This window comes from Streptomyces sp. C10-9-1, from assembly GCF_024497955.1.
GTDB classification, from domain to species: Bacteria; Actinomycetota; Actinomycetes; order Streptomycetales; family Streptomycetaceae; genus Streptomyces; species Streptomyces sanyensis.
On the sequence record NZ_JANHKP010000002.1, the window covers coordinates 173,015 to 286,086 of the forward strand.

The 113,072-nt window shown below is 75.2% G+C and carries 95 protein-coding genes and 2 pseudogenes (2 of these 97 running past the window's edge); 61 read left to right on the forward strand and 36 right to left on the reverse strand.

Annotated elements, in window-relative coordinates; all coding sequences use genetic code 11:
- From NPS70_RS03290 to NPS70_RS03340, 11 genes are all read left to right on the forward strand, one after another.
- Positions 1 to 12,232 carry the 3' portion of an SDR family NAD(P)-dependent oxidoreductase gene (locus tag NPS70_RS03290; protein ID WP_305885390.1) on the forward strand. Its footprint begins 7,799 nt before the window's first position, so the window shows 12,232 of its 20,031 coding nt (coding positions 7,800–20,031); its start codon lies off the left edge, out of view; it ends in the stop codon at positions 12,230 to 12,232.
- Positions 12,229 to 13,230 (forward strand): LnmK family bifunctional acyltransferase/decarboxylase, encoded by a 1,002-nt coding sequence (locus NPS70_RS03295; RefSeq protein ID WP_256522397.1) that lies wholly within the window; start codon positions 12,229 to 12,231, stop codon positions 13,228 to 13,230. Before NPS70_RS03290 ends, NPS70_RS03295 begins: the two co-directional genes overlap by 4 nt.
- Entirely contained in the window at positions 13,227 to 13,532 is a 306-nt protein-coding gene (locus NPS70_RS03300; RefSeq protein ID WP_256522398.1) for an acyl carrier protein, read from the forward strand. The genes NPS70_RS03295 and NPS70_RS03300 overlap by 4 nt, the downstream gene beginning before the upstream one ends.
- Positions 13,529 to 14,776, forward strand: coding sequence for a hydroxymethylglutaryl-CoA synthase family protein (locus tag NPS70_RS03305; protein ID WP_256522399.1), 1,248 nt, complete (start codon positions 13,529 to 13,531; stop codon positions 14,774 to 14,776). Before NPS70_RS03300 ends, NPS70_RS03305 begins: the two co-directional genes overlap by 4 nt.
- An 11-nt stretch (positions 14,777 to 14,787) precedes the next feature.
- Positions 14,788 to 15,081: a phosphopantetheine-binding protein gene (locus NPS70_RS03310; RefSeq protein WP_256522400.1), complete on the forward strand. Its 294-nt coding sequence runs from the start codon at positions 14,788 to 14,790 to the stop codon at positions 15,079 to 15,081.
- Entirely contained in the window at positions 15,078 to 16,352 is a 1,275-nt protein-coding gene (locus tag NPS70_RS03315) for a beta-ketoacyl synthase N-terminal-like domain-containing protein (RefSeq protein ID WP_256522401.1), read from the forward strand. The genes NPS70_RS03310 and NPS70_RS03315 overlap by 4 nt, the downstream gene beginning before the upstream one ends.
- A 68-nt stretch (positions 16,353 to 16,420) precedes the next feature.
- Positions 16,421 to 17,167 carry an alpha/beta fold hydrolase gene (locus NPS70_RS03320; protein WP_256522402.1) on the forward strand — a complete coding sequence of 249 codons (747 nt, stop codon included), beginning with the start codon at positions 16,421 to 16,423 and terminating at the stop codon, positions 17,165 to 17,167.
- A gap of 50 nt (positions 17,168 to 17,217) precedes the next feature.
- Positions 17,218 to 17,589 carry a nuclear transport factor 2 family protein gene (locus NPS70_RS03325; protein WP_256522403.1) on the forward strand — a complete coding sequence of 124 codons (372 nt, stop codon included), beginning with the start codon at positions 17,218 to 17,220 and terminating at the stop codon, positions 17,587 to 17,589.
- 130 nt (positions 17,590 to 17,719) lie between these two features.
- Positions 17,720 to 18,121 (forward strand): DUF3224 domain-containing protein, encoded by a 402-nt coding sequence (locus tag NPS70_RS03330; RefSeq protein ID WP_256522404.1) that lies wholly within the window; start codon positions 17,720 to 17,722, stop codon positions 18,119 to 18,121.
- 127 nt (positions 18,122 to 18,248) lie between these two features.
- On the forward strand, positions 18,249 to 19,442 hold the full coding sequence (locus NPS70_RS03335; RefSeq protein ID WP_256522405.1) for a cytochrome P450: 1,194 nt from the start codon (positions 18,249 to 18,251) through the stop codon (positions 19,440 to 19,442).
- 76 nt (positions 19,443 to 19,518) lie between these two features.
- Complete coding sequence (locus NPS70_RS03340; protein ID WP_256522406.1) at positions 19,519 to 20,760, forward strand: cytochrome P450; 1,242 nt, start codon at positions 19,519 to 19,521, stop codon at positions 20,758 to 20,760.
- 84 nt (positions 20,761 to 20,844) lie between these two features.
- Here the strand turns inward: NPS70_RS03340 and NPS70_RS03345 are convergent, their stop codons facing one another.
- Together NPS70_RS03345 and NPS70_RS03350 are read right to left on the reverse strand one after the other, a co-directional pair.
- Positions 20,845 to 21,240 (reverse strand): glyoxalase/bleomycin resistance/extradiol dioxygenase family protein, encoded by a 396-nt coding sequence (locus NPS70_RS03345; protein WP_256522407.1) that lies wholly within the window; start codon positions 21,238 to 21,240, stop codon positions 20,845 to 20,847.
- 58 nt (positions 21,241 to 21,298) lie between these two features.
- A complete protein-coding gene (locus tag NPS70_RS03350) occupies positions 21,299 to 22,051 on the reverse strand; it encodes a PIG-L deacetylase family protein (RefSeq protein WP_256522408.1) in 753 nt (250 codons plus the stop codon).
- A gap of 183 nt (positions 22,052 to 22,234) precedes the next feature.
- Between NPS70_RS03350 and NPS70_RS03355 the strand changes: the two genes are divergently transcribed.
- The 3 genes from NPS70_RS03355 to NPS70_RS03365 are packed head-to-tail and all read left to right on the forward strand — an operon-like array spanning position 22,235 to position 27,290.
- Complete coding sequence (locus NPS70_RS03355; protein WP_256522409.1) at positions 22,235 to 23,824, forward strand: ABC transporter substrate-binding protein; 1,590 nt, start codon at positions 22,235 to 22,237, stop codon at positions 23,822 to 23,824.
- The gene (locus NPS70_RS03360) at positions 23,821 to 24,822 is read left to right on the forward strand and encodes an ABC transporter permease (protein ID WP_256522410.1); all 1,002 of its coding nucleotides are present in this window, start codon (positions 23,821 to 23,823) and stop codon (positions 24,820 to 24,822) included. The genes NPS70_RS03355 and NPS70_RS03360 overlap by 4 nt, the downstream gene beginning before the upstream one ends.
- Positions 24,819 to 27,290, forward strand: coding sequence for an ATP-binding cassette domain-containing protein (locus NPS70_RS03365; protein WP_256522411.1), 2,472 nt, complete (start codon positions 24,819 to 24,821; stop codon positions 27,288 to 27,290). The genes NPS70_RS03360 and NPS70_RS03365 overlap by 4 nt, the downstream gene beginning before the upstream one ends.
- Positions 27,291 to 27,353: 63 nt before the next feature.
- Here NPS70_RS03365 and NPS70_RS03370 read toward each other — a convergent pair whose 3' ends face one another.
- A complete protein-coding gene (locus tag NPS70_RS03370) occupies positions 27,354 to 28,121 on the reverse strand; it encodes a Crp/Fnr family transcriptional regulator (protein ID WP_256522412.1) in 768 nt (255 codons plus the stop codon).
- A 206-nt stretch (positions 28,122 to 28,327) separates the two neighbouring features.
- Here NPS70_RS03370 and NPS70_RS03375 point away from each other — a divergent pair, with 206 nt between their 5' ends.
- From NPS70_RS03375 to NPS70_RS03385, 3 genes are all read left to right on the forward strand, one after another.
- Entirely contained in the window at positions 28,328 to 29,329 is a 1,002-nt protein-coding gene (locus NPS70_RS03375) for an NAD(P)-dependent oxidoreductase (RefSeq protein WP_256522413.1), read from the forward strand.
- A 4-nt stretch (positions 29,330 to 29,333) separates the two neighbouring features.
- Complete coding sequence (locus NPS70_RS03380) at positions 29,334 to 30,449, forward strand: DegT/DnrJ/EryC1/StrS family aminotransferase (protein WP_308314973.1); 1,116 nt, start codon at positions 29,334 to 29,336, stop codon at positions 30,447 to 30,449.
- Positions 30,450 to 30,582: 133 nt separating this feature from the next.
- Positions 30,583 to 31,209 (forward strand): dTDP-4-dehydrorhamnose 3,5-epimerase family protein, encoded by a 627-nt coding sequence (locus tag NPS70_RS03385; RefSeq protein WP_256522414.1) that lies wholly within the window; start codon positions 30,583 to 30,585, stop codon positions 31,207 to 31,209.
- Here NPS70_RS03385 and NPS70_RS03390 read toward each other — a convergent pair.
- Both NPS70_RS03390 and rfbA read right to left on the reverse strand, forming a co-directional pair.
- Entirely contained in the window at positions 31,193 to 32,392 is a 1,200-nt protein-coding gene (locus tag NPS70_RS03390; RefSeq protein ID WP_256522415.1) for a glycosyltransferase, read from the reverse strand. The genes NPS70_RS03385 and NPS70_RS03390 overlap by 17 nt on opposite strands.
- 155 nt (positions 32,393 to 32,547) lie before the next feature.
- A complete protein-coding gene (gene rfbA / locus NPS70_RS03395) occupies positions 32,548 to 33,417 on the reverse strand; it encodes a glucose-1-phosphate thymidylyltransferase RfbA (RefSeq protein ID WP_256522416.1) in 870 nt (289 codons plus the stop codon).
- A gap of 179 nt (positions 33,418 to 33,596) precedes the next feature.
- On the opposite strand from rfbA, the gene NPS70_RS03400 reads away from it, so the two are divergent.
- From NPS70_RS03400 to NPS70_RS03425, 6 genes are all read left to right on the forward strand, one after another.
- Positions 33,597 to 34,619 carry a dTDP-glucose 4,6-dehydratase gene (locus NPS70_RS03400; protein WP_256522417.1) on the forward strand — a complete coding sequence of 341 codons (1,023 nt, stop codon included), beginning with the start codon at positions 33,597 to 33,599 and terminating at the stop codon, positions 34,617 to 34,619.
- Positions 34,616 to 36,013 carry an NDP-hexose 2,3-dehydratase family protein gene (locus NPS70_RS03405; protein WP_256522418.1) on the forward strand — a complete coding sequence of 466 codons (1,398 nt, stop codon included), beginning with the start codon at positions 34,616 to 34,618 and terminating at the stop codon, positions 36,011 to 36,013. Before NPS70_RS03400 ends, NPS70_RS03405 begins: the two co-directional genes overlap by 4 nt.
- A gap of 353 nt (positions 36,014 to 36,366) precedes the next feature.
- Entirely contained in the window at positions 36,367 to 36,630 is a 264-nt protein-coding gene (locus NPS70_RS03410; RefSeq protein ID WP_256522419.1) for an SHOCT domain-containing protein, read from the forward strand.
- Positions 36,627 to 37,265, forward strand: coding sequence for a hypothetical protein (locus tag NPS70_RS03415; RefSeq protein WP_256522420.1), 639 nt, complete (start codon positions 36,627 to 36,629; stop codon positions 37,263 to 37,265). The genes NPS70_RS03410 and NPS70_RS03415 overlap by 4 nt, the downstream gene beginning before the upstream one ends.
- 69 nt (positions 37,266 to 37,334) lie before the next feature.
- On the forward strand, positions 37,335 to 37,754 hold the full coding sequence (locus tag NPS70_RS03420; protein ID WP_256522422.1) for a hypothetical protein: 420 nt from the start codon (positions 37,335 to 37,337) through the stop codon (positions 37,752 to 37,754).
- A 169-nt stretch (positions 37,755 to 37,923) separates the two neighbouring features.
- Positions 37,924 to 38,829: a F510_1955 family glycosylhydrolase gene (locus NPS70_RS03425; RefSeq protein ID WP_256522423.1), complete on the forward strand. Its 906-nt coding sequence runs from the start codon at positions 37,924 to 37,926 to the stop codon at positions 38,827 to 38,829.
- 111 nt (positions 38,830 to 38,940) lie between these two features.
- Here NPS70_RS03425 and NPS70_RS03430 read toward each other — a convergent pair whose 3' ends face one another.
- Together NPS70_RS03430 and NPS70_RS03435 are read right to left on the reverse strand one after the other, a co-directional pair.
- Positions 38,941 to 39,681, reverse strand: coding sequence for a hypothetical protein (locus NPS70_RS03430; protein ID WP_256522424.1), 741 nt, complete (start codon positions 39,679 to 39,681; stop codon positions 38,941 to 38,943).
- Between the two features lie 86 nt (positions 39,682 to 39,767).
- Entirely contained in the window at positions 39,768 to 40,142 is a 375-nt protein-coding gene (locus tag NPS70_RS03435) for a hypothetical protein (RefSeq protein ID WP_256522425.1), read from the reverse strand.
- Between the two features lie 356 nt (positions 40,143 to 40,498).
- Here NPS70_RS03435 and NPS70_RS03440 point away from each other — a divergent pair, with 356 nt between their 5' ends.
- Complete coding sequence (locus NPS70_RS03440) at positions 40,499 to 40,918, forward strand: hypothetical protein (RefSeq protein ID WP_256522426.1); 420 nt, start codon at positions 40,499 to 40,501, stop codon at positions 40,916 to 40,918.
- Between the two features lie 243 nt (positions 40,919 to 41,161).
- On the opposite strand, the gene NPS70_RS03445 is transcribed toward NPS70_RS03440, so the two are convergent.
- Positions 41,162 to 41,389: a heavy-metal-associated domain-containing protein gene (locus NPS70_RS03445; protein ID WP_256522427.1), complete on the reverse strand. Its 228-nt coding sequence runs from the start codon at positions 41,387 to 41,389 to the stop codon at positions 41,162 to 41,164.
- A gap of 393 nt (positions 41,390 to 41,782) precedes the next feature.
- On the opposite strand from NPS70_RS03445, the gene NPS70_RS03450 reads away from it, so the two are divergent.
- From NPS70_RS03450 to NPS70_RS03480, 7 genes are all read left to right on the forward strand, one after another.
- Positions 41,783 to 42,007: a hypothetical protein gene (locus tag NPS70_RS03450; RefSeq protein WP_256522428.1), complete on the forward strand. Its 225-nt coding sequence runs from the start codon at positions 41,783 to 41,785 to the stop codon at positions 42,005 to 42,007.
- The gene (locus NPS70_RS03455; RefSeq protein WP_256522431.1) at positions 42,007 to 44,394 is read left to right on the forward strand and encodes a cation-translocating P-type ATPase; all 2,388 of its coding nucleotides are present in this window, start codon (positions 42,007 to 42,009) and stop codon (positions 44,392 to 44,394) included. The genes NPS70_RS03450 and NPS70_RS03455 overlap by 1 nt, the downstream gene beginning before the upstream one ends.
- On the forward strand, positions 44,391 to 44,993 hold the full coding sequence (locus NPS70_RS03460) for a copper chaperone PCu(A)C (RefSeq protein ID WP_256522432.1): 603 nt from the start codon (positions 44,391 to 44,393) through the stop codon (positions 44,991 to 44,993). Before NPS70_RS03455 ends, NPS70_RS03460 begins: the two co-directional genes overlap by 4 nt.
- Positions 44,994 to 45,389: 396 nt before the next feature.
- Entirely contained in the window at positions 45,390 to 45,827 is a 438-nt protein-coding gene (locus NPS70_RS03465) for an RNHCP domain-containing protein (RefSeq protein ID WP_256522433.1), read from the forward strand.
- Positions 45,828 to 45,853: 26 nt separating this feature from the next.
- Positions 45,854 to 46,282 (forward strand): RNHCP domain-containing protein, encoded by a 429-nt coding sequence (locus tag NPS70_RS03470; protein WP_256522434.1) that lies wholly within the window; start codon positions 45,854 to 45,856, stop codon positions 46,280 to 46,282.
- Between the two features lie 559 nt (positions 46,283 to 46,841).
- Positions 46,842 to 47,495, forward strand: coding sequence for a fasciclin domain-containing protein (locus tag NPS70_RS03475; RefSeq protein ID WP_256522435.1), 654 nt, complete (start codon positions 46,842 to 46,844; stop codon positions 47,493 to 47,495).
- A gap of 106 nt (positions 47,496 to 47,601) precedes the next feature.
- Entirely contained in the window at positions 47,602 to 48,546 is a 945-nt protein-coding gene (locus tag NPS70_RS03480; protein ID WP_256522436.1) for a hypothetical protein, read from the forward strand.
- A gap of 70 nt (positions 48,547 to 48,616) precedes the next feature.
- Here the strand turns inward: NPS70_RS03480 and NPS70_RS03485 are convergent, their stop codons facing one another.
- From NPS70_RS03485 to NPS70_RS03495, 3 genes are all read right to left on the reverse strand, one after another.
- Entirely contained in the window at positions 48,617 to 49,492 is an 876-nt protein-coding gene (locus NPS70_RS03485) for a DUF4394 domain-containing protein (RefSeq protein ID WP_256522437.1), read from the reverse strand.
- A gap of 232 nt (positions 49,493 to 49,724) precedes the next feature.
- The gene (locus NPS70_RS03490; protein WP_256522438.1) at positions 49,725 to 50,741 is read right to left on the reverse strand and encodes a hemolysin family protein; all 1,017 of its coding nucleotides are present in this window, start codon (positions 50,739 to 50,741) and stop codon (positions 49,725 to 49,727) included.
- The gene (locus NPS70_RS03495; protein WP_256522440.1) at positions 50,738 to 52,150 is read right to left on the reverse strand and encodes a hemolysin family protein; all 1,413 of its coding nucleotides are present in this window, start codon (positions 52,148 to 52,150) and stop codon (positions 50,738 to 50,740) included. The genes NPS70_RS03490 and NPS70_RS03495 overlap by 4 nt, the downstream gene beginning before the upstream one ends.
- Positions 52,151 to 52,887: 737 nt before the next feature.
- On the opposite strand from NPS70_RS03495, the gene NPS70_RS03500 reads away from it, so the two are divergent.
- The 3 genes from NPS70_RS03500 to NPS70_RS03510 all read left to right on the forward strand — a co-directional run bounded on the left by NPS70_RS03500 (position 52,888) and on the right by NPS70_RS03510 (position 54,747).
- Positions 52,888 to 53,106, forward strand: coding sequence for a hypothetical protein (locus tag NPS70_RS03500; RefSeq protein WP_256522441.1), 219 nt, complete (start codon positions 52,888 to 52,890; stop codon positions 53,104 to 53,106).
- A gap of 92 nt (positions 53,107 to 53,198) precedes the next feature.
- On the forward strand, positions 53,199 to 54,176 hold the full coding sequence (locus tag NPS70_RS03505; protein ID WP_256522442.1) for a sporulation protein: 978 nt from the start codon (positions 53,199 to 53,201) through the stop codon (positions 54,174 to 54,176).
- A gap of 115 nt (positions 54,177 to 54,291) precedes the next feature.
- Positions 54,292 to 54,747 (forward strand): tellurite resistance TerB family protein, encoded by a 456-nt coding sequence (locus NPS70_RS03510; RefSeq protein WP_256522449.1) that lies wholly within the window; start codon positions 54,292 to 54,294, stop codon positions 54,745 to 54,747.
- A gap of 58 nt (positions 54,748 to 54,805) precedes the next feature.
- Here the strand turns inward: NPS70_RS03510 and NPS70_RS03515 are convergent, their stop codons facing one another.
- Both NPS70_RS03515 and NPS70_RS03520 read right to left on the reverse strand, forming a co-directional pair.
- On the reverse strand, positions 54,806 to 55,735 hold the full coding sequence (locus NPS70_RS03515; RefSeq protein WP_256522450.1) for a M56 family metallopeptidase: 930 nt from the start codon (positions 55,733 to 55,735) through the stop codon (positions 54,806 to 54,808).
- Positions 55,736 to 55,739: 4 nt separating this feature from the next.
- Positions 55,740 to 56,147, reverse strand: coding sequence for a BlaI/MecI/CopY family transcriptional regulator (locus NPS70_RS03520; protein ID WP_256522452.1), 408 nt, complete (start codon positions 56,145 to 56,147; stop codon positions 55,740 to 55,742).
- A gap of 248 nt (positions 56,148 to 56,395) precedes the next feature.
- On the opposite strand from NPS70_RS03520, the gene NPS70_RS03525 reads away from it, so the two are divergent.
- The 3 genes from NPS70_RS03525 to NPS70_RS03535 all read left to right on the forward strand — a co-directional run bounded on the left by NPS70_RS03525 (position 56,396) and on the right by NPS70_RS03535 (position 57,151).
- A complete protein-coding gene (locus NPS70_RS03525; protein ID WP_256522454.1) occupies positions 56,396 to 56,629 on the forward strand; it encodes a twin-arginine translocase TatA/TatE family subunit in 234 nt (77 codons plus the stop codon).
- A gap of 55 nt (positions 56,630 to 56,684) precedes the next feature.
- Positions 56,685 to 56,876 (forward strand): hypothetical protein, encoded by a 192-nt coding sequence (locus NPS70_RS03530; RefSeq protein WP_256522456.1) that lies wholly within the window; start codon positions 56,685 to 56,687, stop codon positions 56,874 to 56,876.
- Between the two features lie 68 nt (positions 56,877 to 56,944).
- Entirely contained in the window at positions 56,945 to 57,151 is a 207-nt protein-coding gene (locus NPS70_RS03535) for a DUF5988 family protein (protein WP_256522458.1), read from the forward strand.
- Between the two features lie 85 nt (positions 57,152 to 57,236).
- Here the strand turns inward: NPS70_RS03535 and NPS70_RS03540 are convergent, their stop codons facing one another.
- Positions 57,237 to 57,683 (reverse strand): nuclear transport factor 2 family protein, encoded by a 447-nt coding sequence (locus NPS70_RS03540; protein WP_256522460.1) that lies wholly within the window; start codon positions 57,681 to 57,683, stop codon positions 57,237 to 57,239.
- Between the two features lie 94 nt (positions 57,684 to 57,777).
- On the opposite strand from NPS70_RS03540, the gene NPS70_RS03545 reads away from it, so the two are divergent.
- Entirely contained in the window at positions 57,778 to 58,356 is a 579-nt protein-coding gene (locus NPS70_RS03545; RefSeq protein ID WP_256522462.1) for a PadR family transcriptional regulator, read from the forward strand.
- A gap of 54 nt (positions 58,357 to 58,410) precedes the next feature.
- Here NPS70_RS03545 and NPS70_RS03550 read toward each other — a convergent pair whose 3' ends face one another.
- The 3 genes from NPS70_RS03550 to NPS70_RS28465 are packed head-to-tail and all read right to left on the reverse strand — an operon-like array spanning position 58,411 to position 61,289.
- A complete protein-coding gene (locus NPS70_RS03550) occupies positions 58,411 to 58,596 on the reverse strand; it encodes a hypothetical protein (protein ID WP_256522464.1) in 186 nt (61 codons plus the stop codon).
- Positions 58,597 to 58,608: 12 nt separating this feature from the next.
- Positions 58,609 to 59,196, reverse strand: coding sequence for a PadR family transcriptional regulator (locus tag NPS70_RS03555; protein WP_256522465.1), 588 nt, complete (start codon positions 59,194 to 59,196; stop codon positions 58,609 to 58,611).
- 44 nt (positions 59,197 to 59,240) lie between these two features.
- Positions 59,241 to 61,289 carry an NADPH-dependent 2,4-dienoyl-CoA reductase gene (locus NPS70_RS28465; RefSeq protein ID WP_305885391.1) on the reverse strand — a complete coding sequence of 683 codons (2,049 nt, stop codon included), beginning with the start codon at positions 61,287 to 61,289 and terminating at the stop codon, positions 59,241 to 59,243.
- A gap of 187 nt (positions 61,290 to 61,476) precedes the next feature.
- On the opposite strand from NPS70_RS28465, the gene NPS70_RS03575 reads away from it, so the two are divergent.
- The 5 genes from NPS70_RS03575 to NPS70_RS03595 all read left to right on the forward strand — a co-directional run bounded on the left by NPS70_RS03575 (position 61,477) and on the right by NPS70_RS03595 (position 65,442).
- Positions 61,477 to 62,160: a hypothetical protein gene (locus tag NPS70_RS03575; protein ID WP_256522467.1), complete on the forward strand. Its 684-nt coding sequence runs from the start codon at positions 61,477 to 61,479 to the stop codon at positions 62,158 to 62,160.
- Between the two features lie 98 nt (positions 62,161 to 62,258).
- A complete protein-coding gene (locus tag NPS70_RS03580) occupies positions 62,259 to 63,044 on the forward strand; it encodes a DUF4239 domain-containing protein (RefSeq protein WP_256522469.1) in 786 nt (261 codons plus the stop codon).
- A gap of 147 nt (positions 63,045 to 63,191) precedes the next feature.
- Complete coding sequence (locus NPS70_RS03585; protein WP_256522689.1) at positions 63,192 to 64,307, forward strand: LLM class flavin-dependent oxidoreductase; 1,116 nt, start codon at positions 63,192 to 63,194, stop codon at positions 64,305 to 64,307.
- A gap of 4 nt (positions 64,308 to 64,311) precedes the next feature.
- Positions 64,312 to 64,926, forward strand: a complete 615-nt coding sequence (locus NPS70_RS03590) for an FMN reductase (RefSeq protein ID WP_256522471.1) — start codon at positions 64,312 to 64,314, stop codon at positions 64,924 to 64,926.
- A gap of 72 nt (positions 64,927 to 64,998) precedes the next feature.
- Positions 64,999 to 65,442: a universal stress protein gene (locus tag NPS70_RS03595; RefSeq protein WP_256522472.1), complete on the forward strand. Its 444-nt coding sequence runs from the start codon at positions 64,999 to 65,001 to the stop codon at positions 65,440 to 65,442.
- A gap of 55 nt (positions 65,443 to 65,497) precedes the next feature.
- Here NPS70_RS03595 and NPS70_RS03600 read toward each other — a convergent pair whose 3' ends face one another.
- The 3 genes from NPS70_RS03600 to NPS70_RS03610 all read right to left on the reverse strand — a co-directional run bounded on the left by NPS70_RS03600 (position 65,498) and on the right by NPS70_RS03610 (position 67,954).
- Positions 65,498 to 66,352: an ABC transporter permease gene (locus NPS70_RS03600; protein ID WP_256522474.1), complete on the reverse strand. Its 855-nt coding sequence runs from the start codon at positions 66,350 to 66,352 to the stop codon at positions 65,498 to 65,500.
- A complete protein-coding gene (locus NPS70_RS03605; protein ID WP_256522476.1) occupies positions 66,349 to 67,314 on the reverse strand; it encodes an ATP-binding cassette domain-containing protein in 966 nt (321 codons plus the stop codon). The genes NPS70_RS03600 and NPS70_RS03605 overlap by 4 nt, the downstream gene beginning before the upstream one ends.
- Positions 67,315 to 67,540: 226 nt before the next feature.
- Entirely contained in the window at positions 67,541 to 67,954 is a 414-nt protein-coding gene (locus NPS70_RS03610; RefSeq protein WP_256522477.1) for a hypothetical protein, read from the reverse strand.
- A 187-nt stretch (positions 67,955 to 68,141) separates the two neighbouring features.
- Here NPS70_RS03610 and NPS70_RS03615 point away from each other — a divergent pair, with 187 nt between their 5' ends.
- The 3 genes from NPS70_RS03615 to NPS70_RS03625 all read left to right on the forward strand — a co-directional run bounded on the left by NPS70_RS03615 (position 68,142) and on the right by NPS70_RS03625 (position 71,461).
- On the forward strand, positions 68,142 to 69,077 hold the full coding sequence (locus NPS70_RS03615) for an NADP-dependent oxidoreductase (RefSeq protein WP_256522479.1): 936 nt from the start codon (positions 68,142 to 68,144) through the stop codon (positions 69,075 to 69,077).
- 65 nt (positions 69,078 to 69,142) lie between these two features.
- Positions 69,143 to 69,388, forward strand: coding sequence for a DUF2630 family protein (locus NPS70_RS03620; protein WP_256522480.1), 246 nt, complete (start codon positions 69,143 to 69,145; stop codon positions 69,386 to 69,388).
- 54 nt (positions 69,389 to 69,442) lie between these two features.
- The gene (locus NPS70_RS03625) at positions 69,443 to 71,461 is read left to right on the forward strand and encodes an FUSC family protein (RefSeq protein ID WP_256522481.1); all 2,019 of its coding nucleotides are present in this window, start codon (positions 69,443 to 69,445) and stop codon (positions 71,459 to 71,461) included.
- A gap of 17 nt (positions 71,462 to 71,478) precedes the next feature.
- Here NPS70_RS03625 and NPS70_RS03630 read toward each other — a convergent pair whose 3' ends face one another.
- Positions 71,479 to 71,877 carry an RNA-binding S4 domain-containing protein gene (locus NPS70_RS03630; protein ID WP_256522482.1) on the reverse strand — a complete coding sequence of 133 codons (399 nt, stop codon included), beginning with the start codon at positions 71,875 to 71,877 and terminating at the stop codon, positions 71,479 to 71,481.
- A gap of 570 nt (positions 71,878 to 72,447) precedes the next feature.
- Here NPS70_RS03630 and NPS70_RS03640 point away from each other — a divergent pair.
- A complete protein-coding gene (locus tag NPS70_RS03640) occupies positions 72,448 to 73,473 on the forward strand; it encodes a hypothetical protein (RefSeq protein ID WP_256522690.1) in 1,026 nt (341 codons plus the stop codon).
- 74 nt (positions 73,474 to 73,547) lie between these two features.
- On the opposite strand, the gene NPS70_RS03645 is transcribed toward NPS70_RS03640, so the two are convergent.
- Positions 73,548 to 75,620, reverse strand: a complete 2,073-nt coding sequence (locus tag NPS70_RS03645; protein ID WP_256522483.1) for a PhoX family phosphatase — start codon at positions 75,618 to 75,620, stop codon at positions 73,548 to 73,550.
- 327 nt (positions 75,621 to 75,947) lie between these two features.
- Between NPS70_RS03645 and NPS70_RS28470 the strand changes: the two genes are divergently transcribed.
- Positions 75,948 to 77,942, forward strand: a complete 1,995-nt coding sequence (locus tag NPS70_RS28470) for a VWA domain-containing protein (protein ID WP_305885392.1) — start codon at positions 75,948 to 75,950, stop codon at positions 77,940 to 77,942.
- Positions 77,943 to 78,079: 137 nt separating this feature from the next.
- Positions 78,080 to 79,687, forward strand: coding sequence for a methionine--tRNA ligase (gene metG, locus NPS70_RS03655; RefSeq protein ID WP_256522484.1), 1,608 nt, complete (start codon positions 78,080 to 78,082; stop codon positions 79,685 to 79,687).
- A 117-nt stretch (positions 79,688 to 79,804) separates the two neighbouring features.
- Here metG and NPS70_RS03660 read toward each other — a convergent pair whose 3' ends face one another.
- The 4 genes and pseudogenes from NPS70_RS03660 to NPS70_RS03675 all read right to left on the reverse strand — a co-directional run bounded on the left by NPS70_RS03660 (position 79,805) and on the right by NPS70_RS03675 (position 82,736).
- Positions 79,805 to 80,557, reverse strand: a complete 753-nt coding sequence (locus NPS70_RS03660; protein WP_256522485.1) for a L,D-transpeptidase family protein — start codon at positions 80,555 to 80,557, stop codon at positions 79,805 to 79,807.
- Positions 80,558 to 80,804: 247 nt separating this feature from the next.
- Positions 80,805 to 81,014, reverse strand: a complete 210-nt coding sequence (locus tag NPS70_RS03665; RefSeq protein ID WP_256522486.1) for a DUF397 domain-containing protein — start codon at positions 81,012 to 81,014, stop codon at positions 80,805 to 80,807.
- A pseudogene (locus NPS70_RS03670) lies at positions 81,011 to 81,270 on the reverse strand (hypothetical protein); the annotation flags it as partial. The pseudogene NPS70_RS03670 and the gene NPS70_RS03665, both read right to left, overlap by 4 nt.
- 110 nt (positions 81,271 to 81,380) lie before the next feature.
- Complete coding sequence (locus NPS70_RS03675) at positions 81,381 to 82,736, reverse strand: tetratricopeptide repeat protein (RefSeq protein ID WP_256522487.1); 1,356 nt, start codon at positions 82,734 to 82,736, stop codon at positions 81,381 to 81,383.
- A gap of 385 nt (positions 82,737 to 83,121) precedes the next feature.
- Between NPS70_RS03675 and NPS70_RS03680 the strand changes: the two are divergent.
- Positions 83,122 to 83,559, forward strand: a pseudogene (locus NPS70_RS03680) (ATP-binding protein); the annotation flags it as partial.
- 301 nt (positions 83,560 to 83,860) lie between these two features.
- A complete protein-coding gene (locus tag NPS70_RS03685) occupies positions 83,861 to 84,766 on the forward strand; it encodes a helix-turn-helix domain-containing protein (protein ID WP_256522488.1) in 906 nt (301 codons plus the stop codon).
- A gap of 129 nt (positions 84,767 to 84,895) precedes the next feature.
- On the opposite strand, the gene aspS is transcribed toward NPS70_RS03685, so the two are convergent.
- Positions 84,896 to 86,668 (reverse strand): aspartate--tRNA ligase, encoded by a 1,773-nt coding sequence (gene aspS, locus NPS70_RS03690; RefSeq protein ID WP_256522489.1) that lies wholly within the window; start codon positions 86,666 to 86,668, stop codon positions 84,896 to 84,898.
- Positions 86,669 to 86,864: 196 nt separating this feature from the next.
- On the opposite strand from aspS, the gene NPS70_RS03695 reads away from it, so the two are divergent.
- Positions 86,865 to 89,018: a SpoIIE family protein phosphatase gene (locus NPS70_RS03695; protein WP_256522490.1), complete on the forward strand. Its 2,154-nt coding sequence runs from the start codon at positions 86,865 to 86,867 to the stop codon at positions 89,016 to 89,018.
- Here the strand turns inward: NPS70_RS03695 and NPS70_RS03700 are convergent.
- The 5 genes from NPS70_RS03700 to NPS70_RS03720 form a co-directional block, all read right to left on the reverse strand.
- On the reverse strand, positions 88,943 to 90,052 hold the full coding sequence (locus NPS70_RS03700) for an AI-2E family transporter (RefSeq protein WP_256522491.1): 1,110 nt from the start codon (positions 90,050 to 90,052) through the stop codon (positions 88,943 to 88,945). The two genes, NPS70_RS03695 and NPS70_RS03700, sit on opposite strands and share 76 nt — an antisense overlap.
- Positions 90,053 to 90,247: 195 nt before the next feature.
- Complete coding sequence (locus NPS70_RS03705) at positions 90,248 to 91,234, reverse strand: NADPH:quinone reductase (protein WP_256522492.1); 987 nt, start codon at positions 91,232 to 91,234, stop codon at positions 90,248 to 90,250.
- Between the two features lie 134 nt (positions 91,235 to 91,368).
- The gene (locus NPS70_RS03710; RefSeq protein ID WP_256522493.1) at positions 91,369 to 93,141 is read right to left on the reverse strand and encodes a stealth family protein; all 1,773 of its coding nucleotides are present in this window, start codon (positions 93,139 to 93,141) and stop codon (positions 91,369 to 91,371) included.
- Positions 93,142 to 93,159: 18 nt separating this feature from the next.
- Positions 93,160 to 94,857, reverse strand: a complete 1,698-nt coding sequence (locus tag NPS70_RS03715; protein WP_374211927.1) for a stealth family protein — start codon at positions 94,855 to 94,857, stop codon at positions 93,160 to 93,162.
- 1,094 nt (positions 94,858 to 95,951) lie between these two features.
- Positions 95,952 to 96,515 (reverse strand): NADPH-dependent FMN reductase, encoded by a 564-nt coding sequence (locus tag NPS70_RS03720; protein ID WP_256522495.1) that lies wholly within the window; start codon positions 96,513 to 96,515, stop codon positions 95,952 to 95,954.
- Positions 96,516 to 96,761: 246 nt separating this feature from the next.
- Between NPS70_RS03720 and NPS70_RS03725 the strand changes: the two genes are divergently transcribed.
- Positions 96,762 to 97,541, forward strand: a complete 780-nt coding sequence (locus NPS70_RS03725; RefSeq protein ID WP_256522496.1) for a pirin-like C-terminal cupin domain-containing protein — start codon at positions 96,762 to 96,764, stop codon at positions 97,539 to 97,541.
- 108 nt (positions 97,542 to 97,649) lie between these two features.
- On the opposite strand, the gene bla is transcribed toward NPS70_RS03725, so the two are convergent.
- Both bla and NPS70_RS03735 read right to left on the reverse strand, forming a co-directional pair.
- A complete protein-coding gene (bla, locus tag NPS70_RS03730; protein WP_256522497.1) occupies positions 97,650 to 98,528 on the reverse strand; it encodes a class A beta-lactamase in 879 nt (292 codons plus the stop codon).
- A 226-nt stretch (positions 98,529 to 98,754) separates the two neighbouring features.
- The gene (locus NPS70_RS03735; protein ID WP_256522498.1) at positions 98,755 to 99,444 is read right to left on the reverse strand and encodes a TetR/AcrR family transcriptional regulator; all 690 of its coding nucleotides are present in this window, start codon (positions 99,442 to 99,444) and stop codon (positions 98,755 to 98,757) included.
- A 359-nt stretch (positions 99,445 to 99,803) separates the two neighbouring features.
- Between NPS70_RS03735 and NPS70_RS03740 the strand changes: the two genes are divergently transcribed.
- From NPS70_RS03740 to pcaB, 5 genes are all read left to right on the forward strand, one after another.
- Entirely contained in the window at positions 99,804 to 100,361 is a 558-nt protein-coding gene (locus tag NPS70_RS03740; protein WP_256522499.1) for an SRPBCC family protein, read from the forward strand.
- Positions 100,362 to 100,427: 66 nt separating this feature from the next.
- Positions 100,428 to 102,023 (forward strand): class I adenylate-forming enzyme family protein, encoded by a 1,596-nt coding sequence (locus NPS70_RS03745; RefSeq protein ID WP_256522500.1) that lies wholly within the window; start codon positions 100,428 to 100,430, stop codon positions 102,021 to 102,023.
- The gene (locus NPS70_RS03750; protein WP_256522501.1) at positions 102,023 to 103,252 is read left to right on the forward strand and encodes an FAD-dependent monooxygenase; all 1,230 of its coding nucleotides are present in this window, start codon (positions 102,023 to 102,025) and stop codon (positions 103,250 to 103,252) included. The genes NPS70_RS03745 and NPS70_RS03750 overlap by 1 nt, the downstream gene beginning before the upstream one ends.
- Entirely contained in the window at positions 103,249 to 105,234 is a 1,986-nt protein-coding gene (locus NPS70_RS03755; protein WP_256522502.1) for an FAD/NAD(P)-binding domain-containing protein, read from the forward strand. Before NPS70_RS03750 ends, NPS70_RS03755 begins: the two co-directional genes overlap by 4 nt.
- Complete coding sequence (gene pcaB / locus NPS70_RS03760) at positions 105,231 to 106,652, forward strand: 3-carboxy-cis,cis-muconate cycloisomerase (protein ID WP_256522503.1); 1,422 nt, start codon at positions 105,231 to 105,233, stop codon at positions 106,650 to 106,652. Before NPS70_RS03755 ends, pcaB begins: the two co-directional genes overlap by 4 nt.
- Positions 106,653 to 106,740: 88 nt before the next feature.
- On the opposite strand, the gene NPS70_RS03765 is transcribed toward pcaB, so the two are convergent.
- Both NPS70_RS03765 and NPS70_RS03770 read right to left on the reverse strand, forming a co-directional pair.
- Positions 106,741 to 108,234 (reverse strand): MFS transporter, encoded by a 1,494-nt coding sequence (locus tag NPS70_RS03765; protein WP_256522504.1) that lies wholly within the window; start codon positions 108,232 to 108,234, stop codon positions 106,741 to 106,743.
- A 141-nt stretch (positions 108,235 to 108,375) separates the two neighbouring features.
- Positions 108,376 to 109,155, reverse strand: coding sequence for an alpha/beta fold hydrolase (locus tag NPS70_RS03770; protein ID WP_256522505.1), 780 nt, complete (start codon positions 109,153 to 109,155; stop codon positions 108,376 to 108,378).
- Positions 109,156 to 109,455: 300 nt separating this feature from the next.
- On the opposite strand from NPS70_RS03770, the gene NPS70_RS03775 reads away from it, so the two are divergent.
- The 3 genes from NPS70_RS03775 to NPS70_RS03785 form a co-directional block, all read left to right on the forward strand.
- A complete protein-coding gene (locus NPS70_RS03775) occupies positions 109,456 to 110,715 on the forward strand; it encodes an acyltransferase (protein WP_256522506.1) in 1,260 nt (419 codons plus the stop codon).
- 2 nt (positions 110,716 to 110,717) lie between these two features.
- Complete coding sequence (locus tag NPS70_RS03780) at positions 110,718 to 111,572, forward strand: NAD(P)H-binding protein (RefSeq protein ID WP_256522507.1); 855 nt, start codon at positions 110,718 to 110,720, stop codon at positions 111,570 to 111,572.
- 347 nt (positions 111,573 to 111,919) lie between these two features.
- Positions 111,920 to 113,072, forward strand: partial view of an MFS transporter gene (locus NPS70_RS03785; protein ID WP_256522508.1) — the 5' portion only. The gene runs 83 nt beyond the window's last position; only the first 1,153 of its 1,236 coding nucleotides appear in the window; the start codon lies at positions 111,920 to 111,922; the stop codon falls past the right edge of the window.

Genomic DNA, 113,072 nt, shown 5'->3' on the forward strand with positions numbered 1-113,072 from the left:
GGTCGGCCGCGTCCTGGCACTGCACCGCTGGCACTTCCCGCAGCGCGCCCTCTTCGTCGTGCGCACCCTTTCCGAGCTGCGCGAGCAGGCCCGCGCCTGGCTGGTCCACGCTGCCGCCGAGCCGCCGCGCGCGGCCTCCCCGGCGGTGCGGCGGGCGGCCGAGGCGTATCTGGCGGGACGGGACGCGGACTGGTCCGCCGTCTACCCGGTGCAGTCCGCTCCGGCACCCCGGCGGCCGGGCCTGCCCACCTACCCCTTCGCGGGCGTCCGCCACTGGATCACCGCGGGACCCGGGTCCCCCGAGCCTCCCGCGAAGCCGGTGGAGCCGGTGGAGCCGGTGGAGTCGGTGGAGCCCGTGCCGGCCGGGTCGTCCGCCGCCGGGGAGCTGCTGCTGCGCCGCCCGGTCTGGCGTCCCCTGGGGGCCGGGCCCGGCGTGCCGCGGCCCCCGGCCGGCGGAGCCCGCGTCCTGCTCGCTCACGACCCCGGCGCCGCCGGCCTCGCCGAGGCCCTGGCCGAGCGGCATGCACGGGCGGGCGACGCCGTCGTACGGCTGCCGCTGGATGCCGCCGTGCGCCCGGACCCGGGCGGCCCCTGCGACGTCCTGTACCTGCTGGCCGCTCCCGCCCGGGAGGACCGAGGTCCCCGGGAGCCCGTGGATCCGCCGACGCTCGCCGCGTTCCGGCTGCTGAGGAGCATGCTGGACGAGGGCCAGGGCCGACGCCCGCTGAGCCTGCGCGTCGCGGTCCACGGCATCGTCGAGGCCACCGCGGGTGAACCCGTCCGCGCCCATGGCGCCGGGCTCGTGGGGCTGGCCCGCGCCGCCGCCGCCGAGCACCCCTCGTGGCAGTGCGTCCTCACCGACCTCGGCGCCGAGGAGCCGCCTGCCACGGCGGCGGACCACGCGGACCGCCTGCTGTCCGCCGGGCCGGGCACCGCGCTGGTCGCCTGGCGTGACGGCCGCCCGTGGACCAGGGAGTTCCTGCCACTGCCCGCCACCGGAGCGTCCGCCGCGGAGGAACGGCCCGCGTTCCGGCACCAGGGGTGCTATCTCGTCGTCGGGGGCACGGGGGGCCTGGGACGTGCGGTGAGCCGTCACCTCGCGGCCGGACACGCCGCCCGCCTGGTGTGGCTGGGCCGCCGGCCCGTTGACGACCCCGGGGTGACGTCCGCGATCGCCGACCTGGAGTCGCTCGGCGGCCGGGTGCGCTACGTGCCGGGCGACATCGCGGACCCCTCGGCGGTGCGCTCCGCCGTCTCCGAGGCGCACCGGGCCTTCGGCGCCCTGCACGGTGTGGTTCACGCGGCCGGGGTCCTCCGGGACCGTTCGCTGGCCCGGATGACGGAGGCCGAGTTCACCGGGGTCTTCGCCGCCAAGGCCGCCGGGGTCACCGTGCTCCTGGACGCACTGGCGGAGGAGCACCCGGACTTCTGCGTCTTCTTCTCCTCCGCGGCGTCGTTCGTCGCGGCGGCCGGCCAGGGCAACTACGCCGCGGCGGCGACGTACCAGGACGCCGTGGTGCACGCGGCCGCGCCGCGCTGCCCGTTCCCCGTCCAGGTGATCAACTGGGGCTACTGGGGCAGCGTCGGCGCGGTCGCCGACGAGCGCTACGCCCGCGCGTTCGCCGGGCTCGGCGTGGGGTCGATCGAGCCCGGTGAGGGTGCCGTCGCGCTGGCCGAGGTGGTGTCGTCCGGTGCGGGACAGGCCCTGGTGATCAGGGCGGACCCGGCACGGATGGCCGAGCACGGGATGCCGCTGGGCGGCTCCCCGGCCGCGCCGGAGACCGGAGGCGCCGAGCCGGTCGGCGACGCCGAGGCCCTGCCCCGGGTGCGGGGCTATCTGCGCGGCGCCTTCCGGGACGTCCTGAAGTGTCCCGACGAGGACCTTCCCGACCGGGAGCCCTTCGAGAACGCCGGCATCGACTCCATCACCGGGACGGAGATCCTCGACCGGCTGTCCGAGGATCTCGGTGAGCTCCCCGCCACCCTGCTCTTCGAGCACCTGACCATCGAGCAGCTGGCCCGGCACCTGCTCGCGGAACGCCGGGACCCCGTGCTGCGGGCCGCCGGACTCGTGGGCGCGGCGGAACCGCGCCCGGCCTCCGCGCCCGCCACGCGGGGGGCCGCCGCACCGCAGGCCGCGGCGCGGGGCGCCGCCCCGGCGGTGGCCCCCGTGTCCCCGGCGCCGGAGGAGCCGTCCCCCGCCGACATCGCCGTGGTCGGCCTGACCGGCCGGTACCCCGGCTCCCCTGACCTCGACGCCTTCTGGCGGAACCTCGCCGCCGGGGCCAACTGCGTCGGGGAGGTCCCGCCCGACCGGTGGGACTGGCGCGAGTACTTCGACCCGCGGCGCGGCACCCCCCAGCGCACGTACGGCAAGTGGGCCGGTTTCCTCGACGGGGTGGACCGCTTCGACCCGCACCTCTTCGGCATCCTGCCGCGGGAGGCGGCGGCGATCGATCCGCAGGAACGGCTGTTCCTGGAGAGCTGCTGGACCCTGCTGGAGGAGAACGGGTACGCCGGGCCGCGCAGCCGCGTACCGGAGACCGGTGTCTTCGTCGGCGTCATGTACGGCTCCTACGGCAAGCTGGCCGCCGCGCAGGGCTGGCCGCGCGGGGAACTGGCCGGTGCCCACTCCGCGTACTGGTCCATCGCCAACCGGGTCAGCTACACCTTCGACCTGTCCGGGCCCAGCATGGCGGTGGACTCCGCCTGCTCCTCCTCGCTCACCGCCGTCCAGCTCGCCTGCGAGAGCATCCGGCGAGGCGAGTGCCGCATGGCCGTCGCCGGGGGGGTCAACCTGATCCTGCACCCCGCCCACCTGGTCGCCCTGGCCGGTATGAACATGCTGGCCGGGGGCGACGGCTGCCGCACCTTCGACGCGGCGGCCGACGGATACGTGCCGGGCGAGGGCGTCGGGGCCGTCCTGCTGAGGCCCCTGGCCGACGCCGTCGCCTCCGGCGACCGCGTCTGGGGCGTCATCAAGGCGGGGATGTCCAACGCGGGCGGGAAGACCAGCGGGTACACCGTGCCCAACCCCAACGCGCAAGCGGCCCTGGTGGCCGAGACGATGCGCCGGGCCGGGGTCGAGCCCCGCACCCTGAGCTACGTGGAGGCCCACGGCACGGGCACCGAGCTCGGTGACCCCATCGAGATCGCCGCGCTCACCCGTGCGTTCGGAGCGGACCGGGAGGCGGAGCGACGGGCCTGGCTGGGGCGTCACTGCGCGGTCGGCTCGGTGAAGTCCAACATCGGCCACCTGGAGGGTGCCGCGGGGATCGCGGGCCTGACCAAGGTGCTGCTCCAGCTCGCCCACCGCCGCCTGGTGCCGTCCGCGAACCTGGACCGGGTCAACCCGAAGATCCCCTTCGCCGACTCCCCGTTCCGGCCCCAGACGGAGCTCGCCGAGTGGACCCGGCCGCGGGTGCGCGGCGCGGACGGCGACGAGCGGGAGTACCCGCTGCGGGCCGGCGTCAGCTCCTTCGGCGCGGGCGGTGCCAACGTGCATCTGGTGGTCGAGGAGTACCCGGCGCGGGAGCCCCGCCCCGCACCGCACCCGGACACGGCGCCGCGCGGCGCCGAGCAGGTCTTCGTCCTCTCCGCGCGCACCGGGGAGCGACTGCGCGCGTACGCGGGGCGGGTGGCCGCGTTCCTGACCGGGACGGCAGAGGCGGATCCGGCCGGTGCCACGGGTGCGGCCACTCTCCGGGAGCTGACCTGGGCCTCCCAGTACGGCCGCCGGGAGTACGGCCACCGGCTCGCGGTGACCGCCGCCTCGCGGACGGGACTCGCCGGGCTGCTCGCGGCGTACGCCGACGGCGGCCCGACGCCGCCCGGTCTGCGGACCGGGACGGCGACGCGCGGGGGAACGGCCGAGTGGCAGGGCCAGGACCCGCAGGAGGCGGTCACGGCGTGGCTCGGCGGGGCCGATGTCGACTGGGCCCGGCTGTGGCAGGCCCCCCTGCCGCGCCGCGTCTCGTTCCCGGGCTGCCCGTTCGAGCACGGCGGCTACTGGCTGCCGGGCGACGGGCCACTGGCCCGAGCCCACACCCGGGACGCCGCCGGGGACGCGGGACCGGGCACCGCCGCCGCGTCCCGCACCCGGGTCGCCGCCGGGGACGCGGGACCGGGCACCGCCGCCGCGTCCCACACCCGGGACGCCGCCGGGGACGCCGGACCGGGCACCGCCGCCGCGTCCCGCACCGTGACCGACGCGGGAGGGCCCCGGCCGGAACGCTGCCGGCTGCTGCGGCCGGTCTGGGAGCCCGCCGGCGAAGACGACGCGGCGGAGGGCGCGGGCACGCACCCGGCGGGGAACGGCGAGGGCACCGGGACGGTGCTGATCCTCACCGCGGACGCCGGACTGGCGGCGGCGCTGACCGCGCGCTGCGAGGCCGAAGGACACCGGGCGGTCCCCGTGCTCCCGGTGCCGCCCGGCACCGCGGAACCGGCGTCCGGTGCCGGACACCGCCACGTCCTGCGCACCGGCGACCCCGAGGACGCCCGCCGGCTGGTGCGGGAGCTGGACCGCGCCGGCCTGGTGCCGGACGCGGTGGTCTGCTGCCCGCCGGACGGCCCGGACGAGCTGTCCACCACCGCGCTGCCCGGGCTGCTGCGCCAGGGCCCGGAGCCGTTCCTCCAGGTGCTCACGGCCCTGCTCGCCACCGCGGGCGGGCCCCGGGACCTGCGGGCCGTCTACGGGTACCGGGCCCCGACGCCGGGCTCCCGGCCCTATGACGCCGCCATGGCCGCGGCCCTGCGCGGACTGGCGCTGGAGCACGGCCGGTTCGGCGCCGCACGGCTGGCCGTCGAGGGCGCGGACGCCTTCCAGGACCCGGACCGCCTGGCCGGCTGGCTGCTGGCCGAGCTGGGACGGTGCCGCCCCGGCGAGGCGGCACAGGTGCGGCGCCGGGGCGGGCGGCGACAGACGCGGGGGCTTCTCCCCGTCGAGTCCCCTGCCGCCGGCGGCCCCACGGTGAGCGCGGGAGCCGTCTATCTCATCACCGGCGGAACCGGCGCCCTGGCCCGCCACTTCGCCGCCCACCTGGCGGCCCGAGCCCCGGTCACGGTGATCCTGGCCGGGCGCTCGGAGCCCGGCCGAGCCGCCCGGGAGCGGTTCGCCGCGCTGGCGGCACCGGGCAGCACCGTCCGGTACGAGCAGGCCGACGTGACCCGGCCGGAGACCCTGCGCGCGCTGGTCGACCGTGTCGCCGCCACCGACGGGCCGCTGCGCGGGGTCGTCCACGCGGCCGGGGTCACCCGGGACGCCCGGCTGGTGGACAAGTCCCCCGAGGACTGGTCCGCGGTGCTCGCCCCCAAGGTGCTGGGCACGGTCGCGCTGGACGAGGCGACGCGGGAGCAGCCGCTCGACTTCTTCGCGCTCTTCTCGTCCGTCGTCGCGCACGGCGGAAACCCGGGCCAGGTCGACTACGGCTACGCCAACGCCTTCCTCGACGAGTTCGCCGAGCGCCGGGAGCGGCTTCGCGCGGCGGGCCTGCGGCCGGGCCGGACCGTCTCCCTGGGCTGGCCGCTGTGGGAGGAGGGCGGCATGACGGTGGACGACGCCACCCGCACCCTGCTCGAACGCCGCTGGGGGATGGTGCCGCTGGCCACCGCCGACGGGCTGTGGTGCTTCGACGCCGCGCTGGCCGGCGAGGACGCCTGCCTCGCCGTCACGGCGCCGGCTCCGCAGGAGGCCGCCCCCGTGCCCCCCGCACCCGTCGCCCCCGTGCCCGCGGCCCCCGTGCCCGCGGCCCCCGGCCCGTCGCCACGGGCGACGGGCGCCGAGGAGGCCCCGACGCCGTGGAGGCCGGTGGCGGAGGCCGAACGCGAACTGCGTTCCATGGCCGCGGGCTTCCTGATGGTGGAGCCCGGGGAGGTGGACCTCGACCATCCCCTGCTGGACCTCGGCTTCGACTCCATCACCCTCACCGAGCTGATCAACCAGGTCAACGAGACCCATGGCCTCGACCTGCTGCCGACCGTGCTGCTGGAGTGCGCCGACCTCGCCTCCTTCGCCCGCTATCTGGCGGACCACCACGCCGACGCGCTGGCCCCCGCTGCCGGGAGCCCGAGCGCGGCCGAGCCGGAGGCGGAGGACACGGCCGCCCCCGCGGAGGACGGCGGGGCCGTCCGTGGCACCGCCGCCGCTCCGCACGGCGGCTCAGGAGAGGGCGCGGGCGGCCCGCGCACCGCACCGGACCGGATCGCCGTCATCGGCATCGCGGGAGTGCTGCCGGGGTCCGCCGACGTCCGGGAGTTCTGGCGGCACCTGGACGCCGGGCGCCACCTGGTGACCGAGGCGCCCGGCAGCCGTCCCGGGCTCGCCCGGCCCGGGGGCACGCCGTGGCGGGCGGGCTTCGTCGACGGGGTGGACCGCTTCGATGCCGCGTTCTTCGGCATCGCCCCCCGCGAGGCCGAGCTGATGGACCCCCAGCAGCGGCTGTTCCTGGAGACGGCCTGGCAGGCGATCGCCGACGCCGGGTACCGGCCCTCCGAGCTGGCCGGCACCGACACCGGCCTGTTCGCCGGTGTCTCGACCTCCGACTACGCCGATCTGATCGCCCGCGGTGGCGTACCGGTGGCCGCGCACTCCGCCACCGGGGTGGCGCACGCCGTGCTCGCCAACCGCGTCTCCTACCTCCTCGACCTGCGCGGCCCCAGCGAGTCCGTGGACACCGCCTGCTCCAGCTCCCTGGTGGCACTGCACCACGCCGCCCGGGCCCTGGCTTCCGGTGAGTGCGGGATGGCCCTGGCCGGCGGCGTCAACGTGCTCCTGAGCCCTGCGCTGTTCAGCGCCTTCCAGCAGTCCGGGATGCTCAGCGCGGACGGACGGTGCAAGACCTTCGACGCGTCGGCGGACGGCTATGTCAGGGGCGAGGGCTGCGGTGTCGTCCTGCTCAAGCCGCTGGACCGCGCGCTCGCCGACGGCGACCACGTCTACGGCGTGATCAGCGGCACGGCCGTGGGCCACGGCGGCCGGGCGGGGTCCCTCACCGCGCCCCGGCCCGAAGCCCAGGCCGACGTGCTGGTCCGTGCCCATCTCGCCGCCGGGACCGATCCCGACACCCTCACCTACCTGGAGACGCACGGCACCGGCACCGGCCTCGGCGATCCCGTCGAGACCGAGGGCATCCGCCGGGCGCTGCGTACCCTGTACGCCGCCCGGGGCCGTGAGATGCCCGACGGCGGCGGCCGACTGGCCCTGGGCTCGGTGAAGACCAACATCGGCCATCTGGAGGCGGCGGCGGGCATCGCCGGGGTGCTCAAGGTGCTGCTCTCCATGGAGCACGGGCGGCTCGCCCCCACCCTGCACCTGGACCGGCTCAACCCGGCCATCCGCTTCGGCGGCACCCCGCTGCGGGTCGTCACCGAGCCCGAGCCGTGGGCCCCCGTGCCGGGGCCGGACGGGGAGCCGGTGCACCGGGCCGGGGTCAGCTCCTTCGGCTTCGGCGGCACCAACGCCCATGTGGTGCTGGAGTCCGTCCCGGCGGCACCGCGTTCCCGGCCGCCGCACGCACCCCGGCCCATCGTGCTCTCGGCACCCACGGCCGGGCAGCTCACCGCGTACGCCGGACGCCTGGCCCGGTGGCTCACCGCGCACCGGCCCGACCTCGACGCGGTGGCGCGGACGCTGCAAACGGGCCGTGACCCGTGGCCCGAGCGCCTCGCGGTGGTCGCCGACGACACCGGGACCCTGGCCCGGACCCTCGCCGACGTGGCGGCCGGACACACGCCGGAGGGCGTGTGCCGGGCCCGTGCCACGGCCGGCGCGCCCCCCGCCGAGGGGTACGGGGATCCCCGGAGCCTGGCCGCGGAGTGGGTGGCGGGCCGGGCGGTGGACTGGCCCAGGCTGTGGGACGGGGCGCTGCCGCCCAGGACCCCGCTGCCGGTCTTCCCGCTGGCCCGGACCCGCCACTGGCTCCCGGAGCCGGCGGAAGCGCCGGGCACCGGCCCCGCACCGGCCGTCCTTCCCCCGTCCCCGTCCCCCGCACCGGCGCCGACGCCGCCGTTCCGCCAGGAGGCCGAGACAGACATGCGCCCCGCAACCCCGTCCCGCCCAGGCCCTCGGGGCCGCAGGGTCAGACTGGCACCGCTGCCGGCGACACCGGAGCCGGACGGTGCCGTGCCGGCTCCCGCCGCCCGGCCGCCCGAGCCCGAGCGCGCGCCCGAAGCGGTCGCCGCGTTCGGGCCCGGCCCGGGCCCGGCCGGCGACGCCGGGATCACCCGCACGGTCCTGGAAGTGCTGTCCGCCGTTCTCGGCATCCCGGCGGGCGAGATACCGCACGACCGGCCCTTCGCCGACCTCGGCCTCGACTCGGTCTTCCGGATGGACGTGGCCCAGGCCCTCAACAGGACCTACGGCCTCGACCTCAAGGCCGTGGAGCTCTACGAGCAGGACACGGCGGCCCGGCTGGCCACGCATGTCCGCGACGCCCTGGGCGCTCCGACTCCGCCTTTGCCCGCGGCCACCGCTCCGGCGCCCCCGCCCGCGCCACCCGCACCCGTGGAGCCCGGTGGTGCGGGCACCGGCCGGGAGGAGGTGCTGCGGCTGCTGACGGAGGTGGCCGGCCGCCCCGTGGACGCCGGACGCACCTTCTCCGAGCAGGGCTTCACCTCCTTCGACATGCTCCGTGCCGTCAGCGCACTGGAACGGGACTTCGGCGCCCAGCGCAAGACCCTGCTGTTCGACCACCCCACCGTCGCGGACCTCGCCCGGCATCTGGGCGGGCGGGTTCCGGGGCGCCGCCGGACGTCGCCGGCCCGTGGCTCCGTCACCCCCGCCTCCCCCGGTGACGGCCCCGGTGCGGGCGACCCGGGCGGGCCCGGGCCCCTGGTCGTCGCCAAGCGGGACCTGCCCGCCCGGGCACAGGACGCCGCGCTCGTCGCGGAGCTCGACCGGCGGCACGCCAAGGAAGGCGGGCTGCCCGGACGGGACATCGCCCCCTTCGTCTTCCTCGGCTCCCGCCGCAGGGCCTACTTCCACTTCTCCCAGCGGAACGGCTCCCTGCTCGCCTGGAGCTACGTGGGCTCCTCGGACGCCCTGCCCGAACTGACCCGGGAGTGGTTCGAGCACGCCCGCGCGCACGGGCTGAAGCCCAACCAGCTCTCCATGGTGCGGCTGGAGGAGGCGGAGGGGATCGCCTGCACGGCCACGCCGTTCGGTGTGGTGCAGCGGCTGGAGGACATCCGGGAGTTCTCCCTGGAGGGCGGCCGGATGCAGCGGCTGCGTCACCTGGTGGGCAGGTTCGGGCGCCGGCCGGGCACCCGCACCGAGGAGTACACGATGGGCGCCGACCCCGACACCGACGCCGAGATCGTGACCCTGGTCGACCAGTGGCGCGCCCGCAAGGAGGCCGCCGGGAACGCCGTCAACCCCTACGTCACCACGGTGCGCGACGAGCTGCGGCGCGGCGAACTGGGCGAGCGCCACCGCCTCTTCCTCACCTGGGCCGAGGGCACCCTGTACAGCGCCGTGATCATCACCCGGATCCCCTCGGAGCCGGGCCATCTGCTCGACCTGGAGTTCTACGCCGAGTCGATGCCCCCGGGCGGGCTGGAGTTCACCCTCGTCCACGTCATCCGGTTGCTGGCCGACGAGGGATGGACGCTGTTCAGCTTCGGGGCCAGCTTCGGTGTGCGGCTCGACTCCTCGGCCAACGCGGATCCGGTGGCCGAGCAGGCCCTGGCCGACCTGCGCTCGCGGGGCGTCTTCACGGGCGAGGGCAACTTCCGCTTCAAGAACAAGTTCCGGCCCGTGAACCTGCCGCTGTACCTGTGCCGGCCCGCCGACGCGGACCCCACGGACGTCTCCGAGATCATCCTGATGATCGCCGACCCCGATGTGGCGGATCCGGACGAGGCCCGGCGGACCGGCCCGGCGCCGGCGACCGGCACGGTTCCGCTCGCCGAGCCCGCCGAGTTCGCCGAGCCGGGGGAGCCCGCCGAGCCCGCCGAGCCCGCCGAGCCGGGGGAGCCCGCCGAGTTCGCCGAGCCGGGGGAGCCGGGAGAGGACGAGCGCGCCGTGGCCGCCCGGGAGCGACGGCTGGCCGCCGCCGGGTACAACCCCTTGCGCATCCCCTCCCACGAGGCCGAGTTCGACCTGGTCACCGACTCCTGGGCGGAGCTCGACACCCCCGTGGTGGCCGAGGCCGTGGCCGCGCTCCGGCGCCGCGCCGCCACCCGCGTCGCCCCGGCCCCCGGAGAGCTGGCCTACCCGCCGTTCGCCCACGCGGTGGCCACCGGCCAGGGGCGCTCGGCGGAGGCGCTGCTGTGCCGCGCCTGGCCCGGCCCGCGCGGCCTGGTGGCCCGGAACGACCTCTTCCCCACCTGGGGGCTGAACCTGCTGGAGCACGGGTACACCCCGCTGACCGTGCCCACCGCGCCGCCCGCGGAACCCGGTTCACCGTTCCACGCGGACCTGGACACCGAGGCACTCGACCGCGAACTGGCCGCGCACGCCGGGGAGGTGTCGTTCCTCTGCGTGGAGGCCAGCCCCAACGCGGCGGGCGGGGCGCCGCTGTCGCTGGCGGGACTGCGCCGGGTGCGGGAGACGGCGGACGCGCACGGCGTTCCGCTGGTCCTGGACGCCACCCGGCTGCCGGAGAACGCCGCGGCCGTCGGCGACCACGAGCCCGGGCAGCGCGGCCGCCCGCTGTGGGACATCGCGGAGGAGTTCCTGGGCCTGGCCCACGCCGTCACCCTCAGCCTCTCCAAGGACTTCGGGATCGACTGCGGCGGACTGGTCGCCACCAGTGACCCGGACCTGTTCGCCGCCGTCCGCGAGGACATCCGGCTCCGCGGCTCGGAGGCCGGTGCGGCCCAGCGCCGTCTGATCGCCGAGGCGATCGCCGACCGTTCCGGGACCGCCGAGCGGGTGACGGCACGCCGGGACGCCGTACGGGCCCTGTGGCGGGAGCTACGGGACGCCGGACTGCCCGTGCCGGAGCATCCCGGCGCCCACGCGGTGCTGCTGGACGTCGCCCGCATGGCCACCACGGGGCCGCTGCGCCACCCGGGGCCCAGCTGGCTCGCCTGGCTGTACCGCACCACGGGCGTCCGGGCGGCCCCGCACCTGGCCGGCGGCTCCGGAGGCGGTGTCCCGCTGCGGCTCGCGGTCCCGGCGGGGCTCCCGGCCGCCGCGGCGCGGGAGGCGGGCCGCCGCATCGCCCGGCTGGGGGCCGCCCCGCAGCCCGTCCCGGACCTGGTGCCCGTCGAGCCCTCCGCCGCACCCGGGGACGCCCCCGCCCACGCGCCGGACGGCGTCTACTACCCGGCGGGCCGGCTGCCCGACGACGTGCGGACCGCGATGGAGGAGGGGCACCAGCCCCGGAGCGAGAACCACGCCGTGCTGCGCACCCACCAGCCCGCGGTGGAGCGGCACCTCCTGCCCGCCCCGGGCGGCCAGGTGGAGGCGTTCACCGCGGGGTCCGGGACGCCCCTGGTGCTGCTCCATCTCTTCAACGTCGGGGCGGGGTTCTTCGCGCCGCAGTTCGCCGGACTCGCCGACCGCCACCGGGTGATCTGCGTGCACCACCCCGGGGTGGGGGAGACCACCGCGGCGTCCGATCTCTCCGTCGAGGGGCTCGCCGACCAGCTGCGCCACGCCCTGGCGGGGCTCGGCGTGGAGGGCCCGGTGCATCTGGCGGGCGCGTCCTTCGGCGCACTGCCGGCGATGTCCTTCGCGCTGCGGCACCCGGAGGAGACCGCCTCGCTCACGCTCATCGGCGGTTCCTACAAGGTGGGGAACCGGCGCGGGGAGATGAACCGCCTGTCCCTGGTCGCCCGGGAGGACTTCGACCGGCTGCTGGACCAGCCGGGGACGGAGGAGACCGCGGCGGAGCGCGAGCGGCTGGAGGAACTGCTGCTGCGCTGCGAGAGCCTGGACCCGAAGACCGGGCTGCGCTACCTCGACGAGTTCGAGGCCGCGCCCGACCTGCTGCCCCGCCTGGAGGGCCTGCGCACCCCGACGCTGATCGTGCACGGCCGGCACGACACGGTGGTGCCGCTGAAGACGGCGCATCTCCTCCACGGCCTGCTGCCGGACGTCCGCTTCCACGAGTTCCCGGACGCCGGGCACTTCCCCAGCCTCACCCGGGCCGAGCGCTTCGGCCGGATCCTGACCGAGTTCACGGCCGCACAGGACGCCGCACAGGACGCCGCACAGGACGCCGCACGGGACGCCGCGCGGGCTGCCGCCCGTCGCACCGCCGGAGCGAAGGGCGCCGCGTCATGACGCCGGCACCGGCTCCGGTCCCGGCGGCCGGTGGCGCGCTGCCGCCCGGGCCGGACCGGGAGCGGGTGGACGCCGCCACGGTGCGCCGCCGGCGCGCGGTGACCCCGGGCATGTGCGGGCCCTCGGCCCTGCTGCTGGGCCGCATCGGCGACTGGACCTGGGAGACCGTCGCGGACGTGTGCGAGCTGGACGTGCTGCGCGCCCGCAACGAGTCCGGGGACCCCGCCTACCTGTCCTTCTTCTACTACCGGGTGCGCGGCAGCCTCGGCTACCACCTGCGCAGCCCGGGCTTCGGCGACCGGCTGGACATCCTCTCGCGGGTGTTCGGCTTCGGCAGCGAGTCCGTGCACACCGTGCACCGGATCTCCGACGAGTCCCGGGCGCCCGCCCTGCCGCCGTTCCTGGAGCCGGACGACTTCTACGCGCCGCCGCCCCCCGGCTGCCTCCACGCCGAGACCTTCAACCGCTGGGTCTCGCGCGGGCGGGCCGGCAGCAACCGCGGGCTGCACAGGGCCTCGCCGCCGGGATTCCGCCACGGCCACCTGCCCCGGCTGCCCGAACGCCACTCGCCGCGTCTCGCCTACGGCCGGGCGCGCTCGCTGCTGACCTTCGTGGACGACCCCGCCCGCCCCTGCCGGGTGGTGGCCGAGGACCTGACCGCCACGCACACCGTCGATCCCGTCAGCGACCTCAACGGCGTCGGACTGGTCTACTTCGCGGCCTACTTCACCATCGTCGACCGGGCCCTCCTGGCCGGCTGGCGGGCCCTCGGCCGGGCGGAGCCGGACTTCCTCGCCCGAGCGGTGACCGACCAGCAGATCTGCTACCTCGGCAACGCCGACCCCGGCACCCGCCTGGAGACCGCGGTCCGGGTGCGGGCCGCGGTGTCCGGTCCCCCGACGGAGGTCTGGGACGCGGTGGTGCGGGACGCCGGCTCCCGGGAACTGATCGCCGTCTGCACCCAGCTGGTGCCCACGAACCCACAGGAGGAGCGATGACCGCAGCGGAACGCACGCCCCCGGCGACGCCGCCGGAGCACGCCGCGAGGACGGAGGCCGACCGGGCGCTGCGCGAGGTCATCGCCGCGATCCTGCCGGCGCTGCCCCCGCAGGAGGTGGTCCACACCCGGCACCTGAAGGACCTGGGAGCCGACTCGGTGGACCGGGTGGAGATCATCGCCGGGGTCACCGCACGGCTCGGTCTCGACGTCCCCATGGGGCGGTTCAGCGACATCCCCGACATCGGCGCGCTGGTCGGCTTCCTCGCCGACTGCCTGGACCGGTCGCGGCGGACGGCATGACGGGCGCCGCGCCCGCCGTCGGCATCGAGGCGCTGAACGTCTACGCGGGGCTGGCGGCCGTCGAGGTGGCCGACCTGCTGGCCGGACGCGGCCTGGACCCGGCCCGGCAGGACAACCTCATGCTCGACCGCCGCTCGGTGGGGCTGCCCTGCGAGGACCCGGTGACCAACGCCGTCAACGCCGCCAAGCCGCTGCTGGACGCGCTCGCGCCGCGGGAGCGGGCCCGGGTGGAACTCCTGGTGACCTCCACCGAGTCGGGTGTGGACTACAGCAAGTCCGTCGCCTCCTATGTGCACCACTACCTGGGGCTGCCGGCCACCTGCCGCGTCATGGAGGCCAAGCAGGCCTGCTACGCGGCGACCGGAGCACTTCAGCTCGCCGCCGGCTATGTCGCCTCCGGCCTGTCGCCCGGCGCCAAGGCCCTGGTGATCGCCACCGACGTGGCCGTGGTGGACGCCTACGCCCAGTACGCGGAACCGGCCACCGGGCACGGTGCGGTGGCCCTGCTCGTCGGTGACGAACCGCAGGTGCTCGCCCTCGACCCCGGGGCGTTCGGTCTGCACAGCTACGAGACCCTGGATTCGGCCCGCCCGGCTCCGGACCAGGACGTCGCGGACGCGGACCGCTCCCTCTTCGCCTATCTGGACTGCCTTGACCGCAGTTTCGCCGACTACGCGGACCGGGTGGAGGGCGCCGACTTCGGCGCCACCTTCGACCGGCTGGCGCTGCACACCCCGTTCGCCGGACTGGTCCGCTCCGCGCACCGGAAGATGACGCGGGAGTGGACGTCCCTGAGCCCCGGGGACGCGGGGGCGGACTTCGACCGCCGGGTGGCGCCCTCGCTGGCCTATCCGCGGCAGGTCGGCAACCTCTGCTCCGGATCGGTGTACCTGGCGCTGGCCTCCTCGCTGGACGCCGTGCCCTGCGTCCGCCCGGAACGGGTGGGCCTGTTCTCCTACGGCTCCGGTTGCGCCTCCGAGTTCTTCAGCGGGGTGGTCACCGGCGAGTCGGCCCGGGCGGTGGGCCGGATGCGGATAGCGGAACGGCTGGCCGCGCGCCGGATCATCGACTTCGCCGAGTACACCCGCCTGCTGAAGGTGACCCGTTCCTGCCTGGTGCCGGAACGGAACCGCGAGGTGAGCCGGGAACTCTGGGAGGACTACCTCGACTCCGGGGAGCGCGCCGGGGACCTGCTGGTGCACACCGGGGTGACCGACTACCACCGTACCTACGCCTGGAGTTGAGGGACCGCACCATGAGCGAGCACACGACCGAGCCCACCGCCGAGCCCACCGCCCTCCGTCCGTCCGGCCCCGAGGCGGAGGTCTTCGAAGCCGTCCGCCGCAGCATCCTGGAGGTGGTGCCGGAGGTCCCGGCCGACGAGATCACTCCCGAAGCGTCGATGGTGGACCTCGGCTGCAACAGCGTGGACCGGGCCGACGTCGTGACCCTGGTCCTGGAGGATCTGGACCTGTCCGTCCCGGTGGCGGAGTTCCAGGGCCTGCCGACGATCGGTGCGCTGGTCGCCACCCTGAGCAGGCACCGGTGACCCGATGGCCCGCCCGCCGCGCCCTGGTCACCGGCACCGGCGTGCGCACCGCGGTGGCCACCGGGACGGCGCGGTTCGCGGCCGCCCTGCGGGAGGGCCGGTGCGGCATCGTCCTCACCGAGGGCGCCGGGCCCGGTGATCCGGCCGGTCTGGCCCGGCTCCCGGACTCGGCCGAGGACGCGGACCGGCTGCCCGCGGAACTCCCCGCGGAGCTCCGCCGCCGCGCCCGCCGGGCCGCCGTCCGCGCGCCGCGGGAGGTCCGCGCGGCGCTGCTGACCGCGCTGGAGGCCTGGTGCGGCGCCGGTCTGCACCACACCCCGGTGCCGGAGGACCGGATGGCGCTGGTCGTCGCCGGGCACAACCTGACCGGCGGCTACGCCGAGCAGGTCCGGCCCAGGACGGCGTCCGGACGCGGGCACGTCCCCGCCAGCGCCGCCCTGCGTCTGCTCGACACCGACCACCTGGGCACGCTCAGCGAGGTCCTGGGGACCACCGGCCCGGGCTGCACGGTGGGCGGCGCCTCCGCGAGCGGCACGGTGGGGCTGGTCTCCGCCGTACGGATGCTGGCGATGGGAGAGGCGGATGCCTGCCTGGTCGTCGGAGCGCTCAGTCCGCTCCCGCCCCTGGAGCGGCAGGCGCTGGTCAACCTCGGGGCCATGGCGACCGGGGCGGCCCCCGGAGCCGGGCCCCCCGGGCCGCCCCTCGACCGGCGCGCACGGGGGTTCCTGCCCGGAGAGGGCTGTGCCGCCCTGGTGCTGGAGAGCCCTCGGTCCGCGGCCCGGCGCCGGGTACCGCCCCTGGCCGCCATCGAGGGGTACGGGCTGCGGCTGGGCGCCACCGCGCTCGCGCGCCCGGAGGAGCGGATCGCGGCCGCGGTCATGACGGAGGCGCTGCGCACCGCCGGACGCAAGCCCGCGGAGGTCCGCTATGTCAGCGCGCACGCCACCGGCACCCCGCTCGGGGACAGCACCGAGGCGGCGGCGCTGCGCCGGGTGTTCGGGGAGGGTGCGGACACGCCCTGGGTCAACGCCACCAAGTCCCTCACCGGCCACTGCCTGCACGCCGCCGGGGTGGTGGAGGCGGTCGCCACGGTGGTGCAGATGCGCGAGGGCTTCGTGCACCCGAACCCGGGGCTGACCCGGCCGGTCGCCACCGGGCTGCGGCTGTCCGGCCCCGTCGCCGAGAGCGCCGACCTTCCCTGCGCGCTGTCCAACTCCTTCGGGTTCGGGGGCATCGCCGGCAGCCTGCTGTTCAGCCGGGACCCGCGGTGAGCGGGGCCGCCTCCGGGCACGCACCGGACCTCACGAACGGCCCGCCGGCCCCCGGAGGTGAACGGACCGTGCACAGCCCCTGGACGCCGGGACCGCAGGCGGCGCCCGATGCCGCCCTCCGGCTGTTCTGCTTCGCCCACGCCGGGGGCGGGTCGTCCGCCTTCCGCGAGTGGCGCGCTGCCTTCGGCACCGGGGTGGACGTCCGGCCGGTGCTGCTGCCCGGCCGTGAGGCCAGGCTCCGCGAACCCCCCGTCCGGCGGATGGACGAGCTGCTCGGGCCGCTGTGCGCGGGCCTGACGCCGCTGCTGGACCGCCCGTTCGCCTTCTTCGGCCACAGCCTCGGCGCGGTCGTCGCCTACGAGACGGCCCGGGAGCTGGCGCTGCGCGGCGGCCCCCGGCCGGAGCATCTGCTGGTCTCCGCCCGCCGCGCTCCCCATCTGCCGTCCCGGCAGGCCCCGGTGCACCGGCTCGACGAGGGCGAGTTCCTGCGGGTGGTCGCGGAGATGGGCGGCACCCCGGCCGACGTGATCGCCCAGCCCGGGCTGCTGCGCGCCTTCCTGCCCGGGCTGCGGGCGGACTTCGAGCTGAACGAGACCTATGTGCCCCGGGCCCGGGGGGTGCTGGACTGCCCGGTCTCGGCCTTCGCCGGGGACCGGGACCCCCAGGTGGCACCGGACGAGATGGCGGCCTGGCGGGACACCACCCGGGGGCCGTTCCGGCTGCGGGTGCTGCCCGGCGGCCACTTCTACCTCCGGGAGGATCCCGCGGCACTGACGGCGCTGATCCGCCCGGTACTCACCGCGGCCCGTCCCTAGCGCCGCACCGCACGACCGCACGAGGCACCCACTGCCAGGAGAGGAACACCATGTCAGAACTGGACCTGTCGCGCTGCCACCCGATCTTCGTCAGGCAGATCGACTGCCTGCAGCGCGCCGACATCGACGGGCTGATGGAGACGTACCACCCCGAGGCCGAGGTCATCCGCTTCCAGGGGATACTCCGGGGCAGCGCCGAGATCAAGGAGACCTTCGGCCGCTACATGCACATCCAGGCCCGCTACGAGCGGCTGCTGGAGTACACCCACACCGACGACACCATCTTCATGCGCGCGGAGATGAGCGTCCGGGGCGAACGGGAGATCGGCTTCGGCGCCTATGTGCTCAAGGACGGGGTCATCTGGCGCCAGGTGGCCGGAATCGAGGGGGGAATGCGCGAATGGTTCACCCAGGACTCCTAGAACCGGCATGCTGGGTCCGGCCTCGGCGCGGCGTCCGGGTCTCGGCCCGGTACCCCGGGGGCCCCGGCACCCGGCCCGGCCACCGGCCGTCGAGGCGACGTCAGGACCCGTCCGCGAAAGGGCCAGGAACATGAGCACCAGCGCCACCGGAACACGCGTCCTCTCCAGCTGGGACGAGGAGGACTTCGCCAAGGCCGACGGGGTGAAGCTGACCCGTTCCGCCATCGCCTACCGCTACGAGGGCGACATCGAGGGCGAGGCCGTCCAGGAGTACGTGATGTTCTACCGCGCCGACGACACCAACACCTTCGTCGGAATGGAGCAGGTCACCGGCCGCATCGGGGGGCGCAGCGGAAGCTTCGTCCTCCAGCACACCGGGGAGCTGACCGGTGAGACCGCCACCGTCACCTGGCACGTGGTGAAGGGGTCCGGCACCGGTGAGCTGGCCGGCCTGACGGGCTCCGGCGGGTTCACCGCCACCCACGAGGAGGGCGGAAACGCCTCCTACCGCCTGGAGTACTCCTTCGAGTGATCCGGCGCGTGGCCCGGAAGGGCCCGCACACAATTGAGCAGACCCACGGCGTGCGTGACGACGACGATGGCTGCGGCCGGGCCCACCGGCCCGCAGCCGTCGTCGTCGCACACCGGAGGACGCGCCCGTGGAATCCCTCTCGCCACCGGACTCCTACCCCGTACCGCGTACCGACCCGCTGCACCCCGCGCCGCAGTACGCCCGGCTGCGCGAGGAGTGCCCCGTGGCGCCCTCCCGTCTGGACTTCGACGGCAGCGACGTCTGGCTGGTCACCCGTCACGCGGACGCCTGCGCGGTGCTGTCCGACCCGCGCTTCAGCTCGGACTTCTCCAAGGAGGGCTTCCCCGCCCGGATGACCGTACGGCCGCCGGGACCGGGCACCTTCATCCGCATGGACCCGCCGGACCACACCCGGCTGCGACGCGCCGTCGTGGACGAGTTCAAGCGCAAGCCGGTCGAGCGGCTGCGCCCGGCCGTCGAGGGCATCGTGCAGGGGCTGCTGGACGAGATGCTGGCCGGGCCCGCCCCCGCCGACCTGGTCCGGGCCCTCGCCCTCCCGCTGCCCACCCTGGTCGTCTGCGAGCTGCTGGGCGTCCCCTACGACGACCGGGACTTCTTCCAGCAGTGCACCCAGGTCATCGGCGACCAGTCCGCCGCACCCGACGGGCGCCAGGTCGTCCGTGACGAACTCCGCGGCTATTTGCAGCGGCTGACCGCCGAGCGGGCGGCCCGCCCCGGGGACGACCTGATCAGCCGGCTGGTGCTGCGCCGGGACCGGAGCGGGGTCACCGAGGACGAGGTCGTCGGCATCGTCACCCTGCTGATGATCGCCGGCTTCGAGACCATCGCCAACCAGATCGGCATCGGCACGCTGATGCTGCTCCTGGACCCGGGCCTCGCCGAAGGGCTGCGCCGGGACCCGGGAGAGGCGCCCCTCGTCGTCGAGGAGCTGCTGCGCCACCAGACGGTCATCGACTACGGGCTGCGCCGTGTCGCCACCGAGGACTGCGAGGTCGGCGGGCGGACGATCCGTGCCGGGGAGGGCGTGGTGGTCGTCGTCTCCTCCGCCAACCGCGACCCCGGGGTCTTCCCCGAGCCCGACCGGCTGGACCCGCACCGCCCGCCGCGCGACCACCTGGCGTTCGGCTACGGGCTGCACCAGTGCCTGGGGCAGCGGCTGGCGCGGCTCCAGCTCCAGGTGCTCTGGCCGGCGCTGTTCCGCCGCGCGCCCGGTCTGCGCCTGGCCGTTCCCCTGGACGAGGTGCCCTTCCGCACGGACATGTTCGTGCACGGCGTGCACCGCCTCCCGGTCGCCTGGTAGTCCGGGCCCGCCCCACGGGCGCGCCCCGGGACCACCGGGATCCCACCCAACCGTCCCCGTCCGCGAAGGAGTCACGATGACGAAGACGCCCGCCACGCCGCCACCGGAGACCGGTGACCCGGGGGCCGGCGCCCCACCGGCCTTCCCCTTCCCCATCCGTTCCGCGCTCGATCCCTCGCCGGAGTACGCGCTGCTCCGCGCCGAGCGCCCGGTCAGCCGCGTCACCCTGCCCAGCGGGGACACGGCCTGGATCGTCACCCGCTTCGAGGACGTGCGCACGGTCTTCCACGACGCCCGGTTCAGCCGCCAGGCGGCCACCCGGGAGGGAGCGCCCCGGCTGATGCCCGGTGTGGAGGCGGACCCGGACTCCATCGTCAGCAAGGACCCGCCGGACCACACCCGCCTGCGCAAGCTCGTCGCCCCGGCCTTCACCGCGCGGCGCATCGCCGACATGCGGGAGGGCATCCAGCGGACCACCGACGGGCTGCTGGACACGATGGAGGCCGGCGGGCGCGGGGGCGACCTGGTGGCCGGGCTCTCCGCGCCGCTGCCGATCATCACCATCTGCGACCTGCTCGGGGTACCCCGGTCGGACCAGGACCGCTTCCGGGAGTGGTCGGACACCATGTTCCGGACCTCCGCCGACGCGCTCGGCGAGGCGATCGCCGCCCGCGAGGCGCTGATCGGCTATCTGGCGGCCATGGTCCAACGGCGCCGCGCCGCACCCGCCGACGACCTCCTCGGCGTGCTGATCGCGGCCCGCGACGAGGACGACCGGCTCACCGAGCGCGAGCTGGTGTCGTTCGCCGGCGGGCTGATCGTCGCCGGCTACGAGACCACCGCCAACCGGCTGGCCAACTCGGTGCTGGTGCTGCTGCGCCACCCCGAGCAGCTGCGGCTGCTGCGCGAGGAGCCGGAGCGGATCGGGGACGCCGTCGAGGAACTGCTGCGCTACATCCCGGGCGGCGCGGCCGGCGGTCTGATGCGGGTGGCCACCGAGGACGTGGAGCTGGGCGGGGAAGTGATCCGCGCGGGGGACGGGGTCATCGCCGTCACCAACGCGGCCAACCGGGATCCGGCCCAGTGGGACGACCCGGACCGCTTCGACATCACCCGGAAGCCGCAGTCCCACACGACCTTCGGGCACGGGGTCCACCACTGCGTCGGAGCGCAGCTGGCCCGTCTCGAGATGCAGGTGGGCATCGAGACCCTGCTGCGCCGCTTCCCCGGGCTGGCGCTCGGGGTGCCGGAGGACCGGCTGCCGTGGAAGAAGAACGTCGTCATCCACAGCCTGGAGGCCCTTCCGGTCACCTGGTGACGACCGCACCGCCACGACGGCAGGGGCGGGCGGCCGGGACGGGGAACGTCCCGGCCGCCCGCCCCTGCCGGGAGCGGAGGGCCCTCAGGCGGCGTCCCCGGCCTCCTTCAGCCGCTGGCTGAAGAACCACTCGTGCCCCTCGTGGTCCTCGACCTTGCACACCCGCAGACCCTGCGGGGTGTCCGTCGGCGGGAAGGCCACCGTGGCGCCCGCCTTCCCGGCCCGCGCGAAGACCGCTTCCACGTCCTCGACGTCGATGGAGGCCATGGCGCTGCGGTGGCCGGTGGCGCCGGGCGAGCGGTAGTCCCCGCCCGGCCCGGCGAGGTACACCGGGTCGCCGTGCGGCGTCAGCATCTCGGCGTGGAAGACCGCGCCGTCGTCGTGGGCGTAGCGCCGTTCCTCCGTGAACCCGAACGCTGCGGAGAGCCACTCGATCGCGCGGGCCACATTCTCGTACTTCACATATGGGATGGCTGCCATGCCCGCAGCGTAGGGATCGCGGTCCGTCCCGCCTGGCCAAAGTTGCGCAGTCCGGTGCTCAGGGACGGACCAGTTCGAAGGAGAGCGCCGGCCGGCCCCCGAAGCGCTCTCCGATGCCGGAGAAGAGCCCCGACAGCGGGGTGCGCACATCCACCGGCCCCTCGCCGAACAGCGGCTTCAGATAGGCGGCGTGCGCCTCCAGCGACGCCACGGCCAGGTCCACCGTCCCCGACACGTCCACGGCGTGGGTGGGCTGCGGCGAGCCCGCCATCGCCACATGGCGCACGCCGCCCCACGCCGCTCCGGCGTCCGGGAAGATCCACTCGTTTCCGGCGTCCCCGACCGCGTCCAGCAGAGCCCGCCCGGCGACCCGGTGGTCCGGGGAGTTCCAGCGCCCGCTGTACGTGGTCTCCCGGCAGTTGAACCCCACCACCAGCTCGGGCCGGTGGCGCCGAACGGCCGCCGCGATGTCCCGGCGCAGCGCCGTCCCGTACTCCAGCACACCGTCCGGGTGATCGAGGAACTCCACCTCGCGCACCCCGACGATCTCCGCGCTGCGGCGCTGCTCCGCCTCCCGCACCCGGGCCGCCTCCGCGGGCGGCATGCCGGCGATCCCCGCCTCGCCCCGGGTCAGCAGCAGATAGCTCACGGACTTGCCGTCCTTCGTCCAGGCCGCCACCGCGGCGGCGGCGCCGAACTCCATGTCGTCGGGGTGCGCCACCACGCACAGGACCCGCTCGAAGTCCGTCGGCATCTCCTCGAGATCGCCCTCGGCGCCCGCCGCGTGCTCCCCGGTCCTCGCCTCGCTCATCGGCTCACTCCTCCGTCGGTCGGCCACACACAGGGGGCCAGACTCGCGGGCGCCTCCCGGAGCTGTCTGCCCAGAAGTGAGCGGCCCCGAAGAGGAGTTGAGGATGCTCAAAGCTGTGCAGAGCCTTGGCCGGATCGCTTCCTACAGTCGTCGCACCGCTCGCCGCGCGATCAGGAGATGACCATGCGAGAGTTCGAAGGCCGGCCGTCGAGACGGTCTCTGCTGCGGATCACCGCCGGGCTGGGCGCCGGAGTCGCCCTCGGCGGCGCGCTCACGGCCTGCGGCGGTGACGGCGAACCCGGCCCCTCGACCGACGGCGCGGGCAGCGCGACCCCCGGCCCCAAGCGCGGCGGGCGGCTGCGGGCCGCGTTCATCGGTGGCAGCAACGAGACCGACAACGTGCTGATGGCCGCGAACACGCCCATCGACTACGTGCGAGCGCGGGTGGTCTACGACGAGCTGTGCGTGGTGGGCCCGGAGGGCCGGGTGCAGATGCAGCTGGCCGAGTCCATCGAGCCCAGCGCGGACGGCAAGGAGTGGACCATCCGGGTGCGCGACGGCGTCACCTTCCACGACGGCCGTGCGCTGACCGCCGCCGACGTGCTCTTCTCGCTGCGGACCTACGCCGAGGACCAGGCGAACCAGGGCCCGTTGCTGGTCGACGCCGATCTGGCCGCCGGCCGCCAGGTGGACAAGCTCACCTGCACGATCCCCATGCGCCGGGCGCACGGATTCTTCGACCTCGTGCTCACCCAGGGCTTCTTCGTCATACCCGACGGCACCACCGACTTCACCAAGACGCCGGGCAGCGGGCCGTTCGTCCTCAAGGAGCACCGCGTCGGCCAGGGTGCCGTGCTGGAGCGGAACCCGAACTACTGGAGCGACAAGGGGCCCTACCTCGACGAACTGGAGCTGGTCTCCATCGCCGACGGCGAGGCGCGGCTGAACGCGCTCAAGGCCGGTCAGGTCGAGTACGCGGCGAGCATCTCGCTGGTGGCCGGGCAGACCGAACGCGGCAACAGCGCCGTGCAGCTGCTCACCCCGCCCAAGTGGGAGTGGCCGAACTTCGGGGCCATGCTCAAGCGCAACCAGGACCCGTTCACCGACGCCCGGGTCGTGCAGGCGCTGAAGCACGCCGTGGACCGCGAGCAGATGGTCGAGCGTGTCACCCTCGGCTTCGGCGAGGTCGGCAACGACCTGTTCGGCAAGCACCTGCCGCACTACGCGGAGGACCTGCCGCAGCGCGAGTACGACCCCGACCGCGCCAAGGCCCTGCTGCGGAAGGCGGGCGTGGACAAGCTCAGCCTCAGCCTGCGCACCAGTGACTACGAGTACGGCCTGACCGAGGGTGCCGTCGTGCTCGCCGAGCAGGTCAAGCGGACGGGGATCGACATCGCCGTGGACAAGGTGCCCGCCGCCGACTTCTTCGCCGATCCCAAGGTGTTCATCGGCGCGCACTTCCAGTCCGCCAACCGCAAGCCTCGTCCACTGCCGCTGGACGTGCTCTTCTTCTACGGTTCGGACGCGCTGCTGCCCTTCACCGGAGTCGGCGGTGACCCCGTCGACGGTCTGGTGGACGCCGTCCGCTCGGCGCTCACCGAGGAGCAGCGGGCCGCCGCGGTCGGCGACATGCAGCACTACCTGTACGACAAGGGCGGCGACCTCGTGTGGGCCAAGGCCCCCGTCCTGGCGGCGGCGACTCCGCAGGTGCGCGGTGTCCAGTCCCTCGGCTACCCGACGTTCCCGAGCTTCCGGGACGCGTATCTGGCATGAGCGAGCCGACTGTCCGGCCCTCCGCCGTCCGGGACGCGCCCGCCCGGTCGCTGGCCGCCCTGGTCGCCCGTCGCCTGCTGATGGGCCTGCTGGTGCTCGGCGCCGTCTCGCTGATCGTGTTCACGGCGACCGAGCTCGCCCCGGGAGACGCGGCCTCCGCCGCGGTGGGGCCGGACGCCGGTCCCGCGGCGGTGGAGGAGAAGCGCCGTGAGCTCGGCCTGGACCGGCCCGCCCCCGTGCGGTACGCGGAGTGGCTGTGGGCGGCGGTGCGCGGGGACTTCGGCACCTCGTACGTCTCCGGGGTGCCGGTCTCCGAGATCGTCACCGCGCGGGCGGGGAACTCGATGACGCTGGCCCTGGTGACGCTCGTGCTCCTGGTGCCGCTCGCGGTCGGGCTGGGCGTCTGGGGCGGACTGCGGGAGGGCAGCCTCACCGACCGGGCGCTGTCGGCGGGCATCCTGACGATGGTGTCGATCCCGGAGTTCGTGGTGGGCAGTGTGCTCATCCTGGTCTTCGCGCTGCACCTGGACGTCCTGCCCGCGGTCTCCTTCCTCGGGCCGGGGGCGTCGGTGCTGGACCATCCGGAGATCCTGGTGCTCCCCGTGGTGACCCTGCTGGCCGGGACCATCGCGCACAACGCCCGCCTGGTGCGGGCCCGTGTGGTGGAGGTGGCCGCGGACGACGCCGTGGCCACCGCCCGGCTCAACGGCGTGCCCGAGCACCGGGTGGTGCTGCGCTACGTGCTGCCCGCCGCCCTGCCCCCGGTGATCCCGCTGCTGGCGCGCTACGTCGCGCTGCTGGTCGGTGGCGCCCTGGTGGTGGAGACGCTCTTCGGCTTCCCGGGCCTCGCCTCCGTCCTGGTGCAGGGCTCGGCCGGGCGGGACGTGCCCACGGTGCAGGCCGTCGCGCTGATCGTGGCCGCCGTGACGGTGCTGGTCAATCTGCTGGGTGACCTTCTCGGCATCGCGCTCGACCCCCTGCGGAGGGTGCCGGTATGACGCTGACGACGACGGGCACCGGCCGGACCGCGCATGCGGCGCCGCGGGCGCGCCGTCGCCCCGTGGCCGCGATCGTCTTCGCCGCCCTGGTGGCGCTGGCGGTCGTGGGCCCCTGGATCGCCCCGGGGGACCCGCGTACGGGTGCGGGCATGCCGTATGCGCCGGTCAGCTGGGAGCACCCGCTGGGCACCGACTACCTCGGAGCCGATGTGCTCGCCCGGGTGCTGGCCGGCGGCCGTGCCCTGGTCCTGGTCTCCCTCTCCGTGCTCGTCGCCGCCTACGCGCTGGGGCTGGCCGCCGGAATGTTCGCGGCCTTCCGCGGCGGGCGGGCCGGCACGGTGGTGATGCGCCTCGCCGACGTGATGATGGGGCTGCCGCCACTGGTGCTGATCGCGGTGGTGGTCACCGGGACCGGCCCCGGTCTGGTGGGTGTGGCCGTCGCGGTGGTGGCGGTGATGCTGCCGGACGTCACCCGCATCGTGCGCGCCGCGACGCAGCAGGTGCTGGCGCACGACTACGTGGAGGTCGCCGTCGCCCGGGGGGAGCGCACCCGCTCGGTGCTGGTGCGCGAGGTGCTGCCCAACCTGACGGTGACGCTGGCCGCCGACGCCGGTGTCCGCTTCGTCGGTGCCGCGTACGCGGTGGCGACCGCCGGGTTCCTGGGGCTGGGGGTGCAGCCGCCGGACCCCGACTGGGGCCTGATGATCCTGGAGAACCGCGGCGGCCTGGCACTTCAGCCCCTCGCCGTGCTGGCGCCCAGCCTCATGCTGCTGGTCCTGCTCCTCGCCGCCGGCCGGGTGGCCGACGGGGTGCGACCGGGCGCTGCGGCGGGGCCGCGCCGCCGCTCCCGCCCGCCGCGCGCCGGGCGCCTGCCGGTGGCCGCGGCGCCCGGGCCGGACGGGGGCCGCGGGCCCGCCGCGGCGGTGACCGGGCTGTCCCTCACCGCCGTCGCCACCGGCCAGGACGTGGTGCGCGGTGTCGACCTGACCATCCCCCGGGGCGCCGTGGTGGCGCTCGTCGGGCCGTCCGGCAGCGGCAAGACCAGCACGGCGCTCGCGCTGCTGGGCCATGTGGGCCCCGGGATGGCGCGGACGGCCGGAGCCGGCACGCTGCTCGGCACCGATCCCGCCGTGCTGACGCCGCGCGGGCTGCGCGCACTGCGCGCGCGCTCCGCCGCCTACGTGGCGCAGGACGCCCGCACCTCGCTGCCCGCCAACCTGCGTCTGCGCGCGCTGCTGGACGAGCAGCTGCGCGCGGCCGGAGTGCCCCGGAGGGAGCGGGCCGAGCGGGCCCGCCTCGCACTCTCCCGGGTCGGGCTGCCCACCGACCCGGCGTTCCTGGCCCGTCGCCCGCACCGGCTGTCCGGAGGGCAGCGGCAGCGGCTGTCGGTGGCCGCGGCGCTCGCCCGCGAGCCGGAGCTGCTGGTGCTCGACGAGCCCACCAGCGCGCTGGACGCGGAGAACACCCGGCGGCTGCTTGCGGAGGTCACCGGCCTGTGCCGGGGCACGGGCACCGCGGTGCTGCTGATCTCCCACGACCTGGAATCGGTGGCCGCCGTGGCCGACACCGTGGTGACGATGGGCGAGGGCCGGGTCGTGCGTTCGGGTCCGCCCGCCGAGGTACTCGCCGTCACCGCCGACGAGCCGGCGGCGGCCGAGGGCGCCCCGGACCCGGCCGGGCGGCCCGACGCCGCCACCGCCGCCGGCCCGGCGCCGCGGGAGTCCACCGCCGCCGGCCCGGCGCCGCGGGAGTCCTCCGCTGCCGGTCCGGTGCTGCGGGTGTCCGGGATGGGTGTCTCGCTTCCGGGGACCGGACGGGTGCTCGACGACGTCTCGCTGGAGCTGGCCTCGGGGGGACGGCTGTGTGTGATGGGGCCGTCCGGCAGCGGCAAGACCACCCTGCTGCGGGCGGTCGCCGGGCTGGCCGCCCCCGACTCGGGGACGGTGCGGCTCACCGGCGACCGGCTGGCCGCGCGCGTCGCCGGGCGGACTCCGGCCCAGTTGCGCCGCATGCAGCTGGTGCCCCAGAACCCCTACGACTCGCTGAATCCCCGCCAGAGCGTGGGCCGCATCGTGGGCCGGCCGCTGCACCAGTTCGGCCTGGTGAAGCGGGAGCAGGCCGAGGCCGAGGTGCGGGATCTGCTGGTCCGGGTGGGACTCTCCCCGGACCAGGCGGCATCCCGTCCGTCCGAGCTCTCGGGCGGCGAGCGGCAGCGGGTCGCCATCGCACGGGCTCTCGCGGCCCGGCCGGACGTGCTGCTGTGCGACGAGATCACCAGCGCCCTGGACCGGTCGACGTCCCTGACCGTGCTCGCGCTGCTGGACGAACTGAGCCGCGGGCTGGGTCTGGCGCTGCTGGTGGTGACCCACGACCCGGCGGTTCCGGACCGGCTCGGGGGACGGGTGGTGGAGGTGACCGGCGGGCGACTGCGTCCCCGGGTGGCCGACAGCAGCTCCGCGAACGCCTGAACGGGCCGAACCGACGAGCCGGAGGGGCCGTCCCCCTCCGGCTCCACCGGGGAACCGCCCGGCTCAGGGCCCGTCGAGCGCCATGCGCTCCTCGACGAAGGAGGCAAGCCGGCTTACGGACCGGATGGTGATGTACCCGCGATTGCACGTGATGAGACCGGCCGCCCGCAGACGTTTGAGAAAAAAGCCGACGCGTGACCGTGTGGTGCCGATCATCTCGGCCAGTTCCTCCTGGGTGAGGCGGGCGGATATGACCACGCCCTGATGGTGCTCCTCCCCGAGGCGGCGGCTGAGCTGGAGAAGACGGGAAACAAGTCTCAGCTCACTTTCCATGGTCACCAGATCCGCGATGATGCGTTGCTGTTCCGAAAGTTTCCCAGCAAGGTGTAAGGTGAATGCTTCAAAAAGGTTCTCGGCCTGAAGCGTGGCGAAGAACAGGTCTTGGGAAATGCGTGTGAGCGTGGTATTGGACATTGCCACCGCGGTCTCGTCGCGGCAGGACCGAGCCAGGCACATCTCTCCGAAGAGGTCTCCCGGCATGGAGAGATCCAATAAGCAACGCTTCCCCGATGCGGTCATCGCAACCGTCTTGACCTGCCCGGTCTTCACGAGGTAGAGGTTCCGGTCAGGCTGGGTGCAGTTGTAGACATGCTGCCCCCGGGCGATCGAGACCGTGGGCAGGCTGCCATCCGACGCGGCGATTCGGTGCGCCACCCGGGTGGGAAAATCGCGCTCTTCCCCCGGAGCGCTCGCCGGAATTCCGGGTGCGGCGGGAGAATCATCTGTGCAGGGAATCGCGCCGGATCCGGCTCGGCGCACACTGGTGATCATGCGACATGCCCCCCCTGTCTCGGTTCGCTACTCGAGACGCGAATGCATGCTTTCGGACACTGTGGCAACTTGTCAATACTGTGACACTTCCGTGAACAATAAAGAGGACGTGACTGCCTGACCTGGTCCGGGTGGAGCAGAGGTACGGAGCCGGAAATGCTCAGAAGTCGTCAGTCTGGCGGCCCGCGGGTCTCTACGCTTCCCGCATGCTCTCCGCCAGCCCCGAGCGGGCCCGCCCGCTGATCGCCCTGCTGGGCGCCTCCGGCTTCGTCGGCTCCTGGGTCCTCCGGGAACTGTCGGCGCGTCCCGTACGGCTGCGGGCCGTGGCACGCCGCCCCGTCCGCATCCCGAGCGGTCCCGCCCACGTCGAGAGCCGGTCGCTGGACCTCACCGCGCCCGGGGCCGTCGCCGAGGCGGTCGCGGGCGCCGATGTGGTGATCAGCCTGGTCATCCACTCCGGCGGCTGGCGCGCCGCCGAGCACGATCCCGCCGCCCGCGCCGTCAACGAGGGCGTCATGGCCTCGGTCCTGGCGGCGCTGCGGGCCCGCCCCCGGGGCAGCGCGGCACCGGTGGTGATCTACGCCGGTGCCGCCTCGCAGCTCGGCGTTCCGCCCTGCGCACCGATCGACGGCGGCGAGCCCGACCACCCGGAAACCGCCTACGACCGGCAGAAGCTGGCCGCCGAACGGCTGCTGCTGGACGCCACCCGCGAAGGCGCCGTGCGCGGCACGGCCCTGCGTCTGCCCACGGTGTTCGGGGAGAGCGCCGCCCCCGGCGCCGACGACCGGGGCGTCGTCTCCTTCATGGCGCGGCGGGCCCTGGCGGGAGCGCGGCTCACCATGTGGCACGACGGCAGCGTGACCAGGGACCTCGTCCACGTCGAGGACGTCGCCCGGGCCTTCGCGGCCGCGATCGAGCACCCCGACGCACTCTCCGGAGCGCACTGGCCGCTCGGCGCCGGTCGAGGCGACCGCCTGGGCGACGTCTTCCGCACCCTCGCCCGGCTGGCCGCCGAGCACCGCGGCGGACCCCCGGTGCCGGTCGTCTCGGTGGAGCCCCCGGCCGGCGCCCCGGCCACCGACTTCCACGGCGTCACGATCGACTCCACCCGCTTCCGGACGGCCACCGGCTGGTCGCCGCGGATACCCCTGCCCGACGCCCTGGCGCGCACCGTCGCCGGGCACGCCACCGCAGAGAAAGGGCCGTGACGCCGTGACGGACGAGACCATCCGGGTATGGGACTACCTCGCCGAGTACGAGCGGGAACGCGAGGACCTCATGGGGGCCGTCGACACCGTCTTCCGCTCCGGCCGACTGGTCTTCGGGGACAGCATGCGCGCCTTCGAGGAGGAGTTCGCCGCCTATCACGACGTGCCCCACTGCGTCAGCGTCGACAACGGCACCAACGCCCTCAAGCTCGCCCTCCAGGCCCTGGGAGTCAAGCCGGGCGACGAGGTCATCACCGTCTCCAACACCGCCGCGCCCACCGTGGTGGCCATCGACGCGGTCGGCGCCGTCCCGGTCTTCGTGGACGTCGACCCGGACACCTACCTCATGGACACCGCCGCGGTGGAGGCGGCCGTCACCCCGCGCACCAGCTGCCTGCTGCCCGTCCACCTCTACGGCCAGTGCGTCGACCTGGCCCCGCTGGAGGCGCTGGCCGACGCCTACGGACTGCGGCTGCTGGAGGACTGCGCCCAGGCCCACGGCGCCCGCCGCCACGGCCGGATCGCCGGGTCCGCGGGCCATGCCGCCGCGTTCTCCTTCTACCCCACCAAGGTGCTGGGCGCCTACGGTGACGGCGGGGCCGTCCTCACCTCGGACCCGGAGGTGGCCGAACGGCTGCGCAGACTGCGCTACTACGGCATGGCCGAGCGCTACTACGTGGTGGAGACGCCCGGCCACAACTCCCGGCTGGACGAGGTCCAGGCCGAGATCCTGCGCCACAAGCTGCGCCGCCTCGACGGCTACATCGCCGCCCGGCGCGCCATCGCCGACCGCTACGCCGAGGGCCTGGCCGGCACCGGGCTCACGACGCCCCGCCTCGCGCCCGGGAACGACCACGTGTACTACCTCTACGTGGTCCGGCACCCCTGCCGCGACGACATCCTGCGTGCGCTGGCCGCTCGCGGCATCGAACTCAACGTGAGCTACCGCTGGCCGGTCCACACCATGAGCGGCTTCCGGCACCTGGGCCGCAAGCCGGGAACGCTCCCGGTCACCGAGGCGATGGCCGAGGAGATCTTCTCGCTGCCGATGTACCCCTCCCTCGGCGCCGCCGCCCAGGGGCGGGTGATCACCGCGCTGCGTGAGCTGCTGGCCGAGTAGCGGGGGCCACCGCGCTGCGCGGGCTGCCGGGCCGAGCGGGCGGCCGGCCGAGTACCGGTGGCCCGCGGCCGCCCCTCTCCGGGGCCCGCCGTCCTTCCCCGTCCGTTCCGAGTTCTCCCGTCATGGAGGTGCCATGGAGTCCCGTGAACTCGCCGTCGGCGGAGCCTGGGTGTTCCGTCCCACGGTGTATCCCGACGACCGGGGCCTGTTCGTCTCGCCGTACCAGGAGGCCGCCTTCGCCAAGGCCCTGGGGCACGGGCTCTTCCCCGTCGCCCAGACCAACCACAGCCGTTCGCGGCGGGGGGTGATCCGCGGAGTGCACTACACCACCACCCCGCCGGGCACCGCCAAGTACGTGTACTGCGCGCGCGGCAGGACCGTCGACTTCGTGGTGGACCTCCGGGTCGGCTCGCCCACCTTCGGCCGCTGGGACTCCGTACTGCTGGACCAGCGCACCTTCCAGGCCGTCTACCTGCCGGTCGGGGTCGGCCACGCCTTCGTCGCGCTCAGCGACGACACCGTGGTCTCCTACCTGCTCTCCGGCGCCTACGACCCCGCGCACGAGCAGTCCGTCTCCGTCCTCGACCCGGAGATCGGGCTGGAGTTCCCGGACGGCCTGGACCCGGTCCTGTCCGAACGGGACCGGGCCGCCGTGTCGCTGGCCGAGGCGCGGGCCACGGGCGCGCTGCCCGTGTACCGCGACTGCCTGCGCGTCGAGGAGACGTTGTTCGGCCCGGCGGGGCTCAGGCCGCGCCGCTGAGCTCCGCCAGCAGCGACACCGCCTCGTGGGGACCGGGAAGGGCGCGGAGCTCCTCGGTCAGCGGCTGGACCCGGGCCCGGTAGCCCGGGTCGTCCAGCACGTCGCGGACCGCCTCCCTCACCGCCGCGGCGGTGACCCGCTCCCGCTCCAGCACCCGGGCGATCCCGAGTTCGGCACAGCGCCGCGCGTTGTCCGGGTGGTCGCCCAGGAAGGGAGTGATCACCTGGGGCAGACCGGCGTCGACGGCCCCGACCACGGTGTTGAAGCCACCGTGGCTGAGCGCCGCCGCGCAGCGCGGCAGCAGCAGGCTCTGGGGGACGTACCGCTCCACCCGGATGTGCGGCGGCTGCGGCCCGAGTTCCGCGGGGTCGGCGTCCCGGTCGACCGTGGCCACCACCTGGACGGGCTCGTCGGCCAGGCCGGCCAGCACCTCTCGGAAGAGGTCCGGGAACGCTCCCGGCACCCAGCGGTTGGTGATGGTGCCGAAGGTGACGTAGACCAGGGGCCGGTCGCCGGGCAGCTCCTCGATCCAGCCGGGCAGCCGCTCGTCCGCCGTCCGGTCGAAGGGCATCGGCCGCAGCGCCCGGGCGGTCGCCGGCCGTTCGGTGCCGGGCCAGAGGTATCCGGGCGGCGCACAGCTCAGGGTCAGGTGGCGGTGGAGCATCGCCAGCCCGTCGTCCGGCGCCAGGCCCGCCTCGGACCGCGCCCGGGCCAGCTCGGCGGTGATCTGCTCGCGGAGCGGCTCCATGGCGTACAGCGGGGTGGTGTCCAGCGCCGCGTGCGGTATGCCGAGGCGCTCGGCGGCCACCGCGGCCCCCGCCTCGTAGCTGTCCCTCACCATGATGTCGGGCCGCCACCGCCCGGCGAGGGTGATCAGGTCGGGCGCCATCCGGCGGGTGCGCACGCCGTACAGCACACCGGCGACGGCGATCCGGTCCATCTCCACGCCGACGGGCGGCAGACCCCGGGCCGCCTCCTTCAGCCTGCGGAACTCCTCGTCCCCGTCCCCGTCCCTGCTCAGGCCCGCCGGGAACGCCCGGAAGCCCATCGCCTCGACGGCGGGCACCATCGAGGCGCCGGTGGCGAACGCCACCTCGTGCCCGGCCGCCACGGCGGCGTGGGCCAGCGGCACCAGGGGGTGCAGGTGCCCGGGGGCGGGGGTGGTCGTGAACAGCACGCGCATCGGGACTCCTCCGCGATCGGGAGCCTCCCTGTCTACCGCCGCACCCGTGCCCGGTACTGCTCACAACTGGCCACCGGGGGGCGGGCGCCGGTCCGTCCCGGCGGACGGGGCCCGCTCGAACCCCGCCCGTGCCGCGCGGTGTCCGGCCGGGCGGGTCAGCCGCCGTCCTGTAGCAGCGCGAGCAGATAGCGCCCGTAGCCGCTGGGCACCAGCGGTTCGGCCAGCGCGCGCAGTTGCCCGTCGTCGATGCGGCCGAGCCGCCACGCGACCTCCTCGGGGCAGCCGATCTTCAGCCCCTGGCGTTCCTCCACCACACGGACGTACTCGGAGGTGGCGGAGATGCCGCTCACCGTGCCGGCGTCCTGCCACACCACGCCCCGTTCCAGCACCGTGACCGCCAGCTGCCCCCGGCGCAGGTACGCGCGGTTCACCTCGGTGATCTCCACCTCTCCGCGCGGGCCGGGCCGCACACCGCGGGCGATCTCGGGGGCCTGGCCGTCGTAGAAGTACAGGCCCGGCACCGCGTACCGGGAGCGCGGACGCGCGGGCTTCTCCTCCAGCGACAGCACACGGCCGTCGGCATCGAACTCCACGACCCCGTAGCCCCGCGGATCGGCCACCCGGTGGGCGAAGATCCTGGCCCCGGCGGGCGAGGTGTGGGCCCGCAGCTGCTCGCCGAGACCGGTGCCGTGGAAGACGTTGTCCCCCAGCGCGAGGGCCACCGGCCCGCCGCCGATGAACGACTCGCCGATGACGAGGGCCTGGGCGATGCCCTCGGGTGCCGGCTGCACGGCGTACTCGACGCGTATCCCCAGTCCGGACCCGTCGCCGAGGAGCCGGCGGAACTGCGCCAGCGCATCGGGCGAGGTGATGATCAGGAAGTCCTGGATGCCCGCCATCATCAGCGTGCTGAGCGGGTAGTACACCATCGGCTTGTCGTGGATCGGCAGTAGTTGCTTGCACACCGCGCGGGTGAGCGGCCACAGCCGGCTTCCGCTCCCGCCGGCCAGGATGATGCCGCGCATCGGCTCCGAGCCTCCCCTCGCGGCGCCGTCGGCCGCCCGGTCGGCCGCGGCGCCTCCCGCCCGGATCCTCGCAGCCGCCGCCGGGCCGGCCTGCTCAGTTTTGAGCAGGTCCGGAGCCCGGGAGCCCCGTAGCCTCGCGGACGGCCGGGCGGCGTTCGCCCGGCGGGCGAGGAGCGCGGATGAGGCTGCTGGTGACGGGCGGCGCCGGTTTCATCGGGTCGCACTTTCTCCGTCTGCTGCTGCCGGGAGCGGGACGGCCCGGCCCGGAGGAGCCGGGCGGGTTCCGCGTCACGGTGCTCGACAAGCTGGGCCACGGGAGCAGCGAGGACGCCCTGCGCGCCACGGAGCGGCTGCCCGGCTTCCGCTTCGTCCGGGGAGCGGTGGAGGACGCCGCGCTGGTGGACCGGTTGATGCCCGGCCACGACGCGGTCGTGCACCTCGCCGCCGAGTCGCATGTGGACCGCTCGATCGAGGGCGCCGTGCCCTTCGCCGTGACCAGCGCCGTCGGCACCCAGGTGCTGCTGGACGCCGCCCGCCGGCACGGCGTGGGCCGGTTCCTGCAGGTGTCCACGGACGAGGTGTACGGGTCCGTCGCCGAGGGAGCGTGGACCGAGGAGCAGCCCCTCGCGCCGCGCTCGCCCTACGCCGCGGCGAAGGCGGCCGGCGATCTGCTGGCACTGGCCTGCCACGTCACGCACGGACTGGACGTGGTGATCACCCGGGGGTCCAACACCTACGGTCCGCGCCAGTACCCGGAGAAGATCATCCCGCTCTTCGCCACCCGGCTGCTCGACGGCCTGCCCGTGCCGCTCTACGGCGACGGGCAGCACGTCCGGGACTGGCTGCACGTGGAGGACCACTGCCGCGGCATCCTCGCGGCGCTCACCTCGGGGCGCTCCGGCGAGGTCTACCACCTGGGCGGCGGCTGCGAGATGACCAACCGGGAGCTGACCGGCAGGATCCTGCGGGAGTACGGCGCCGGGTGGGAGAGCGTACGGCGGCACCCCGACCGCAAGGCCCACGACCGGAGGTACGCGCTGAGCTGCGCCAAGGCGGAAGCCGAGCTGGGCTGGCGGCCGCGGGTACCCTTCGCGCGCGGGCTGCGGGACACGCTCCGCTGGTACCGGGAGAACCGCGACTGGTGGGAGCCGCTGGCCGAGGCCGCCGACGCCTCCCGTACCGCCGGGCGGGCGTCCTCGTGACCGGGGACCGGGAGGCCGCCTCCGTCGCGACCACGGCGCGGCTGATGCGGTCCGCCGCCGCCGGGGACAGCGCCCGCTTCCCGCTCGCGGCCTTCCGGGAGCGGCTCCGGGCCCACGGGCACCGCGGCTTCTCCGTGGAGCGCGTGCCCTTCGCCGAGCTGGACCAGTGGTACGCGGAGCCCGGTACCGGGAACCTGCGCCACCGCACCGGACGGTTCTTCACCGTGGAGGGACTGCGCCGCACCGCCTGGGGGGACCCGGGGCCCGGCGCCGTGCAGCCGGTGATGGTGCAGCCCGAGATAGGCGTCCTGGGCATCGTCGTCAAGGAGTTCGACGGTGTCCTGCACCTGCTGCTCCAGGCCAAGGCGGAGCCCGGCAACGTCCCCGCGGTGCAGCTGTCGCCGACCGTGCAGGCGACCCGCAGCAACTTCACCCGCTCGCACGGCGGTTCCGCCGTGCGGTTCCTTGAGTACTTCACCTCTCCGGCGCGCGGCCGGGTGCTGGCCGACGTCCTGCAGTCCGAGCACGGCGAGTACTTCCTGCACAAGCGGAACCGCCACATACTGGTGGAGACCCGGGAGGAGGTGCCGGAGCACCCGGACTTCCACTGGCTCACCCTGGGCCAGCTCTACCGGCTGCTGCACGAGGACCGCCTGGTCAACATGGACACGCGCAGCGTGCTCGCCTGCGCCCCGCCGGCTCCGGCGCCCGGGCCCTGGGCGGACCGGGACGGCGGCGGTGCACGGCACTCGCCCGGCGGCACGTCCCGGCCGCGCCACACCATCGAGGAGGTCGTCCGCTGGCTGACGGGGGCCCGTGCCGGCCAGTCGCACGTCTCCCGTCCGGTGCCCCTGGCGGAGGTGGAGGAGTCCGGCTGGCGGCGGGGCCCCGAGGAGATCTCCCGGGACGGCGGGCCCTTCCGGGTCGTGGCGGTCCGGGTGGGGACGGCCGGCCGTGAGGTGGGGTCCTGGTGCCAGCCCCTGGTGCACCCGCGGGGGGCCGGGGTGAGCGCCTTCGGCGCCACCCGCTTCCACGGGGTCCTGCACGTGCTGGCGCAGGCGAAGGAGGAGCCGGGCCTGATCACGGGACCCGAGGTCGCCCCCACCGTCCAGTGCCTCCCCGGGGAGTCCGCGCCCTTCGCCGCCCGTCTGCTGTCGGCGCCCGCCGAGCGGATCCGCTTCGACACGGTCCTCGCCGAGGAGGGCGGGCGCTTCCTGGCGGCCGACAACCGCTACCTCGTGGTCGAGGACGACACCCTGCCCGCCACCCCGCCGCCCGGGTACCACTGGCTGACCCTGGGGCAGCTGGCCCGCCTCACCGCCTGGGGCCACCATGTCTCCGTCCAGGCGCGCACCCTGCTGGTCTGCGCCCTGGCCGCCGGCGCGGACGCGTAGCGGCCGCCGCCTCCGGTCGTCGTCGCGGCAGCCGACCCGGCCGCCCGCTCCGAGCAGGGCGCCGCCGCTCCCCGCCCCCCGGCGCCGGAATCCGTCAGGGCGTCCGGAAGCCGCGGTGCACGACCGAGGCCCTCGCCGCCGGGGAGCACCGGCCCCGCGGACGGGACCGCCGGGCCGGACCGCGGCAGCCCCGGACCGGTGCCGGGCCGTCGCCGGGGCCGGGCCTCCGGCGCCGCCCCCGTGCCGGGGCCGGGGAGGCGTTCGGCCCCGGCGACGGGCCGAACGGCCCATCACGGTCCTCCGCAGCGGGGCACACACTGGGAGGCGGGCCCTTACAGGGAGGTGAGCCGGTGATGTACTGGCACGACGACGGCGGCTGGGCCTGGATGGCCTTCATGCCGCTGCTGTGGATACTGCTCATCGGCCTCGTGGTGTGGGCGGTGGTCCGCCTCACCCAGCACTCCTCGTCCCGCGCCGCCGGGCCGGATCGCGACGGGCCGCGGCCCGAGACTCCCGAGGACATCCTCGACCGGCGCTTCGCCACCGGCGAGATCGACGGCGACGCGTACTCCGCGGCCCGCAGGAAGCTCGCCGAGCACCGCCCGAGACCCCGATGACCAGCGTGCTGCGCGGTCGGGTGGTGCCGCTGGCGGTCCTGTTCGTCGCGGTGCCGGCACTGGTCGCGTCGTTGGTGTGGGCGGTCGGCGGTGACGCCCGGCGGTCGGAGCCCCCACCGCCGGCGGGCGCGGTCTCCGGGCTCGGCCCGGTGCACGATCTCGCCGGCGCCGAAGCCGCGGCCGAGCGGTTCGCCGACCGCTGGGACCTGCATGTCGGGGAGGTCATGAGGTTCACCGACGGCTACTACGCCCAGCTCGTCGACGCGAAGGGGAAGGGGGCCACGGAGGTGCTCGTCGAGCCGGGGAGCGGCACCGTCCACCCGGAGTTCGGCCCGGCGATGAGCTGGAACACCGAGTACGGCATGATGCCCCGGCGCGTCGAGCCGGGCGCGACGACGCTGGGACCCGGTCAGGCCGTGCGGATCGCCGACCGGTGGCTCCGTGAGCACCGGCCCGCGCTGCGAGCCGCCGACCCCGTGGAGTTCCCCGGCTACTACACGCTGCACACCCTGCGCGGTGACCGGATCGAGGGCATGCTGTCGGTGAACTCGGTCAGCGGCCGGGTGTGGTACCACACCTGGCACGGCCGCTTCCTGGAACTCAGCGGCCATTCCCCCGCCCCCGGGGCGCCGTGACGGCGTGACCCGGGCCTCCTCCCGCCCCCGCGACGGCACCGTGACGCCCGCCCGGCTACCCTCGGCGCCATGCTGAAGGCCCGGCCGCACTCCCGGACGCACCGCTCCCGCCCCACGGCGGGCGCGCTGCGTCCGCTGTGGCTCGCGGCCGTGCTGCTCGCCTTCCTGTGCGCGCACGGAATGGGCGTTCCCGACGGTGGCCGGTACCCGGTGCCGGAGGACCGGACCGTGGCGGGCGGCGCTGCCGCCGGCCCCGTCCACGGTGCTCCGGCGGAGGAGCGGGACGGCCACGGCCCGGCGCACGACGCGCCGGACTGCGTGCCGGTCCAGCCCTCGCCCGCCCCCGCCCCGCACGTCCCGGGCGGATGCCTGCCCGCCTACGGCGAGGTCCTGCCCGGGCCCGCGGCCGACGCCGCCGCGGGTGGTGCCGCCGTGGTCGCCCCCAAGCCGCCGGGCACCGTGATGAAGGGCGTCGTCCTGAGGATCTAGAAGGGCCGCACCGCCTTCGGCGGTGGTCGCAGGTTCCGCCGGTGCGCCGTGCCGCCCCGGCCTCCGGGCGCGTGCTCCGCCCCCGGCCGGGCTGGCGGTGCCGCCCGCGCCGCGGCCCGCCCGGCCACCGTGATCCCTCATCGAACACGACCACGTCAGGACGACGACCATGAACGCAGCGACCCGTACACGGGCCGTCACCACCGCAGCCCTTCTCGCACTCACGCTGTCCGCGTGCTCCGCCGCGACCGGCGGCACCGACACCGGCCGCACCGGCGGCGCCGACCCGGGCGCGGCCGCCGGTGCGCGCACCCCGCAGATCAGGCACGTCCACGCACTGGGCGTCGACCCGGCGGACCAGCGGCTCTACGCGGCCACCCACGACGGCATCTTCACCCCCGGCAGGGGAGGGGCGCCGGAACGGGTCGGTGACAGCGCGGACGACTTCATGGGGTTCACGGTCGCCGGGCCGAAGAGGTTCCTGGCCAGCGGGCACCCGGCCCCCGGCTCCGGCGGCCCGGCCCATCACGGGCTGATCGAGAGCAGGGACGCGGGACGGACCTGGAAGCCCCTCTCCCTGCGGGGCGAAGCCGACTTCCACGCCCTCGAACACGTCGACGGCACGCTCTACGGCTACGACAGCACCGGTGCCCGGCTGCGTGTCAGCGAGGACGGTGCCGCCTGGGACGACCGCGCCCGGTTGCAGGCCCTGGACATCGCCGTCCACCCGGGTGCCCCGGACACCGTCCTGGCCACCACTGCGGACGGCATCGCCAGGAGTACCGACGGCGGCCGGACCTTCGCCGCCGGGGGAGAGCCGGTCATGGCCTTCCTGTCCTGGGCGGTGCCCGGTGCCCTGTACGGGCTCGACGGCTCCGGCGGGCTGCACCGCAGCACCGACGCCGGGGCCACCTGGGAGAAGGCGGGAACGGTCCCGGGCGGCCGGCCCCAGGCGCTGACGGCCGTCGACGCCGAGCGCGTCCTCGCCGCCACCGGGGACGGCGTCTACGAGTCGGCCGACGGTGGCAGGTCCTTCACCAAGCGCCTCGACGTGGGCGGCGGCGACGGCCACTGACGCGTCCCGTCCGTCCCGCCGCCGACCGCGGGCCCGGCGGCCCCCGGTCCGTACGGCCGACCGGCCCGGGCCGGGAGGGCGGTGTCCCGTCCCTCCCGGCCCGGGCGGGGGTCAGTGCCCGTGCGGCTCGTCGTCGTGGCCCTGCCCGCCGTCCGTCGCCTCTCCGGCCGGTGCGTCCCCGTCCCGCGGAGCGGGTGTCGCCGACGCGGGGGCCCCGTCCTGCGCCGAGCCGTCGCCCGGGGCCCGGGACGGGTGTCCGTCCGGCTGCTCGGGGCCGTCGCCGTGCCCGTCCTCCTCGCCGTGACCGTGCGGGGTGCTGCCGTCCGCCGGGCCGTGGCCGTGGCTGTGGCTCAGGGCGCTCTGCACCGCGGGCACCGTCAGCCCCGTGACGAGGGCCCCGGCGGCACCGGCCAGCGCCACCGCCCTGAACGGGGAGGCGAAGCCGCGGGAGGCGCTTCTCCGCAGGCCGAACGCGGCGACGAGGACGACCACCGCCTCGAAGGCGACGGTCGCCGCGTCGGCCCCGGTGACCTCCTCGGGGACGCCGGCACCGGGGCCTACGGGCATGCCCGCGGTCCGGCTGAGCGCCCAGACGGCCACGACGCCCGCGTTGGCGACCAGTCCGGCGGCCATGAGGGCGGGTCGGGGGAAGCGCAGCACGGCGACCGCCCAGAGTGCCTGGAAGGCGCCGACCGCGTAGAAGAACACGCCCGCCGCCCACCACTCGGCGAAGTGGTCGGGGGCCGCCGCGACGTGGACGGCGGCGGCGCCGAGCGAGGCGAACGACGCGATGACGGTCCCCGCTCCCGGGTCCGCCGCGCCCCGTGTTTCCTTTCTGCCACGTGCTCCCATGAGTGATGTGCGTCCTTTCCGTGTGAGGAGATTGCGAACCCGGGTCCGCCCGCCTCGGCACCAGCGGCGGCGGGCGGCGGTCTCTCCTAGATGCGCAACACGGACAGGACGATCAAGGACGGTTCCGGAGGCGACCGGGACGGCGCGGCTCCGCCGAGCGGCAGGAGGACGGGGGGCTCGGTGCCCCGGGGGCACACCGGGACACCGGCGGCCGGACCCGAGGAGCCCGGTGCGCCGCCCGTGACGATGTCGCAGGCGGGGCCGGCGTGCCCGTCGCCGTGCGCCTGGCCGTGGGGCTCCGTCGCGTCCCCGGGCCAGGCGGAGGGCGCTCCGGCCGCCGGTACGGGAGACAGCGGCGGATGGTGGGCGACGTGCGTGGCCGCCCCCGCGAAGCCGTGCCCCAGGGCGACCGCGCACAGGCAGAGCAGCACCAGGCGGTGGACCGTCGCGCGCCCGAGCATCCGCGGTGACTCCCTTTGCCTCTCGCTGCCGGTGGGTCACCGTACAGCCCGCGCATCACGGAGGGGCAACGCGGACGGGGCGAGTGCCGAAGCCGCGGCCCGGTCACCGGGGCCGGTGCCGCGTCGGGCGGTGCGCGCTCACACCCACCGCCGCCTCCCGCACCGCGCACGGGCAGGCTCCGGTGCGGACGCCGCGCCGGGGCGTGCCCTCAGGACGGACACGGGGCGGCCGCAGGCCGCGGAGGCTCCACGGCGCGGCCGCCCGTGAGGCCCGGCGCCGCCTTCTCCCCGGAGCCGTACCGCCGGCCCACCGCGCCGTGCCACACTGCCGTCCGTGACCTTCTGCCGAAAGGGCCATGCCGCGTAGGCGCCCCAAGGACCTCCGCCACGAGCGGTGGAGGCCGCGCGGCCACGTCGCGGTACGCCGTGTCCCGCATGTCTCCGCCCGGACCAGGGCGGCCGTCCGCCGGGTCGAGGAGCAGCGCCTGAGACCGGGTCTCGTCGCCGAGGCCCTGGACCGGTTCGCGGCGGCCTTCAGCCGGTCGGGGCGCTACCTGGACGCCTCGGAGGTGTGGCAACCGGGACTGGAGATCGAGGACGCCCGGGACGACCTGGACGACGTCATGCGCCACCTCCCCGAGGGGGCCAGGGCCGACCTCGGCCGGCTGGTCGCGCGCATCGACGCCGAGTTCGAGCGCCGCACCCTCCCGGATCCCGGCCGGGTGCCCGTGCCGACGGCGGGCCGCTGGTGGTGGTGGCGCCTGCGGGAGCGGTAGCCGTGGTCGCCCCCTCGCCCCCTCGCCCCCTCGCACCCCGCCGGGCGGTGGCCCGCGGCGGGTACGGTCGGGCCCGTTGCTCCGGCGCGGCGGGTACGGGACGGCCGGCGCCCTCGGATGCGGGCGGCCGGCGCTCGGGGCGCGCCGGCGGTCGGGGGACGCCGCGGGACGGGTGCGTGCCCGCGCCGGTGACGCGTCGTTGCCGCGCCGGACCGGCAGCAGGGCGGACGCCGCCGGGCCTGCTCAGCCCGCGGCCGGGAGGGCCGCCCGGTCGGCGACCCCGTAGCCCGCCTCGGTGATGGCCCTCCGCAGGGCGGTGTCGTCCAGCTCCGTGCCGCGCACGAGCACGGATCCACCGGCCAGTTCGACCTCCACGGCCGTCACCCCCGCCACGTCCGACAACTCCTCGGTGATCGAGGCGACGCAGTGGCCGCAGCTCATGCCGGTGACCGTGTAGTGCCGTTCGTTCATGCTCCGCTCCTCGTGTCGGCGGCCGCCTGCTCGCCGCGCTCTCCGCTCGGGCTGCCCTCTCGGTACGGACGGCGGGAGGGCGGTGTTCAGCAGTGCCGCTGATCCGGGTCCGCGATCCGGGTCCGGTGGTCCGCCTGCCGCACCAGGAGTCGGGGCGGGGGGCCGGGGCGATCCCGCTGTCACCCGGAAGGGCGAAGGGCGCAGTCCTCCCCGCACCGGGCCCGCCCCGGGACGCGGGCCGGGGCGGCACCGCGGCACGCGCTGTGACGTACGCCACGTCGTCGCGCGGAAACCGGAGGGTGCCCGGCTGCGACTCCTGGTCCGCCGCATCCGTCGTCCCGCGCACACGCCCGTCGTCCCGCGCACCGCACCGAGACCGTGGAGGCCCGCTCCGTGGAACAGACGCCATCCCCCCGAGACCGGACGGCACTCCTCCGGTACCTGCCGCCTCCGGCGGTCTGCGGATTCGTCCTGCTCCTCGTGCTGGTCTTCGCCGGGGCGTACGGTGCGGGCGCCGTCATGGGACCGGTGGCCCCGGGGCTGGTCGGGCCCGCCGCCACCGGTGACGGAGGCGGCGGGGACGACGGAGCGGACACCGGCCATACGGGAGGGCACTGATGACCGCCGCAGCGTCCACGGAGGCCGTGACCGACCTCAGCGTCGGGGGCATGACCTGCGCCGCCTGCGTCCGCCGGGTGGAGCGCAGGCTCGCCCGGCTCGACGGCGTCACGGCCGTGGTCAACCTGGCGACGGAGCGGGCCCGGGTGACCCACCCCCGGGACGTCGGCCCCGAGGCACTCGTCGCGGCCGTCGAGTCCGCCGGCTACACCGCCCGGGCGCTCGTCCCCGAGCACACCGAGCGGGCACCGGAGGCAGGGGCCGGGGAGGACCGCCGGGGTGAGGGAGGCGGCGCGGCTGAGGGAGACCCGGACGGCGGCGACGCCGCCGCGGAGCGCCGGCGGCTCCTGGTCACCGCCCTGCTGTCGGCACCGGTGCTGGTGCTGTCCATGGTGCCCGCCCTGCAGTTCCGGAACTGGCAGTGGCTGTGCTTCACCCTGGCCGCTCCGGTGGCCTTCTGGGGCGCCTGGCCCTTCCATCTGCGGGCCCTGCGCGGACTGCGGCACTCCGCGGCGACCATGGACACCCTGGTCTCCCTCGGGGTGGCGGCCTCCTTCGGCTGGTCCGCCTACGCCCTGTTCCTGGGCGGTGCGGGCGATCCGGACATGCGGATGCCGTTCACCCTGGTCCCGGCCGCCGACGACGGCATGGCGCACGTGTACCTGGAAGCGGCCGTCGGCGTACCGCTGTTCGTCCTGGTGGGGAGGTTCCTGGAGGCCCGCGCCCGGCGCGGCACGGGAGCCGCGCTGCGCTCGCTCGCCCGGCTCGCGGTGAAGGACGTCACCGTCCGCCGCGGGGAGGCGGAGGTCCTGCTGCCGGTGGAGCGGCTGCGGACCGGCGACCTGTTCACCGTGCGGCCCGGCGAGCGGGTCGCCGCCGACGGGGAGGTGGCCGAGGGGAGTTCGGCCGTGGACCTCTCCCTGGTGACCGGCGAGTCGGACCCCGTCGAGGTCTCCCCCGGCAGCCCGGTGACCGGCGGAGCCGTCAACGTGGGGGGCCTGCTGCTCGTCCGCGCCACCGCGGTCGGGTCCGACACCCGCCTGGCGCGCATCACGCAGCTGGTCACCGAGGCCCAGGCGGGCAAGGCGCGCGCCCAGCGGCTGGCCGACGCGGTGGCGGGGCACTTCGTCCCCGCGGTCCTCGCCGTCGCGGTCACGGTGCTCGGCTTCTGGCTCGGTGCGGGCGCCGACGCCCAGTCCGCGGTCACCGCGGCCGTGGCCGTGCTGGTGGTCGCCTGCCCGTGCGCCCTCGGCCTGGCCACGCCCACGGCGCTCATGGCGGCCACGGGACGCGGCGCCGGGCTCGGGGTGCTCGTCAGCGGCCCGCAGGCGCTGGAAGGGCTCCGGCACGTCGACACCGTGGTCCTCGACAAGACGGGCACCCTCACCTCGGGGCGGATGAGCGTCGGGAGGGTCGCGGACGTGCCCGGGGGGCTCGGCGCCCGCGAGGCCCTGCGGCTGGCGGGCGCCGTCGAGGCGGGCTCGGAGCATCCCCTCGGGCGGGCCATCGCCGCGCATGCCCGCAGGGCCGCCGGGGACGGCGGGCTCCCGCCGGTGCACGACTTCCGCGCGCGGACGGGCCTGGGCGTCAGCGGCCGCGTCGAAGGACGGACGGTGGAGGTCGTCGCGCCGGACCCGGCCCGCGGTCTCGCGGAGGGGTCCGGCCCGACGGGGGCGGAGGGGCTGCCGGCCCCGCTGGCGATCGCGCTGGGGCGGGCCGAGGAGGCGTCGCGCACCGCGGTGCTCGTCCGGGTGGACGGCATCCCGGAGGCGCTCGTCGAGGTGGCCGACCTGGTCCGCCCCGACAGCTACCGGGCCGTCGACCGGCTGCGGCGCCTCGGCGTCCGGCCGGTCCTGGCCACCGGGGACCGGGCGCCGGTCGCCCAGGCCGTCGCCCGCGACCTCGGGATCTCCGAGGTCCATGCCCGCTGCTCGCCCGAGGACAAGGCCGAGCTGGTGGCCCGGCTCCGGGCCGAGGGGCGCCGCGTCGCGGTCGTCGGCGACGGGGTCAACGACGCCGCGGCCCTCGCGGGGGCGGACCTCGGCATCGCGATGGGCACCGGGACCGACGTCGCGATCGGGGCGGCGGACGTGACCCTGGTGCGGGGGGACGTCGACGCGCTGGCCGACGCGGTGCTGCTGGCGCGCCGCACCCTGGGCACCATCCGCGCCAACCTGGTCTGGGCCTTCGGCTACAACGCGGTCACCATGCCGCTGGCCATGGTGGGTCTGCTCAACCCGATGGTGGCGGCGGTCGCGATGTCCGCCAGCTCGGTGCTGGTGGTGGCGAACAGCCTGCGGCTGCGGACCTGGCGGCCGGACGGGGGGCGTCCGTCCGGGGCGCGGCACCCCGGGCTCCGCCTCCCGGGCGCGGGGGGTGCGCGATGAGCCGCGCGGGACGGGACGGGACGGCGGACCCGGTGGCGGCGGCGGAGTCCGGCGGCGGGCGGCCGGCGGCGTCCGGCCCCTGGTGGCCGGACGCCAGGCGCCTGGCGGACGCCCTGCGCACGGCGGCGGTGACGGTGCTGGCCGCCGCGGTGGCGGCCTGCGGGCTCATCGTCTGGGCGGGTTCGGGCAGGGCGGGTACCCCGGCGAGGATCGAGGTCGGCCAGGGCCGGGTCCTCCAGCCGGCGGTGCCCGGGCGGACCACCAGCGCCTACTTCCGCATCGTCAACAGCGGCGGTTCCCCGGACCGCCTCCGCAAGGTGACGTGGTCGGAGCGCGGCACCCCCGCGGAGCTGACGCAGCACCGGATGACCGCGGAAGGCGGGGGGTACCGGGAGCGAGCGGACTCGTTCACCGTTCCGGCCGGGGCGGAGTTCGGCATGTCCCGCTTCGGCCCGGCCGTCGCCGTGACGGGCTCCGGGGACTGGCGCCCCGGCGACCGGATCGCGTTCACCCTTGAGTTCGAGCGGAGCGGACCGGTCACCGTCGAGGCGGTCGTCACGCCCCTGGCGGAGGGCGGGGAGGACCCGGCCGGGGAGTGACCCCGGCGCCCGGGGCGGGGACCCGGCCGGGAAGCGGCCCCGGCGCCCGGGGCGGGCCGTTCGGGCAGGCGGAAAACCACTGGAGCCGGGCGAGGGGGCCTGGCTACCGTGGGCCTGTCACCCCGTCGTCGCACCGGGCCCGTCGGCCCTGGAAGGCTGTGTTCATGCCCCGCACCGTGCCGAGCGCGCCTCACCGCACCGCGTTCTAGGCCGTACCGTCCCGAAGCCGCCGCGCCGCCGCACCCGTGCGGCGACGACCGGTCGGCTGTCCGGTGCCCCGCCGCCCGCAGGCATCCCCGCCCGATCCCGGGCGCGGCTGTGCCACGGTGCGTTCCCCGAGGACCCGCTCGGCCTGCTCTTGCTGTCATCGTCTCGTCTCAGCAAGGAGCACCCCGGGTGTCCACCCGTCACAGCCCCACCCCAGACGCTCACCGCAGCGCCTCCGACTCCGACCCGCACATCCCCGGCTCCCCCGGGGTCCCGCTCACGCCGGACCCGCCGCAGGGGGACGCCTTCGACTGCGCATGGTGCGGTGCCACCGCATCCGCCGTCGATTCCCGGGGCGCCCGCCGCATGCACTGCCCGTCCTGCCTGAGCGCCCCTCACCTGGCCCGCGGTGCGGGGGGAACCGGCCGCTGCCGGGGCCGGACGGCCCCGATCGCCGTCGCCGTCCCGGACTCCGGCGAGCCGATCGCCGTCCACCGCTGCCTGCGCTGCGACGCGCTCGCCTCCCACCCCGTCCACCCGGACGACAACCGGCTCGTGCTCCTGCGCACCGCGGTGCGGCCGCTGGCCGATCCGCCGTTCCCGCTCGAAGTGCTGGGGCGGCTGTGAGCCGGCGGAACGGGAGGGCATCGGACATGCCGCGACGTACACGCACGGGCGGACGGGACCGGAGGGACCGGCGGCCGCAGCGGAGCAAGGACGTGCTCCACGGCGGCGGCGGCCACCGTGCGCGGGACTTCCGCTGCGCGGGCTGCCGCCTGGACGTGTCCACGAGCGCCCCCGGCACCGCGCACCGCAACCACTGCCCGCACTGCCTCACCAGCCTGCACGTGGACGGCCGCCTGCCCGGCGACCGGTCGGCGGGCTGCGGTGGGCGGATGGACGCCGTGGCGGTGTCCGCGCGGGCGGACGGGGAGTGGATGCTGGTCCACCGGTGCCGCTCCTGCGGAGCCCTCGGCACCAACCGCATCGCCGGTGACGACAGCGCCCTGGCGCTGGTCCGGCTGGCCCTCCGGCCGCTCCGGGGGGCGTTCGGGGCGGAGCCGGAACCGGGCGCGCCGTGAGCGCCGCCGGCTGAGGCCCCCGGGACCGGGTCCGGCCGGGCCCCGCCCGTCGGGCTGGGTGCCCGTGGGGCGTCCGGGCGAGCGGACGCCCCACGGGCCTGCGGCGGCCGGGGACGGAAGTCCGCGGCCGCCGCCGGTGGCGGACCGGCGCCGTCCGGTGCCGCCCGGCCCGGGCGCTCCCTCCAGGGCGCCCGGGCTCGTCCGGCATTCGCCGCGGCCCGGCCTGTGGATGGGTCCCGCGCCCACCTATCCCTCGAACGGAGTACGCCGGGGCCCGGACCAGGGGCGTTCGGCTGGGGGCCGTCCCACCCGAGGGGCCGTCATCACTCTTTCGGAGGACAGACCAATCCGCCCCGGCACGGGCCCCGAATAGAGGGCGTGACGATCAGAGCAGCGGGACACGCGCAGTGCCGACCGGTCGACCCCGGACGGCGGCACGTTCCACCGGAGGCCCCACCCGTGTGAGGCGCCCCGCGCAGCCCGCCCGTCCGCAGGCCGGGGCGCCGACCGCCCCCCGCTCGTCACTCTGAGTGATCGACCCACTACCTTGGAGAGCTCCATGAACGCCTTCCGCTTCCGCCGCGCCGCCGTCGCCGTCACCGCCGCCGCGGTGCTCCCGCTGGCCCTGACCGCCTGCGGAGGTGAGGACAGCTCCACCGACGCGGCGGCCGGTGAGAGCGCCAGCTCCGCACCCGCCGGGAACGACTCCGGCACGGCGGAGGACGCGGCGCCCATGGACGGCCCGTTCGGCCCCGCCTGCGCCTCGGTGCCCGCGGAGGGCGCCGGGTCCTTCGACGGCATGGCCCAGGACCCGGTGGCCACCGCCGCCTCCAACAACCCGGCCCTGTCCACCCTGGTCACCGCGGTGAAGAAGGCGGGCCTGGTGGACACCCTCAACACCGCCGAGAACATCACGGTGTTCGCGCCCACCAACGACGCCTTCGCCAAGATCCCCCAGGCCGACCTCGACAAGGTGCTGGCCGACAAGGAGATGCTCACCGACATCCTCACCTACCACGTGGTCGGCGAGAAGCTGACGCCGGAGCAGCTGGAGGACGGCACCTACGAGACGCTCCAGAAGTCGACCCTGACCACCGCGGGTTCGGGCGAGGCGTACACCGTCAACGACTCCTCCAAGGTCGTCTGCGGCAACGTGCCCACCGCCAACGCCACGGTCTACATCGTCGACACCGTCCTGATGCCGCAGTCCTGAACCGGCGGACCGCCCGTGGCGCACGCGTGGCCCGGCGCGCCCCCGCCCCCGTTCTCCCGGGGGCGCGCCGTCGCCCGCCCCGCCGCGCCGGACCCGAAAGCCGCCCATGCTGTCCGAGCCCCCCACCGCCCCCTCGCGCTCCGGCGCCGCCCCCTCCGGCGCCGGACGCGGCGGTCGGCGCCGTATCGGACTGCGGGCGCTCGGGGAGGGCGGCTGGCTTCCGGCCCCCTCCCCGCCGTGGTCGCGGGGGGCCGTGCCCGCGCTGTGCTCCCACGACGGCCGTCTGCACGCCGCGGTCGCGGACCCGGCGGACGGGACCCTGCTGTGGAGCACGCTCGCCGCACCCGGCACGGCGTGGGGGGCACCGGTCCGGCTGCGCCCCCGGGGCGGGCCGCCCTCGGGCGGCCTCCGTCCGGCGCTGGTGCCGGTGGGCGAGGTCCTGTGGTGCCTGTACGCCGAGGCGGGCGGCGGCGCGGTGCACGCCTGCCCCCTCGCGGCCGGCCGCCCCGGTGCGGCGGTGCGCCTCCCCCACCAGCACGCGCGCGCGGACCTGGACGCCCTTGCCGTGGACGGCCGCAGAAGGGTCCGCACCGCCGTGCGCCGGGGTCCCGGGGACGCGGTGCTGGCCGAGTGGCGCCTGCCCCACCGCTCCGCGCGGCCCTGGTCCCACCGCGACCAGGGGTGGCTGACGGACGGGGACTGCCCGGGCGGACTCAGCCTCGCCCGGCTGGGCGGCACGACCTGGGCCGCCCACCGCCGCGACGACGGCACCCTCAGCGCGCTGGCCTGGTCGCCCGAGAGGTTCGGCCCGGTCTGGGACCTGTCCGGTCCGCTGACCGCTCACGCCCCCGCCCTCGCCGCCCACGGCGGCGGTCTGTGGCTGGCCCACCGGGAACGGGGCAGCGGCCTGCTCCTCGCCTGCTCCTCGCCCGACGGGCACCGCTGGTCCCCGCTGTCGCCGGTGCTCCCCGACCCGGTGGCCCCCGCGGCGCCGGTGCTCGCCTCGCACGCCGGGCGGCTCTACGCGGCGTACGCGGTCGGCGGCCGGTGACACGGGGGCGGCTGACACGGGGGCGGCCGGCCCGGGGGTGTCCCCGGACCGGCCCCCGTGGCGCCGGGGGTCAGCGCTGGTCGAGCGGGAGGGCGACGTCGACGACCTGGTGGCCGGCCGGGAAGCTGCCGGCGAAGGTGGTCTCGCCGTCGAGGATGTTCACCCGGTAGAACCGCTGCCGACCGCCGGTCGAGAGGGCGGCGAAGCCGTGGTTGGAGCCGTCGGAGGCCCGGTAGTAGACGTCGAAGCCCGCGGACGGGCCCGCGTCGACGCCCAGGGAGCCCGTGGCGGCCAGCGTTCCCGAGTTGGCGGGGGACTGAAGGACGACGCGGTCGTTCAGGGTGTCGATGTCGAACAGGGTGGTCGAGGTGGCGGCGTTGAGGTCGTTGTTGGTGTAGCCCGCGCCCGTGATGCCCAGGGCCGTGGTGGGCGGGGTGCCCGGGACGGTGAGCGTGCCGTCCACCGTGGTGGTGAGCGGGGCCGCCGGGTCGTCGATGTTGTGGCGGAGGTTCTGGCCGGTGTCGCTGATCACCCGCAGCCGGTTGGCCGCCGGGTTGAAGTCGACCCCGAAGCGCGTGCCGTCGAGGGCGACGGTGAGCCGGGAGACCTTCACCGCCCGGGCCCGGTTGTCCAGGGTGTAGACGCCGCCCTGGTCGCCGACTCCGTAGAGCTTGCCGTTCTGGACGCGGAAGTCGATGCCGACCAGCTCGGTGTCGCCCGTGAGGCCCTTGACGCGGCCGAAGGACCAGGTGTCGCCCGGCTTGGCGACGGAGAAGCCGACGAGCCGCTGGTCCGCGGTGAGCCCCACGCTCATGAGCCCGGCGTGTGCGGCACGGTCGCGGGGCGCGAAGGGGGCGGAGGGGTCCGACGAGGCCGTGGCGGGGGCGGTGAAGGACGCGGCGACGGCGGCTGCCGCCGCGACGGCGGCGGCGATGCGGATGCGCATGGAACTCTCCATTGGTCGACAGCCCGTCACCTCGATGGGACGGGTCCAGGGATCGTTCGACGCCGTCGGCGCACGGGGTGGGCCGCGGAGCGGGGATTCCCCCCGATGGCCGACATAAGTGCGATCGCCGCTGGTTCGGTCGGGTGCACCGGTCCGGAAGCGGCGCTCCGGGGCGGCTCGCCCCGGAGAGCGGCCGGGCGGCCGGGCCCGCCCGGGCCCGGCCGCCCCGCGCTCAGGCGGGCACGCCCATCAGCCGCGCGATCAGGTCGTCGAGGCTGATCAGCCCCGTCAGCCGGCCCTGCTCGTCGCGGATCACGGCGAGGGAGGCGCGGCTGCGGCGCAACTGCTCGACCGCGTGGGAGACGCTGTCCGCGGCGCTCAGCTCGGGCACCGGCCGGGCCAGGCGCCGGGCGGTGACGGTGCGGCCGCCGGTCCGGGCGACCAGGGCGTCGCGGGTGTGCACCGATCCGAGGATCCGGTCGCCGTCGTGGACCAGCAGCCGGGAGCGGTCGGCGGCCGTGGCCGCGGCCAGCACCTCCTCGGCACCGGCCCCGGCCGGGACCATGGCGATGTCCGCGGCGGGCGTCTGCAACGCGCCCACGGGGGTCTGCGGTTCCGTGAGCGAGCGGGTGATCAGCTCGGAGTCGGTCTTGTTGATCAGGCCCAGGCGCTCGGACTCGGCGACCAGCTGGGTCAGCTGCTCCCGGTTGTGGACGGCCGCGAGCTCCTCGCGCGGTTCCACCCGGCACAGCCTCACCAGGGCGTTGCTGGCCAGGTTGAGCACCCGGATCAGCGGGCGCACGACCCTGACCAGCGCCCGGAAGGGCGGGGTCAGCAGCATGGCCGAGCGCTCGGGGTGGGCGATCGCCCAGGACTTGGGGGCCATCTCCCCGACCACCATGTGGAGGAAGACCACCACCACCATGGCCACGGCGAAGGCGATGCCGTAGCTCAGATGGGTGGGCAGTCCGAGCCCCCGGAGCAGCGGGTCGAGATGGTGGGAGATCGCGGGCTTGGAGATCGAGCCCAGGCCCAGCGTGCAGACGGTGATGCCGAGCTGCGCGCCCGCCAGCATCAGCGACAGCTCGCGCATGCCGGCGAGGGCCGCCCTGGCGCCTCGCCGCCCCTCCTCCACGGCCTTCTCCATGCGGTGCCGCCTGGCGGCGACGAGGCCGAACTCGGCCGCCACGAAGAAGCCGCTGCCGACGAGCAGCAGGACGGTGACCAGCAGGGCTGTCGGCAGGCTCATGACTGCGCCTCCTCGGCGGGGTGCGGGGCGGCGGTGGCGTCGGCCGCGGGCGCCGGGGGTGCGGACCCGTCCGGCCGGAGCGCTCCGGGCCCGGAGCCGGGAGCGTCGGGGGCCGCCGCCGGACACCGCTCCAGGCGCACCCGCTCGGGCACATGGCGGTCCAGGGTCAGGACCCGGATGTCGACGCCGTCGACCGTCAGGCGGTCGCCCACGGCGGGGAAGCGGCCGAGCCGGTCGATGACCAGGCCCGCCACGGTGTCGTAGTCCTCCTCCTCGGGCAGGGCCAGGCCGGTGGCGTCCTCGACCTCGTCCAGGCGGCGTCCTGCGTCGACCAGCCAGCCCGCGCCGTCGGCCACCGCGAGTTCGACGACCCGGTCGCTCTCGTCGGCGATGTCGCCGACGAGCTCCTCGGCGATGTCCTCGTAGGTGACGACCCCCGCGACACCGCCGTGCTCGTCGAGGACGACGCCGAAGTCGTCGTCGCGCTCCCGCATGCGGGCCACCGCGTCGGGCAGCGGCAGTGTCTCGGGCAGCAGCAGCGGGGGGCGGGCCGCCGCCCCCGCCGTGGTGGCGTGGAGGCGGTCGGCGGGGACGCGTGTCAGCTCGCGCACTCCGAGGACGCCGGCCACGTCGTCGGGGTGGTCGCCGAAGACCGGGTAATTGGAGTGCCCGTGCTCGGCGATCACCTCCACCGCGGCGGCCGCCGTGGTCGCCTGGTGGACGAAGACGGCGTCCGCGCGGGGCACCATGACCTCGCCCAGCGTCCGCTCGGAGAACTCGACCGCGTGGTCGAGGAGCTCGGCGGTGTCGGCGGGCAGGTGCCCCTGCTCGTGCGAGGCGCCGATCAGGTGGCCGAGCTCTTCGAGGGTGGCGCCGTGGTGCAGCTCCTCCACCGGTTCGATGCCGACCGCACGCAGCAGCCGGTTCGCGGCGCCGTCGAAGACGCGCACCACGGGCCCCACGATCTTCAGGTAGACGAGGGTGGAGGGGGCGAGTGCCTTGGCGAGCCGTTCGGGCACGGCCAGGGCGAGGTTCTTGGGGGCCAGTTCCCCGAGGACCATCTGCAGGACGGTGGCCAGCACGAAGGCGAGCACCACGGAGACGGCGGAGACGGCGCCGGCGCCGAGGCCGAGGCCCGTGAGGGCGGGCCGGAGCAGCGCCGAGACCGAGGGCTCGGCGAGGAAGCCGACGACCAGGCCGGTGACGGTGATGCCGAGCTGGGCGCCGGAGAGCATGAAGGACAGCCGCTCCAGCACCCGCAGGGCGCGGGCGGCGCGTTTGTCGCCCGCCTCCGCCTCGCGGGTGAGGGCGAGGCGGTCGGCGGCCACGTAGGCGAACTCCTGGGCGACGAAGTAGCCGGTGCCCGCGGTGAGCACCAGGACCGCCAGCAGGCCGAGGACGGCACTCATCGGACACCGCCCCGCCGCGTGCCGTGTTCAGGGCGGGGTGGTCGGGGACTGTGTCCCGGGGGGTCCGACGGTCTGGCGGACAACGTGCTCTCCTTCGTGGTGCCTGGATCGTGGTCAACGCGGTGGTGTGCCGCCGGGTTCCCCTCCGGCCCGCGAAGCCGCCCGGCTCCGGGCGGGTTCCACCCGGGAGGAGGAGCGGCTGCTCCGCCGCCGGGGTGCGGACGAGGGGTGAGGGGTGTGCGGGCCGCGGGCGTGCCGCGCCCCGCGCCGGGGGGCGTCAGTCGCCCCGGCAGGGCGCCCTCCGCCGCGGCCGGGTGCCGCCGTGGTGGGGCGGGCGCGGGGCGGCGGAGCGGGAGCGGCCGCCGGAGGCGGCCGGGGGGAGGGGAGGGCCCGCCGCGGGGAGCGGGAACCTGCGGGGCAGGGGGCCGGTCACCGCGCCGCTCCGCGTTCCGGCGCCCCGGGGGGCGCACGCGCGGGGGCACGGGCGGGTACTGGGAGGTTCACCCATCGGGGGTCCGCTGCTCCTTGTGTCTGCGGGGCGTGGAGGGCGCGGCGGGCGCGCCTCCGCATCCACTGTAAAGGAATGGCAAAGCACACGGACAGGGGTGGCGGCCCGGCATCCGTGAGGGCGATTTCCGGCCTTGTTGGCGGAAGACCGGAAAACGCCCACCCGGGAGGGCGTCCGGTCCTATGCTCTACATGCTTGTAGAGCATAGGACCGGTACAGGAGGCATGCCGTGGCATCGACGGATCTGAGCGGGGTTCTGGACAAGGCGTGGGCGGACAAGCCGCTGGGCGAGGTGCTGGCCGCGCCCGTCGCCGCCCTGAAGGGCGTCTCGGAGCGGGACGGCGAACTCCTCAAGGAGGCGTTCGGCGTGGAGAGCGTCGCCGACCTCGCCGAGCTGAAGTACGCCCGCTGGGCGCAGGCGCTCGCCGCGCTGCACGCCGCCTCGTGACATCCGGGCGGTGCCCGCCGCGCTGCGGCGGGCACCGCCCCGCACACCCGCACCAAGCAGCACGCACGCATCACGAAGGAGTGAACGCCCCGATGGTGTTCAAACGCCTGCTCGGCTCGCTCGGGGTCGGCGGCCCGTCCGTCGACACGGTCCTCGATCCGGGGGCGGTGACTCCCGGCGGCAGTCTGACCGGCGAGGTCCGCCTGAAGGGCGGCGGTGCGGAGTTCGAGGTCGAGCACCTCACCCTGGAGCTCCTGGCCCGCGTCGAGGCCGAGACCGACGACGGCGAGTACGACGGCACCGTCGTCTTCGAGCGGTTCACCGTCGGCGGCGGGTTCCGGCTCGGCGAGGACGAGGAGCGCAGCGTGCCCTTCGCCCTCTCCGTCCCCTGGGAGTCCCCCCTCACCGAACTGCACGGCCAGCCGCTCGGCATCGCCCTCGGCCTGCGGACCGAGCTCGCGGTGGCGGGCGCCCGGGACAAGGGCGACCTGGACCCGGTCGCGGTGCGCCCGCTGCCGGTCCAGGAGGCGATCCTGGAGGCCTTCGGCCGGCAGGGCTTCGGCTTCCGCTCGGCGGACCTGGAGTACGGCCGGATCGGCGGCACGGGCCAGCAGCTGCCCTTCTACCAGGAGATCGAGCTCACCCCCTCGCCGCGGTTCGCACACGCCGTGAGCGAGATCGAGGTCACCTTCCTCGCCACGTCCGGCGGTCTGGAGGTGGTGCTGGAGGCCGACAAGCGCGGCGGCGGGCACGACGCGGTGACCCGCTTCACCGTCGGCCTGCACGGCGTCGAGCAGACCGACTGGGACGCGGAGGTCGACGGGTGGGTGCGCCACCTGGTGGAGCACCGCGCCGCCTTCGGGGCCCACGGGGGCCACGCGCCCTACGGCCACGGTGACCACCACGAGGGCCACCGCTCCGGCCCGGGCATGGGCACCGCCGTCGCGGCCGGTGCGGCCGGGCTCGCGGTCGGTGTCGCCGGCGGGATGGTGGCGGCCGAGATCGTCGACGAGGTGGGCGACTTCTTCGAGGGCGACGAGGACGAGGAGGACGGAGGCGAGGAGGGCTGACCCGCCCGCCGCGACCGCCTGGTAGCTTCTACACGACTGTAGAAGCTGTGGCGGTTGCCCCGGACCCGTGCCCGGTCGGCACGGGTCCGGTCCGCCCCGACACCCGGGAGCCCTCATGGCACTGTGGGACCGCATCAGGGAGTCCGCATCGACGATGCAGACCCAGCTCGTGGCGAAGAAGAACGACCTCAAGAGCGGAGCCTTCCGCGACGCCTCCATGGCCATGTGCGCGCTCGTCGCCGCCGCCGACGGTGTCGTCGACCCCTCGGAGCGCCGCCGGGTGGCCCAGCTGATCGCCACCAACGAGGTGCTGCAGAACTTCCCCGCCGAGGATCTCCAGCGCCGCTTCGACGCCAACCTGGACAAGCTGGCCGCCGACTTCGACTTCGGCAAGGTGAGCGTCATGCAGGAGGTCGCCAAGGCGAAGAAGAAGCCCGCCGAGGCGCGGGCCGTCGTCCAGATCGGCATCGTGATCGGCGGTGCGGACGGGGACTTCGACAAGACCGAGCAGGGCGTCGTCCGGGAGGCCTGCTACGCCCTGGACCTGCCGCCGCACGAGTTCGACCTCTGAGGGCCCGCGCCCGGCGGGGAGCCCGGCGCTCCGGCGGCCCGCCGGGCCGGTGCGGCCCTCACAGCGGTGTGGCCGCCTTCAGCACGAAGAACAGCGTGACGGCCGAGTTCGCCGAGGACAGCGCCGAGACCGCGGCCCCCGCCGCCGCCCCCCAGGCGGCCAGCCCCACCGTCGTCGCCGCCGGCGGCCACGCCCGGGTCGCCGGCGGGGGCGCCAGCAGTGCGGCCACCCGGCGCGGGACGGGCCCGGCGGAGGCGCCGGCCAGGGTCGGCGCGGGCGCTCCGTGCGAGACCAGGCCCGCCTTGCCGATCGCCCGTGCCACGGTCCGTCGGCTGCCGGTGGCGGCGGCGGCCTCCTCGTCGGCCCAGCGCTCGGCGGTGTAGCCGACCGCCGTGCACAGCGGCCGCAGGAAGGGGTTGGCCCGCGCCGCCAACCGCACCACCAGCAGGAAGCGGTGGTGGCCGCGGGCGAGGTGCGCCCGCTCGTGGGCGAACAGCGCCCGCCGCTCGGGCGCGGAGAGCGCGTCCAGCAGGGCCCGGGTCACCACGACCCGGCCGCCGCCGCGCCCGGGCAGGGCGTAGGCGTAGGGGGTCGCGTCCGGCAGCACCGCCACCCGGCGCGCCGGCAGCGCCGCCAGGGCCCGGTCCGCGCGGCGGCGCACCGCGCGGTGGTGGCCGAGCAGCCGGGCGCAGGACAGCAGCACGGCCGCCAGGGCGGGGATGGCCGCCTTGCCGGCCACCTCGTCGTAGGGGAGGGCCCGGCGCACCTCCGGGTCCGACCAGCCGTCGGGCAGCGGGTTCCCGGGAAGCTGGGCCGTTCCCACGACCACCAGCAGGGCGAGGCACAGGGTGCTGCACACCGCGAGGACGGCGGCGGTCGCGGACAGCAGCCAGGTCGCCGCCCGCGGGTGCAGATGCTGCTCGGCCAGGCGCGCGATCGGCCAGGCGCTGAGCGGAAGGACGAGCGGCAGGAAGACGAAGACCCCCATGCGGTCAGTCTTCCCCGTCCCTCGCCACCTCTGCCAGCAACTCCCGCAGAAGCTGCTCGTCGTCCGGCCGCAGCGCGGTCACGAAGCTGGCCAGCACCGCCTCCCGGTCGGCCTCCGCGTCCAGCATCCGCCGCATCCGCAGGGCGGCCAGGCCGGCCTCGTCCGCGGTGGGGGTCCACTGGAAGGAGCGGCCGGCGCGTTCCCGGGCGACGGCGCCCTTGGTGTGCAGACGCGTGAGGATGGTGACGACGGTGGTGTAGGCGAGGTCGCCCCCGAGGCGCTCCTGGACCCAGGCCGCGTTCACGGCCCCGGGTGCCTCCCGCAGCGCGGCGAGCACCTGGCCCTCCAGCTCGCCCTGGCCGCGCCGCCGGTGGTGCCGGGCAGCGGGTCCGTCCTGGTTCCGGCCCGTCATGCCGTCTCCTCCCGTCGTCCGGCCGCGCGGCGTGCGCCGGGGCGGTTCATCGTACTGACCGGGGGGTCGGGCGCGACGCACGCCGTTCCCCGTGCGTTCGGCGGGGCGTCATCGTGGGGACCGCCCTCCGGGGGACGATGCCGGTCTCCTACAGTGTTGTAGAGGCCGCGGGTGCCGGTGGGAAGCCCGTGGCCGGAGGGTTCTTGGTCCGCCCGGCAGTCCGCCGGGCCCTTGAGGGAAGCGGGACGATGTTCGGCCTCAGCGAACTCGCGATACTCCTGATCGTGGTCCTCGTCGTGTTCGGTGCGCGCAAGCTGCCGGAGCTGGCGCGCAACGCGGGCAGGGCGGCGCGGATCCTCAGGAGCGAGGCGCGAGCGGCGAAGGAGCCGCACGACAAGCCCGGCGCCCCCGGGGACTCCGGGGCGCTGGAGGGCCGGATCGTCGAGGGCCCCGGGGGCCCGTCCGGAGCGCCCCGCCCCTGAACGGCCGCCCGCGGCGGTGCGGCCCCGTACGCTCCTCGCGGGGGAAGGGGAGCACGTGGAGACACTCGGGGCCGCGTTCACGGCCGTGGTCTGCGGCGCCGTGCTGATCGGCGGGTCGGCCGCGGTCTTCGCGGCGGTGGCGGCCGCCAGGTGGCGCCGCAGGGCCGTCGGCGCCCTGGTGCGGGCGGAGGAGGAGCAGGACGCCGCCCGGCGGGGCGGGCCGTCCGGGCCGCGCTCCCCCGGATGACCTCCCGCCGCGCGGCCGTCGGCGCGTCACACCGGACGCGGTGAGGGCTGTTGGGGAGACTGCGGCACATGAACGAGACCATCCAGGCCGTCCTCGAAGGCGGCCCCTCCGAGCTTCCGGAGCGCATCGTCCAGGTCCCCGCTCCGGGGGAGGACGTGAAGGTGCCCTTCCGCGGCGGCTACGAGCACTTCAGGGCGACCATGCGTCAGCAGGACACCGAGCGGGGCACGCTGCCCGTCTACGAGTGGTGGGAGCGCACCGAGCTGCCGGGCTGACCCTCCGCGTCCGCCCTCCGGCCCCGGTCCGACCCCTGTGCGGCCGGGACCGCGCAGGGCCCGCTCCCGGCCCGGCGCCCCCGGCTCAGTGCGCCGCGCCCGCGGCCCCCTCGGCGGCGGACGCGCCCCCCTCGGCGGCGACCGCGGCCTCCGCCTCGCGGCTGATGCGCGCGAACTGCTCGCCCATCGCCGCGGAGAGCGCCTGCGCCGCGGAGAGCGGGCGGACCATCACGGTGAACTCGTCGATCAGGCCGTCCTCCCCGAGGTGCAGCATGTCGCAGCCGTGGACGGTGCGGCCGCCGACCCGGGCGGTGAAGACGAGCACGTGGTCGCGACCGCCGGCGTCCTCGATCACGCGGACGTAGCGGAAGTCCTCGAACACCCGCCAGACGCCGCGGAGGATCGCGGCGGTGATCGCCTTGCCCGGGTAGGGGCGGAAGGCGACCGGGCTGGTGAAGACGACGTCCTCCGCCAGCAGGGCGGCGATCGCGTCGTGGTCGCCCGCCTCGACGGCCTTGCGGAATGCCTGCACGGTCCTGCTCCCTCGCGTCGAGCCGTCCCTCAGCCTATTCAATTTGTTGAGTAGGTGTCGAAGACAATAATCACCTCGGTGATAGCGTGTCCAGATGTCCCTGAAGCACGCCGTCCTGGCCGCCCTCCTGGAGGGGGAGGCGTCCGGATACGACCTGGCCAAGCTCTTCGACGCGGCCGTGGCCAACTTCTGGTCCGCCACGCCGCAGCAGCTCTACCGGGAACTGGAGCGGCTGGCGGACGAGGAGCTGGTCAGCGCCCGCCTGGTGGCCCAGGAGCGCAGGCCCACCAAGCGGGTCTTCGCCCTCACCGAGTCCGGGCTGCGGGCGCTGGCCTCCTTCACGGGGGAACCGCCGCGGCCCACGGCCGTCCGTGACGACCTGCTGGTCAAGATCCAGGCCCTCGACTGCGGTGACCCGGCCGGGGTGCGGGAGCTGGTGGAGGAGCGGGCCGCGTTCTCGCGCGGGAAGCTCGCCCGCTACGAGCGGCTGCGCGAGCGGCTGCTCGACGGCCGGGGCGAGGAGGAGTACCTGCGCCGGGCGGAGCGCGTGGGGCCCTATCTGACGCTCCTGCGGGGCCGGGCGTTCGAGGAGGAGAACCTGCGCTGGTGCGCCCGGGTCCTCACCGTGCTCGCCGAGCGCGAGGCGGCCCGCGGGGCGGCGGAGCCGCGCTGACCCCGGCGGGTGGACGCGCCCCGGGGCGTCCCGCGCGGGCGTGGGGCGAGGGCGTCAGGCGAGCGCGATGAACAGGCCCAGGGTCACCAGCGCGAGCAACCCCCCGCCCAGTCCGAAGGCCACCGAGCGGGCCTCGTCCCCCGGGTCCGTGCCCCCGTCGGCGCGGCGCAGCCCGAGGACGGACCTGGCGATCAGGGTCAGCGCGGCCGCGCAGCAGGCGGCGATGAGTGCGTCGGTCACGCGGCGACGGTCTCACGCACCGTCAGCCGTCGCATCCGGGCGGACCCCATCGGGTTCCCCCGGCCCGTCGGCGAGCTCGGACAGGGTGTCCGAGAGCCAGGCGATCCAGAACGACTCCAGCTCGATCCCGCCCCGCAGCACCACATGCCGGAGCCGGTCCTCGCGGCTGACCCGCCGCTCGGGCGGGAAGTCGCGCCGCTCGATCTCCCGGTAGGCCGCCAGCTGCTGCCGGTGCAGGAGGAGGTGGCGGCGCAGCTCCTCGTCGAGGTCGGCTCCGCCGCCGGTCGCCGCCGCCGCCCGCAGACGCAGCAGCAGCGGGTCCCGCACGGCGCGCGGCTCCTCCCTGCGGTCCACCCAGGAGGCCAGCTCCTCCCGGCCCGCGGGCAGCACCTCGTACTCCTTGCGCTGCCCGCGGGTCGGCTGGCGGGAGGGGAGGACGCGGATGTGCCCCGCCTGCTCCAGCTTCCCCAGCTCGCGGTAGATCTGCTGGTGGGTGGCCTGCCAGAAGTAGCCGATGGACCGGTCGAAGCGGCGGGTCAGCTCCAGCCCGGACGAGGGCTTCTCCAGCAGTGCCGTGAGGATGGCGTGCGGCAGGGACATGGCCGCATCCTAGGGACGCGCGGCCCGCCCGGCCGCGGCCCCGCTCACAGCTCCGCCGCGAGGCGGGTGCCCTGGTCGATGGCGCGCTTGGCGTCCAGCTCGGCGGCCACGTCCGCGCCGCCGATGACGTGGACGCTGCGGCCGGCGGCGTGCAGCTCCTCGTAGAGCGAGCGCTGCGGCTCCTGGCCTGCGCACAGTACGACGGTGTCCACCCGGAGCACCGAGGGCGTGCCGTCGACGCTGATGTGCAGGCCCTCGTCGTCGATGCGCTCGTAGGTCACCCCGGCGGTCGTGGTCACGCCGCGGTGCTTGAGCTCCGTGCGGTGGATCCAGCCCGTGGTCTTGCCGAGCCCGGCGCCGACCTTGCCGGTCTTGCGCTGGAGCAGGTGCACCGAGCGCGGCGGCGCCGGGCGCTCGGGGGCGGTCAGCCCGCCGGGGGCCGCGTAGGAGGTGTCGACGCCCCACTGGCGGAAGTAGGTCTCCGCGTCCAGGCTCGCGCCCTCGCCGCCGTCGGTGAGGTACTCCGCGACGTCGAAGCCGATGCCGCCCGCGCCGATCACCGCGACCCGGTCGCCGACCGGGGCACCGTCGCGCAGCACGTCGAGGTAGCCGATCACGCTGGGGTGGTCCACGCCCTCGATCACCGGGGTCCGCGGGCTGACGCCGGTGGCGACCACCACCTCGTCGTAGGTGTCCGCCGGGAGGTCCTCGGCGGTGACGCGGGTGCCGAGCCGGACCTCCACCCCGTGCTCGGCGAGCTGGTGGCGGAAGTAGCGCAGCGTCTCGCCGAACTCCTCCTTGCCCGGGATGCGCTTGGCGATGTTGAGCTGGCCGCCGATCTCCGCCGCGGCGTCGAAGAGGGTGACGCGGTGGCCGCGCTCGGCGGCGGAGACGGCGCAGGCGAGCCCCGCGGGCCCGGCGCCGACGACCGCGACGCTCCGGGCGAGCCGGGTGGGTGCCAGGACGAGTTCGGTCTCGTGGCAGGCGCGCGGGTTCACCAGGCAGGAGGTGATCTTCAGGCTGAAGGTGTGGTCCAGGCACGCCTGGTTGCAGCCGATGCAGGTGTTGATGGCCTCGGGGCGTCCGGCCGCGGCCTTGGCCACGAACTCCGGGTCGGCGAGGAAGGGCCGCGCCATGGAGACCATGTCGGCCCGCCCCTCGGCGAGCACCTGTTCGGCCACCTCGGGAGTGTTGATGCGGTTGCTGGTGACGAGCGGGATCGAGACCTCGCCCATCAGCTTCCGGGTGACCCAGGTGTACGCGCCGCGCGGCACCGAGGTGGCGATGGTGGGGATGCGGGCCTCGTGCCAGCCGATGCCGGTGTTGATGAGCGTCGCCCCGGCCTCCTCCACCGCCCGGGCGAGCGTGACGACCTCCTCCAGGGAGGAGCCTCCGGGGACGAGGTCGAGCATCGAGAGCCGGTAGATCAGGATGAAGTCCGGGCCCACGGCCTCGCGGGTCCGCCGGATGATCTCCAGGGGCAGCCGGATGCGGTTCTCGTAGGAACCGCCCCACCGGTCCGTGCGGTGGTTGGTGCAGCTCGCGATGAACTCGTTGACGAAGTAGCCCTCGGAGCCCATGATCTCGACGCCGTCGTAGCCCGCCGACCGCGCGAGGACGGCGGTGCGGACGAAGTCGGCGATCGTCTCCTCGATCTCGTCGCCGGTGAGGGCGTGGGGGACGAAGGGGCTGATCGGCGCCTGGATGGCGCTGGGGGCGACGAGGTCCTGGTGGTAGGCGTAGCGGCCGAAGTGCAGGATCTGCAGGGCGATCCGGCCGCCTTCGGCGTGCACGGCGTCCGTGACGGTGCGGTGCTGTGCGGCCTCCTCCTCCGTGGTGAGCTTCGCCCCGCCCTCGTAGGGGCGGCCCTGGTCGTTGGGCGCGATGCCGCCCGTGACGATCAGGCCCACGCCGCCGCGGGCGCGCTCGGCGTAGAAGGCGGCCATGCGCTCGAAGCCCTGCTCGGCCTCCTCCAGGCCCACGTGCATGGAGCCCATCAGGACGCGGTTGGGCAGGGTGGTGAAGCCCAGGTCGAGCGGGCTCAGCAGATGGGGGTACGGCGTCGGCGCGGGCCGGGTGGTGGGCGTACTCATCGGAGCCTCCTCGCTCGGGTGTCGAGAACGTTGTAGTCGGCCCCGGGATGGTTTTGCAACAAAGTGCAAAATGAAGTGCGTCACCGTAGCCCATCGCGGCCGTATGAATGGTCCGACAAGTCCATCTATCAGCCATACGGGTGATATTGGTTAATCGCCCCGCTTCCAGCCCTCTACCGTGGCGCTCGTGGCGGGATGGCAGCAGGTGAGCGCACTGGGGGTCGCGGCTGTTCTCGGGGCGCAGGGGGTGGCGATCGCGGCCCCCGTGCCCGAGGAGGCCAACGCGTCCGAGCGGCAGAAGGTGTCGGCCGGGAGCCCCGAACGGCAGGCGGAGGGCCGTCGGCCGGCGCGGCCGGGTGCGGGACCTCCCGCGGGCTCGGTCACCGTGACCCTGCCCGGCTCGCCCGGCGCACATGCCTCGGTGGTCGTCTCCGCCGGTCACTGCCCCCCGCCCGGGCGCCCGCCCGGCCCGCCGGAGCCCGCTCCGGAGCCGCCGCGGCCGACTCCGGAGCCGCCGGCCCCCGAGCCGCCCGTGCCCTCGCCGGAGCCGCCGCGGCCCGAACCGGTGCCGGAACCCGACCCCGTGCCCCCCGCTCCCGTACCGGAGCCCGCTCCCGAGCCGCCCCCGCCTCCGGCCGCCCCCGCGCCACCGGAGCGGCCCCCCGCGCCCCCGCCCGCCCCGCCGCCGGCGGCCGCTCCGCCGCCCGAGGCGGTGCCGGTCGCCATCCGCCGCCACCGCCCGGCGGGCCAGGGGCCCGAGGCGGAGGGCACACCGCTCACCGTGCTGATGCTGGTGACCACCACCCCCGCAGTCCTCGCGGCCGCCCTCCTGCGCCCCCGGGCGCACTCGGCCGCGCGCCGCGGGCGCTGACGCGGGGCCGGGGGCACCGCGCCCCGGCCCGGTCCCCGTCCGCCCGCCGCACCGCACGTCCTGCCCCGACCCCGTCGCACCCCCACGGAGAACCCCCCATGTCCGACTGGCTCGTCCTGGCCACCGTGATGGCGGCCGCCTGCGCCGTCGTCCTCGTCGTCACCGTCCTCAGCCAGCGCCGGCTGCAGGGCGCGGCGGACGGCGCGGCTCCCGCCCCGCGGCAGGAGACGCCCGACGTGCTCGAGTACATGGTGATGATGGTCGGCGTGGTCTACGCGATCGTCCTCGGCCTCGCCATCGCGGGCGTGTGGGAGGCGCGCGGGGCGGCCCAGGACGCGGTGCGCACGGAGGCCCAGGCGCTCCACGAGGTCACCCAGCGCGCCCAGGTCTACCCCGCGGACTACCGGGAGCGGCTGCGCACGGACGTGGACGCCTATGTGAACGAGGTGGTCGCCGGCGAGTGGCCGCGCATGATCGACGAGTCCGAGCTGTCGCCGCGCGGCGCGGAGCTGCTCGCCGCGGTGCGCACCAGTGTGGCCGAGCGCGCCCCGGCCAACGAGCTGGAGGCCCAGGCGTACCAGCCGATGCTGGACCAGGTGGCCCTGGCCGAGGACGCGCGCAGCGCCCGGGCGGAGGGTGCCGGGCAGACCCTGCCGGGCATCGTCTGGTTCGGGCTGATCAGCGGGGCCGTGATCACCGTGGGCCTGATCTTCACCATGCAGATCGGCCGCTCGTTCCGGGAGCTGCTGCTGGCGGGCCTGTTCAGCGCCCTGATCGCGTTCCTGCTCTTCCTGGTGTGGGACTTCGACGCGCCGTTCGGCCGCTCGGGCAGCGAGTCCGCGGACGCCTTCCGCCAGCTCTTCCCCGGGGCCACCGCCCCCTGACCCGGTGCGCCCGGACACCGCCCCCGTTCCCCGCGCCGCCCGCGGGGGGCGGGGGCGGAGCCGTGTCCGCGGGGGCGGGAATAGTGCCCCGGCCGGTCCCGTTGGCGGTATAGTTCAACTTTCAATCAACATCGAGGGGTGACCCCCATGGAGTTCGGCATCTTCACGGTCGGCGACGTCACGACCGACCCGACCACGGGCCGCACGCCGAGCGAGCACGAGCGGATCAAGGCCACCCTCGCCATCGCGCAGAAGGCCGAGGAGGTGGGGCTCGACGTCTTCGCCACCGGCGAGCACCACAACCCGCCCTTCGTGCCGTCCTCCCCGACGACGCTCCTCGGCTACCTCGCCGCGCGCACCGAGCGGCTGGTGCTGTCCACCTCGACGACGCTGATCACCACCAACGACCCGGTGAAGATCGCCGAGGACTACGCCTACCTCCAGCACCTCGCCGAGGGGCGCGTGGACCTCATGATGGGGCGCGGCAACACCGGCCCGGTCTATCCGTGGTTCGGCCAGGACATCCGCCGGGGCATCGAGCTGGCCGTCGAGAACTACGCGCTCCTGCGCAGGCTGTGGCGGGAGGACGTGGTCGACTGGGAGGGGACCTTCCGTACCCCGCTCCAGGGCTTCACCGCCACCCCGAGGCCCCTGGACGGAGTGCCCCCCTTCGTCTGGCACGGCTCGATCCGCTCACCGGAGATCGCCGAGCAGGCCGCCTACTACGGCGACGGCTTCTTCCACAACAACATCTTCTGGCCGATGTCCCACACCAGGAGGATGGTCGACCTCTACCGGCAGCGGTACGCCCACCACGGCCACGGCGGCCCCGAGCAGGCCGTCGTCGGCCTCGGCGGCCAGGTGTTCATGCGCGGCAACTCCCAGGACGCCGTGCGCGAGTTCCGGCCGTACTTCGACAACGCCCCGGTGTACGGGCACGGGCCCTCCCTGGAGGACTTCACCGAGCAGACGCCGCTGACGGTGGGCTCGCCGCAGCAGGTGGTCGAGCGCACCCTCGGCTTCCGCGACGCGGTGGGCGACTACCAGCGCCAGCTGTTCCTCATGGACCACGCGGGCCTGCCGCTGAAGACCGTGCTGGAGCAGCTGGACATCCTCGGCGAGGAGGTCGTCCCCGTGCTGCGCAAGGAGTTCGCCGCCCTGCGGCCCGCGGGTGTGCCCGAGACCGCGCCGCCGCACCCCGCCGTCGCGCGCGGGAGCGCCGCTCCCGCCGCCCCTGCCGCCCACGCCGTCGAGGAGGGCTGACCCCATGACCGCACCCCGGACCGCCCCCGTGAGGCTCGCCGTCGTCTCGGCGGGACTCGGGGTCCCCTCCTCGACCCGGCTGCTCGCCGACCGGATCACCGCGTCCGTGCGCGGCGAACTGGCCGCGCGGGAGCGCCCCGTCGAGGTGACCGTCGTCGAACTGCGCGACCTTGCCGTGCCGATCGCCCACCACCTGGTGACCGGCTTCCCGCCGCCCGCCCTGGAGGAGGCGTCCCTGGCGGTGGCGCGGGCCGACGGCCTGATCGCCGTCACGCCGGTCTTCAGCGCCAGCTTCAGCGGGCTGTTCAAGTCCTTCTTCGACCTGCTCGACCCGGACGCGCTCACCGGCACCCCGGTGCTCGCCGCCGCCACCGGCGGCACCGCCCGGCACTCGCTGGTCCTGGAGCACGCGCTGCGCCCGCTCTTCGCCCACCTGCGCGCCCGGACCGTGCCGACCGCGGTCTACGCCGCCTCCGAGGACTGGGGCGGAGCCGGTGACGCGCTCACCGAGGACCTGCCGGTGCGCATCGGGCGGGCGGCCCGCGAGCTCGCCGTGCTGCTGGACGCTCCGGCCGCCGATCGGGCGCCACAGCCCGACCCTGCCGACCTGTTTGCGTAGTTTTGCATAGGCTTGCGGCGTGTGCATGGGTTCGTGTGCACGCACTAGGCGGACGGCTGCGGAGGTGGCGACATGGCAGAGGCAGGCAGGATCGTCGTGGGCGTGGACGGTTCCGAACCGTCGGTCAAGGCCCTCAGGTGGGCCGTCCGCCAGGCCGGTCTCAGCGGGGAGACACTGGAGGCGGTGATCAGCTGGGAGTACCCGGCGGCGGGCTGGGCGGCCATGGTGCCCTCGCTGCCGCCGGACTTCGACCCCGAGCAGATGGCCTCGAAGATCCTCGACGACACCCTGGAGCGGACGCTCGGCGCGGAGGCGGCGGCCTCCGTGCAGCGCACGGTCGTCGTGGGGAACCCCGCGCAGGCGCTGATGGAGCGGGCCGAGGGGGCGGACCTGCTGGTCGTGGGCGACCGCGGCTACAGCGGTTTCAAGGCCGCCCTCCTCGGGTCCGTCGGGCTGCACCTCTCCCAGCACGCGCCCTGTCCCGTGGTGGTGGTCCGCGGCGGCACCGAGGGGTGAGCGCCGCCGGTCCGGGGCCGCCCGCGCGGGCGGCCCCGGACCGGCGCGCACGCGCTCACCTGCGGTTGTACAGCCGCATGGTGACGGGACCGAAGACGGCCACCAGCAGGGCGGACCAGCCGAGCGACCAGGCGATGTCCGCGGCCGGCCACCCGCCCGCCATCAACTCGCGGACGGCCGCGGCCACATGGGTGACCGGGCTGTTGTTCACGAACGCCTGGAGCCATCCGGGCATCGTCCGAGGGTCGACGAAGACGTTGCTCAGGAAGGTCAGCGGGAAGATCACCATCATGCTGACGCCCATCACCGACTTCTCGGTGCGCAGCAGCAGCCCGAACATCGTCCAGATCCACGAGAACGAGAACGCGAAGACCATCAGCAGGGCCACCCCGAGCAGCACGCCCGCGACCCCTCCGGCGGGGCGGTAGCCGATCAGCAGGCCGACGCCCAGCATGACCGCGGAGGCGATGAGGTAGCGCACCACGTCGCCGAGGAGGTAGCCGACCATCGGCGACGGCCGCCAGATGGGCAGGCTGCGGAAGCGGTCGAAGACCCCCTTGACGATGTCGGTGTTGACCGCGACGCCGGTGTACATCGTGATCATGACGACGCTCATGGTGAGGATGCCGGGCAGCAGGAACTGCACGTACGCCGAGACCGAGCCGGCGATCGCGCCTCCGAAGAGGTACGTGTACATCAGCACCATCATGATCGGGAACGCCGTCACGTCGAACATCTGCTCCGGCACGTGCTTGATCTTGAGCATCGCGCGCCACCCGAAGGTGAGGGACGTCGTCAGGGCGGACGGGCGCGCGGGGCGCTCGGCGGAGAGCAGCAGCGCGGCCAGTTCCTCCGCCCGCGGGGCCTCCCGTTCGAGCTCGGTCTCCTGGGTGGTGGTCGTGGTCGTCATGCCGCGCCCCCCTTCCGGTCGGTCAGGGCGAGGAAGACCTCGTCCAGGCTGGGCTGGCCCAGCGCGAAGTTGTCGACGGTGATGCCGCTGCGGGCCAGCTCGGCGAGGGCGCGGGCGGCCTGCTCGGAGGCGCCGCGGTCGCCGCCGTCCACCCGGGCCGTGAGGGCGACCGGGTCCGCGTCGAGCAGGACCTCGGCGCCGAGCGCGGCGGCCAGGACCCGCTCGGCCTCCTGCCGCCGGGCCGGGTCCCGCAGCCGCAGATGGACGGTGCCGGAGCCGACGGACGCCTTGAGCTCGCCCTTGGTGCCCTCGGCGATCACCCGCCCGTGGTCGATGACGGCGATGCGGGAGGCGAGGTGGTCCGCCTCGTCCAGGTACTGGGTGGTCAGCAGCACGGTGGTGCCCTGGGCGACCACCGCGCGCACGATGTCCCAGACCTGGTTGCGGCTGCGCGGGTCGAGGCCGGTGGTCGGCTCGTCCAGGAAGAGCAGATCGGGCGTGTTGAGGATGGACGCGGCGATGTCGATGCGCCGCCGCATCCCCCCGGAGTACGCCTTGACCTGCTTGCCCGCCGACCGGCTCAGGCCGAAGGCCTCCAGCAGCTGGGCGGCCCGGTCGCGGGCGGAGGGCTTGGAGTGGCCGAGCAGCCGGGCGAGGAGCACCAGGTTCTCCGTGCCGGTCAGGTCCTCGTCGACGGAGGCGTACTGCCCGGTGAGGCTGACCCGGCTGCGGACCGCGTCGGCCTCCCGGAGCACGTCGTGGCCGAAGACGCGGGCCTCGCCCCCGTCGGGGCGCAGCAGGGTGGCGAGCATCCGGACCGTGGTGGTCTTGCCCGCGCCGTTGGGACCGAGCAGGCCGTAGACGGTGCCGGCGGGCACCCTGAGGTCGACGCCGTCCACGGCCCGGTTGTCGCCGAAGACCTTGACCAGTGCGGTCGTCTCGATCGCGAGGTTCGTACTCATCGTCCGTCCCTTGGTTCCTCCGCTTGCGTGGAGAGGGGACCGGCCCGGTCGCGGAAACTCATCGGTCCCCGGCCCCGGGCCCGCCCGGACCGGCCGGGTCCCGCGGTCCGGACACGCCGCCGCGCGGCCACCGCCTCCCGCGGTGACCGCGCCGGGTCGGGCCGCTGCCGCGCGGCCGGCGGCGCGCCCCGCGCCGGGGCCGCCGCTCCCGCACCTGGCCCGCCCCCTACTCCCGCACGTAGAAGCTGTAGAACATGACCACGGTCAGCCCCACCCCGCAGGCGAGGCCGATACCGGAGGCGCGGAGCACGCTTCCCCCGGCCAGGCTGGTCAGGAACCCGACCGTCGCCCCGAACAGGCCCCCGTAGGCAAGGGCCCGCAGTTCACGGGGGAGCGCGTGCCCCCAGCGGCCCAGGGCGAAGCCGAGCATCCCGAGCACGAGCGCGCAGATGATCCCGACGAGCCACTGCGCGCCGTTGGCGATGCCGCCGTCCTGGAACCGCAGGATGGAGGCCGCCCAGAGCCCGGCCGTCACCGCGATCACCGCGGGGAGCGCGAAGCCGAGCGGGCTGTGGTGCTGCCCGCCGTCCGGCGCGGTCCGGCGGTGCCGCCCGGGGGGCATCGCTGCTTGTGTGGCCATGGCGCAGACTCCTTCCCTCTCGCCCCGGCGCCTCCCCGCGCGCCCTCCCTAACAGGGCACACCCGCCCGGGCCCGGCGGCAAGTCCGTACGGGTCCGGACCCGTACGGCCACGACGTGCGCGGACGGGCCCACCGGGTGAGAGTGAGGGGCGAGAGACCGGGGGCACCGAGTCGGGAGGCCACGAGGATGCGTGCGGTCACGGTCGGCCGCTCCGGCGCGGAGCCGGAGCTGGCCCAGCTGCCCAAGCCCGAGCCCGGCGAGGGCGAGGTGGTCGTCAAGGTCGAGTACGCGGCGCTCAACCCCGCGGACTGGCAGGCCGCCGACGGCCCGGGACCGGCGACGGCCTTCCCGCGGGTGCTCGGCACGGACTTCGCGGGCCGGGTGGACGTGGTCGGCCCGGGCGACAACCGCTTCCGCGTGGGTGACGCGGTGTTCGGGCTGGCGCTGCGCCCGGACGGCTGCGCGGGCAGCTACGCCGAGTACACGGTCGTCCACCAGGACGGGCCGGTCGCCCTGGTGCCCGCGGGGCTCGACCCGCGGACCGCCGCGGCGCTGCCGACCGCCGGGACCGCCGCGGCCCAGCTGCTCGCCGTCACCGGGCTGCGCCGCGGGCAGAGCCTGCTGGTGGTGGGCGCGGCGGGCGGGGTCGGCAGTTGCCTGACCCAGCTCGCCGCCGCCCGCGGCATCCGGGTCGTGGCCCTGGTCCGCGGTGACGAGCGGCGCCGGATGACCCTGCTCGGGGCGGCCGGGTCCGTGGACGCCACGGCCGGGGACCCGGCCGGTGCCGTGCGCGCCGCATGCCCCGAGGGGGTCGACGCGGTGGCCGACCTGGTCTCGGGCGACCCGGTCGGCTTCGCCCGGCACGCGGCCTTCGCCCGTGCGGGCGGGCTGGCCGTCGCCGCGCGGCCGGGCGCCGACCCGGCCGCCCTGACCGCCCCCGTGGAGGGGGTCGCGTTCCGGCTGCACCCCTCGGTGCGGCTGCTGGAGGCGCTCGCGGCCGCGGCGGCCGAGGGCGGGCTCCGGACACCCCTGGACGCCGAGCTGCCGCTGGAGAAGGCGCCCGGTGCCCTCGCCCAGAACCGTGCGGGCGGCGCCCGCGGGAAGACGGTCTTCGCCGTGTGAGCCACCGCAGCCGGGCCGTCCACCGCCCCGTCGGCGGCCCGGACCCGAGGAGGAAGGGCCGTCCCATGGACGACGAGGAGATCATCGACGACATCGGCTCGCTGGTGGAGGAGGAGCGCGCCCTGCGGGGCCTCGCGCTGGAGCAGGGCGGGCTCGACGCAGGGCAGCGGGAGCGCCTGCGGGAGCTGGAGATCCGGCTCGACCAGTACTGGGACCTGCTGCGCAGGCGCCGTGCCAAGTCCGAGTACGGCGGCGATCCCGACACCGCGCAGGTGCAGCCCGCCGACGAGGTGGAGAACTACCGCGGCTGACCGGGCCCGGGCGGCGCCGGTCCCCCGCGGGCCCCGGGGGATCATGGGGGCACCATGAACGATCGCGAGCCGGACCGCAGCGGCGACGGCCCCGCCGCCGGGACCCCCGCTCCCGGGAGGAGCGGCCCCCGCCCTCCCCGCCTCCCCTCCCCGCCGGCCTGGCTGGTGCGCGGACTGCGCCCCCAGCCGGCGCCGGTCCCCTGGGCCGCCGCCGCGCGTGCCGCCGTCGCGCTCGCCGCACCGCTGGCCGCGGGGATCGCGGCCGGGCTGCCCGCCTACGGGGCGCTGGCCTCGATGGGCGCGCTGTCGGGGGTCATCGGGGACACCGCCGACGCCTACCGGATGCGCCTGCTGAACATCGCCGTCCCCCAGCTGCTCGGCGCGGTCGGCGTGACCCTGGGCACCCTGGTCTACGGGGAGGGCTGGGTCGCCGTGGGCGTGCTCACGGCGGTCGCGCTGGTCTCCGGGATGATCTCCAGCATCGGCTCGGTGGCTTCGGTGTCCGGGCTGCTGCTCCTGCTGAACGCCGTGGTGGGCGCCGGTCTGCCGATGCCGCAGCCGTGGTGGAAGGCCCCGGTGCTGCTCTGCCTGGGCGGGCTGTTCGTCCTGGTCCTCACGCTGCTCGGGTGGCCGCTGCGCCGCAGGGCGGCGGAGCGGTCGGCGGTGGCGGCCGCCTACGGGAGCGTGGCGGAGCTCTTCGCGGTCGCGGGGACGCCGGACACCGCCGCGTACGACGCCCGCCGCCACGAGGTGACCCGCGCCCTGGACGCCTCCTACGACCTGATCCTCGCCCGGCGCGCGCGCGAGCACGGCCGCGTCGGCCCCATGGTGCGGCTGCTGGCCCAGCTCAACGCCCTGATCCCGCTGGTGGAGTCGGCCCCGGCGGCCCACCGCCACGGCCGGTCCTCGCGCAGTCCGGAGGTCGCGGCGGCCGTGCGGGACCTGGCGGACGCCGTCGCCTCGGGCCGCGGCGGTGCGGCGAGTCCGCCGGACCTGCCACCGCCCGAGGGCCCTGCCGACCGCGCGGTGGAGAACGCGCTCCGGCACGCCGCGGCCGTGGTGCGCAGCCCGGACGCGGACGTCCTCGCCGAGGACCGCCTCGGGGTGCCCGCCGAACTCGGGGTGCGGGCCCGGCGGGCGGCCCGGGCGGCGCTGCTGTCCCGGGAGTCCTGGCGCTACGGGCTGCGCCTGGCGCTGTGCATCGGCGTCGCGCAGTCCTTCGCCTCCCTGGTGCCGGTGGAGCGCTCCTACTGGGTGGCCCTGACGGTGACCTTCGTGCTGAAGCCCGACTTCGGCTCGGTGTTCTCCCGGGCGGTGCTGCGGGCGCTCGGGACGGCGGCGGGGCTGCTGGTCGCGGCGCCGCTGCTGGCGTCGGTGCCGCGCGGCTGGGCCGACGTGCCCGTGATGATGGCCCTGGCCGCGCTGATCCCGGTGTTCTCCGCCAAGGGGTACGCCTTCCAGACGGCGGCGGTGACGCCGGTGATCCTGCTCCTGTCGGACGTCCTCAACCACCAGGGGCTCCACCTGGTCCTGCCGCGGCTGGTGGACAGCCTGACCGGCTGCGCGATCGTCCTGGTCGCCGGGTACCTGCTGTGGCCCGAGAGCTGGCACACCCGCGTCGGCGACCGGGTGGCGGACGCGGTCGAGGAGACGGCCCGCTACGTGGCCGGCTCCTTCGGCGGGGTCGCGCACGCCGAGCGGGTGAGGCGGCGCCGGCGCCTCTACCGGGACCTGTCCGCGGTGCGCTCGGAGTTCCAGCGCGCGCTCACCGAGCCGCCCCCGGCCGGGGAGCGGGCGGCGGCCTGGTGGCCCCTGGTCGTGGCCGTGGAGCGGGTCGTGGACGCCACCACCGCGGCCCGGGTGCGGGTCGACCACGGGGCGCCGGCGCCCCGGCCGGAGGAGGTGGCCGAGGTGGAGCGGCAGCTGTACGAGCTGGCGGAGGGGGTGCGCTCCAGCACGGAGCTGGTGGAGGTCCGCGCGGAGCTGCCCGGCGACGAGCAGGGGGTGCTGGAGCCGCTGCGCCAGGAGGTCCGTGCGGCCCGGGCCGTCGCCTCGCCGAACGCCTCGCCCTGACCGGCCGCCCCGGCTCCTCAGCTTTTGGGGCGCCCGCCGAAGAGCCGCTCCAGTTCGCGCCGGTCGCGCTTGGTGGGCCGTCCCGCGCCGCGGTCGCGGACCACTGCCGGAGCGGTGAACTCCCTCGGCGGGGGCGGCGGGCTGTGGTCCTCGTAGGCCTCGACCGCGACGGGGGCCCCGACCCGTTTGCGGAGGATCCGGCGGACCACGACCAGCCGCTCGCGGCCCTCGTGGAAGACCCGCACCGTGTCGCCGGAGCGCACCGGCTGTGAGGGCTTGACCCGGTCGCCGTTGATCCGCACATGCCCGGCCTTGCACGCGGCGGACGCCAGGGACCTGGTCTTGATCAGCCGTACCGACCAGATCCACACGTCGACCCGTACGGTCCCGGTCTCCGTCGCCTCAGCAGCAGCCATGTCCCCGACTCTACGACTCCCGGCGCCCGGCGCGGGGGCGTGCGCGCCCCGCCCGCACTCCGGGAGCACCCGCCCTCTCACCACAGCGCACGCGTCCGACTACCATGCGCACCGTCTCCCATCGACGGAAGCGTCTCTTCCGCACGCGGGTGCTCGTCCGTTTCCGACACGCCCGCACCTTCCGCGCGGCACAAGGGCATTCGGAGATCTCCATGCGCAGCAGCACGGGTCGAGGACTACGGCCGGGCGTCCTGCGGACGTCCGGCACCGTGGTCGTGGCCGTCGCGGGCAGCGCCCCCGCGTACCCGATCGCCGCGACCGCCGCCGTGCTCACCGCCACGGTGGGCCTCGCGGCCCCGGCCGCCCCGCCACCGGCCCGCCCGGCTGGCGGCCCCGCTCGCCGTCCCGCACCCGCACGAGGGCGGACGCGAGGGCCGCCACCGCTCCGGCGAGGCGCTCGCCACCGACTTCCGACCGCCCCGAGTCCCCCACCGAAGGGAGGCCGTCATGGCCCGGCCACCGCGTTCCCACCGGGTTCCCCGCCCCGTCCGGATCCCGCTGTCCCGGCGCCTGCCCCGCGGGCAGCGCCGCCGGTTCGTCCCGGACTTCGACCCGGCGTTCGGTGACCGGGCGCTGTCGGACGCGCTGGACGACATCGTTATCGGGCGCTGGCAGGGCGTGCGCGACCTGCTCGGCGGAAGCAGCGGCGACTGGGCCCGGCGCACCCACCGGATACGGGTCCTCGCGCACGCCGCCGCGGGCTCCTCGGCCACCCGGATGTGGCAGGCGGCCGAACCGGACAGCCCCGACGCGGCGGTGCTGCGGGCGGCGACGGAGGTGGTGGGCGTGTTCCACCGGGCCGTGGCCTCCGGGCGCCGGGCCGGGGACGCGCAGCCTGCGCGGGGCGAGGCGGGGCGCGCGGTGGTGGACCGCTCGCAGGTGGGCCGCGACCGGCTGGACGCCGTGGTCCGCACCTGTCTGGAGGCCGCCGGGAGCCACCCGGCCGACCCCATGCCCTGGGTGTCGCTGCTGACGGTGGCGCGGCTGTACGAGGACGGCGTGCCGCGGCGCGAACTGCGCCGCTGGTGGGACGAGCTGCGCCGGCGCGACGCCCACAACGTCGAGGGCCACATCCAGCTGCTGCGCTACCACGCGGCGCGCTGGCACGGCACCCACGGCCGGATGTACGACGTCGCGCGGGACGTCGCGGGGGCCTCGCCGCCCGGGTCGCCGCTGCCGGTGCTGGTGCAGATCGCCCGGGCGGAGGAGTACCGCTACGTCTCCGAGTCGGCCCGGGGGCGGGTGGTCCGCGGTTTCGACCAGCACTGGAAGCACGAACTGGCGGTCACCGAGATCCGGCGGACGTGGGAGCGGTGGATCCTGCGCCGGGAGGACGGCCCGCTTCCGCCCCACGAGGTGGCCGAGCTGAACTACCTGGCCCACGCGGCCTGCCACGCGGGCCTGGAGCTGGAGGCCCGGGGGCTGTTCGTGCTGCTGGGGAACCGGGTGGCGCACCTGCCGTGGGCGTACACCGGCGAGCCCGCCGCCCAGTTCACCGCCTGGCGGGAGCGGCTGGGGGTGCGCGGCCCGGAGTGAGACCGCGCCGGGGGCGTCGCGGCCGGCATTCCCCCGGGGGACGGGCGCGGGCGCCCGCCCCCCGGGGGGGCGGCTCAGACGCCGATGTCGCGGCCGTCCTTGCGGTAGACGGCGACGACCGACGGGCGGACGATCCGGCCGGGCCCGTCCGGCCAGGTGCTCGCGGGCTTCTCGACGGTCGCCCCGTCGACCTCGCCCGGGTGCTGGACGGCGACCAGGACGCGGCGGTCCTGGATCACCGGGCCGCAGGTCTCGGCGCCGGTCGGGACGGTGAGGAACTGCTTCAGTTCACCGCGCCGCGAACCGTGGGTGGCGACGCCGTACAGGCCGTCGTGGGTGCCGAGCGCATTGCCGTCGGTCGAGATCCACAGGTTGCCGTGCGGGTCGAAGGCCACGTTGTCGGGGCAGGAGATCGGGCTGACCCGGTCCTTCGGGAACCCGGCGAAGTAGGTGGCCGGGTCCTTCGGGTCGCCCGCCACCAGGAACAGCCGCCAGGCGAAGCCGTCGGAGGACGGGTCGTCCCAGTGCTCGGCGAGCTCCAGCACGTGGCCGTGCTTGTTGAGGTTGCGCGGGTTCGCCTCGTCGGCGCCCGGGTAGCCGGACTTGCCCCGGTTGGAGTTGTTGGTGAGGGCGACGTAGACGCGGCCCGAGCGCGGGCTGGGCTCCACGTCCTCGGGGCGGTCCATCTTGGTGGCGCCCACCTTGTCGCCGGCGAGGCGGGTGAAGACGTACACCTCCTCGGCGGTCATGCCGGGCACGTGCGAGACCTCGCCGGTGGCGAGCGGGATCCAGACGCCGGAGCCGTCGAACTCGCCGTCGTTCGGCAGCTTGCCGGTGCCGTCGACCTCCGCCGCGGGGCTGTCGCCCGTGAGCTTCGCGACGTACAGGGTGCCGTGGTCCAGCAGGGTGCGGTTGTGCTCGCGGGCGGCGCGGCTCCCGCCCTTCTTCATCCGCTTCGAGGAGACGAACTTGTAGAGGTAGTCGAAGCGCTCGTCGTCGCCCATGTAGACGACGGGGCGGCCGTCGGAGGTCAGCCGCGGCTGCGCGGCCTCGTGCTTGAAGCGGCCGAGGGCGGTGCGCTTGGCCGGGGTGAAGTCCGGGTCGTGCGGGTCGAGTTCCACGACCCAGCCGAAGCGGTGCGACTCGTTGGGCTCCTTGGCCGCGTCGAAGCGGTCGTCGAACCGCTCCCACTTGCGCTCGGTGGCGCCGCTGCCGATGCCGTAGCGCTTGTCGGTGGGGCCGGAGCCGTTCGCGAAGTACTGGTTGAAGTTCTCCTCGCCGTGCAGCGTGGTGCCCCACGGGGTGGTGCCGCCGGCGCAGTTGTTGAGGGTGCCCAGCACCGTGCGCCCGGCCGGGTCGGCGGAGGTGCGCAGCAGGGCGCTGCCCGCGGCGGGGCCGGTCAGCTCGAAGCGGCTGGTCGCGGTCAGGCGGCGGTTGAGCGGGTGGCGGGTGACGGGGGTGAGCCGCCCGGAGCGGTGCTCCTCCTGGACGGCGACCACGGAGAGCCCGTGCGCGGCCCAGGCGATCTCGACCTGCTCGCGCGTGGGGTTCTCGGGGTCGTAGCCCTTGAACATCAGGAACTCGTCCGTGTACTCGTGGTTGGCCACGAGCAGCTGGCGGCCGCGCTCGCCGCGGAGCGGCAGCAGGCTGAGGAAGTCGTTGTTGTAGCCGAACTGCCCGGCCTGGGCCCGTGCGCTCTGGCGGTCGGGGTCGAAGGAGGGGGCGCCGCGCAGGATCGGCTCGCCCCACCGGATCACCACATGCTGCGCGTAGCCCTCGGGCACGGTGACCTTGTCGTCCCGGTTGGGGGCGACGGGCCGGAAGCGCAGGCCGCGGGCGCCGTCGGAGGGCCTCCCGGGCCGGTGGCCGGGGTGGCCGGGGTGGCCGCCCACCGTGTGGGCCTCGGCGCTGGGCGCACCGGGCACGAGCGCGGTGGCACCCGCCGCCGCCGTGACGGTGACGACCGCGGCGGCGCGCATCATCGAGCGGCGGGAGAGCGCACCGGCGATGACGTCGCCGACGTACTCGTTGTCGCTGGTGTTGGGAACCTCGTGGAAGCAGGCGTCACCGCAGCGGTAGCGGCACGTCAGCGCGGAGCGTCCGCCGGCGTGCGGCGCCTTGGTCAGCAGGGGCAGCAGTCTGCGCACTTCGTCCTCCTCCGGCGCGCGAAGCGCCGCCGTGTTCCCGGATGGTTCCGGCCGTGAGGCTAGGGCGGCCCGCCTGCCCCTCGGGAGACATGGCATGAACAGGGCGTGAATGCGATGCGGCCGGGCCGGGGGGCGGCGGACGGTCCGCGCGCGGCGTCCGCCGCCGCTCCGCGTCCGCGACGTGCGGCCGGGCCCGCGCGGGTGCCCTCCCGGGGAGGCTTGCGGAGGGCCGCTAACCTTACGTGTCAGCCCAGGCCCACGGCTTGGGCGGCACGTCTGGAGGAGCGGACAGTCACCCGCACCCAACTCATGCGAAAGGCCCCGCCCATGGGTATTCGGAGCTTGCTGCGCAAGGTGTTCGGACGCGACCGGGACGGCCGGGAGGTGGGGGCGGCGGCCACCGTTCCGGCGCAGACCGAACGTAAGGAACCGGCCACGGAGGAGTCGGCACGGAGCGGGGACGCCACGAGCGACCCGGCCGCGGCCGCGCCCGCGGTGCCCTCCCAGGCCCCGGTGGACCGGGCGGACGACCTGGTGTCGGCCGCCTTCGACAAGGCGACGCGCCAGGCGGCGTCCACGGTCCCGGCGCAGGAGACCGCGGAGGCGGCGGAGGCGCGGCAGTCGGAGGCGGCCCCCGGGCCGGAGGCGTCCGCCCCGGCCGACACCGACACCGACACCGGTACGGACGCCGACCGCCCGGCCGACGCGGGCACATCCCCGGCCGTCGAGGAGTCCCCGGCCGTCCCGGCCCAGGCGGAGGCGGCCCCGGCCGTCCCGGCCCAGGCCGAGGGGTCCGCCGTCGCGGAGCCCGAGGCCGCGTCCTCGGCTGTCCAGGCCGCGGCGCCTGCCGAGGAGCCCGCGGTGGAGTCGGCTCCCGAGGCCGGGCCCGAGTCCGCGGTGGAGTCCGTGGTGGAGTCGGCTCCCGAGGCCGAGGGCACCCCGGAGGCCGGAGCCCCGGCCCCGGAGGAGGCCCCGGAGGCGGATGCTCCGGTGGCGGAGCCCCGGTCCGAGGCCGAGGCTCCGGCTGAGGGCGCTGCGGAGCCGTCCGCTGCCGACGGCCCTGCTGCCGAGGAGCCCGCCGCGGAGGCCGCTCCCGAGCCCGCACCCGAGGTCCCTGCCTCCGAGGCCGCCCCGGCACCCGCCGTGGAGCCGGAGCCCGAGGCGTCTCCCGTGGCCGAGGAGCCCGTGGCGGAGGCCGCTTCCGGGACTGAGGCGCCCGCCCCGGCGCCCGAGGCCGACACCTCGCCCGACGCCGACGCCGACGCCCCGGCCGGGGGTGCGACCGATGCGGCCGCCACCCTCGTGGAGGAGTCTCCGGCCGTTCCTGCCCAGGCCGAGGCGCCCCCGGCCGTCGAGCCCGAGGGTGCTCCCGAGCCCGAGGCGTCCGCCCCGGCGGCTGCCGAGGAGCCCGCCCCGGAGGCCGCTCCCGAGCCCGAGCCCGAGGCCGCTCCCGAGGCCGAAGGCGCTGCCCCCGCCGACGCTCCGACCCCGGCCGTGGAGCCCGAGGCGTCTCCCGTGGCCGAGGAGCCCGCGGCGGAGGCCGCTCCCGAGCCCGAGGTCCCGGCCGCCGCCGATGCCCCGGCCCCGGCGCCTGCCGATGCATCCGCCGATGCCCCGGCCGACGAGACCCCCGCCGCTGCCGGGAAGCCGGCCGTCCCGTCGGCGCGGGTCAGGTCGCGCGCGCCCCTGCTCGTCGACGCGTACAAGACCGCGGGCAGCGCGCTCGGGAAGGCGCAGCTCATCGGCGCCCGGGCGCGGGTCTACCTGGTGCTCGACCGCTCCGGCTCGATGCGCCCCTACTTCAAGGACGGCAGCGCCCAGGCCCTCGGCGAGCAGGCCCTCGCCCTCGCCGCCCACCTCGACGAGCGGGCCACCGTCGACGTCGTCTTCTTCTCCACCGAGGTCGACGGCACCGGCGAGCTCACCCTGGACTCCCACGAGGGCCGGGTGGACGAGCTGCACGCCGGTCTCGGCCGGATGGGCCGGACCAACTACCACCTGGCGATGGAGCGGGTCCTCGCGCTGCACCAGGCGGCGGGCACGGACCTCCCCGCCTTCGTGATCTTCCAGACCGACGGCGCCCCGGAGTCGAAGACGGCGGCCACGGCCGCCCTGTCCGCCACTGCCGACCTGCCCGTCTTCTGGCAGTTCGTCGCCTGGGGCGAGCCCGGTGCGAAGGCCTTCGACTACCTCCGCAGGCTCAGCGCCGACAACGCCGGCCTCCTCACCGCCGGCCCGTCCCCGCGCGAGCTGACCGACGCCGAGCTGTACACGGGCCTGCTGGCGGGCTTCGGCCCCTGGCTCGCCGCCCGTACCGCCTGATCCGCTCCGGCACAGGGCGACCGCACCGCGCCCCCGCCCCCGCCCCCGGCCGACCGGCCGGAAGGCGGGGGCGCGCGCGTGTCCACCGGGCGAAACGCGTGTGAAGGCCGCCCCGCGGGGCCGATAGGATTTCGACCATGGCGGCCACTGGATCCGAGAAGCAGGGGGCGAAGGCGTACTACGTCACGACCCCCATCTACTACGTCAACGACGCTCCTCACCTGGGCCACGCCTATACGACCGTCGCAGGCGACGTGCTCTCCCGCTGGCACCGCCAGCGCGGCGAGAAGGTGTGGTACCTCACCGGCACGGACGAGCACGGTCAGAAGATCATGCGCACGGCCGAGGCGAACGGCGTCTCACCGCAGGAGTGGTGCGACAAGCTGGTCACCGAGGCATGGAAGCCCCTCTGGGAGCACCTGGAGATCGCGAACGACGACTTCATCCGCACCACGGAGAAGCGGCACACGGACCGTGTGCAGGAGTTCGTGCAGGACCTGTACGACAAGGGCGAGATCTACAAGGGCGGGTACGAGGGCCCGTACTGCGTGGGCTGCGAGGAGTACAAGATCCCCGGGGAGCTCGTCGAGGCCGAGGACGGCAGCAGGCTGTGCGCCGTCCACAAGCGCCCGGTGGAGATCCTCAAGGAGGAGAACTACTTCTTCAAGCTCTCTGAGTACGGCCCCAAGCTGCTGGACTTCTACGCGGCGAACCCCGGCTTCATCCAGCCCGAGTCCGCGCGCAACGAGGTCGTGAACTTCGTCAAGCAGGGTCTCCAGGACCTGTCGATCTCCCGCTCCACCTTCGACTGGGGCGTCCCGGTCCCGTGGGACGACAAGCACGTGATCTACGTGTGGGTCGACGCCCTGCTGAACTACGCCACGGCCGTCGGCTACAACGAGAACCCGGCGAAGTTCGAGGGGACCTTCCCCGCCGACGTGCACCTGGTCGGCAAGGACATCCTGCGCTTCCACGCGGTGATCTGGCCCGCCATGCTGCTGGCCCAGGGCCTGCCGGTGCCCGGCAGGGTCGCCGCCAACGGCTGGCTGATGGTCGGCGGCGAGAAGATGTCCAAGTCCAACCTGACCGGCATCAAGCCGCAGGACCTGACCTCGCACTTCGGGGTGGACGCCTACCGCTGGTACTTCCTGCGGGCGATCGCCTTCGGCAGCGACGGCTCGTTCTCGTGGGAGGACTTCAGCGCCCGCTACACCTCCGAGCTGGCCAACGACTACGGCAACCTCGCCTCGCGCGTCGCGGCGATGGTCGGCAAGTACTTCGACGGTGCGCTCCCGGCCGCGACGGCCGACGGGGACGCCGAGAAGGCGGTGCACGAGGGCCTGGCCAGGGCGGTGGCCGAGGCCGACCGCAGGATCGGCGACGAGCTGGACTTCCAGGGCGGCATCCTGGCGGTCTTCGACTTCGTGAAGCAGGTCAACGGCTACATCACGGAGCAGGAGCCGTGGAAGGTCGCCAAGGACACCTCGGAGGAGGGCCGGGCGCGCCTGGCGACGATCCTCTACACGGCGGCGGAGTCGCTGCGCGCCGTGGCCGTCCTGCTGCACCCGGTGATGCCGGAGACCTCCCGCAGGCTGTGGGAGTCCCTCGGGGCCGAGGCCGCGCTGGGGGCCCTCGCGGACCAGCGGGTCCAGGAGGCGGGCACCTGGGGCCTGCTGCCGGCCGGCTCCGCGGTGACCAAGGGCGCGGTGCTCTTCCCGCGCCTGGAGGAGCCGAAGAAGGACTGAACGCGACCGGGCCCCCGGCCCGGTCCCCGCGACGCCGCCCGGTCCCGTCCGGGCGGCGTTCCGCGTTCCGGGGCGGCGTGCCGTGCGGGGCCGTCCGGCACGGCCCCGGGGCACCGCTCAGCGGCGCAGGGTGCGGGCGTCGCCCATCACGACGACCGGGTGCAGCCCGGGGTCGAGGGCGCGCAGCAGCTCCCGCATGTGCTCCAGGGACAGCGACACGCACCCCTGCGTCGGGCCGCCGTGGTCGACGTGGATCCAGATGCCGCCGCCGCGTTCCCCGCCCATGGGCCGGGCCCGGTCGAGCGGGCTGGTGCCGGGCTCCCGGTTGTAGTCGACGGCCACCACGTAGTCGAAGGAGCCGTCGAGCGGCTCCCCCTCGAAGCCGCGGCCGCTGATCGTGAACTCGGGCCCCTGGTCGTAGGGGAGCGCGGTGCCGGGGTCGGGCAGCAGACCGCCCGCGCCGGTGAGGCCGAAGACGCCGATCGGCGACCGCAGGTCGCCTTCGCGGTGCTCCTCGGTCCAGCCCCTGAGGGCGTTGTGCGCGGTCCACGGACCGGCGGTGCGCTGCCAGCCCTTCTCCGGGTCTCTGACGTGGAGCGCCACGGCGGAGGCGGAGGAGTCGCGGCCCTCGCCCGTCACGACGAGCACCTGGCGGCTGTCCGCGGGGATCTCCGCCATGGTCCGGGGCCCGAGGCCGGGGATGTCCGCCACCGGGACGGTCTGGGCCTCGGGACGCCCCGGGGCGTCGCCGGGCTTGGCGTCCGTCACCGCCGGTGGCGCCTGTGCGTCGGTACCCGCTCCGCAACCGGTGAGCAGGGCTCCGGCGCACAGCAGGGCGGCGGCCGGAAGGGTTCGGGTACGCAGAGGCATTGCGGCGGGCGGCCTTTCGGACTCGGGAACCGTCTCCGGACGGCATGTGCTTCCAGAGTGGCAGGCCCCCGGCGTTTCGCAGCTCCGCACCACTCGGGAGAGCGGTCGATTGTCGGCCATGTCGGCCGCTTCCGTCGTACGGGCAAAGGCCGTTGACGCCACGAGGCCCGCCCCGATGGCATATGCCGACCCGAACCGCACGCGGTGTCACCACCGGGCACGGTGGGTGCCCCTCGCCTGGGGCGCCTCAGCGCGACGCCGCGTACGCCACGAATCCCGCCCACGCACTGCGCGTCAGTGCAAGCCGGGGGCCGTCGACGTCCTTGGAGTCCCGGACGTGCACCGCGCCGCGCCCGTCGGCGACCTCGACACAGGAGTCGCCCTCATTGCTGCTGCTGTAGCTGCTCGTGAACCACACCAGGCCGCCGGGACCTTCGGCCGAGGCGTTTCGCGTCATGTCTCCCCCAGCAGATGCTCGATGAAGGTGTTCGACTCACGGGGCGTGAGGGCCTGAGCCCGGATGATGCCATAGCGCAACTCCAGGATACGAAGCTGCCGGAGGCCATTCACGGCCCGACCGCCCGACCGCCCGACCTCCCGACTGCCCGACTGCCCGACCTCCCGACCGCCGGAACCGCCGACGAGCCGTCCGGGAACGTCGGGACCTCGATGCGTCCCGACAGTCCCGCACGCTCCTGACGGTCCGTCGGCATCGGTCGTCAGCTACGGCCGCTCCATGGAATCGCGGGTCAGGCAGCATCCCATGGAGTCCGGCATGCAAGGCCCGTGGGGCCCCGGTGGCACGGCGGCGAGTGGCCTGGAGTCATGCCGGTGATCGTCGTCCGGTCCCGGCCGTGGGTGTCTGCCTGGGCAGCAGCGGTTTCGCCCGCTCGACCAGGGCTGCGGCCTCCGCGACGTGGCGGTAGCGATGCAGGCGCGTGCTCATGTCGCCCACGGCACCGCTGATCTTCACCGACCTGATGCCTTCCGCGCAGTCCAGGAACTCGGTCCACGTCGAGAGGGCGGAGTCGAGGTCGCCGCGTTGCAGGCCGACCTTCCCGAGGTCGGCGAGGACGATCGCCCGGCTGCGGCGCCGGTCGAGGCCGTGGATATCGAGGGCCTGGTGCAGGTGCTCGGTCGCGGCGTCCAGGTCGCCGAGGCGGGCGAGGATCATCCCGGAGTGGTGGGCCCACCGGCCGATGCTGAAATGCGACGCCCAGGACTCGCCGGGCGGGTGCCCGGGGTTCTTCTCGATCGCGGTCTGCGCGGCGGTCAGGGACCGGGTGGCGAGCCGCCTGTCGCCGTCCAGGGCGGCCGCGTCCGCCAAGGTGGTCTGGTAGTACGACACGGCCCTCGGGTCGTCGGGCGTCTTCGCCTCCTCGACGCACCGCTCGGACAGCCGCAGGGCGACCGCGCTGACCTTCGGGCCCAGGTCGATCGCCTGCATCGCCATGCCGCGGAGGGCGGTGGCGGCCAGCTCGGGGTCGCCGGCCTCGGCGGCGAGCGCGTACGCGTGGCCGTAGTACTGCTGGGCGAGGCCGTCGTTGCCCTCGTCCTGGGCCATCCATCCGGCGAGGTGCACGAGCTGCGACGTCGCCGCGTACAGGGCCCGGCCGGTCTTCTCGCTGTAGGTGCCGTTCAGCCAGCGTTCGACGTCCTCGGTGAGGTAGCGCGCAACCAGGTGCCGCGCGTGTCCGCCGCCGAGTTCCGCCGCAGTGTCGCCGAGGGCCTTGGTCATCGCCCGTACGGCCGCGACCTCGCCGTCACCCACTCTCAGGCCGCCGGCCTGGTCGATCCTGCGCTGTATGCCCTCAGGGTCCGGAAGTCCGAGGGCGGCGAGCGCGTAGGCGCTGGAGGCCGCGAGGAAGTTCCGCCGAAGCACGTCGCTCCTTCCCAACTCCATTACTGACGCCACGGTATCCGCGCCCGGGGCCGTAGGCCCCGCAACTTCCGGGGCCGGTACCGCGCTCAGGTCGAGGTCGAGCAGCTGCACGAAGTGCGGCAGCCAGTACGTCGGCTCGCGTTCGCCGGTCATCCACCGCCGGGCGGACTGCCGGTCGACGCCGTTCGGGCCCCGGCCTTCGATGATCCCCAACTCGCGGGCGAGTTTGGTCGGCCCCCAGCCGCGTGCTGCGCACGCCTGGCGGATCAGTTCGCTGATGTGCGGGCGCTCGGGCACCCCCGCCCCTCTCCGTCCGGTGCCGGGGACGTGCGGGTCCTCCGGGCTGGCCCACGCGGGCCTACGACTGGCCTACAGCCTGGCACCTCCTCACCACCCGTGCTTGGTCGTTGACTCAACGCCACACCGAAGACTCGATGCCAGCGGACGGAAGACGGTGATCGACACCATGCACCTCGACGACGACAACGTGCCTCAAGACGAGCGGCCTTGCTCTCCCGCGATGCCCGGCCGAGCTCCTGCCACGCTCCCAGCTCCACTCGACTCCCGTGATCTGGCCCCCGATGTGCGGCTGGCCCTCGACCTGTCCAACGGGCGGCCGACCGGCGCGGCCGCCGACGCCGTACGACGGCGGCTGCGCGAGCACGTCGCCGCGCTCGCCGACATGGGCGGATATTGCGGCCGGATCCACCCCTGCCGCCGCGCGACCGGCGGCCCTTCGGACCGCTTCTCCGTCCTGCTGTCCCCGACCCGGCGCGGAGCGCGCCTCGGCCGGCTGCTCCTTGCCGCGTGGCTGCGGTCCCGGGAGCTGCCGGACGGTGTCGCCGAGGCGGCCGTGCAGATCACCGCCGAACTCTGCGCGAACGCCGCCACCCACGGCAGGGCCGGCGGCCGGAACGTCCGCCTCGCCGTCCATGTGAGCGGCGAGCGGCTGCGCCTGGAGGTGACCGACACCCGGGGCGGGGAGCTTCCGCGGCCGGGGCCCGCCGCACCCGAGGCGGAGTCCGGACGGGGGCTGCTCCTCGTCGCCGCGTTCGCGGACCGCTGGGGCGTGGAGCAGGGACCGGTTCCCCGCAAGACCGTATGGGCCGAACTCGACCTGCCGCAACGGCCGTCGGGGGAGGCGGGGCCCGCCACCGGAGCCCGGGAACGCGGGCTCCGGTGGGGCGGCACCTCTGACCAAGGAACGACGGGAGGGAAAGGAACCGCACCCGACCCCACCCCTCCCTCCCGGACCGACTACTCACCCGCGCGGGTGAACATCGGCAACTGAGCTGGATTCGGGACGGGTTGCCTGCCATACGCTCAGCGCGACAAGCACACCGACTGCGGACATACGACGGCCCCCGCCGGGACTGCAATCCCAAGGCGAGGGCCTGACCACCGAGGAAACACCCTTCCTGATGGATACCGAGAACCCTAGCGCGCACCCTCGCGCCACGTCCCGCAACGACGGGAACAACCACCGTCCCCGGCGCGCCGGGACGGCTGCCCGGACCGGCGGAGTCGTCCACGACAACTCCCGCCACACCACCCGCTTCACGGTGATCGGCAACCACCTGGCGCAGCACACCGAGCTGTCGCTGCTGGCCATCGGCCTGGCCGTGCACATCCAGTCGCTCCCCGGCGGCGCCTGCGTCAGCATCCGGACCCTGGCGGCGCGCTTTCCCGAGGGCACCGCGCGGATCGCCGCCGCCCTCCGGGAGCTGGAGGCCCACGGCTATCTCCGCCGCAGCCGCGAGCGCACCGGGGGCGGCCGGATCGTGACCCGGACCGTCTCCTGCAACCAGCCGGGCCGGGCCCGTGGCGGTCCGGGCACGGTGGCCGCGAGCAGCACCGCGGCGGGGCCGCCCGCGGCCGTCCGCCGCCCGCGCCCGGAGCGGGGGCGGCCCGGTGCCCGGTCCCTCCCGCCCGTGCCCCGGCCCGCGTACACCTCGCCCGCGCTGCTCGCCGACGCGGCGGAGGTACTGGCGGGGCTCCGGCGGCAGGACCCCCGGCTGCTGCTGTCCGCCGCGGACGCGGCGCACCTCGCCCCGGGCGTCGCCGCCTGGCTGGAGCGCGAGTTGACCCCGGCCGAGGTGGGCCGCGCCCTGGCGGCGGACCTGCCCGGGGAACCCCTGCACCGCCCCGCCGCCCTGCTGGCGCACCGCCTCACCGCGAAGCTCCCGCCCCTGCCACCGTTCCGCGCCCCGGCCCCGCCGGAGGCCGTCCGGCACCCCCTGCAGAACTGCGACTCCTGCGACCACGCCTTCCGCGGCCCGTCCCCCGGCACCTGCCCGCCCTGCACCCCGGGCGGCCCCGGCCCGTGACCGCGCACGGACTCCCCCTCCCCCTCCGCGGCTGAGCGCCCACGCGGAAGGGCCCCGGAGCCGCCTCGGCGGCTCCGGGGCCCTTCCGGAGAGTGGGTCCCCCCGGCCCGGCCGGGGAGGGGCGCGGGTCTACTCGGCCGGCTTGGCGACCGGCTTGCGCAGGGCGATGTTCAGCTCGCGCAGGCGGGTCTCCTCCAGCTCCGTGGGGGCGCCCATCATCAGGTCCTGGGCGTTGCCGTTGAGCGGGAAGGCGATGGTCTCGCGGATGTTGGGCTCGTCCGCGAGGAGCATCACGATGCGGTCCACGCCCGGGGCGATGCCGCCGTGCGGCGGGGCGCCGTACTGGAAGGCGCGCAGCATGCCCGCGAACTCGCGCTCCACGGTCTCCTTGTCGTAGCCCGCGATCTCGAAGGCCTTGAACATGATCTCGGGCTCGTGGTTCCGGATGGCACCCGAGGACAGCTCGACACCGTTGCAGACGATGTCGTACTGCCAGCCGAGGACGTCCAGCGGGTCCTGCGTCTCCAGCGCCTCCAGGCCGCCCTGGGGCATCGAGAACGGGTTGTGCGAGAAGTCGATCTTCCCGGTGTCCTCGTCCTTCTCGTACATCGGGAAGTCGACGATCCAGCAGAACCGGAAGACGCCCTCCTCGAAGTGGCCGGAGCGCCTGGCGGCCTCCACCCGGACCGCGCCCATGATCCTGGAGACCTCGTCGAACCCGCCCGCGCCGAAGAACACGGCGTGGCCCGCGGCCAGGCCGAGGCGCTCGGTGAGGACCTTGACGTTCTCCTCGGTCAGGAACTTGGCGATGGGGCCGCTCAGCGTGCCGTCCTCGCCGACCCGGACCCAGGCCAGGCCCTTGGCGCCCTGCTCCACCGCGTAGTCGCCGAGGCCGTCGAAGAACTTCCGCGGCTGGTCCTGGACCGCCGGGACCGGCAGGGCGCGGACGTGCTTGCCCGCGAAGGCCTTGAACTCCGAGCCCTCGAAGACGTCGGTGATGTCGACGAGTTCCAGCTGCGCGCGCAGGTCGGGCTTGTCGTTGCCGTACTTCAGCATCGCCTCGCGGAACGGGATCCGCGGGAACGGGGAGGTGACGTGGCGGCCGCCGCCGAACTCCTCGAACAGCTCGGTCATGAGCTTCTCGATCGGCTGGAAGACGTCCTCCTGCTCGGCGAAGCTCATCTCCACGTCGAGCTGGTAGAACTCGCCCGGCGAGCGGTCGGCGCGGGCGTCCTCGTCGCGGAAGCACGGCGCGATCTGGAAGTAGCGGTCGAAGCCCGAGATCATGAACAGCTGCTTGAACTGCTGCGGAGCCTGGGGCAGCGCGTAGAACTTCCCCGGGTTCAGGCGGGAGGGCACCACGAAGTCGCGGGCGCCCTCGGGGGAGGTCGCCGTGAGGATCGGCGTGGCCATCTCGTTGAAGCCGAGGGCCGTCATCTTGTGCCGGATCGCGGAGATGACCGCGGTGCGCAGCATGATGTTGCGGTGCATGCGCTCGCGGCGCAGGTCCAGGAAGCGGTACTCCAGGCGGCGCTCCTCGCCGACACCGTCGTCGGTGTTGATCTGGAACGGGAGCTGCTGCGCCGCGCCCAGCACCTCGACGGAGCCGACCTCGACCTCGACCTCGCCGGTCGGCAGCTCGGCGTTGACGTTCTCCGTGCCGCGGGAGACGACCGTGCCGTCGACGCGGACGACCGACTCCTTGGTCAGCTTGTCGAGCGCCTCGTAGGCGGGGGTGCCGGGACGGGCGACGAGCTGCGTGATGCCGTAGTGGTCGCGCAGATCGATGAAGAGGATGCCGCCCAGGTCTCGGCGATTGTGCAGCCAGCCGCTCAGCCGGACGTCCGTGGAGACGTCAGAGGCGCGGAGCTCGCCGCAGGTGTGGGACCTGTACCGATGCATCGTCGTTCATCCAGTCTTGGGGATTCGGGAGTGGGCGATCTGTGCAAGGTTACCGCCCGGGACCCTCCGCCCTCATGGGCATGGACGCATCAGACGGGCCGCGGCCCGTCCGGCGGGCCCGTGCGCGTGCCGCCCGCTCCCCGGGCGGATGTCTCCCGGCAGGTCATCGGCGCGCGCATCTGCCTACAGTGAGCCAATGCGCACCGAGGACGTGCTGGTCGCCGTGGCGACCGGTGTCTGGCGCTGGGAGGCCTCGAAGGGGGCGGTCTCCCTCGACGCCGAGGCGGCCAGGCTGCTGGGGCTCCCGGAGGGCACCGGCGAGTTCCCCGAGGCCGCCGTGCGCTCGTGCTTCCACCCGGTGGACTGGAGCGAACTCAACGGCATCGCCAGCCTGGCCCTCGCCGAGGGCACGGTCGCCGAGGCGCGGCTGCGGGTGGTGGACGGCTCGGGCCGGGTGCGGCGCATCCTGCGGACCCGCGGAAGGCCGATCACACAGGGTGACACCCTGCGGCTGGTCGGCACCCTCCAGGAGGTCACCGACCAGCCGTCCTCCGCCGCGCAGGCACCCGTCACCGGGGACTGGCGGCGCTCCCGGGAGGCCTTCCTGCTGGACGCGGGCAGGGCGCTGGCGGAGGCCCGCTCCACCGCCGAGGTGCTGCGGGTGGCGGGCTCGCTGTCGATGCCCGGGTTCTCCCCGGACGGACTGGCGGTCTTCGGGGCCGCGGCGGACCGGCTGACGATCATCGGCCACCACGGGCACGGCACCGGCGACGACGAGCCCTTCACGGACATGCCGCTGGACACGGACTACCCGGCGGCGGAGGTGGTGCGCACCGGCCGGGCGATCTACCTGCCGAGCCCCGACGACTACCGCGACCGCTTCCCCGTCACCTGGCCGCTCGCCCAGCGCTTCGGGCGCGAGTCCTGGGCGTTCCTGCCCCTGGTGGTGGCGGGGCGCACCATCGGGGCCTGGATGGCGGCGTTCCGCCACCCGGTCGCCTTCACCCCCGACGAGCGCGCGGTGCTCACCACCGTCGCGCGGATGCTCGCGGGCGCGCTGAGCAGGGCCGGGGCGGCCGAGTCGGAGCGGGAGCTGTCGCTGGGGCTCCAGCGGGCGATGATGCCGAACCTGGGTGCCGGCGTCCCGGGGCTGGCGGTCGCCGCGCGCTATGTGCCGACCGGCGGCGGCCTCCAGATCGGGGGCGACTGGTACGACATGATCCCGCTGCCGGGCGGCAGCGCGCGCGGTGACGGCAGGGACGGGCGGATCGCCCTGGTCATCGGCGACGTCCAGGGGCACGACGTGCGGGCGGCGGGGCTGATGGGCCAGCTGCGGATCGCGCTGCGCGCCTACGCGGCCGAGGGGCACCGTCCGGACGCGGTGCTCTCCCGGGCCTCGCGGTTCCTGCACGGCGTCACCGAGGCGAGCGACGACGGCGACCTCCTGGGCGGCCCCCGCTTCGCGACCTGCCTCTACCTGGAGTTCGACCCGGCGACCGGGGTGGCGGAGCTCGCCCGTGCGGGGCACCCGGAGCCCGTGGTGGTGACCTCCGACGGGACGGTGCTGCAGCGGTCCACGGAGGGCGGGCTCCCGCTGGGTGTCGACCCGGACAGCGACTATCCGACGACCCGGCTGACGCTGGACCCGGGGGCGACGCTGCTGCTCTGCACCGACGGGCTGCTGGAGACCGGCGGGCACGACCTGGACACGGGCTGGGCCAGGCTGCGGGACGTGCTGGAGGGGCACCGGGGGGCGGCCCTGGAGGATCTGGCGGACGCCCTGGTCCAGGCGGTCCACGGGCCCACCTCCCACCACACCACGGGGCCGCTCGCCGACCGCCGCGAGGACGACATCGCCGTGGTGCTGATGCGGCGGGAGAGCAGCGGGGACCGGAGGCCCGCGCGCCGGACCGCGATGGTCGTCGCGCAGGCGGAGCCGCAGCGCATCGCCCATGCCCGCCGCCAGGTCCGGGAGCTGCTGCACGACTGGGCCGACTCCGAGCAGGTGGACTCGGCGGTGCTGATGGTCTCCGAGATGCTGACCAACGTCCTGGTGCACACCGACGTCACCGCGCTGCTGGCGGCCGAGGTGGTGCACGAGGAGGCGGTGCGCCGGGTGCGGGTGGAGGTGACGGACGGCAGCGACGAGCTGCCGCACCGGCGCAGCCCGGGGGAGCTGGCGTCCTCGGGACGGGGGCTGGTGCTGATGGAGATGCTGTCCGACGCCTGGGGTGTCGAGCCGCGGGGCGAGGGCAAGTCGATCTGGTTCGAGCTCTACGAGCCGCCGGCCGCGGAGGGCGGCTCCGGGCCGGGGGCCGGACCGGTCGCGGTGGCCGCGCCCCCGCCGTAGCGGTCCCGCAGCTCGCCCAGGACGCCGAAGGCGGCGGCCGTGACCGGCACGGCGAGCAGCATCCCGAGGATGCCCGCGAGGCTGGCGCCCGCGGTGATGGCCAGCATGACCAGCGCCGGGTGCATCTGCACCGTGCGGCTCTGGATCATGGGCTGGAGGACGTGGCCTTCGAGCATCTGGACCGCCAGCACCACGCCGAGCGCCCAGAGCGCGATCACGAAGCCGCGGTCGGCGAGGGCGACGAGGACGGCCACCGCCCCGGAGATGAAGGCGCCCAGGTAGGGGATGTACGCGCCCACGAACACCAGCGCGCCCAGGCCGACGGCCCCGGGCACGCGCAGGACCAGCAGGCCGACGGTGATGCAGACGGCGTCGATCAGGGCGATGAAGGTGGTGCCGCGCATGAAGCCGGAGACGGCGCCGAAGGCGCGGCGGGCCATGGCCTCGGCCACGTCGCCGGTCGACCGGGGGGCCAGGGAGCGCAGGGTGGCGACGGCACGGTCGGAGTCGCGCAGGAAGAAGAAGACGAGCAGCAGCGCGAGCACGGCGATGGCGGCCATCTCGCCGACCACGCTCAGTCCGGAGATCACGCCGGAGGCGGCGGTCTGGCCGAACCTGCCGAGCAGGTCCCTGGCGTTGGCGGCGATGTCGTCCAGCGAGGTGCCCGCGGCGCCGAAGAGGTCGGCGAGGTCGAGGGCGGCCCTGCGGAGCGAGGCGACGATCTGGTCCCCGGTCTCGACCAGGGCGTGCACCACGATGTAGACGGCGCCGCCGACGACCCCGAGGACCCCGGCGCAGGTCAGGGCGGCGGCGAGCGAGCGCTGCACCTTCATCCGGCGCAGCCGCCGGTACAGGGGCTCCAGCAGGGCCGTGCCGAGGAGGGCCAGCAGCACGGGGGTGACGGCGGTCTTGAAGACGACGACCAGCCAGACGCCGACGCCCGCGACCCCGGCCACCAGCAGGGCGAGGGCGCACCAGGCCGCGAGGCGGCGCGCGGGCTCGGGCAGCACGGGCTGGGGGGCGGGACCGGTCACACGGCCAGCCGACCACGGGGGAGGCGCGGGGGCGCGCGGGGGCGGGCCAGGGGGGTGACGGTGCGTCAGCCCCGGTGGGGCGGCCGCGGCGGCCCCGCAGGCCGGGTCCGCCCACCGCCGCACCAGCCCGGGCGCCCGCTGTCCACAGCCTGTGGACAGTCCTTCCCGGCGGGCCCCGCTCCCTGCTCCCCGGCCTCAGCCGGAAAGGCCCGGCAGCAGCACCACCCGGCGGCCGTGGAGCTCGCCGTCCTCGATGCGGCGGTGGGTGCGGGCCGCGTCGGCGAGGGGGGCCAGCTCCACGGCGCGCGGGCGCAGGCGCCCGTCGGACAGGAGGCGGTTGATCGCCGTCGCCGCCTCGGCGAGTTCGGCCGTGGTGGCGTGCGAGATGACGAAGCCGACCACCGCCCCGTCCTTCATGTAGAGGGGGCCCGCGGGCAGTACCGGCTCGGAGCGCGCACCGGCGAGCAGCACGATCCGCCCGCGCGGGGCGAGGACGTCCACGGCGGTGGCCAGGTCGTTGGCGCCGGAGGTGTCCGCGTGGACGTCGACGCCCCGCGGGCACGCCCGGCGGATCCGCTCGCGCAGGTCGGGGGACCGGTAGTCGAGGACGGTCTCCGCTCCCAGGGCCTTGCAGTGGTCGGCGTCGGCCGCCGAGGCGGTCGCGACCACCCGCGCCCCGGCCTCGGCCGCCATCACCACGAGCGCGCCGCCCACGTTGCCCCCGGCGCCCGCGACCAGCAGGGTCTCCCCGGCGCGCAGCCGCCCGTGGGTGAAGAGGGCGAGGTGGGCGGTGGCCGCCGGGTGGACCACGGCGACGGCGTCAGCGGCCCCGACCCCGGGCGGCAGGTGGTAGAGGCGGTCCGCCGGCACGACCGCCTGCTCCGCCGCCGCGCCCTGCCGGCCCCCGTGTCCGAGGCTGTTGCACCACACCCGGTCGCCCGGGGCGAAGCCGGGTGCTCCGGCGCCGGCGGTGACGACGGTGCCGACCAGGTCGCGGCCGACGACGAAGGGGAACTCCATCGGCGTCGCGAAGAGGCCGGAGCGCACGAAGGTGTCCACCGGGTTGGCCGAGACGGCCTCGACCTCGACCAGGACGTCCGTCGGCCCCGGCAGGGGTGCCTCGACGTCGCCGTACCGGATGTTCTCCGCGGGGCCCGGTTCTTCGATGAAAGCTGCACGCATGAGGCGATCGTCGCAGCGAGGCGCGGCGGACCGCACGGATCGGCGCGGGTTTCGTCACCTCCGCGGTGGTGGCGGCGGTGGCGGTGGCGGCGGCGTGCTGCCGGACGGCCGCGGCGGCGCGGCCGCCCGGCGCGTCAGTGCCGCTGCCGGGCCGCCGCCTGCTGGCGCGGAACCTTCTTCTCCGGCGTGCCCGCCCGGCGCTCGAAGCGGCTCGGGAAGGGGTACCTGCGCTCCAGGAAGGCCCCGATCGCCCGCTGGGCCGCCGCCCGCGCCGCGGGCGGCGTGTCCACGTCGTTCAGGCAGAAGAAGTCGACGTCCTCGCCCGCCGCCAGCCGCGCCAGCCGCTGCTTCATGTCCCGCGAGCCCAGCTGCACATAGCGGAACAGGTACTCCGCCGGCACGGCGCGCCCGGTGGCGATCGCCCAGTGGTGGTGCAGTGTCGAGGCCGGCGCCAGGTCGGAGGTGGAGCGGAACCGGGAGTACGACGTACGCCGCAGCTCCTCGATGTCGAGGCTCTCCATCTCCCGCATCACCGACAGCAGTTGCGGATGCGGGGTGTGCAGCGACTTGCGGGTGATCTGCCGCCCGTGGAACCGCCGGATCACCTCGCGGGTGTTCTTGCCGGCCGAGTTCGGCGCGGGCTCCAGCGGATGCGGTGCGCCCACCCCCAGCTTCAGCGGCGAGAACGGGATGCGGGCGATGCCGTTGCCGTGGAAGAAGTGGGCGGCGCCCACCGGGCGGTTCACGAACACGTCGTCGTTGAAGTACAGGAAGTGGTCCGACAGGCCCGGGATGTGGTGCAGCCGGCTCTCGATGGCGTGCGAGTTGAACACGGGCAGCGCGTCCGCCGGGAGGATGTCCCGGTGGTCGACCACGGTCAGCCCCTCCGCCCGGGGGTCCAGCCAGGACGGCACCTGCGCGTCGGTGACCAGGTAGACGTTCCGGACGAAGCCGGCGTACATCTCCAGGGAGCGCAGCGCGTACTTCAGTTCGTCGTGGCTGGTGTACCGGGAGTCGCCGGTCTCGCGCGCGGCGATGACGTTCTCGGACCGCTCCTGGTGCGCGCGGCGCTTGGCGGCCATCGCCGGGTCGCTGCCGTCGACCCAGGTGTACACGGCGTCGACCGGGAACAGCACCTCGTCGATGCCCGGCTCGGCGAACGCCGTGAACGTCGGCACCGTGCGCCGGTGCCCGGGTGCCGTGGCCGTGTCGCGGGCCGCCTCGGGCACGACCTCGGAGACCGGGTTGCGCCGCGGGGCGACCAGGGCGGTGCCGAAGACGTCCTCCAGCTGCTCCCCGGGAACGCTCAGATGGGCGGGGTCGCCGCCGAGGTCCCGGCCCTGCCGCCAGAACTCGATGTCGCAGCCGGCCTCCAGGCCGCTGAGCACCTGCCCGACGGGACCGAGCCGGACCAGGCCGGTGCGCAGCACCGCCGCGCGGCGCAGGGCGCCCGGCAGCCGGCCGTCGGCCCACAGCACCGCGGTCGGCACGGTGCCGTCGGAGGCGACGGCACCGACGTACGCCGCGGTGTCCGCGAACCGCCGCCGGGCCCCCGCCAGCACCGTCGCGCGGTGCTCCTCCGCGACACCGACGACCTGCCGGGGAGCGCCGCTCCCGTGCTCGACGGGGACCAGGAAGTAGGGCACGCCCGAGGACTCCAGCAGCGTGCACACCTGGTCGAGGTCGGCCTCCGCGGCCTCCGCGGCGGTATAGCGGGCGACCGTGGGCCCGTACAGCCGGAGCGGGCCGAAGGACACCCTGCGCAGCCCGGGCACGGTGCGCCGCAGCCGGCGGCGGGCCCGGGACCTGCGCAGCGGCCACAGCCGGGCCACCGACCACAGCCGCAGGCGCAGCAGCAGGTCCCGGGCGGCCCGCAGGGCCGCCGAGGCCGGCAGGAGTTCGCGCATCCGCATGGCCCCGGCCCGTCAGTTCCGCTTCTCGAAGGGGCTGGGGAAGGGGAAGTAGTCCTCCAGGAAGGCGGCCATACGGGCCTGGACCTGCTCCCGCTCCTCCGGCGCCACGTCGACGTCGTTGAGGCAGAAGAAGTCGAAGCGCCGGGTGGACCGCAGGTCGGAGAGGCGCTTGTCGGCGTCCGGGCGGCTGATGTTGACGTACCGGAAGTTGTACCGGCCCGGGACGCCGCGGCCCGCCATGAGCGCGTAGTTGTACAGCAGCGGCGCGGTGACGGCGATGTCCGTCGGGGAGCGGAAGCGGGACCCCATGGTCCGCTGCACGTCCTCCGCGAACAGCTCCTCGATCTCCTGAAGCGTGCCGCGGTGCTGCGGCAGCGGGGTGTGCATGAAGTTGTTCGTGGTGATCTTGCCGAACTTCTCCAGCAGCAGCGCCCGCACGTTCTTGCTGGCGGAGTTGGTGGCCGTCTCCTCGGCGTGCGGCTTGCCGACGCCGATCTTCAGCGGGGACACCGGGACCCTCATCAGGCCGCTGCCGTGGAAGAAGTGCTCCGGGGTGATGCGGCGCCCGGCGAACACGTCGTCGTTGAAGTACAGGTAGTGCTCGGACAGGCCCGGGATGTGGTGCAGCCGGGTCTCGATGGCGTGCGAGTTGAACACCGGCAGCACACCCTCGGGGAAGATGTCGCGGTGGTCGACGACCGTGATGCCCTCGGCGGTGTCGTCCAGCCAGTGCGGCTTCTGGCCGTCGGTGACGATGTAGATGTGCCGCACGAAGTCGGCGTACATCGCGAGGGAGCGCAGCGAGTACTTCAGCTCGTCGTGGCTGGTGTAGCGGGAGGCGTTGGTCTCCTTGTCCAGGATCTCGGCGGTGCCGCGCTCCTGGTACCGGGCCCGCTTCGCCCGCATCTCCGGCTCCTCGCCGTCGACCCAGGTGTAGACGACGTCGACGGGGAAGGTCGCGCGGCTCGGGGTGGGCAGGGTGAGCGGCGCGAAGCTGGGCAGCTCCCGCTCGCCGACCCGCACCGTCACCGGCTGCTGCTCGGCGGCGGGGAGCACGTCCGTGAGGCCGTTGTTGCGCGGAGCGACCAGGGACTCGGCGAATATGTCCTGCGACGCCTGCGGCTGCACCTTGGCCAGGCGGCTCTCGCCGTCGGCGGTGGCCAGCAACTGCCCGCCGTCCTCCCAGAACTCCACGTCGCAGGCCAGCTCCGGGCCCGCCAGCAGCTGGCCCTTGGGGCCGAGGTGGTTCTCACCGATCCGCAGCACCGGGGCGGAGCGCAGCCCGGCGGGCAGGACACCGTCCAGGAACATCGCCGGGTTCTTCAGCTGTCCGCCGGGCAGCGGCCAGCCGACGAAGACCGCCTTGTCCGCGTACATCGACTCGAGCGCGTCGAGGAGCCGGCCGCGGTCCACGGCGTTGACGCCCACCACGTGGCGGGTGCGGGAGGTCGGGAGGAGGAAGTAGGAGATGTCCTCCTTCTCCAGCGCGGCGACCACCAGGTCGAGGTTGGCGGTGGCCGCACCGGCGGCAGTGAACTCCGTCACCATCCGCCCGTAGAACTGCTGGCCGCGCACGGTGACCGGGCGCAGCACCGGGTCCGTGTCCGCTGCTCTGCGGCGCCGCCGCATGGTACGCAGCTGCCAGACCCGCTCGGCGGCTTTCCGCTCGACTCGCGGACGCATCCGCCGCGCAAAGGAACGCACGGTCACGATTCTGTGCTCCTCATCTGAACCGCTACACCTGCGCTGACCGGACAGGTGGACGTGGCACTAGGGTATGGAAGAGTTCACCATAATTTAGGCTCGGGCCCGACCGGACCTCCAGCGGCCTCCGGACCCCGTGATGGGGCGAAGCCCACACTCACGAGTGGCCCGCACCCCGCGGTCCTGACCGGACGGCTCCTCCGCGCGCCCGGCGCCCCCGGGCAGGTCCGGGATCGCCGCCGGGGCGCGGTGCAGCGGATTTCCCCTCCGCCGCGGCGGAGGCGGCCGGAGCGCCGGGCCCCCGTCCACGGGCCGCGCGGGCGTCAACCCGGCGGTGGACATCGCCCTCGCTCAGCCCGGGCCCGGGGCGGCCGGCGGGCGTCGCCGCGATCCCGCGGCATGGGGAGTGGGGAGCCGGCGGCCGCGCCGGCCGGTGTGGAGCCGGTCCACCTGCCGTCCCGGGCCGACATCGCGGAGGCGCTGCTCGCGCGCTCCGGCAGGCGCGCGCACGGGTGGCGCCCTCCGCCGCTCCTCGGGCTGGGCACGGCGGCCGCGCTCGCGGTCCTCCTGCCGGTCGCGGCACCCGCGGGGGTGGTCGTGCTCGTGGCCGCGGTCCTGTGCTCGGTGCCGGTGCGTCTCGGGGGCGGGCCGGTGCGGCAGTGGTGCCGGGTGCGGCAACCGACCGGGTACGCGCTCTCCCGGGGCGGGCAGGCCGTCCGTGCAGACGGCGGCGGTGTACGCGCCGCCACCGCGCTCATGGAGACCGGGGTCCCCCGGGGAGTCGTTCCGCCGCTACGTCGAGACGGCGAGCCTCCTCGTCCCGGTCATCGACGGCGCGGTGGGCGGCATGGCCGTGCTGCCGAAGAGCGGACTGCGCGACGGGGCGGCTGCCGGCGGGACGCGTGCGGTCCTCGCCGGGCATCCCGCGCCCCGTCCGCCCGACGGCTGGCCCGGCCGATCGGCGGCCGCCGCCGTGCGGAGGGGCCGCGCCCCGCCGTCCGCGCCGGGGCCCGGGCCGGGTCCGGCGCACGGCGCCGTCCGCCCGTGGGGCGGGGTACGTGCCGGACGCCGCGCGCCAAGCGGGGTCTGCCGGACACGGCCTACGCGCCCCGGGTCTCGCCGATCTTCGCCGCGAGGGCGGCGAGCAGCTGCCGGAGCAGCTCGATCGTGGTCTCGTCGGTCAGGTTCCCGGCCTCGTCGAAGCGCTCGTGTGCGCGGAAGATCTGGAGTTCGGGCTTGCCGACCACCCGGGAGTCCGTCCACAGGAACATCTGGCGGAGGGCGAGTTGGGCGCGCACGGTGCCGAAGTTGGTGGGCGCGGCACCGGCGAGGGCGATGGGCCTGCCGGCGAGCGAGGAGCCGACGGCGGGGCGGCTCGCCCAGTCCAGGGCGTTCTTCAGGACCCCGGGGATGCCGTAGTTGTACTCGGGCGTGGCGATGAACAGGCCGTCCGCCGCGCTGATGCGGCGGCGCAGGTCGGCGACGGACGGGGGCGGGGTGTCGCCGTCGGCGTCGGAGTCGTACGGGGGGATGTCGCGCAGGCCGTCGTAGATCTCGACGGCGATGCCACCGGGGGCGAACTTCTGCGCGGCGCGTACCAGGGAGCTGTTGAACGAGGCGGCGCGCAGGCTTCCGGAGATCGCCAGGATCTTGAGATCGGCCATGAACGGTCCTTCCACAAACGCTGGTCGGGGGCGGCCGCCGGGGGTCGGCGGCCGCCCCGCAGGGGAAACGCGGGGAACGGGCAGGAGTCTGCTCGGGCGGGGCGCCGGGGGGCAATCGGGTCCGCGGGACTGTGTCAGCTGTGGGCGAGGGCGGCCGGTACGGGTACTTGCCCCGGGACCGCCCCCGCGCTATGAATAAACTGAACTGTTCAGTTCATGTAACGTCCCGAGGGGAGAGAGGGCCGCATGCGCACCCGACCCACCGACACCGCCGTCCACCGGAGCGTCGCCGCCGTGCTCCCCTCCGCCCGCGCGCCGCTGCACTCGGGGCTCCCCGTGCGCCGCGCCGTGCTGCCGGGCGCACGGACCGGCCCCTCGGCGGCCTTTCTGGCGGTCGAGCAGATCGGACCGGGCACCCCCTCCTGCCCGCCTCCGCCGGACGGCCCTCCCGCCGGTGCGCGCCCTTCGTGCCGCGGTGGCGACGGCTCCTTCGCCTATGTGCTGGAAGGGGGGCTCCTGCGCCCCGGCGGCTCCGGCCCGCGGCGGAGCGTGCCCCGCGGGGCGGTGGTGCTCCGGGGCGGGGACGCGGCCGAGCCGTTCGGCACCCCGCTCGCCGCCCCCGGCGGCCTCCACCACCAGCTGCGCGTGCTCCGGGCGCCGGCCGCCGGGCCTCCCGGCGTCGGGACCGCCTCGCTCCACCCCGGTCCCGTTCCGGTGGTGCGGCGCCTGGACGGCACCTGGTTCCGGGTCCTGGCCGGGCGGGCCTGCGGTGCCGCCGGCCCGCTGGACGCGGGGGCGGGCGTGACCGCGGTGCACGTCTCGCTCGCCCCGGGAGGTGCGGCCGAACTGCCCGCGCCCGCGGGGCATCCCGCGGCCCTCTACGTCCTGGCGGGGGACGGCCGCGTCGCCGGACGGGCGGTGGGCGACGGGGAGCTGGCCGTGCTCGCCGAGGGCGGCGCGGCGGTCCGCGTGGCGGGCGGTCCGGTGGGCACCGACCTCCTGCTGCTGTCCGGGCCCCGGGCCTGACCGCCGGGCCCCGGGCCCGGAGCACGGCCGCCGGGTCCGGTCCTGTCGCCCCCGCCGGATCCGGAACGTGACCGCCGCGCCGGGCCCGTTGCGCCCGCCGGTTCGTCCCTAGCCGAGGGCCGCGGCGACGGCCTCGGCGGCCCGGGCGACGAGGCGGTCGTCCCGTCCGGCGTCCGGGGCGTCCCGGCTGGAGAGCACGGCGAGGACGATCGGGGCGCGGCCGGGGGGCCAGGCGACGGCGATGTCGTTGCGGGTGCCGTAGCCCGCCGAACCCGTCTTGTCCCCGACCACCCAGTCGGCGGGGACGCCCGCGCGCACCAGGGTGCCACCGGTGGTGTTGCGCCTCAGCCAGTCCGTGAGCAGGGCCCTCCCCTCGGCCCCGAGCGCGTCGCCGAGGACGTAGGCGCCCAGGTCGGCGGCGAGCGCGCGGGGTGTGCTGGTGTCGCGGACGTCGCCGGGCACGGCCTCGTTGAGCTCGGGCTCCCAGCGGGCCGGCCGGGTCACCCGGTCGCCCAGGCAGGCCAGGGCCCGCCCGAGGCCCCGGGGGCCGCCGAGGTCGCGCAGCAGCAGGTTGCCGGCGGTGTTGTCGCTGAAGCGCACGGCCGCGTCGCAGAGGGCGGCGAGCGTCATGCCCGTGCCGACGTGCCGCTCGGTGACGGGTGAGTAGTCGACCAGGTCCGCCGCGGTGTAGCGGACGAGGCGGTCCAGGCCCGCGGGCGAGTTCTTCCGCACCACGGCACCCGCGGCGAGCGCCTTGAACGTGGAGGCGTAGGCGAACCGCTCGTCCGCGCGGTACGAGACGGTGCGCCCGTTCCCGGTGTCCCGGGCGTGGACGCCGAGCCGGGCGTCGAACTCCCGCTCCAGGCGGGCGAAGGCGGCGCGGGGCGATGCGGAGGGCGCCGCGTGGGCGGCCCCGGCGGCGCCGCCGCCGAGGGCCGGGGCCAGGGCCGCGGCGGTCAGCGCGGTGAGTGAGGCACGGCGGGTCATGGGCACAGGCGATCCCCGTTTCGTCCGATGAGACGGCGTTTCCCCGAGGCTAACGAGCCCGCCGGGGCCTGTCCCGGGGCGACCGCCGGGCGGTGCCCGGGCCGGCTCCGGGCACCGGCGGGATCCGGCCGTCGGACCGGGCCGGACCACGGGCCGCCCGGCCGCACCCCTCGGCGCCGCTCCCCCCTGCCCGGCCTCCGGGGCCGCGGAGGGAACGCCGCGCCGGTCAGGCCCGGGAGGTCTCCTCGGTGCCGTAGTAGTGCAGGAAGACGTCGACTCCCCCGCGGATGAGCCGGTCGGTCAGCTCCGGCGGCATCTCCGTGCCGTAGGTCCCGTAGACCAGGTGCGGGGAGAGGACGAGCCCCGAGAGCTGGAGCACGGCCAGCTCCATGTCGGGGATGCGCAGCAGCCCGCGCGCGTCCAGGCGCCCCAGGGCGGCGGCCAGGGCGGCGTGCTGGCGGCCCGGTCCGCGGTCCTGCCAGGTGGCGCCGAGCTCGGGGAAGCGGCGGCGCTCCCCGGCGATGAGGTGGCGCAGGGCCATCACGTCCGGTGCGATGAGGCCCGCCACCCAGGTCCGGCACGCCTCCAGCAGGTCGGCGCGCACGTCCTCGGACTCGGCCAGGCGGGCCTGTATCACCGACTCCGCCTCGGAGAGCGCGTCGTCGAGGGTCTGGCCGATGACGGCGTGGAAGAGGCTCTCCTTGCTGCCGAAGTGGTTGTAGATCGTCACCTTGGACACGCCCGCCTCGGAGGCCAGCAGGTCCACTCCGGCGGCGAAGCCCTCGCGCAGGAAGACCCGGCGGGCGGCCTGGAGGATCGCCTGCCTCTTGCGGGCCGCCCTGGCGCCCGAGGGCACGGGCGGCCGCGGTGCGCGGGCGTACTCGACGGCCGGGTTCCCCGGTGCGGTGCTGTCCATCTGGTTCCTCCTGCGTCGTCCCCGCAGTCTAGGTCCAAGTGAACCGTTGCGTTCAATTGAACTGAACTGTATTGTTCAGTTCGCCGCGAGTGACCGACCGGCCACTCCCGCGGAACCGTGCGGTGCGCCCCGTGCGCACCGCCTCACCACCCGCTCCCGCCCGCACCCGAGGCGGCCGGAGCGAGGCCGCGCACCACGTGCCGGGCCCACCGCCCGGCGCGCCCGCACCACGCAGCACGCCCGCGCACCGCACGCGCCGCGGCGGCCCCGGCGCACCACGCGCCGAAGCACGCCGCGCGCCGTCCCGCGCCGCCAGGCACACCCGACCACCAGGCACACCGACCACCAGGGGGTACCCCGTGAGCACCCAGACCACCGCGGACACCGGCGTCACCGCACCGCTGTTCGCCTCCCGCGCCGAGATCCGCGTCGCGGCCGCACCGGACGCCGTCTACCGCATCGTCAGCGACCTTCCCCGCAGCGGTGAGTGGAGCCCGGAGTGCCGCGGCGGCTCCTGGGTGACGGGCGAGGCGGGCGCCGTGGGCTCCGTGTTCCGGGGCGAGAACGAGCGCAGCCCGGAGGTCGTCGCCTGGGCACCGGTCGTCCGCGGCACCTGGACCACCCACGCGGAGGTGGTGGCCGCCGAGCCCGGCCGCACCTTCCGCTGGGCCATGCACGACAGCAGGGGCGAACGCCAGCAGAGCGTCTGGGCCTTCGACGTCGAGCCGGACGGCGACGGCACCCGCCTGGTCCACCACTTCCGGATGGACGCGCCCACCGAGGGCATCCGCGGCATCACCGCCGAAATGGACGGCGACCGCAAGCGGGCCTTCTTCGCCGAGTGGGGCGAGAAGGTGGCCGGCGACCTCGCCGAGACCCTCCACCGGATCAGGGCCGTGATCGAGAAGAACGGCTGACCGGACACCCGCCCCCGCACCCGCACACCCGACGCCACCAGACCTCACGGTGAGGAAGTCAGCACGATGATCCTGCAGCGCCTCGGAAACAAGGGGATCCGGCTCGGCACGCTCTTCGAGCGGGCCGCGCGCAAGCATCCCGCCAACGTCCTGATACTCGACCACGACCTGGACATAGCCCCCTCGCTCGGGCGCCGTGCCACGGTCCCCGAAATCGCCGACCTGGTCGACGACTTCGCCTCCCGCCTCTGGGCCGCCGAGGTGCGCCCCGGCCGGCGCGTGGTCGTCTACAAGTCCGACGGCTTCGACATCACCCTGCTCGCCTGCGCGGCCGCCCGCATCGGCGCCGTGCCGGTGCTGCTGTCGCCGAAACTCGACGGCGCGACCGCCGCCGAGCTCGTCCGGCGCACGGACCGGCCCTTCCTCCTCACCGACCAGGAGAAGCTGGAGAAGGAGCTGCCGGCCTCCGTCTTCGAGAGGGCCGCCGGGGTCCTGCTCACCTCCGGCAGCCACGAGGGCGCCACCGAGCTGGCCTCACTCGCCGGCTGCGCCCGCGTCCCCGCGGTCGACATGCCCCCGGAGCACCCCACCCTCATCACCCACACCTCCGGGACCACGGGCACCCCCAAGCTCGCCGTCCACACCAGCCGGACCCTCCAGGCCCGCTACCGTCCGCAGGCCGCGATCACCAGGCCGCTGCTGACGGGCCGCGAGACCATCGCGATGCACGTCTCCTTCGTGCACTCCCGCCTGATGACCGCCCTGGCGATCTCCCTGCTGCGCGGCTACCCCGTCGTGGTCCTCGCCGACTCCGACCCGCGCCGGGCCGCCGACCTGTTCGCCCGGGTGCGCCCCGGGATCCTGGAGGCCCACCCCAACTCCTTCATGGAGTGGGAGGAACTGGCGGAGGACCCGCGCGGCCCGCTGGCCAACGTCAAGCTCTTCAGCTCCACCTTCGACGCCATCCACCCGCGCACCGTCCAGCGCCTGCTGAGCGCCAGCCGCCGCACCGCCCCCGTCTTCGGCCAGCTCTACGGCCAGAGCGAGGTCGGGCCCGCCGTGGTGCGCTCCTTCTCCCGCCGCCGCGGGCTCGAAGCGGACGGCCGCTGTGTCGGGATGCCCTTCCCCGGCATGACCGACGTGCGGGTGGTCAGCCGCAACGGCCTGCCCCCCTCGGAGACCAACCCCGGCTTCATCGAGGTGCGCAGCGACGGCCGGATCGTCACCTACCTCGGCGAGCAGGAGCGCTACGACGCCCAGGTCAACGACGGCTGGTGGCGCATGGGCGACGTCGGCTACCGCACCAGATGGGGCTGCGTGCACCTGCTCGACCGCGAGGTCGACCTCATCGAGGGGTTCGGCTCCACGCTCGCCGCCGAGGACACCCTGTTCTCCCGGATCGGGGAGCTGACCGAGGTCATCATCATCCCCGACGCCGACGGGCGGGCCGTCCCCGTCGTCTGCACCAGGGACGACAAGCCCCTCGACGAGCGGACCTGGCGGAGCGCCACCGCCGGACTGCCGCCGATGGCCGCCCCCGTGCAGTGGCGCCAGCGCGACCTCCCGCAGACCGCCACCACCAAGATCAAGCGCCTCGAACTCGCCCGCCTGCTCGCCTCGGGCGCCGGTGACGGGGCCCGCACCGCCGAGGAGAAGGTCTGATGCCGCACCTCATCGTCGTCGGCGGCGGTATCGGGGGGCTCGCCACCGCCCTCGCCGCCGTCCGCCACGGACACCGCGTCCTCGTCCTGGAGCGCGCCGACGCGTTCGCCGAGATCGGCGCGGGCATCCAGCTCGCCCCCAACGGCATCCACGCCCTGGACCGCCTCGGACTCGGCGACGCCGTACGCGCCACCGCCGTCCGCATGGACGAGCTGCGCTTCATGGACGGCGTCACCGGCGAGCACGTGGTCAGCCTCCCGCTGACCGAGCGCTACCGCGCCCGCTTCGGCAACCCCTACGCCGTGGTCCACCGGGCCGAACTGCACAGCCGCCTCCTCGACGCCTGCCGCGCCTCCGAGCTGATCGACCTGCGCAGCGGCTGCGCGGCGGTCGGCTACGAGCAGGACGCGGCCGGCGCCGCCGTCCTCACCGCAGACGGCGGGAGGATCACCGCGGACGCCGTGATCGGCGCCGACGGCATCCACTCCGCCATCCGCGGGCAGCTCGTCGGCGACGGTGCGCCGCGCGTCTCCGGCATCACCGTCTACCGGGCCGTCATCCCGATGGAGCAGGTCCCCGCCGAGCTCCGCCACAACACCTCGGTGACCTGGTGGACCGGCCCCGGCTGCCACTTCGTCCACTACCCGATCGCCGGCGGGAAGTACCTCAACCTCGCCGCGAGCAGCGACAACGGCGCCCGGGAGGCGCTGGCCGGGGTGCCCGCCACCAAGGGGGAGGTCCGCCACGAGTTCACCGCCCTGGGCGAGGACGCCCAGCGGCTGATGGACCTCGGCGAGGGCTGGAAGTCCTGGGTCCTCATCGACCGCGACCCCGTCGGCACCTGGACCGACGGCCGGGTCGTCCTGCTCGGCGACGCGGCCCACCCGATGCTCCACTACGTGGCCCAGGGCGCCTGCCAGGGCCTGGAGGACGCCGTCGTCCTCGGCGACCTGCTGGACTGCGGCACGGGCGAACTGGCCCAGCGCTTCGAGAAGTACAACGCCGAACGCCGGGAGCGCACCGCCCGGATCCAGCTCCTCGCCCGCGAGAGCATCGCGCTCTGGCACGCCGCCGGACCGGCCGCGAGCACCCGCAACGCCCGCCTGTCCGCCCTCTCGGAGGACGACCTGCACGACTACGTGGCCTGGATGCACGGGTCCGAGGCCCTCGCCCCCACCGCCGGAACCCCCGAAGGGTCCGGCCCGACACGCAACGGAGAGACCCGATGAGCACCAGCCGGATCGAGGTCTGCCTCATCGGCGCCGGGCCGCGCGGCCTGTCCGTCCTGGAGCGGCTGTGCGCCAACGAGCGCAAGGAGCCCTCCCACGCCGAGGTGGTCATCCACGTCGTCGACCCCTCGGCCCCCGGGGCGGGCCTGGTGTGGCGGCCGGACCAGTCGCAGCACCTGCTGATGAACACCGTCGCCTCCCAGATCACCGTCTACACCGACGACAGCGTCCACACGGACGGTCCCATCGAGCCCGGGCCGAGCCTCTACGAGTGGGCGCGGCAGGTCGCCGCGGGCGGCGAGCAGGCGGGCCACGACGCCGCCACGGTCGCCGAGGCCGGGCGCCTGGGCCCCGACACCTACCCCACCCGCGCCTTCTACGGCCGCTATCTGCACGCCGCGTTCCTGCGCGTGGTGGACGGCGCCCCCGCCCACGTCGCCGTGCGGATCCACCCCTCGCGCGCCGTGGCGATGGCCGACACCCACGGCGTCCCGGGCGGCCCCCAGGGCGTCCGCCTGGAGAACGGCACCCGGCTGAACAGGCTGGACGCCATCGTCATGGCCCAGGGCCACGTCCCGGCCAGGCTCACCCCGCGCGAGGCCAAGACCGCCAGCCTCGCCCGGATCCACCACCTCACCTACATCACCCCCGCCAACCCGGCGGATCTGGACCTGAGCGGCATCCGGGCGGGGCAGAACGTGCTGCTGCGCGGACTGGGCCTGAACTTCTTCGACCACATGGCCCTGTTCACCGTCGGCCGGGGCGGCTCCTTCCGGCGCATCGACGGCCGCCTGGTCTACCTGCCCTCGGGCAGGGAGCCCATGCTGTTCGCCAGTTCCCGCCGGGGCATCCCCTACCACGCCCGCGGCGAGAACGAGAAGGGCGCCCACGGCCGCTACCTGCCGCGCCTGCTCACCCCGGAGCGGATCGCCGAGCTGCGCCGCCGCTCCGAGACCGGCGAGGGGCTCCGCTTCGCCACCGACCTGTGGCCGCTGGTGGCCCGCGAGGCGGAGTCCGTGTACTACGGGGCCCTGCTCGCCTCCCGCGGCCGGGGCGCGGAACGGGAGGCGTTCACCGGCCGCTACCTGGCCGCGGCCGACGCCCGGGAGCAGGACCTGCTGCTGGACGCCCACGGCATCGCCGCGGAGGACCGCTGGGACTGGGAGCGCCTCTCCCGCCCCTACGGGGAGCGCGAGTTCGCCGACCGGGGCGCGTTCCGCGCGTGGCTTCTGGCGTACCTGGCGGAGGACGTGGCCCAGGCGCGCGCGGGCAACCTCAGCGGACCGCTCAAGGCGGCCCTCGACGTCCTGCGGGACCTGCGCAACGAGATCCGGCTCGCCGTCGACCACGGCGGTCTGGACGGCGACTCCCACCGCGACGACCTGGAGGGCTGGTACACGCCGCTCAACGCGTTCCTGTCCATCGGGCCGCCGGCGTCCCGGATCGAGGAGATGATCGCCCTGATCGAGGCCGGTGTCCTCGAACTGACCGGCCCGGGCACCGAGATACGCATCGACACCTCCGCCGAGGAGGCGGCCTTCGTGGCCGGCTCCCGGGTGGTGCCCGGACCGGCGGTCCGCGCCCGCGTCCTCATCGAGGCCCGGCTCCCCGAGCCGGACCTGCGGCGCACGGACGACCCGCTGCTGCGCCACCTGCTGGACACCGAGCAGTGCACCACCTACCGCATCACCGGTACCGGGGGGAACGCCTACGAGTCCGGCGGCCTCGCCGTCACCGAGCGCCCCTACCGGCTGCTCGACGCCCGCGGCCGCGCCCACCCGCGCCGCTTCGCCTACGGGGTGCCCACCGAGTCCGTGCACTGGGTGACCGCGGCCGGCATCCGGCCGGGCGTCGACTCGGTGACCCTGGGCGACTCGGACGCGATCGCGCGCTCGGTCCTCGCCCTGACCCCGGCCTCCCCGGTCCCCTCACCGGTCCGTCCGCTGCCCGCAGAGACCGACCTGACGGGGGTGGTGGTGTGAGCGCGGCGCACTCCCGGCCGCCCGCCGACACGGGCCTGCTGTCACCCGTCAGGGCGGGCACACCCGTCGAGTACGCCGTCTGCGACCACGCCTGGCTCCAGGCCATGCTGGACTCCGAGGCCGCCCTGGCCCGGGCCCAGGCCCGGCTGGGCACCGTGCCGGAGGCCGCCGCCGACTCCATCACCCGCGCGGCCCGCGCCGAGCGCTTCGACATGAGGGCGATCGCGCTGGCCGCACGGGAGACGGCCAACCCGGTGGTGGGCCTGGTGCAGGAGCTGACCCGGGAGGTCGCCCGGCGGGACCCGTCCGCAGCGGAGTACGTGCACCGCGGCTCCACCAGCCAGGACATCCTGGACACCGGGGCGATGCTGGTCGCCCGCCGCGCGCTGCTCCTCGTCCGGGCCGACCTCGCCCGGGCGTCCCGGGCGCTGGGCAGGCTCGCCGACGCCCACCGGGACACCGCCATGGCGGGGCGCACCCTGGCCCTCCAGGCGGTCCCCACCACCTTCGGCCTGAAGGCGGCCGGCTGGCGGCAGCTGGTCGCCGACGCCGACCGCAGGCTCGGACGGGTCCTGGACGGCGGCCTGCCCGTGTCCCTCGGGGGCGCCGCCGGGACCCTGGCCGGATACCTGGAGTACGCCCGGATCGGCACCGGGGAGGCGGGGTGGGAGCCGGGGGAGTACCTGGACCGGCTGGTGGACTCCTTCGCCGCGGAGACGGGGCTCGCACGCCCCGCGCTGCCCTGGCACTCGCTGCGCACCCCGGTCGCGGACCTGGCGGGCGCCCTCGGCTTCACCGCGGGCGCCCTCGGCAAGATCGCCGCGGATGTGCAGTCGCTGGCCCGGACCGAGGTGGCGGAGGTGGCCGAGCCCGCGGTGAGCGGCCGGGGGAGCTCCTCGGCCATGCCCCACAAGCGCAACCCCGTGCTGAGCACCCTGATCCGCAGCGCCGCGCTCCAGGTGCCGGTCCTCGCGGCGGGCCTCACCCAGTGCCTGGTGTCCGAGGACGAGCGCTCCGCGGGGGCCTGGCACGCGGAGTGGCAGCCGCTGCGCGAGTGCCTGCGGCTGACCGGCGGCGCGGCGCACACCGCCGCCGAACTCGCCGAGGGGCTGCGCGCCGACCCGGAGCGGATGCGCGCCAACCTGGAGCTGACGGGCAGCCGGATCGTCTCGGAGCGCCTGGCCGCCGTGCTCACCCCGGGGCTCGGGAAGGCCGCCGCGCGACGGCTGCTCACCCGGGCCTCGGCGGAGGCCGCACGCGGCGGCAGCCTGCTGGACGCCCTGCTGGCCGAGGCCCCCGAACTCTGCGTCCGCCCGGGCCGCGCCGCGCTGGCCGCCCTCTGCGACCCCGCCGCGTACACGGGCGCCGCGGCCGAGCTGGTGGACAGGGCGCTGGACCCGCCCGCCCCCGCCGACTGAGGAGCCGCGGCGGCGGGCCGCACACGACGCCGGTGGCCGGTGCCCCGCAGCGGGGCACCGGCCACGGGGAACCGGGGGCACGGGGCGCTCAGGAGGCGACCGACTCCCGTGCGGAGTCCGCGGCGCGCCCGTCCGCCGTACCGGCGGGCTCCGTCCGCTCCGGCTCCGGCCGGCGGAAGTTCAGCGCGATGGCCATGGCGGCGACCATGGCGCCCGCCGCGACCAGCACCGCCGTGCGCAGGCCGTCCGTGGTCGCCTCGCGCAGCGCCTCGCCGGTGGCGCCCTCGCCGGTGACGGAGTTGGCGACGGCGACCAGCAGCGCCAGGCCGACCGCACCGCCGACCTGCTGCCCGGTGGAGACGATGCCGGAGGCGATGCCCTGCTCCATCGGGTCCACGCCGGCCGAGGACGCCGAGAACATGCTGGTGTAGAGGGCTCCCTGGCCGAGGCTGAGCACGATCAGGCCGGGCACCAGGGCGAGGTAGGAGCCGGACGGGTCCATCGGCAGGGCGAGCATCAGGGTGCCGGCCGCGCCGACGGCCAGGCTGGCGAGGATGGTCGTGCGGGCGCCGAAGCGGGTCGCCAGCCGGCCGCCGGCGGTCGAGCCGACCACACCGGCCACCATCGGGACCAGGAAGGCCACACCGGTCTCCAGCGCGCTGTAGCCGTGGACGCCCTGGAAGTACACCGTCAGGAAGTAGAGCAGCGAGCCGAAGGTGGCCATGAACATGAAGGTCGTGGCCACACCGGTGGACAGGTTGCGGTTGCGGAACAGCCGCAGCGGCATCAGCGGCTCCGCGCTGCGCACCTCGACGGCCAGGAACACCGCGATCAGCAGCAGCCCGGCCGCGGCGGCGCCGAGCACACCGGCGGAGGCCCAGCCCGACTCGGGGCCCTGGACCAGGGAGAAGACGACCAGCGTGGCACCGGCGGTGCCGGTCAGCGCGCCCGGCAGGTCGAAGGAGCGCCCCGCGGCCCGCGCGCCGTCCGCCGGGATCAGCACATAGGCGAAGGCGATCGCCACGGCCGCCAGCGGCACGTTGACGAAGAAGACCGACTCCCAGCCGAAGGCCTGCGTCAGCACACCGCCCAGCAGCGAGCCGAGGACCATGCCGCTCGCCCCGGCGCCCGCCCACACGGCGAGGGCACGGTTGCGCTGCGCGCCCTCGGTGAACGAGGTGATCACCAGGGAGAGGGTGGCGGGGAAGAGGAAGGCGCCGCCGAGGCCCTGGACGGCACGGGCCGCGACCAGGAGCTCCGAGGCGTCCGCGAGTCCGCCGAGCAGCGAGCCCACGCCGTACAGCGCCAGGCCGGTGACGAACATCCGGCGGCGGCCGAGCAGGTCGGAGGCGCGGCCGCCGAGGAGCAGGAAGCCGCCGAAGACCACGGCGTAGGCGCTGACGACCCACTGGAGGGTCTGCGAGGAGAACGCCAGGCTCTCGCCGATCTCCGGCAGCGCGACATAGACGATGTTGTAGTCGAGGGACGTGATGAGCTGGGCCAGCGCGAGGAGCGCCAGGACGAGGGCCGGACGGCGCCGGGAGGCTCCCGGGCCCGTCCCGTCGGCCTGCACGGGGTTCATGGGGGGTCCTTTCTCTTTTCTCTTTCTCGAAGGAGAGGCCTGCTGGGTGCGCACGGGCCGTGGGGCACCGGCGCATGGAAAAGGCGGGGCCGGTCGCACGCGGCCCCGCCGTTTCAGGGAGGAAGTGGTGGAGCTTTTCTCTCAGGGCTTGTCGATGAAGTCCCGGACCAGCTTGACGAATTCCGCGGGCTTCTCGTAGACGACCACATGGCCGCTCTCCAGCTCCGCGTAGGAGCTGTTCGCGATGGCCGCGTGCAGTTCCCGGGAGTGCTCCACCGGCACCGTGGCGTCGAGGGTGCAGCCGATGACCAGGGTCTCGGACTCGATCCTCGGCAGCAGGCCGCGGATGTCGGCGCGCAGGTTGAGGTCGATGTGGCGCAGCGCGCCCTCGCTGGGCTGGTTGCCCTGGATGATGCCCTCCAGCTGCTCCCGTCCCACGGTGTTGAGGAAGGTGCGGCTGAAGGCGGTCATGGTGCCGAAGCGGCCGAAGGCGTCCGCGTCGCCGGCCAGGGAGCGCCAGACCGTCATCAGGTTCCGCAGGTACTCGTCCTCCGGTCCGGCCCAGCCCGCGGTCAGCACCAGCCGGCGCACGAGGTCCGGGCGGGTGGCCGCGACGGTGGCGGAGACCACCGAGCCGAGCGAGAAGCCGACGAGGTCGACGGGCTCCCCGCCGTTGTCCTCGATCACGCCGATGACCTGGGCGGCGAGCCGCTCGACGGTCAGTTCGGTGCCGTCGTCCTCGGTGGCACCGCAGCCGGACAGGTCCGGGAGCAGCACCGACCGGCCGTCGGCGAACGCGTCGGCGAGGTGGCCCCAGGTCCCCTCGGCGCCGAAGCCGGTGCCGTGGACGAACAGGAGACCGGTACCGGATCCGCGTACCTGGTAGTCCACGCGAGCGTCGCCCGCGGACACGATGGGCATGTGATTCCCCTTCAGCAGCGTCAGTGCCAGTTGCTCGATGCGCCGCGCCGTCGCTTACGGACGACGGGCAACGCCATCGGCAACATAAGGGAGCGGCGGGACCCGGGGAGAGCGCCGGCGGGGCAATCTGTCAGGTCGGCAAGGGGGCCGAATCAGCCAGGCGGCGCAATTGACAGACTATTCCCCCGGCCATGACCGAAATCGAGCGGGTGCCGTCTAATCAGGGGCGGCGGCCACCCGATGAGCCGTTGAATTCCTCTTCGTCCCAGAAGACAACTGCATATCCAAGGATGGTATTTCATGGCTCACGGCCAGATGACCGGGGTGTCCCCGTCGGCCGCCGCCGTCGGGGGTTCCGGTGCGACGCCGCCTGACGGGGGCGTGACGGCGGATCGCGCACGGCAGGGCACCCCTCCCCGCTCGGGTTCCACCCTCTCCCGGCTCCCCTCCCTGACCGGCCTCCGCTTCCCCGCGGCCCTGCTGGTGTTCCTGTACCACGCGGCCCTGCCGATCCCGGCGCTGCGGCTGCTGGAGGACGACGCGGCGGTCGGGGACTTCTACAAGCTCTTCGGACAGGCGGGCGCGCTCGGCGTCACGTTCTTCTTCGTGCTCAGCGGCTTCGTGCTGACCTGGTCGGCGCGGGAGAAGGACACCGCCGGGGCGTTCTGGCGCCGCCGGTTCGTGAAGATCTACCCCAACTACGTGGTCGCCTGGGTGCTGGCGATGGTGCTCTTCGCCTCCGCCTACACCTCCACCGGGACCGCGGTGGCCAACCTGCTGATGGTGCAGGTGTGGTCCCCCGAGTTCACCACCTACTTCAGCGTGGACCCGCCCAGCTGGTCCCTGGGCGCCGAGGCCGTCTTCTACGCCGCGTTCCCGATGCTGAACAACGTCTTCCGGCGCATCCGCGCCGAGCACCTCAAGTACTGGATCGCCGGAGCCGTGGCCCTGGTCGTCGCCACCCCCGCGCTCGCCTACGCGCTGCTCCCGGACACGCCCGGCATCCCCGGCGGCGAGGCGAGCTCCGTGGTGCAGTACTGGGTGACCTACGTCCTCCCGCCCGTGCGGATGGTCGACTTCGCGCTCGGCATGCTGGTCGCGCACGCCGTGCTCAGCGGCCGCTGGAAGAACATCGGCATGGTCTGGTCGGGCCTGCTGCTGGTCGGCGGCTACGTCCTGACCGCCTACGTGCCGTACCTGTACGCCCAGCGGGCCGCCTGCATCGTCCCCATCGTGCTGCTGATCGCGGCCACCGCCACCGCCGACGTGGAGAACCGGTTCACGCCGTTCCGCAACCGCACCATGGTCTGGCTCGGGGAGATCTCCTTCGCCTTCTACCTGCTGCACTTCATCGTGCTGGCCTACGGCCGGGAACTGCTCGGCACGCAGATGTACTCGGTGCTCGGCACCACCCTGCTGCTGATCGCCGCGGCCGGCATCGCGGTGGTCCTGTCCTGGGCCCTGTACGCCCTGGTGGAGAAGCCCGTCACCCGCCGCTGGTCCTCCTCCCGCGGCGCCCGCCGCACCCCCGCCCCCGCAACCGCCGACGTCAAGGAGTGACGATGTCCCCCGCCAAGATCCTCGTGACCGGTGCCACCGGCCAGGTGGGCCGCGAGGTCCTGAACCTGCTCGTCGAGGCGGGCGTCCCGGTCCGGGCCGGCGCCCGCACCCCCGGGCGGCTGACCTGCCCCGCGCAGGTGGAGCGCGCCGAGGTCGACCTGACCCGCCCCGAGACCCTGCCGGCCGCCCTGGAGGGTGTGGAGAAGGTCTTCCTGTACGCCGTGCCCCAGGGCACCGAGGTGTTCCTGGAGGCCGCCCGGGAGGCAGGGGTGAAGCACATCGTCCTGCTGTCGTCCCGGACGGTGGAGGACGCCTTCCCCGGCCAGGAGCCGATCGTCGAGATGCACCGCGCGGTGGAGGCGGCGATCACCGCCTCCGGCATCGCGTACACCTTCCTGCGCCCGCACAACTTCGCCACCAACATCCTGATGTGGGGCTGGCCCGAGTCCATCCGGGCCGAGCACCGGGTGCGCTTCCCCTACCCCGGATCGCACAGCGACGTCATCCACGAGAAGGACATCGCGGCGGTGGCGGTGGCGGCGCTCACCGAGCCCGGCCACGAGGGCCGCGGCTACTTCCTCAGCGGCCCCGAGTCGGTCACCCAGCGCCGCCAGCTGGAGATCATCGCCGAAGTCCTCGGCACGCCGCTGGAGTTCGAGGAGCGCACGCCCGAGCAGGCCCGCGGGGACCTCTCCGAGATCGTCCCGCCGTGGGTGGCGGACGCGGTCTTCAGCTACTGGGCGGGCTCGGACGGCGTCCCGACGGAACTGTCGGACACCGTGGAGAGGATCACCGGCCGGCCGGCCCGGACCTTCGCCGAGTGGGCGGCCGACCACGCCGCCGACTTCACCGCCTGACCCCGGCGCGCCGGTGCGGCGGCGCGGCGGGAGGGACGGGGGACGGACCGGTGTCCGTCCCCCGTCCCTCGTCTCCGGGGGCGCCGGGCCCGCCCCGGCGGCGCACCCGCGGCGCTCGGGGGCGTGGCCGGCCCACCCGCGGCGACGTCGGGGTCCGGCTGCGCGGGGGTGCGGATCAGGTCAATCCCCTGGTCCTCCCTTGACGGTTGATTGACCATCTCTTTACCTTCGACGTCGGTGGGCGATCACCACGGAACCCTCTCTCGGCGAACGTGCGCCCACCCTCCGCGACATCAGGGGGGACTCGCCATGGACCAGCTCCTCACGCCCGTGCCCGGGCCGGCCGTGTGACCCGGACGGCCCCCTCGGCCACGGCGGCGGGTTTCTCCCGGGAGCAGCGCCGCGCGCTGACGGTGCTCGGCATCTCGCAGACGCTCGGCGGCGCGGGCATGGCGGCCGGCATCACGGTCGGCGCGCTGCTCGCCCGGGACCTGCTCGGCTCGACCGGCCTGGCCGGCCTGCCGGCCGCGCTGTACACCATCGGCGCGGCCTTCGGAGCCGCGGTCCTCGGGCGCGTCAGCCAGCGCTTCGGGCGCCGTCCGGGACTGGCGCTCGGCAACGGCATCGCCGCGCTGGGCAGCGCGGGCGTGGTCGCGGGAGCCGCGGCGCGCTGGCCCGTCCTGCTCCTGGCCGCTCTTGTCGTGTACGGAGCGGGCACGGTCACCGGGCTTCTCGCACGCTACGCGGGCGCCGACCTCGCCCCGCCCGGCCGGCGCGGCCGGGCCGCCGGAACCGTCCTGTTCGCCATGACCCTGGGAGCGGTCGTGGGCCCGAACCTGACCGGCCCCACCGGCGAACTCGCCGGCACCTGGGGCCTGCCGCCCCTGACGGGCCCGTTCCTCCTCGCGGCGGCGGCGTACCTGGCCGCCGCGCTCGTCCTGGTGGTGTGGCTGCGCCCGGACCCGCTGCCCCCGGCCCCGCCCCGGGAGCCCGGGTCCGCCCCTGTGGACGCCCACCGCACGGGGAGGCCCGCCCCCGGTGTCGTCACCGGGGCCACCGTGATGATCACCGCGCAGCTCGTGATGATCGCCGTGATGACCATGACGCCCGTGCACATGGCCGGCCACGGCCACACGACGCAGGCGGTGGGGCTGGTCATCGCCCTGCACGTGGGCGCGATGTTCCTGCCGTCGCCGCTGAGCGGCCTGCTCGCGGACCGGTTCGGCGGGCGGCGGGTCGCCGCCGCCGCCGGAGCCCTCCTGCTGGGTGCGGGTCTGCTCGCGGGCCTCGCCCCGCCTGCCTCCACCCCCCTCCTGGCCTGCGCACTGGTCCTGCTCGGAGTCGGCTGGAACCTGGCCCTGCTCGGCGGCACGGCCGTGCTCACGGACGCCGCGCCCGCCGGGGACCGGGCCGCCGTGCAGGGCCTCGCGGACACGGGGATGTCCGTGGCGGGCGCGACCGGCGGCATGGTCTCGGGACTGGTGATGGGCGGTGCCGGAT

Bases quoted from the DNA above. Each gene is read 5' to 3' on its own strand.
- NPS70_RS03295 (WP_256522397.1), top strand. From the start codon at position 12,229: ATGACGCCGGCACCGGCTCCGGTCCCGGCGGCCGGTGGCGCGCTGCCG.
- NPS70_RS03300 (WP_256522398.1), top strand. From the start codon at position 13,227: ATGACCGCAGCGGAACGCACGCCCCCGGCGACGCCGCCGGAGCACGCC.
- NPS70_RS03305 (WP_256522399.1), top strand. From the start codon at position 13,529: ATGACGGGCGCCGCGCCCGCCGTCGGCATCGAGGCGCTGAACGTCTAC.
- NPS70_RS03310 (WP_256522400.1), top strand. From the start codon at position 14,788: ATGAGCGAGCACACGACCGAGCCCACCGCCGAGCCCACCGCCCTCCGT.
- NPS70_RS03325 (WP_256522403.1), top strand. From the start codon at position 17,218: ATGTCAGAACTGGACCTGTCGCGCTGCCACCCGATCTTCGTCAGGCAG.
- NPS70_RS03330 (WP_256522404.1), top strand. From the start codon at position 17,720: ATGAGCACCAGCGCCACCGGAACACGCGTCCTCTCCAGCTGGGACGAG.
- NPS70_RS03340 (WP_256522406.1), top strand. From the start codon at position 19,519: ATGACGAAGACGCCCGCCACGCCGCCACCGGAGACCGGTGACCCGGGG.
- NPS70_RS03345 (WP_256522407.1), bottom strand. From the start codon at position 21,240: ATGGCAGCCATCCCATATGTGAAGTACGAGAATGTGGCCCGCGCGATC.
- NPS70_RS03350 (WP_256522408.1), bottom strand. From the start codon at position 22,051: ATGAGCGAGGCGAGGACCGGGGAGCACGCGGCGGGCGCCGAGGGCGAT.
- NPS70_RS03355 (WP_256522409.1), top strand. From the start codon at position 22,235: ATGCGAGAGTTCGAAGGCCGGCCGTCGAGACGGTCTCTGCTGCGGATC.
- NPS70_RS03360 (WP_256522410.1), top strand. From the start codon at position 23,821: ATGAGCGAGCCGACTGTCCGGCCCTCCGCCGTCCGGGACGCGCCCGCC.
- NPS70_RS03365 (WP_256522411.1), top strand. From the start codon at position 24,819: ATGACGCTGACGACGACGGGCACCGGCCGGACCGCGCATGCGGCGCCG.
- NPS70_RS03370 (WP_256522412.1), bottom strand. From the start codon at position 28,121: ATGATCACCAGTGTGCGCCGAGCCGGATCCGGCGCGATTCCCTGCACA.
- NPS70_RS03375 (WP_256522413.1), top strand. From the start codon at position 28,328: ATGCTCTCCGCCAGCCCCGAGCGGGCCCGCCCGCTGATCGCCCTGCTG.
- NPS70_RS03385 (WP_256522414.1), top strand. From the start codon at position 30,583: ATGGAGTCCCGTGAACTCGCCGTCGGCGGAGCCTGGGTGTTCCGTCCC.
- NPS70_RS03390 (WP_256522415.1), bottom strand. From the start codon at position 32,392: ATGCGCGTGCTGTTCACGACCACCCCCGCCCCCGGGCACCTGCACCCC.
- rfbA (WP_256522416.1), bottom strand. From the start codon at position 33,417: ATGCGCGGCATCATCCTGGCCGGCGGGAGCGGAAGCCGGCTGTGGCCG.
- NPS70_RS03400 (WP_256522417.1), top strand. From the start codon at position 33,597: ATGAGGCTGCTGGTGACGGGCGGCGCCGGTTTCATCGGGTCGCACTTT.
- NPS70_RS03410 (WP_256522419.1), top strand. From the start codon at position 36,367: ATGTACTGGCACGACGACGGCGGCTGGGCCTGGATGGCCTTCATGCCG.
- NPS70_RS03415 (WP_256522420.1), top strand. From the start codon at position 36,627: ATGACCAGCGTGCTGCGCGGTCGGGTGGTGCCGCTGGCGGTCCTGTTC.
- NPS70_RS03420 (WP_256522422.1), top strand. From the start codon at position 37,335: ATGCTGAAGGCCCGGCCGCACTCCCGGACGCACCGCTCCCGCCCCACG.
- NPS70_RS03425 (WP_256522423.1), top strand. From the start codon at position 37,924: ATGAACGCAGCGACCCGTACACGGGCCGTCACCACCGCAGCCCTTCTC.
- NPS70_RS03430 (WP_256522424.1), bottom strand. From the start codon at position 39,681: ATGGGAGCACGTGGCAGAAAGGAAACACGGGGCGCGGCGGACCCGGGA.
- NPS70_RS03435 (WP_256522425.1), bottom strand. From the start codon at position 40,142: ATGCTCGGGCGCGCGACGGTCCACCGCCTGGTGCTGCTCTGCCTGTGC.
- NPS70_RS03440 (WP_256522426.1), top strand. From the start codon at position 40,499: ATGCCGCGTAGGCGCCCCAAGGACCTCCGCCACGAGCGGTGGAGGCCG.
- NPS70_RS03445 (WP_256522427.1), bottom strand. From the start codon at position 41,389: ATGAACGAACGGCACTACACGGTCACCGGCATGAGCTGCGGCCACTGC.
- NPS70_RS03455 (WP_256522431.1), top strand. From the start codon at position 42,007: ATGACCGCCGCAGCGTCCACGGAGGCCGTGACCGACCTCAGCGTCGGG.
- NPS70_RS03460 (WP_256522432.1), top strand. From the start codon at position 44,391: ATGAGCCGCGCGGGACGGGACGGGACGGCGGACCCGGTGGCGGCGGCG.
- NPS70_RS03470 (WP_256522434.1), top strand. From the start codon at position 45,854: ATGCCGCGACGTACACGCACGGGCGGACGGGACCGGAGGGACCGGCGG.
- NPS70_RS03475 (WP_256522435.1), top strand. From the start codon at position 46,842: ATGAACGCCTTCCGCTTCCGCCGCGCCGCCGTCGCCGTCACCGCCGCC.
- NPS70_RS03480 (WP_256522436.1), top strand. From the start codon at position 47,602: ATGCTGTCCGAGCCCCCCACCGCCCCCTCGCGCTCCGGCGCCGCCCCC.
- NPS70_RS03485 (WP_256522437.1), bottom strand. From the start codon at position 49,492: ATGCGCATCCGCATCGCCGCCGCCGTCGCGGCGGCAGCCGCCGTCGCC.
- NPS70_RS03490 (WP_256522438.1), bottom strand. From the start codon at position 50,741: ATGAGCCTGCCGACAGCCCTGCTGGTCACCGTCCTGCTGCTCGTCGGC.
- NPS70_RS03495 (WP_256522440.1), bottom strand. From the start codon at position 52,150: ATGAGTGCCGTCCTCGGCCTGCTGGCGGTCCTGGTGCTCACCGCGGGC.
- NPS70_RS03505 (WP_256522442.1), top strand. From the start codon at position 53,199: ATGGTGTTCAAACGCCTGCTCGGCTCGCTCGGGGTCGGCGGCCCGTCC.
- NPS70_RS03510 (WP_256522449.1), top strand. From the start codon at position 54,292: ATGGCACTGTGGGACCGCATCAGGGAGTCCGCATCGACGATGCAGACC.
- NPS70_RS03515 (WP_256522450.1), bottom strand. From the start codon at position 55,735: ATGGGGGTCTTCGTCTTCCTGCCGCTCGTCCTTCCGCTCAGCGCCTGG.
- NPS70_RS03520 (WP_256522452.1), bottom strand. From the start codon at position 56,147: ATGACGGGCCGGAACCAGGACGGACCCGCTGCCCGGCACCACCGGCGG.
- NPS70_RS03525 (WP_256522454.1), top strand. From the start codon at position 56,396: ATGTTCGGCCTCAGCGAACTCGCGATACTCCTGATCGTGGTCCTCGTC.
- NPS70_RS03535 (WP_256522458.1), top strand. From the start codon at position 56,945: ATGAACGAGACCATCCAGGCCGTCCTCGAAGGCGGCCCCTCCGAGCTT.
- NPS70_RS03545 (WP_256522462.1), top strand. From the start codon at position 57,778: ATGTCCCTGAAGCACGCCGTCCTGGCCGCCCTCCTGGAGGGGGAGGCG.
- NPS70_RS03555 (WP_256522465.1), bottom strand. From the start codon at position 59,196: ATGTCCCTGCCGCACGCCATCCTCACGGCACTGCTGGAGAAGCCCTCG.
- NPS70_RS28465 (WP_305885391.1), bottom strand. From the start codon at position 61,289: ATGAGTACGCCCACCACCCGGCCCGCGCCGACGCCGTACCCCCATCTG.
- NPS70_RS03580 (WP_256522469.1), top strand. From the start codon at position 62,259: ATGTCCGACTGGCTCGTCCTGGCCACCGTGATGGCGGCCGCCTGCGCC.
- NPS70_RS03585 (WP_256522689.1), top strand. From the start codon at position 63,192: ATGGAGTTCGGCATCTTCACGGTCGGCGACGTCACGACCGACCCGACC.
- NPS70_RS03590 (WP_256522471.1), top strand. From the start codon at position 64,312: ATGACCGCACCCCGGACCGCCCCCGTGAGGCTCGCCGTCGTCTCGGCG.
- NPS70_RS03595 (WP_256522472.1), top strand. From the start codon at position 64,999: ATGGCAGAGGCAGGCAGGATCGTCGTGGGCGTGGACGGTTCCGAACCG.
- NPS70_RS03600 (WP_256522474.1), bottom strand. From the start codon at position 66,352: ATGACGACCACGACCACCACCCAGGAGACCGAGCTCGAACGGGAGGCC.
- NPS70_RS03605 (WP_256522476.1), bottom strand. From the start codon at position 67,314: ATGAGTACGAACCTCGCGATCGAGACGACCGCACTGGTCAAGGTCTTC.
- NPS70_RS03610 (WP_256522477.1), bottom strand. From the start codon at position 67,954: ATGGCCACACAAGCAGCGATGCCCCCCGGGCGGCACCGCCGGACCGCG.
- NPS70_RS03615 (WP_256522479.1), top strand. From the start codon at position 68,142: ATGCGTGCGGTCACGGTCGGCCGCTCCGGCGCGGAGCCGGAGCTGGCC.
- NPS70_RS03620 (WP_256522480.1), top strand. From the start codon at position 69,143: ATGGACGACGAGGAGATCATCGACGACATCGGCTCGCTGGTGGAGGAG.
- NPS70_RS03625 (WP_256522481.1), top strand. From the start codon at position 69,443: ATGAACGATCGCGAGCCGGACCGCAGCGGCGACGGCCCCGCCGCCGGG.
- NPS70_RS03630 (WP_256522482.1), bottom strand. From the start codon at position 71,877: ATGGCTGCTGCTGAGGCGACGGAGACCGGGACCGTACGGGTCGACGTG.
- NPS70_RS28470 (WP_305885392.1), top strand. From the start codon at position 75,948: ATGGGTATTCGGAGCTTGCTGCGCAAGGTGTTCGGACGCGACCGGGAC.
- metG (WP_256522484.1), top strand. From the start codon at position 78,080: ATGGCGGCCACTGGATCCGAGAAGCAGGGGGCGAAGGCGTACTACGTC.
- NPS70_RS03660 (WP_256522485.1), bottom strand. From the start codon at position 80,557: ATGCCTCTGCGTACCCGAACCCTTCCGGCCGCCGCCCTGCTGTGCGCC.
- NPS70_RS03665 (WP_256522486.1), bottom strand. From the start codon at position 81,014: ATGACGCGAAACGCCTCGGCCGAAGGTCCCGGCGGCCTGGTGTGGTTC.
- NPS70_RS03685 (WP_256522488.1), top strand. From the start codon at position 83,861: ATGGATACCGAGAACCCTAGCGCGCACCCTCGCGCCACGTCCCGCAAC.
- aspS (WP_256522489.1), bottom strand. From the start codon at position 86,668: ATGCATCGGTACAGGTCCCACACCTGCGGCGAGCTCCGCGCCTCTGAC.
- NPS70_RS03695 (WP_256522490.1), top strand. From the start codon at position 86,865: ATGCGCACCGAGGACGTGCTGGTCGCCGTGGCGACCGGTGTCTGGCGC.
- NPS70_RS03705 (WP_256522492.1), bottom strand. From the start codon at position 91,234: ATGCGTGCAGCTTTCATCGAAGAACCGGGCCCCGCGGAGAACATCCGG.
- NPS70_RS03710 (WP_256522493.1), bottom strand. From the start codon at position 93,141: ATGCGCGAACTCCTGCCGGCCTCGGCGGCCCTGCGGGCCGCCCGGGAC.
- NPS70_RS03720 (WP_256522495.1), bottom strand. From the start codon at position 96,515: ATGGCCGATCTCAAGATCCTGGCGATCTCCGGAAGCCTGCGCGCCGCC.
- NPS70_RS03725 (WP_256522496.1), top strand. From the start codon at position 96,762: ATGCGCACCCGACCCACCGACACCGCCGTCCACCGGAGCGTCGCCGCC.
- bla (WP_256522497.1), bottom strand. From the start codon at position 98,528: ATGACCCGCCGTGCCTCACTCACCGCGCTGACCGCCGCGGCCCTGGCC.
- NPS70_RS03735 (WP_256522498.1), bottom strand. From the start codon at position 99,444: ATGGACAGCACCGCACCGGGGAACCCGGCCGTCGAGTACGCCCGCGCA.
- NPS70_RS03745 (WP_256522500.1), top strand. From the start codon at position 100,428: ATGATCCTGCAGCGCCTCGGAAACAAGGGGATCCGGCTCGGCACGCTC.
- NPS70_RS03750 (WP_256522501.1), top strand. From the start codon at position 102,023: ATGCCGCACCTCATCGTCGTCGGCGGCGGTATCGGGGGGCTCGCCACC.
- NPS70_RS03755 (WP_256522502.1), top strand. From the start codon at position 103,249: ATGAGCACCAGCCGGATCGAGGTCTGCCTCATCGGCGCCGGGCCGCGC.
- NPS70_RS03765 (WP_256522504.1), bottom strand. From the start codon at position 108,234: ATGAACCCCGTGCAGGCCGACGGGACGGGCCCGGGAGCCTCCCGGCGC.
- NPS70_RS03770 (WP_256522505.1), bottom strand. From the start codon at position 109,155: ATGCCCATCGTGTCCGCGGGCGACGCTCGCGTGGACTACCAGGTACGC.
- NPS70_RS03775 (WP_256522506.1), top strand. From the start codon at position 109,456: ATGGCTCACGGCCAGATGACCGGGGTGTCCCCGTCGGCCGCCGCCGTC.
- NPS70_RS03780 (WP_256522507.1), top strand. From the start codon at position 110,718: ATGTCCCCCGCCAAGATCCTCGTGACCGGTGCCACCGGCCAGGTGGGC.